The following is a 115,343-nucleotide window of genomic DNA, read 5'->3' as shown; positions in this document are numbered from 1 at the left end:
AGCCTCTTTTATTACGCCTGAGTATTTTAAAGTGGTATTTAACACACCACGTACATATTTTAATTGTGAGCCTTTTGTACAGTCAGGCACATCTGCTACGTTGTATAACGTACCATCTGAAGCAATTCGTTCTAACTGACCCGTATTGGCTATGGTAAAGGAATAATTACTTTCTGTTCCTTTAAACATAATATCACCCATACCTCCAATTTGTAAGGCTGGAGGTGCATCTGGTAAATTCAATAAATAATCAGGATATAAATCTTCAAAATAACGACCATAGACACCCGTTTCTACCAAATCATCATCTGTTCCTCTGGAGAAATTATCAGTTCCTGTAAAATGCGATAAGTTCATATTTTCATAACCTGTACCATTTACCACTTTCATACAACCACCTTCCCAAAGGGCTTCCATGGAGTCTTGTAAATAACTAGGTACTCCAAATTCTTCCGTTAACTTATAAATATCAGCCATTTCGTGCTTTAACGTCGGTCTGTGATTGGCATAACTATCATAATCATAAATAGGTACAATCGTATTTAATCCGTCATTACCTCCTTGAAGTCTAATGATTAACAATACTCTATCACTATTCGACTCCCCTAAGGCTTTTGTTAAAGCTGTTGGTTGCCCATATGCCATCGGAATTCCGTTTACCATTAAGGTAGCACCTGCCCCACCCAACCCTAAGGTTTGTAGGAAAGAACGTCTGTTCCATTTTTTATGATCTTCAGTTTTACAACTGGCATGAAAATTTTTATCTGTACACATAAGTTCTATTTAATTTGATAATCTGGTAAGGATACGATATACTCTAATAAATCGCGGACCTGGAGCGTGGCCGTTTCAAAGCCTAAGGTCCAACTATTGTCATCGAAATAATTGGATGGCACTCTACTTTTAAATACATCTACACCTACAGTATAATCATCCATGGTATAGGGAATTTCATTCATTAATGCTTCAAAAATAGCCGTAGCAACAACCTCTGCATCATTACTATTACTTGATACATCTATCGCAAATTCTCTAAATTGTTCTTGGTCTTGTTCCCAAGCCCATTGCAATACATCATCAATTAAATAACCTGCTCTAAAGGTAATTGTTCCTGAATTTAACCAATCTCTATCTCCATCCCAACCCGCAACGGTGGGTGGATTCAAAATATTCTGATCGAAAAGCCAAGAGGAAATATTTTTTATAGACTCCTTATTTATATCATAATCGCCAAAATTAAGTCCTGTGGAGGTCATAAATTGAACAATCAGATCTAGTGGACTTTTAATAATGACACTTTTAGCATTGGCATCGAAAAAATGAGCACTTTTAAATAAAGTTTTTAGAATAGGAGCTATTTCAAAACCATTTGCGACAAACTGTGCGGCGAGTGGATGTATAATTAAGGTACGAATGTCTTCATCTACCTCAGGACTCACAAAATCGATATAGATTCTTTCACAGATATAACGTGCAATGAGATCGGCTCTTTGTTCAAATAAAATATTAATTACATCATCATAACCCCAGTTACCCGTTTGATCAAAAATAGTTTTAGGTTCTGCATCAAATTTTTCTACATCAAAAATAATTCGAGAATTTTCACCATTTTCATATTCATTATATCCCGTTAAGGCTCTCGCAGTATTTACGATATCATCTTCTGTATACCCATTACCTTCGCCTAGGGTAAAAAGTTCGTACAATTCTCTTGCATAATTTTCATTAGGATCGCCCACTACATTATCAAAACTATTTAAAAATTTCAGCATGGCTTCATCCAAGCCAATTTCATGAATAAAAGTTTTAAAATTGCCAAAACTGTGGCGTTGTAACGCTAAAAAATACCGAAAAGCATAACCAGCGAAATCATATTCATTAATTCTGGTAACTATAATATTATGCCAAAAAAAAGTTAAGCGTCCACGAACACCATTGTCTATTAATTCTTTAATAAAAGCATACTGTGCCGTTTCTTTATTCTTATCATTTTCATCTTCACTATAGGTAAATCCGTTCGCTGCGTAATCAGCAGGATCTAACGGTGCCCACCCAGGTGAAGCTGTTGGTGCCAATCCCATTGCAGCATCAATAATTTGATCGACATAAGCAGATGGACTCTGACTCAACGCATTGGCAATGTCTGCAAAGGGAATACCAAAGCCTAAACGGTTGTGCAAGTGGCGTACATTTGCGGCATTCCATGGGTTTTCTGTGCTTGGAACATAAGCTGTTAAAGGGGAAATATTACATGATAAGTAGCTAGTTGTCATTTAGTTGCCTTTTATAACTTAGTTAAATAGTTTTATTAGTATGTATAGTATGATATAATCCATGTCGTTTTTTAATCTCTCTTCTATTTTCTCTCTGTTCTCTGCTCTATCATCTTTTCTCTCTACTCTATCTTCTCTTTTCTATCTTCTCTTCTCTTTATTCTATTTTCTCTCTTCCTAATACACTTCCTTTTCTCGTAAAAAATAATTGATAGAAATTCCTATGGTTTTATTTTTCCAAGTATCAGTATCCGTATTCATTATATTGGTTAAGCCATTGTAATAATTCAATCGAAGTTTCACCCGTTTTTTAACGAGTAGTCCAACACTTGCATTAGCACCAAAGCCCAATCGCTTTATAGTTGCATCACCACCAATATCTAAAAAAACAGTTTCTGTATCATTTTTAGTAATGGCTCTATTGTGATAACCGACGTTAAGTCCGGCATCTACAAAAAATTGAAGGTTTCTTCTATTAAAATTAAGATAGTATCCTAAATTGATGGGAATTTCAATAACATCAATTCCCCAATTTTCATTGGAAGTGTTGATACCTCTTCGGCTTATAGCCTTAAAAGACCTTCGGTTAAAGGTAAAGCCCAACCGTACAAAAATGCGATCGTTTAATTCTCTTTCAGCTACATATCCCACCCAAAAACCAGTAGATCTACTTGGTTCTACAGATTCACCAACCACAAAATCAGTATTGGTCGAGTTGACACCCACATCTAAACCATGATAAAATTGACTGTGTGTAATGGACGTAACGAAAAATAAAAGAAGGAAAATTCTTTTGAAAGGTATGCTTGTAAATTGTTCTCCCATATTATGGTTTAGGCATCGTTAGTTTATAAATCAGGGAGATTATTAAAGAAGAACGTTAAAAAATTGCGTTTATTATACTCTTATCATAAAAATAATCAGAATGATGAGAATTCCTTAATCTAAATTAAAATCGAATTTTAGAAATAATTAACAGAATTGTAAATTTATTTGTGGATTTTTGCAGCCTTAAATCGCTAAACATTTAACCCCTAACCTATTTTATCTATTTAATGGATTCTCTTACTCAAATTGTATTAGGTGCTGCCATCGGTGAGGTTGTACTCGGAAAAAAAATCGGGAATAAAGCCATGCTTTATGGAGCCATAGCAGGTACCATTCCTGATCTTGATATTATATCCTCATTTTTTACAGATACTGTTACCGCATTACGATATCATAGAGGTTTTACCCATTCCATTGTGTTTTCCATATTATTTGCCCCACTAATGGCGTGGCTGGTGACACGTTATGAACCTTATAAAAATTTCAGAAATTGGTCTTGGTTGTTTTTCTGGGCTTTTGTAACACACCCTATACTCGATGCTCATACTACTTGGGGTACACAGCTTTTTTGGCCTTTAGACATACGATTGGCCTTTAAAAATATTTTTGTCATAGACCCTTTATATACCATTCCTTTTTTAGTGTTTTTGATTTTGGCTATGGTTCAAAATAGGACTTCCGAAAAAAGAAGCTATTACAATAGAATGGGACTTATTATTAGTACCTCTTACTTAGTATTAACACTACTTTTTAAATTAGTAAGCTATCAAAAATTTGAAAATGCCTTAGACAATCAACAGATTGTTTATAATGACCTATCCACCAAACCGGCACCGTTTAATACCGTTTTATGGTCGGCCAATGTAAATACCCCAACTTCGTTTTTAATTGGTTATTATTCGTTTTTTGACAGCCAGCCCATTACGTTTCAAGCCTATCCTAAAAACCATGAGTTATTGGGTGAATTAATCCATAATGAAAAGGTTCAAGAAATGATCCATATTTCTCAAGGTTGGTACACCATTACCAAGAAAAATGGCGACTTGTATTATAACGATCTACGTTTTGGCCTATTAAGTATGAAACCTGATGCCGAGAATTTTGTATTTCAATATAAAATGGAAGTAGATGCCAATAAAGAAGTCACTTTTGTAGAAGTACCGAAAGATGCCTTAGATGGTAAAAAATTAGTGGCGGAATTGTGGCAACGCGTTAAGGGGAATTAAATCCTATCCCCAGCCCTTTCCTAAGGAAAGGGAGCTTGTTTTTAGTGTATAGCGTATGGAGTACTTCCATCAATATTTCAGTAATGCATGAAGGGATGCTATACAATGACCTCCCCCTAGCCCCCTCCGAAGGAAGGGGGATTGTTTTTAGTGTATAGCGTATGGAGTACTTCCATCAATATTTCAGTAATGCCCGAAGGGACGCTATACAAAGACCTCCCCCTAGCCCCCTCCGAAGGAAGGGGGATTGTTTTTAGCATATAATAAGCTGCCATTATCTACTACAGAATTAAATCACCCCTTCAGGGTTCTCTTTTATCAGAATCCCGAAGGGATGATATTCTTATTACTCCTACAATCGGACGGAATGCTTCCATCCTTACTTAACATCGTCCTTGCAGGACTATCAGAATCCCGAAGGGATGATATAACATGAACGTGGGACGAAGTCCTTCGTTACTGCATCTGATCGTGGGACATAGTCCTTCGTTACAGAGACACAGCCATGTGTTACACCACCCTTACAGGGCTCTCTATACTCATTACTAGTAGCACTGGCTGGAACTCACAGTAGCGGTAGGTACCCATAGTAGCGGACGGAATGCTTCCATCCTTGCTTAACATCGTCCTTGCAGGACTATCAGAATCCCGAAGGGATGATATATCCTTAACGAGGGACGAAGTCCTTCGTTACAGAGACACACTCCTTCGTTACTGCATGTGAATGTCCTATCCCAGCCCTTTCCTAAGGAAAGGGAGCTTGTTCGATAACTAAGCCAGAACACAGCCATGCGTTACACCACCCTTACAGGGTTCTCTATACTCATTACTAGTAGCACTGGCTGGAACTCACAGTAGCGGTAGGTACCCATAGTAGCGGTAGGTACCCATAGTAGCGGTAGGTACCCATAGTAGCGGATGGAATGCTTCCATCCTTACTCGAATGCGTCCCTTCAGGACTTTCTTAGTCATGAAGTGATTATATCATTAATCCCATACAAATCGATCATCATATTCCACCTCATTTTTTTCTAAAAAGTATTTGTACTCATCTTGAAATGAGTTTTTATTATGATGAGCATGTTGATTTTTTATATAGTTGACAATTGCGTCTACTTTATAAGGATTTACCGAAAATGCACCATAACCATCTTGCCAAAAGAAATTTTCTAAACTTTTATCCTTTGTCTTCATCCATTTAGATGAATTTGCTTTTAGCTTTTGAACCAAGGTCATTAATGCTATTTTTTTAGAAAGCATACATAAGATATGAATATGATCTGTATAACCACCTACAATTAATACGGGACATTCTAGGTCATTACAAACTCCACCTAGGTATTTATGTAATTCTTGTTCATAAGGAGGATGTATTAATGCAGCCCTATATTTAGTACTAAAAACGATATGTACGTAGTTTTTTACTAGTGATTGCCCCATAGTTATCGTGTGTTTAGTTTATAATACTTTGCTAATCAATATACTTATTCCTTTTGTATTAATCAACTCCTCTAGTAGTGTCACCATAAGAATCCCGAAGGGATGATATACCCTTAACGAGGGACGCAGTGCTTCGTTACAAAGACACACTCCTTCGTTACTGCATGTGATTATCCTATCCCCAGCCCTTTCCTAAGGAAAGGGAGCTTGTTTTTAGTGTATAGCGGACGGAGTACTTCCATCAATATTTCAGTAATGCCTGAAGGGACGCTATACAAAGACCTCCCCCTAGCCCCCTCCGAAGGAAGGGGGATTATTTTTAGCATATAATGAGCTGCCATTATCTACTACAGAATTAAATCACCCCTTCAGGGTTCTCTTTTATCAGAATCCCGAAGGGATGATATATCTTTAACGAGGGACGAAGTCCTTCGTTACTATACATGAATCAGAAATACAGTCCTTCGTTACTGCATGTGCACCGAAGATGCTATCCTTCGTTACTCCATATGAACCAGAGTCACAGCCCTACGTTCAAAGAAAGTTCACTTTAACAAAACAACAACAGAATACCTTAAAATATAATCTTATTTTTGATGCTATTTTTATCCAACTTATAAGTTAATTTTACGTTGCTAAAATCAACCAACAACCCAAATAAAAAAGCGAATGCCATTATTCTCAAAATATACTTTTACTTTTACTTTTCTACTTTTTAGTTTTGCCTGTAATTTTAGTTTCTCACAAAACACTATAGAAGTATCGGGTACTTTAATAGAAGCCGAAACGAAACAAGCTGTTCCTTATGCTACGGTAGTTTTCTTTGATAAAACTAGCAAGGAAATTATTAAAGGTATTACTTCAGATGATGATGGTAGCTTTAGAACTACGATAAACAATCCCAACTTTTATATAGAAATCAGTTTTATGGGCTTTGCTACAAAATCCATAACGACCTATTCTGTTACCAATAAAAAAGTAAATTTAGGTACCATTACCCTTGCCCCAGACAATCAAGCTCTTGATGAAGTTACCGTACGAGCAGAAGTTTCAAAAACAGTTTTTAAATTGGACAAACGGGTATTTAATGTAGGTAAAGATATCAGCAGCACTGGTGTTAGTGCCTTAGAAGTGTTGAATAATGTACCGTCTGTAAATGTAAATATTGAAGGAGAAATCAGCTTACGTGGTAGTTCTGGTGTGCAAATACTAATTAATGGAAAACCTTCTGTGTTGGCAGATGCCTCTAGCAATGCCTTAGGAACCATTACCGCAGATATGATTGAAAGTATTGAGGTAATTACCAATCCTTCTGCAAAATATGAAGCCTCGGGTACGGCGGGAATTTTAAATATCATCTTAAAAAAAGAGGATAAAAAAGGGTGGAATGGTTCCATTTCTGCAAATACCGGTATTCCTGATAATCATAGTATTGGATTGAGCCTAAACCGGCGGACAGAAAAATTTAATTTGTTTGCTCAGTTGGGTGCTGGTTATCGTTCATTACCACGAGATAGTGAATCTAAGAACACCGACTTGACCAATAACGAAGTTATTTATAGCAAAGGGACGGACTATCGCGATGAGACCTTTTTCAATCTCACCTTAGGAGCCGATTACCATATTAACGAATTAAATGTACTTACCTTATCGGGGAATTTTGCCTATGAAATTGAAGATCAACCGTCAGCAACTACGTTTAGCTATTTTGATGCCAGCGATAACCTTATTTCTAAATGGATTAGAGATGAAGTCACAGACGCTACAAATCCGAAATGGCAATATGAACTGAATTATAAAAAACAATTTGAAAATAATGAGGATCATACCTTACTCTTTAGTGCCTTAGGTAGTTTCTTCGGTAAAGACCAATCGTCACAATTTAATAGCACTACGCTCTCTGGAACTGAAGTGAATGACGATCAGCAAACGGATACCAATTTTCAGCAGGCCGATTATACGTTTAAGTTAGATTATACCAATCCGATTACTGAAGAATATAGCATAGAAGCGGGAGCTCAATATCTTATTAATGATGTGGGTAATGATTATGAAGTGAGAGACAAAGATGATAATAGTAATGTATATACCGTAAATGATGCGTTAACCAATAATTTTGAGTACGACCAAAAGGTATTAGGTGTTTATGCGACAGGAGCTTATGAACGCAAAAAATGGGGATTAAAAGCAGGATTACGAGTAGAGAATACCAATTTAGTCACTTTGCTGACCACTACGAATGTAAACAATACGCAAGACTATACCAATTTCTTTCCTTCGGTACATACTTCTTATAAAGTGGGTGAAAACTTTTCATTGCAGGCGGGATATTCTAAACGAATTTTTAGACCGAGGTTATGGGATTTAAACCCTTTCTTTAATGTTAGAAATAATTTTAATGTCCGTGCAGGGAATCCTAATTTACAGCCAGAATTTACAGACTCTTATGAGTTAACGAGTATTTATAAAATTGGTAAAGCGGCATTAAGCTCTAGTCTGTACTATAAATATACCACAGAAGTTATAGAACGTGTTTCTACCTCTTTAGACAATGTGACCACCACAACACCAGAAAATATTGGTACCAATGGCACCGTCGGATTTGAAACCAACGGAAAATACAATCCTACAAAATGGCTTACCCTTACGGGAGATTTTAATTTCAATTACTTTAACCGTGTCGGGACTTTCGAAACCAAGTCTTTTGATTTTTCAGGAAGTCAATGGTCATCAAAATTAGGTTCTAAAATTGGTCTACCTGCCGATATTGATTTGGAATTAACAGGTTCTTACCAATCGGGTTATGAAACCGTTCAAGGTGACGTTACGGGATTTGCCTTTTTAGATTTGGGAATTAGAAAGAAGATTATCAAAGGAAAAGTAATGGTGAATTTAGGCGTTAGAGACCTGTTTGAATCGCGAATTCAAGAAAGCTATGTGTATCAAGATACTTTTGAAGCTTATAATTATGGCAAACGTGGTCGCTTTTTTACCCTAGGGGTTAGTTACGGATTCGGAAAAGGAGAAGCCATGACTTATTCTGGTGGTAGAAGGCGGTAGTCCTATCCCCAGCCCTTTCCTAAGGAAAGGGAGATTGTTTTTAGTGTATAGTATATGAAGTACTTCTATCAATATTTCAGTATGTTTTGTAGGGACTGTATAAAAAGACCTCCCCCTAGCACCCTCCGAAGGAAGGGGGATTTGTTTTTAGTGTATAGTGTATGGAGTACTTCAATCAATATTTCAGTAAGGCCTGAAGGGCGGGTGTACAAAGACCTCCCCCTAGCCCCCTCCGAAGGAAGGGGATTTGTTTTAGTTACTTAAACCAGCTGTGTAAACCAGCTAAAAAATCATATTATAGATTCTGAAAGAACGGCATAAAAGACCTCCCCCTAACCCCCTCCGAAGGAAGGGGGATTTGTTTTTAGTTACTTAATCCAGCTGTGCAAATCAGCTAAAAAATCACATTATAGATTCTGAAGCGACGGTATCAAAATCTCACTCTAGCTCACTTACCTAAACTATTATTTATTTCTCTTTTTGTTACAAAATGAAACAATACCCTACGGCTCTATTGCCTAAATTTGAGCATGAGATATACCAATTACTTCGGACAACATTTTAAAGAACACGGACAGCCACATTTAAACAATGATTGCTATAAGCAATATTTTAATTTGGTGTGTATAGAAAACAAAATTCACGGTATGGAACTCCTCAAAAAGAAGTATAAAGGCACTCCTGAATACTATAAATACGACATGGAAATTGACAGCCTCCAAAAGCAAATTTTCCAGATTACCACCGATGATAAACCTGAATTCTTTTTACTAGAATTGTTGAAGAAATCTGCCAATTATTAAAACCTATTGCTTTTAAAAACAAAACTAAAACTCCTTCCCTTGTTTCAAGATAGATGTAGCGATAGCTGTGGACAAACTATAACTTACTACTTGAAGACCTTAAACAGAATGTTAAATAAATGCAGAACCTAAGCTCCTCCCCTTAAAAAAGGGGAGGGGTCAACCTCTTTTCTCACTCTCCCGAATCCCTCCCGAAGTCTCGGGATTCGGGAGGGACTCGTACCTCCTAAATCACTAGAAGAGACGTGGCATGCGTCAGTTCGAGTTGAGGCGTCAGCCGAAGTATCGAGTCCCGAATCCTCGGGAGAATGCAAACCAAGTACCATTACTCACTCTCCCGAATTGTCGGGACTCGATACAATTCACTCTCCCGAATCCCGAGACTTCGGGAGGGACTCCTAAATCACTCGAAGTGACGTGACATGCAAATTCCTACCATTATTAAGGAGGACGTAACGAAAGTTACGGGCCAGATGCAGTGTGGGATACGCATAGTAATTTCGCTAATCTAACTAAAACGTAATTTTATCATTTTGTACTTTCTACTGCGGACGGAGGGGTCAGGGGATTCCCCCCCCCCCCTTCTATTGAAGTTCATTTTTTGCCTTCCCTATGTTGACTTAATTGTTAATTCCATTAACCAACTTTTAATGGCATTTGCATGAAAACCGAAAGTGCACTAGACGAAACCGTTTATACTAAACTTCGTCTTATACTTTGAAAAAAAACCCTAGTTGTTTTTAGTGTTGGACTCTCGTGGTTGATAAAAGGCGAAGCTATTTTGGGGGATAAAAAATGAGTAACACAAATGGTATCAAATAGTATGTTTTTTGAGTAGCATTTTCTATTTGGCATTAAACTATATTCTTACTAATTGTAGTTTATTAACGGGTTAGTTTTTTTAATCTTGTCTGATAGGCTTGTGTGTAATTTCGTTTTGCTTTTTCATTTAAAAAAGAGGCTTCAATTAATGTATGCACTTCATTTTGTTTAGACAATACATCGGAAAACACTTTGTTTACTTGTTGTTTTAAAATACCAGCTTTTTCTCCTAAGATAAAAAACTGCTCTGTAATTTTTCCCTGTGCTAAATTAGGCGGCAATAAGCCATCATCTAACGCAAATTCTTTATCTTCTATGTGTAATCTACTATTTAACAAATCATAAGCAGGACTTAATCTGAAATCACCCATAGGTGTTTCAATTAATGAAAAGTTTTTAAAATGTGCATCTCCATTCGAGAATAAATAGTTAAAGAGTATCAGCTTAAATAATTTGATAGATTCTATAGTATAAGCAGGTGTATACTTTTTTAATATTTGAAAAAGTTCAACGTAGTTACCAGAATATTTAAAATCTTCGCCATGTGTTTGTGGTGTTCTGCCAGCTAAAGAAGCAAAATCTTCTTGAGCCCATTTATTGCCATCATCTTTAACATCAAAACGTTTTGTAATATATGCAGCAGCACCATTTTTAAAAAAAATGAGTGCATTTTCTGCGGTTTCCATATGAAATACCTGACGTGCAATTTGCATGGTTACATGCTCGTTTGCTGGCATTTGGCTGGCGTTTTTACCAACGTTAGGAATTGGTTTTAAAATGTATTGTCCTTGTTCTCCTTCATCTATTAAACGCAATTTATTTTTTTCTAGTAAGACCGAGAATTTTTCTTGAACACCAGAAATAGACATGCGTTTTCTGTTTGCAGTAAACAACATATCTGTTTGTTCATTGTTTGTTGGCGAATCGTAAGGCAATATTGGACTTACTTTTCTTCCTTGAAACAAACGTTTTAATGCAGTGTTACTGTAGCTAGTATAATTTGCTGCTAGTGTACCTGGACAATATGTTATTTTTGGTAAAGCCATTAGTTCGTTATTTTTTTAATGGTTATTGCTCCAATAGTATCGTATTTTGCAGTGGTAAGTAAGATGCCAAAATGGTCTTTTTTATCTATTCGATTCTCAAAACAAACCGTTTGTTTGTTAGACCCTTCTGGCAACATATTATAAAAAGTGGAAAACAGATATTTTGAGGTAAATTCTTGTTGCGTTTTGGGTAAGGTCAAACTAATAGCGGGTTTATCTGGATTATTAAACCAATAGTCGTAATAAGTAAACACAAAACTACCATCATCTAACTGCATTAACAACCCTGCAGCTTCTTTTTTGTATAATACCTCTGCTTGTCTCATTATTTTTTAGTTACATCTTTAACTGTAAAGGTGAGTTCCATACCCAATGCGTTACCAAGCTTTTGTAAGGTTTCTAAAGTTGGGTTGCCTTTACCGCTTTCAAATTGTTTTAGGGTACGTAAACCTACACCAGAAAGATCTGCAAGCATCTCTTGGGTTACATTTAGCATATCTCTACGTGCTTTTATAATTTCTATTAACTGTTGTGGGTGCATTATATAGCTCTTTTTATGTAAATATATACTTTTTTAATAAATAAACACACTATAAGTGCTTTTTATGGCACTATTTATGTTGTTTTTTAATTAAGTGACAATAATAACTGTCAATAGTGCATTTTAACGCACTATTACGATTCCTATTTTTGCATTTGACAAATTTACGCCAACACTATAATCAGCATCAAAATGTTTACTATCCCTTTGTTTTAGATTCTCTACACCAAGTACTCAAAACTTTTTTTTTAATCTAGATAAATAATTAAATAATCAATAATCTTACCTTGTCTTTATTTTCAATACGCATACCTTTTTTTTAAACGAAGCATTTTATAAAAGTAACCCTAAAGCTCCTCCCCTTTTTTGAGGAGGACGTAACGAAAGTTACGAGCCAGATGCAACGTGAAATATGCATAGTGATTTAGTTAATCTGAATAAAACGAAAGTGCATCGTTTTGAGAAAATCACTTTTTCGAGCTTTATCGACTATGAACATAAAACCTATTGCAAGTAATAAGTAAGCTCCTCCCCTTTTTTTTTAAAGGAGGACGTAACGAAAGTTACGAGCCAGATGCAACGTGAAATATGCATAGTGGTTTAGCTAATCTAACTAAAACGTAATTTTATCATTTTGTACGTACTACTGCGGACGGAGGGGTCAGGGGATTTTCCCCCTTTTTTCTATTCTCATTTTATACCACCACTATTTTTACTTAACTTTTGGTCAGATTAACCACTTTTAAAAGTTATGTGATGCAAGCAGACGTTAAAAAATTTTTGGGTTTAGACTTTAAAACCAATACACCTTGGTTAGACAATACCTATACCCTCCGAAAATTAATTGGACTCTTAGGCATCTTGCTCCCATTACTCTTACCGCTGTTTTTATATATGTATACCGGCCATGCCAACACCCTAGAATCTATTAGTCATTACTATTATACCCAATCTCAGAGTATATTTACCATTATCATCAGCCTAATGGCTATCTTTTTAATGATTTATAAAGGTAAAGACCCGGTGGACTTCTACATTTCTTTTATTGCTGGTTTTTTTGCCTTAATGGTCATATTATTTCCTACCTCAAATATTGTTGCCGCCAATACTACGCTAAACGAAGCGTATATGATTACCATACCCGCAGACCATACCGTAAGGATTGGTTTTCATTATATAAGTGCGGCTATTTTCTTAGGGTGTTTAACCTATATGAGCTTCTTTCAATTCACAAAATCTAATGTGCCTAAAAATGAGCGAACCCCTGAAAAAAATACTAGAAATACCATTTACAAAATCTGTGGCACTTTTATGTGCATTGGGTTATTGGTAATGGTCTTGGGACTCACTGGCGTAATAGAAGAAACGGTATATACAAAATTGCGTCTTACCTTTTGGATGGAAACTCTAGCCGTATTTAGTTTCGGACTTTCTTGGTTAGTAAAAGGTGAAGCTATTTTAGGGGATAAATAGTTAGAGAGCAGAGAATAGAGAATAGAGAAAATTAGAATAGAGAAAATTAGAATAAAAAGATGATCAGAAACTTTATTTATTTCTATTTAATACGCTAATCACTAATCGCTTAACGGTTTCCATTTCTTCTGGTTTGCTAGAAGCAATGTATAGTGTTAAGCTTGCTAAAGTATCGTTGCTAATTATCGGTTCTTGTTGACTATTAAAAAGCATCTTATTCAACTGTAAAAACTTCAGAAAACAAGCAGCTGCTATACGTTTATTGCCATCTACAAAAGAATGATTTTTTACTATTAAATATAAAAGCATAGTGGCTTTTTCTTCTAATGTGGCATAAAAATCATCATTTCCAAATCCTTTTGCTATTTGTGCTACTGAACTTTGAAAACTTTGGTCTTTCTCTTTACCAAATACATCCGAATCAAATTCAGTTAACATTTGATTAATTAGTTTTTGATAGTCTTCTAAACTTGGATAAGTAGCTTCTCTTTTAGTTAAACCTTTTACATCTAATTGTTCATGATCATAATCATCTAATAAACTTAAACCTTGTGCAAAAATTTCTAACAAATCATTATCTGATGATTTTTCTTCTATAGCCTTTGCTACGCTTCTCGTTAAAATATGAATCCCATCTTTTAATACCTGGACTTCTTGTTGCTTTTGTGCTAATCTCTTTTCATTCAGCGTATAACCTTTTACTAAATGCTCTTTCAAGGTTTGTGTTGCCCATATTCTAAATTGTGTACCTTGCTTTGATTTTACTCTATATCCTACAGATATAATTACATCTAGATTGTATAGATTTACAGCTGATGTTTGCGTTTTACTAGGGATAGCACCATGTTCAGTGGTTATCCGGGATTTCCGGACAACCATTTTTTCTTGAAGTTCACCTTCAGTAAAAATATTTCGTATATGTTCTGAAACAGTACGCTTATTTTTATCAAATAATTCCCCCATTTGAGCTTGTGTAAGCCAAACCGTATCTTTCTCAAATTGTACATTAATTTGAGTGGTACCATCATTGGCTTGATAAATTTCTATTTGGTTTTGTTCTTTCATTTAAAATTGATATGTTGTAAAATATGTGACAACCGTTACTTTTTCAATTACTAAAATACAATAAATATTACAGTAAAAAGAACTAGAATCGAGACTGATTGTGGTTAGAACTTAGAGATATTAGTTTTTTATGTTTTTACTGACTCGTGCCTCCTAAATCACTCGAAGAAACCTAGCATGCGTCAGTTCGAGTTGAGGCGACAGCCGAAGTATCGAGTCCCTCCCGAATCCCGAGACTTCGGGAGGGACTCGTAACCTCCTAATTTACTCGAAGAGAAGTTACATTGGTTAGTTAGAGTTGAGGCGACAGCCGAAGTATGCTTCTAACGAATTTAAACGTTAACCTTCAAGAATTAATACAAAGTTATTTGTAAGCAATAAGTAAGCTCCTCCCCTTGTTAAGGGGAGGTGTCCAAACGTAATTTTATCATTTTGTACATACCACGGCGGACGGAGGGGTGAACTCCTTTCTTCAATATCTTTATTTCTTCTTGTTTTAAGCCAGAGAACTCCTTTTATAAGGCTCTATTTGATAACACGCCATTATTTTGTTCTAAGAAACGAAGAAGTATCGAGACCATTTTATCAGGCATTTCAAAATTACTATCTATATAACTTTTAAAGCTATTATAACTTACCTTGAAAAACAGACGTTGTATATGAAAAATGCATGTTAATTATTATAAGATGTGAAAAATAAACGCTTAAATCTATATCAAACATACAAAACAACTGTGAAAAACACATGCTTTATATGAAAAAAACACGCTAAATGCCTATTTTTATGAAAAACGTACGCTGATTCCATTTTATTTTGTTATCTAATTTAGTCATGAAAAACACTTACAATTAGTAAAAAACAATCACCTACCCCCCTATCCCTTACATTCTTTTTCATTTCTCTATAAAATTTACTCGAAGAGAAGTTACATTGGTTAGTTCGAGTTGAGGCGACAGCCGAAGTATGCTTCTAACGAATTTAAACGTAAACCTTCAAGAATTAATACAAAGTTATTTGTAAGCAATAAGTAAGCTCCTCCCCTAAAAAAAAAGGGGAGGTGTCCAAACGTAATTTTATCATTTTGTACTTTCTATTGTGGACGGAGGGGTCACCCCTTTTTTCACTCTCCCGAAGTCTCGGGAGTTAGCAGTAAACGCCTTTGTATTGCTTTACCTAACACTCCAAGCCCAAAACATTAACAACGGCTGCATTACTAACAAGCGTAACCATGCACCCCATAATGGAATACAATAGGCAGTAGGTATACAACCTTCTTGATTAATAACATACCAATGGGTGGGAATAAAAGCAATCAATAATAAGAGGATCCCTATAACCGCTAATCCCCTTGTTTTAGGAATTGCAACACCAATAGCCAATCCCATTTCTACTGCACCTGCTGCATAATTAATAAATTGCTTATAGTCTGCAAAATAAGGCGGAATCTGATCAAAATAAAAATCCGGATTTATAAAATGGTAGCTACCCGCAAAGAGAAAAAAGAGAATAAGCAGTATACGGAGGACTTTAATCATTACAATTGGTTTTGTATGTATGTATTGCCGGATTCGGGACGCGTTCACTCCAAGTGACGTGACAAGCGTCAGTTCGAGTCTCCGGATTCGGGAGTTAGCAGTAAACGCCATTGGGTGTTTTTTTTATCAAACCCCAAAAAGCCTGCTGATTTACTAAAATATACCGTTTCTATGGAATTATCACGCTCACTAAAACGTCCGGTACTTTTAAATAGCTGTACATCAGTAAATGTTTTTGTACCCAAGGTAAATTCCGTTATTGGCACAGCCGCCAATTGCTCTCTACTAAAATAATCAGTGCCATAAAACACCAGTCCTTTTGCAGCAATATAAAATTCAATGGTTAAGGCATTTTCTCGTTCTGCCAATAATTTAATAGTAATTTCTCCCGTAAAAACGGTATCGTTTTTACTTGGTGCTAACGTATAAATATATCAATCAAAATAATCTGGATTTTTTGCCCACGGGTCTGAGCCAATAGTATCTTTTACAACACCCTCAGAAAAAAGACGCAACGTATCTTTTTCTGACGACACAAAAACGAGTGCTGTTTTACCTTGATACGGTATCATAGCCAAATCAGCCTTGGAAACGTTATAGTGTTGCCCTGAATTTATTTTCGGTGCCGTTTGGCAAGAGGCTACTACACCGAGCATAAAAATAATGGCCGTAATTCTCATACGATAGGCTATTTAAGGGTTAAACTGTTACTAAAAACTGCCACTAAAAATAGCTTACAACTCATTTTCATTCGCTTTTTGTACAATTGCTTTTAAGCGTGCTTTATGCTGTTGCTGATCTGTTTTTATTTTATTCTTTTTACGAGCCAATTGTTTACTATGCTTGGCTTTATTCTTGGTATTTTTTTCTTTCCCTATTTTTCCCATTTATTCTCCCATTTTATGATAAGACCAAATGACAATGCCAATCCATAAGGCTGCACATACACCCACAAATAGCGAAAAGTACCATACAATATCATTTGCTTCCATGGTCTACCAATTTAAAGAATATCATTAAACCTATTAACATGGGTGCCCACAACCCTATAAAAATACCGTGCATTTCATCTCCATGTAAAAATGTATATTCTGCTACAACAATGATAAGGGCACATAATACTAACATTAGAAAATAACCAATGCCTATTTTTTTTATAAACTTCATATTGAAATATAGTAGTTAATTTAATGAAGCCTAATTTAAGAATTTTTATTTGTTCTTTTTAACCCTTTGGCTAAAATTGTTTGGATGGTGGATTAGAATGCTTTTAATTTGGTTTGGTGATAAGAGAAATTACTTTTATGAAAAACACCCCATTGGATTCATTAATTTTTGCCAGTAACTTTATTCTCCCACAATAAAAACTTATCCCAATGACTTTCATTCCATTGTGCCGTTAGATAATAATCACCTACAAATAATTCTTTTGTATAATACCTACTTCTACCCGAATAATCTTTCGTTCCTTCTGAAATGTGTCTTAATATTTTATAATTGGCACCAAAAACTTGCTTTGAGTAATCTTCACTTCGAAGGTTTACTATTTCTTTAGAAGTTAAAAGATTCTTGTCAGTAAATCTTCTAAATGTTTTTTGAACATATGCCCCTATTTTTAGACCATCTACTTTTCTTTTATCATTATTCAAAACCTTAGATGTAATACTATTTTTTGATATTAATAATTTGTGTTTTATCTCTGACGCTGACTTTTTCGTTTTGTCTTTTATTTCAACTTCTAATTCTTCAAATACATTTTCAATCGTTTCTATATCGTAATCATTAAATAAATTCTCTTTAAGAATTTTAAGCATATTCCTCTTATATTCTTCAGATAAGATTATTTCCTTAAGTTTTATTTTCTGTTGTCTTCTATCTATTTGGTCCAACTTTTTTTGGGTGAATTTATCTAAATTTTCAAAATTAAAACTTGATTTATTAAATAACTGAACAAACTTTTCTCCTTTTACATTTCGTTTACCAAATGAAATTTTATCAATCATTAATGGATTATCTGATTTATACAAATTACCATCATAAAATACCTGAATTTCTTTACCTATAAGAATACCATAATCAAGTTTTAGTTGTCTCATGTAAGAGAATAATTGCTTCTGATAATCAAGATTAAGGTCTATGTCTGGTCTTTTAACTTCAATAACGAATAAATTCTTTTGTTTGTCAGATTTAAATAATAAATCCGGTTCTATTCTGTTTACAGAACCAATATGAAGTGTAGGTCTTACTTCAATATTACCTAGGTATTCTTTCCATCCAAGTTCTCCAAAAGCTTGAATTACTTTATTTTCAAAAAGTTGTTCATTAATACCAAAACTTATATTCTCTGATAATATAAAATTTAATGCTGACCATTGATTATGACTCATAATTTAAATATTTCAAGTGCAGAGTTAACTAATTCATCGGTTCTATTATTTATATTTTCTTGCTTCCATTCAGAAATGTCGCTAACCTTCTCATTTATATAAAGTCCATTTTTGAAACCAATAAACTTACCATCCTTTGATTTTCTGTTCTGTTTTTTAACCAAAGACATATTACTTAACTGTGAATTGTAACCAGTCAAAGTTAAGTTACCTAGCTTATGAACTGATTCTTTTTTTATCTCGTTTGCTTTTAGTATATCACCATCAGCAATCATATCAACCCAATGAGTAGGTATTTTATCACCTTGTGGAAATATATGTTCAATTGTCCAAACAAATTTTCTCTTGTCTCTGGCATAAAAGTTTTTATATATTTCCTTTGTTTCAGTATTTGCTAATTCTATTGATGAAAGAATATATCTCGTTGCACCTACATTTTCGTCATAAAGATCACCATTTAGTTTTTCTGCAAAGTATTCATCAGAAGCAGGTTTTCCTTTGTCTAAAATAATATCTCTGATATTATCATAAGAGTAATCTTCCAATTTATCAGTTTCAGCAATTATTTCCATAAAATGATTGGTCAAATCTCTCGTTGGTGGTGTATCCGTTACATTTCTACGAATCGAATAATTACATAAAAGATTAACCAATTTAATTTTTTCATCTTCATTAATATCAAACCTTTTGACAATATACAATAATAGCATATATGCGTCAGCTCCTGTAACGTTTTCTAGATTTCGCATTACATTTATTAATTCACTAGAATGCTCATCAATATCATATTCAATATGACTTGAATATATTAGTGATGCTTCTTCCAACCTATCAAAAAAGAAATGTACATTTCTATTTATTAATTCTTCATAAATCAAAATTAAATTAGATCTTAAGGCTTTAGGTCGTTTATTAACCAAAATTTCAGGTTCTAATTTAAAAGCATTATAAAACTGACGTAAGAAGCGTTCTTGTACTTTGTATTCGTCAGACAAATTAGAAATAATAGCATTCCATCGTTCAAAGTTCTCGTTTAAATTTGTGGTTTTCTCTACCTTTTCTAAATGTCCAAGTAACTTATTCTTAATTAAGTCAATTGCTGATAATGGAACACCTCTATTATTTAAAGTTTCAAATAATGTAAATGCATCCGCATGCGTAGCGACATCTATTTTCACTAAAGTTGCACTATTTAACTTGTTAAATATGTTATTCACTTGATTATAGTTATAGACTGGATTATTGTTCTCATCCAACTCATTCAGTCTATCATGAAAATAATTGTATGCCTTACTAATTCTTCTATTTCCGAAATTTTTAGGTTTTTTTATTTTCTTAAGTTCTTCTATTATTGTTGTAAAAATCCATTTATAATCATCTAAATTACTGTTAGAATATGAAGGTTCTAACCTAACTTTATTTGTGTCTTCAAAAACAATTCGATTCCTTAAAGCCATTAATTTTAACTGATGTTTTAAATTTGTCTTGTCTGGTGCATTATCTATTAAAAATTTATAAATAGCTAAATAAAATAAGCATATTGTTGTCATTCTTTGTTGACCATCAACCAATTGTAAATCAGCAGGCTTACTAGAATCCTTCTGTGTATTAATGCAAATTATTGATCCCAAAAAGTGACCTCCTTCACTCTCTTCAATGTCATCAAATAAGGATTCCCAATTCCATTTACTCCATACATATTCACGTTGATATTTAGGTATATGGTAAGATATTTTATTATCTGCACTAAATAATTCTGAAATTGGTTTGTTGTCAGTATTTTGTATCATTGTTTATAATAATTAGTTTTAAAACTATTTAATCTAGAACTTTTTCTATTGATTCTATAATTTCTTTTAACTTTTTAACATAGCTCGAATCTTCGCTATAATTATCATTAAAATAAATTTCGACATGTTTAGAATAGTCTTCAGAATCCTGTATTAATCTAGAATATTCTCTTAAATAAAATTGAATTTTATTTAGCAATAACTTTAGATTGTAATTGTCATGGCCATTAATATTCCATAGTGAAATTATTTCATTAAAAGCAACTTGAAATACTTCATCCCGCCAAACAGTTAATGATGTAGGATTTATATAATCATCATTAAGTCTATCTTCAGCATTGGTTCGTCTCGATATAATTTCAATTGCCTTTTCCTTTATGAATTGTAATACTCCAAAATAAGGGTTTTCAGTTGAGTGAGTTTCATTGGCTTTACATTCATTGATTATATTATTTCTTATTTCAGAATTAATATCTATAATTTCATCTAGGGTTTTTCCAAGATCTATACAGTGCTTAAATTTTTTATCAAGATGTATTTGATGTTTCTTTTTTATATCTTCAAACGACTTGTCATAAAAATCAGTAATTTTATAAATGTTAACATATAGTTTTTTCCAATTTTCACTTGGCTTAAAGTGTTGTATAGAATTATAAAACCTATTTCGGTCAACATCAAGTATTAACTTAGGGTATGCATTTGAAACAAATGACATTCTATTCGGCTCAGTCGGATTGTTTTTTTCTTTTTTGACATAATCATTAGCTATTTTACTTTGACTAATTACATCTTGACATAATTGCTCAATAAATAGAATTATGATATTTAAATTATCACGATATGAATCAATTACCTCCGTTTCCTTATCTTCAGCTTCAATTGTTTTAAGTCTTCTTTGATAAAACAAATCGAGCAATACTAAAAGAATGGCAACAAAAGAAAGTATGGCAGCTAATAAACTCCCATAAGATGAAATAATTCCCTCTTTTTTAGAAAAATCGAAATCCATAAAACTCCAATTTTCCGTTTCAGCTGCTGCTTCAAATGAAAACCAAACCAAAAAGATTGAAGTTATTCCTAATATAAAGGCTAATAAAAATACTAAAATTCTAAAATTCCTTGCTGTCATTTAAATAATATAAGTTGCCAATTCTTTCCAATACGCCTCATCCCAATATTTTCTTGCACTGCCGGAAGTAGACGGTAACACAAAAAGTTTAGTTTCTTTGATTTTCTGAGTTTGTAACCCGTATTGAACTTTTCCTGTTTTTCCTTCAAGTCCTAAAACATACGAAGCTGCTTTTTTACCGTTAAACCCAATGTATTTGGGCTTAAATTTATTTATTTTGTCAATAAATCCTTTCACATTATAATTACTTTCATTGATTTCATTATCATTGCCATGTTGGTTGTGAACTAAATCTGTTAAACCAATTCCAAATTTATAAATGTCATAGCAATTATCTGGTATCAACAATGAATCTGTAAAATTAGCATTAAAAAGAATTTTGTAAAACTGATTACCTGAACCAGCATAGTAAAAGCCTTTTGTTACGGAAGCTGTACCTTTAGCTGTGCCACAGAAAACTATTTTTAAATCTTTATGTAACACATCTTTTAACATATCCTAATCAAATTTTAAATTCACATTCACTGCAACATTTTCATCCCTTCTATAACAATTAATATTACACCGCCCTATCCCAATACAAATACTCTTGAAAGCCTATAAACGTATCTCTAATTGATTTTTTATCTCCTAACTCATGTTTATTAACTAAGTTTGCATTTATATTTCATTTAAAAATATTATTAATTAATCGGCTTTATAATCCTTTCTAAAATTTGTCATGAATATATATTCAAGCTCTGAAATAAAACTAAATTTATGAAGTGATTTGTCTTAAACTGCAATACAATAAATGCCAGAATAATTAATACCTTTTAAAAAATTTCTATCTTTCCATTCAATCCAATTAGTGAAATATTGTAATATACAATATCAGTTATACTTTCTTCTTATTCATTATAATTTGCAACAGCAATAATCACATCATTTTCAATATGGCTACTTCTAGTTAAAATAATATCAAGGTAGTCAGCACCTAATTTTATTTTTAGCTCAATAATACTAGCTATTAAATCATCATATTTTTTATCACCTTTCGCATCACCAAGAACCAATCTTCTTAATGTAAATTTAGATAGGGTTTTATACTTTTTTATATCATTCAAAAGGGTACCAATGAAGGTAATAAGTTCTTGGTCTAAGTCATCTCTTTTTATTTTTAAAAGTGTCTTCAGAGCTATATTTGCCTTTGTTTCCAAAGCAGCTTCAGACTTTCCAGTGCTATATTTTGGTTTGTAAACTTTCATTTCTTCATAGGACTTCCAAAACTTTTTGGTTAAAGGTTGTCTTTCATCTTCAGGTGTACATTTTACAAAATGTAATAATTCTTCAAATGTTTTCTCTATTGGCTTTTCAGTTTCGTACTGGTGAACAATTGAAAACAAAGCCATTCCTTTTTTCCTTAAAACGACTGCATTGTTTTCTTCAAATAATTTAGCGGTCTTGGTTCTGCTTGGAAGTTTACTAATTTTCTTAACTATGTCTGGATGATTATTAAGTATTTCATTGTAATCATTCCTAATAATGGTACTAACACTTAATTCTTCATTCTCTTCTGGGTTCTGACTGATTTTAGTAAATAAACCACTTGGTGTTGGTTTTTCATCAGCATCAAACATTTTAGCATCTTCACCCAATGCACTATGAATTAAAAACATTTTTTGCTGTGCTATTTCTCTACTTTTTACAATATCAGAACCTTGGTCGGTTGGGAAAAAATTGTAAATATATAATTCATCAAATACCTTGGCACTCATTCTATTTATCCTTCCAACACGTTGTATAACTCTAGTAGGATTCCAAGGAATATCATAGTTGATAATTAATCCAGCTCTGTTTAAATTGTATCCTTCTGAAAGTTTATCACTGGTAATTAATACATCAAAATCATCTACCTGATTTTTAAACTTGGCATCGAAATTAGCATTTAACTCTAAAGCAAACTTTTTTGTAATACTACCATCACAAAACATTGCTCTACCAACAAGCTCCTTTTCAAATAACTCTTTTAGGTGACGTACTGTATCCGTATATTCAGAAAATAAGATGACTTTTCTTCGTGGTGTTGATTTTTGGTGTAATACATTTTTAATCGTTTTTAAAACGGCTTCCCTTTTGGGGTCATTTTCAACTAATTTCAACGCTTTTACTTCTTGGTCAACTCGCTCAAATAATTGAATATCACTTTTTATATCTGCAATAAATTTGTCTTTAAATTCAAATTCATCAACCTTATAAATTGTAGTGTGTTTTGGTTTCTTTTTAAATTCTGCATTTTTTTCAAATTCTTCTAACGCTTTTTTAATAGCTTCATAGGTAAAATCATCTGCTTCATCATCTTCATTATATATCTGTTCAATGACTTTTCTATCCATTACATATTTACCAGAATGCACAATAAATGAGAGTACCATTTTATGCGTTCTTAAAAAGCGTTCAATACTTTTATCAAATGCACCAAATGAACTTTCAAAACGTTTCACTAGCAACCTTCTCATAAAATCGAATAAGTTACGTTGTTGTTGGAATGCTCTGTTATCATCCTCACTCATTTTACCTTCATCCTCAACCTTATTTTCATATTCAAAAGGTTTGTATATCGCTCCTTTAAAGTTTCCTTCTTCACTAAAATAATTGGTAATTATTCTATCGTAAAAATCTGATTGTTCTTTTGAAAGCTCAAAAAATTGCTCTTCTGGGTCATTAACTTCTGATAAATTTTGAACCTCATTCTTATATTCAAAATCTGTTTTTAAATCCAATCTGTTACGTCTAATTACGATAGGTGTAATAATATTTTTAATATCATTAGCCATTGCCTTCACATTTTCTCTTACAATATGAATATCAATAGGTGGCTCAATACCAAATAATTTAACATAGTCTTTTTCGGCTTTCACCACCTTTTCTTGGTTTAAAGACTGGTGGTTTTTAATAATATTTGATAATCGTTTAAAACGATAATTATAAGCGTTAAACCTACCTTCTAAATCTTGCTCTAAAGTGATGCCAGATTGCCCAGGAATTATAAATAATTTTAATAAAGAAAATATATCTGCTGGTGAATTGTTAAATGGTGTTGCAGTTAATAAAATCACTTGTTTACCTCTACAAATATCTAATAGTGCTTCATATGCGGAGGTATCTTGATTTCTAAATTTATGAGCTTCATCAACTATTACAAAATCATAATCTAAATGTTTGTTTTCTATAAAAGCCTCTGCTTCTGATTCTAAATTACCAGAACTAGCTATCTCGCAATTAAGGTTAAACTTGTTTTTATATTCCCACCATCCAGTATTATCCTTTCTACTTCCAATTAATCCGGGAGGGCATAAAATTAGACCTCTTTTACCTAATTGGTTTGCTACCAATGATGCAATAATACTTTTACCTAAACCTACTACATCTGCAATTATAACACCATTATAAGTTTCAATTACGTTTAAGGCTTGATTAACCGCATCTATTTGATACTTGTATTTCTCAAAACCATTATCTTCTAATAAACGGTCTATGGCATTGTTAATTTTTTTAGCATCTTGAAGCTCAATATATGTTTTTAATATCAATGCATATGCTTCATAAGGTGTAATTAATGAAGCTTGACTTTTATTCTTTAAAAAATCTATAATAACTTTTGTGCCATTTTCGGCTTCCGTGATTGGAATGGAAGTAATCCACAAATCATCAAAGTATTTTTCAGCACTTTCAAAACCGTAATCTTTAATTTCTACATTAAATTCTTCTTGTTTATGTAAACCAGATTTGGTTAAATTACTACTACCAGTTATAAAAGCTTCTTTAGCTGAAATCTGCGATTCATTCAATTTGAATATATATAATTTAGCGTGATTTGGGTTTAAAGTTTTGCGAATAATTAACCTACCCTCTTCTAGTAACTGAATAAAAAAAGCTATTTGGTTATAAAATGCTTCATTATCCATTTCGGCATTGTTAATAGCATATCCCATAGATTTCATAAACTGGGTAAAATGCTCTTCTTGGCTTAAACTATCATCTTTTAAACCAATTTCAACAATATTAGAAAGATATTTCTCTACTTGTAACCCAACTAGTATTTTAAGATTTACTTCTTTATTTTGTTCTAACTTTTTATAAATCTCTTGCCAACCAGAAAAGTAGAAATACCCAACCAAAAATTTAAGTTCACTACTAACAGAAATTAATGATTCTAAACGTTTTTTTAGGGTGAATTCTCCGCTATTTGTTATAAAATTATTACTCATTTTCAATGCTGTAATTTTCGTATTGTTCTTTAGTTAATTCAAATTCTGTGTCGATTATTAATGTTTCCTCAAACGTCAAATTATACATTTTATAAATTATTGAATTTAATTCCACCAAATTCTCTCTAGAGTTGTCATAACCTTTTAAAATAATTTCTTTTACAATTTTCTCTATTTTTGATTCTACTTTTTCATCAATAATCTTTAGAGGGAAATTTTTCACATCCTCCACCAAAATTTTAGGAAAAGCACCTTTAGTGGCTTTAGGAGATGAATTAAAATGATAAAATGTAGCTAGTTTAGAATTAAGAAAAGCCAATAAAGAATATATATTATAATTAGGGGATTCAAGAACTACTATTATTGCTGGGTCATGATAATACTCAGTTTTGGTAAAAGCGGCAAAAATTGATGGATTAGTGATTTCTCGTATTAGAACCCTATTTCCTTTAAAAAATTTTGGTTGTCTTGGGTTTGCCAAATTATCACAATAGTCAATCCATTCTTGTTCATTCCAATTCAGCTGAAATGGGGTAACATCACTACCATAAATCCATTCTTTTAAGTTTTCATTTTCTAATCTATTAAAGTGATAAACTCTATTTTTTATAGTGAATTCATCTTGACCTTGATATTTATCATAAGCGATTAAGCCTTGACTATATTCTGGAAATAAATTCATTAAAGGCTCAGAATTACTCTTGATTTTTTCTATTAAATTTATTGACTTTTTATCAAGCTTAAAGGCTAAACTCCAGTTTTGATTGAATTTTAAAATTTTGTCATAATTAATCTTGCTATTTTCGATTTGAATTAACTCTTGAAAATTAAAAACTTCACTTGTTTTCTTGTAAGATATGGCATTATCATTATTATTCCTAAATATTGTAATAGCGTTTAAAACGGTTGCTTTTTCAAAAATCTTAAAAGCTGTACAATCCAAAATAAACATAGACCATAGCTCCATTAATCTAATTCTATATTTAGTAGCATAGACATTAAATAAAAAACTATTAGGAATAATAAATGATTTTATTCCATCCTTTTTCAGGTATTTCTGAGCTACTTCAATGAAGAAATAATAGATTTCATAATCAGGGACTTTAAAAAGATGTTTTAGTACCTCTTTTCTATATTCATTTTTCACAGAAACTCCATATGGAGGATTTCCAATAATAATATCAAACTTTTCAATTCCAAACATCCATTCAGGGTCAAACCAAGAAGAAGCATCATCTTTAAAAGGGTTCCAGCTAATTATTTTAAAAGCTCTACTGTTGTGGTCTGTAAATAAATTATTTTGATTAATAAAGGCTTTTTTTTGAACCTTTAAAAAACTCTGTTTAATCTTATTTTTCTTTTTACCTGAGCTTTGGAGATAATCAGCCCTTAATTGCTCTAATTGCTGTAGTTCTTCAAAATTATCAAACATTCCTTGTTGTCCACTTTCATCAGGCAATCCAATTAAGGTATTGGCAGTTACAAATTTAAACTCCAAGTTTGGTAAAGGTTCAATACCTCTGTTTTCCGCATCATCAACAATATTTTCATCAATAATTAAAGATAAAAAACTTCTTAATTTAGAAATTTCTGTTGCAATTGGTTGAATATCTACACCATAAATTGAGTTTTGAATAATCCCTAATTTTCTAATATAATCGGCATTGGCAGTATCCAATTTTTCTTGCATATACTTTCTAGCCAATGCATTTGGTATATTTTCAATTTGTTTTTCTTTCCACCAAGAAGCATCAGGGTCAAGTTTATGAAGTATGGTAATAATTTTATGTAATGCACCCATGGGGAAAGCACCAGAACCACAAGCTGGGTCTAATATTTTAACCGTATTTAAAGCTTCTAGTAATTCTTCTGTTCTTTCTTCATTAAAATCATTTTCACCACCTTCTTTAAACAAATTTTGTAATGCAATTTCATCTTCAACACCTGTTTTTGTTATTAAGTATTGTGTTAAGGATTGCTCTACCATATAATCCACAATTTCTCTTGGAGTATAAAAGCTACCAGTAGCTTTCCTTGCACTTTTTTCTGTGTCTGGGTCTATTTCAGCTAATAGGTTTTCAAATATTGTACCTAACATTTCAGGGTCAATACTTACCTCTGCATCACTTATGCTATTTTCATCAATGGTAAAATTAAACTGCTCCAAAACTGTAAATAATTTAAAAAACCATTCGTTTGGTATATTTAAGTTATAGGATACTTTATGAATACCACTACTGTCTTTAGGGAAAAAATCATCAGTATGTGGTTCAAATAAACCACCATTTAAAAATGGTATGGTTTCGTGACCATCGGGTAAATCATAATCGATTCGTTGCTCTTGTTTTTTATTAAGTATTAAGAAGAATAATTTTTCTAAATAATCGTGGTAGTAATTGAATCCACCATTACTTAGAATTTCAACAGTACCTGAGTGTAACCAACTTTCAGGAATTAAAGGTAGTTTATTTGGTGATTTTTTATTTTTTAAAAACCAACAAAAAATAGTTCTACCAATTAATCGAACACCAAATTCCTGATAAATTTTTCTATTTGCTAACGGTGTTGAAGGTAATTCTAACAAAGTATCAAAATTGTATCTTTTACTAGCAATGTTTATTTTACCACCAATTAGCTCGTAAAAAGCTTTGGAAACTTCTTTGTAAAAAAGTTTGTTTAATGGTTCAACGCTAAATGCTTTTATAATTTCATCAACTGAACCAAAGCTACAATCACCTACTTGTTGTTTAAATGTTTTATTTAGTTTGTCTTTATTAACAAAATAGCTATAACGTTTAAAATCTGTATAACTACGTTTAGTACCAAGGTAATTGGCATTTACAAAACTGAACCTAAAATTACCATCATCATCATAAAATACAAATAGAGAAGCATCTTTTACCTCTTCTTTTAGAATTTTTTTAGCTATTTCATATTGGTTTTTCTTACCAGTTTTTTCTGTTAAAGCATCAGATGTTTTAGAAGCAATTACAATTAGGTCATCACCATTAATGGTGGCTTCACCAATTTTTTCAATGGATTCGTATTTTTCAAAGACCTCATCATCAAACAAATAACTTAAATCATCTTCATCTGGTTTAAAGGTTGGTATTTTGTAACGTAAATATTGTATAAGGTTGTTTTGGCTGAAAGTATGGATGAGGGCATCAATGTGCATGATTTTCAAGAAATTTATAGCTATAAAGTTAAAAATTAAAACTGTTTAAAAAATATAATATATGATTGTTTTTAATTAATATTTCACAAGTCATTTAACGTGGTTTTAATGGATGATAAATTTACACATGAATCTTTTATTGTCCATTTCGTTTTTTGATGCCTAAAGGAAGGTTTGATTTATTAAAAATATGTTTTATAATTATTATCTATCAAAAATTTTTAGTCTTACATTATATAATTTTAGGCTACTATATTACAACTATTTTTTAAGTTTATAAATTCACTTAACTAACCTCCTTATCATTTTAACCCTATTCAGGGGTTGCTTCCCTTGTAAAATTCTGTAATTTTACCGCTTATTAGCACAACAACCATTACATTATCCTTATGAATACATTACGTTTCCTCATTGCAGTACTCATTTGTAATATGGGCTTTGCCCAAGAATTTTCTGAGTTAGATTCAACTAACTCGTATAAATTCCCGGTCTTAACCTATAAAACAGATACCTTGGTTGAAGAAAAAGTAAATTCCTTTTTACACATAAAACATTTGAGGCATTTACCAGGACAGTTTACCAAAACGCCTTTTACTAAAGCCCTGAAATTAGCTAGTAAACTAGAATTTAATGCATGGAAACATTTTGACTATAATGCTAACATCATTTTTGTAGAGCTATTTGGTACCCAAAAAGGTAAGGCATACACGGACATAGAACTATTTGATAAACGTACCGGAGATTTCTTTGATTATGATGATATATTTATTGATGAAAGGGATAGAGGCTATGAAGAAAAATTAACCCTACTATTAGATTCGTTAGTGGCCATCGATAAAATAAACCCTACGTCTAACATTTCTATTCGCATTGAATTATTAGAAGACGACATGCGTGTCAAAGTAAATGGTGTAGAAAATGTATCTGCTGATTTTCCGTATGCATCCATACGTGAAAAACTTACGGAGTATGGCAAGAACTTACTTTTAAATACCTCGGATACCATTATTCGTAGACCTGGCATACTCAATAAATTGTTTAGAGATAGAGCCTTTACCGAAAAAGGTAGTAAATACGAACGCCAGTTAAAATTTAAAATACTAGTGCTGCAACGTACTAAAAAATCGGACCCCGTTATTTATAAATGGTATGAAGGTAAAAACAATTCAGAACGTTTTACAGAATCTATTATAACCGATACCACCATTACATCAGATAACTATGTATGGGATTCGCTTGCTGATAAAAAAGTAAAATTAATGTATACTATGTCCATAGAAAAACAAACGGATAATTCCTGGAAAGGAACCATGCAACAGGGTTCACCGGTATTTCCTGTGCTGTTTAAGGAATATTAAAAGGGGTTCTGCAACAAGGTTGCTATAGCATCGTAGTTTGGTTAAAAGGTATAGAGAAATCGATATTCCTAAAATAATGGATAAAAATAGAGGATCTATATAATGTTTTTATTTTCTATGTATAAATAAACTAAAAATATAAGCTCTATTATAACAAGTAGTTTGCGGTTTGTTTAGACGTTTAACTCCGCACTTTGTTGTTACACTTTTTATGCTATTTTATCTATATATAATTCATCCTCAGTATTAGTAAAGATATATTTATCTATTTTTTTTATTATCGATTCTAAAGTATTTGATTCAGATATTTCCTGTTATAAATAGTCAGATTTAACAAACTGTATTAGCATATCATTATGAGCATCAACACATAGATGTAGTTGTTTTTTCAGTTTAAAATGCAAGTTAATTTTTTTAATAAGTAGTGCATTGTAACTTGTTTAACGAACGCTATAAATAGTAATCTTTTGGAGCAAAAATATATTTGTAAACTTAAAGTTTAAACGCCATGTCTTACTTTTATATTTGTATTTTATTGGCAAGCTCCATTAAATACTTTCGTTATAGATCCCCTTGAACTCAACTAAATATTTTACTACCAGTTTAAATGAACCATTTTACTATCTCTTGGTAAGTAAATTAGTGTATACGGACATAAAAAGCGTAGTGCCGTCCTAAATCGTTATTAAAAACCAATAAAAGTCAGTACTTTTATATCAGTTAATCTAAAATAGTTGCTTAGAAAAGTATATGCATTGCTTGAAAAGGAAAAAGTACTTTACGGAAAACCCGAATGATTAGTCATTTGGGTTTTTTTATCAACAATTTTATTCCTATTTAGTACCTAATTTAGCAACTAAAAACCCTCACAACGCTTCGGGATTCGTAAGTAGGCTAAAACAAGCAATAAAATAGCTACTTTGTAGCCCACAGTATTTATTCCGCTTTTTATTTAAATAATTCGTTTTCGTTAACATTAAAAATGTATTTATCTAATTTTTCTAAAATCGATTCAAACGAATTTGATTCAGATATTTGCTTTTTTAGAAAATCAGATTCTACAAATTGTGTTAGAATATCATCATCACTATCAACACATTGATATATCTCCTCTTTCAGTTCTTGTTGCGTATATTTTTCCAATAAATTATAATCTATTTTTATGTCAACAATTGGGTTGTAAACAGTTTTCGCTAAAAATCTTGTAATAAATGTGTCATTTACTTTGTCCGACTTAAATCCATAATTCCATTTTTGGCCGTTTTTGTCAAAAGCAATGCTATTTTTATTCCCATTCAGAACTGCTAAAACAGTCGCTTTTTGCCATGTCGATTCAGATTGTAATATATCTATACCACTTTTTTTATAAACCGATATTAATGGAAATTCTGGTTTACTCATAGTGTTGGCAACGGTTTTTATAAGAATAGTGGCTGTTTTAAGATCACAATTTTTTCAGTTTAGATCAAATATTATTGTTATCACTGTTCTTCGTATTAGCTGAATTACCTCCATTATTTTTATATGTTGTTGGCATCTAACGTTGGTATTTTAGAAATGATTGCAGTTATTGCAGGCTCAAATATTTTTGAGCGTTCATCCAACTCTAACCCATAAACAGAACCTTCTACATCACTTTTAAAATTTACCCACATAAAAACATCGTCACCTGCTTTAACGCCATTTTTTATGGCCAATGCATCAAATTCATCAATGTTTTGGTTAAAAAAAGTATTTTTAATAACCACTTTGTTTTGTGCGTTTACAATAGCTGTTAATAATAGTAAAACTAATAATGTGTTTTTCATAAGGTGTGTGTAAGTTAGCAACAACATCAAATTTAACTAATTCTAACCAAACAACAAAAAGGGAAACCGCCACTTTTTATTATTTAAATACTACCCTAGCTATTAATATGCAAAGTTGAGCCATTTAAAAACATAACCATAAAAAATAGTAGACGAGTATGTACGCCCAATGCCCTTAGTTACGCACAAAGATAAAATGAACTGTACAAGATTGCATATTGCCGTCATTGTTAAAGTCGTATTCTCCAGAATCGGTTCCTCCATTTAAAGATAGCGTTGTACCATCGTAGGTATGTCCGTAGGTATCCCATTCATCAAGGTTATCATCCCAAACTATGGCAAAGTAGAATGTTTGGTTAAAGGGTTCCCAGAACATTTCTCCACTTATGGTATACTCATTTCGATCTACTGGATTAATTGTTATGGTAAAGCTGCCATTAGATTGGACAGTCATTTCAACGGTTCCACCATCTTCAACAACGTCTACTGAGGTGCCTGATACACTAAATTGAGCACTGGTGGCCTCATAGGTTCCTGCGAGTTCGCTAATCTGAAAAGTACCATCCTTCGTTAGTAAATTTTCATTATCATCATCATCATCTGAACTGCAGGAGAACGTCAGAGATATCAATAGAATCAAAAATAGATATGCATATTGTTTCATAATAATAAATTTTGGAAGAAGGGAGCTTCCCCCTTCTAATTATATCTATTAAGGTATGTCTATTTTCTGTTAGCTAAAATGATATTAATCAGTTAAATATAGCTCTTGCAGTACTCTTTAAAGAGTATTAAAAGGATATTTAAACTATAGTGATATATAGTTATATTGCTTGTCATAAAACAAACGCTGAAAACTTAAATCAGGAAATACAATGTTATTAGGGCACTTTCAGTTACTTTTTTAACGCAACAGGTTGAGTGCTTCATTTTCGTACTTCATTCGGTACGCTTTGCCTTGCTCAACAAACCTAATTTCAAATGCGGAAGTAAAGGCTTTGTCTTGGGTAGGAAACCAATCTTTTACGTTGGGGTTTATACAGATAAAAAGACCATGCTCATCGCCTATGGCACAAAAACGATCAAAAGTACCGTCATATATTTTTATACCGGTTAACTTATGTAATTGTGTGTATATTTTTTCAATGGTTGTGGTGGGCATTCCTATTTCTGAGATTTCTAAAAATTGAGAAGCATCAAATGGTTGTGGTGTACTATTATTTAAATTTTTCCGTGCAATCAGCTCTACAATATTTTTGTCTTTATCATAAAAATAAATGGCTTTCGCATTCCATGCGGTAAAGTCAATAATTTCATTGCTTCCCTCCTTCTCTATAGCCACTTTTGTTTTAAGCCATGCCAAGGCTTCCATTTCTTTATTGGCGGGAATGTTTATGGCAAAATGATACGGCGTTGCTTTAGGCTTGTAAGCTATGGTCAATATGGATGTGCCCAACTGAAAAGACACCTTTTGGTCTGTACGTTTAATGCAGGTTACACGCAATATATGGGTATAAAAGTCGGCTTGGGCTTTTATATTAGTGCTGTATATTATTAATTCTTTTATCTGCATGTTATGGTTGCTATTCCTGCTCTATGGTATAAGAACCTTCGGTATCAAAACGTAGTGGAGCTTTTTCTAATTGCAAGGTATCTGATGTTGCTCGTAAAAAAGGTGTTGCGTCTGGGGCAACTCCTTTTAAAGCAATGGTATCATTTTTAAATTCGTCTTTCATAAAAATTAACGCCTCAGCATCAATGGTTTTTTCTAGTTTAAAAAAACCGTTGCTATCTGTTTTTACCGCAAAAATGTTTCCGTCTTTTTCTTTTACAAAAACATCTTTTACAGGTTTACCATTATTGTACACATAGCCTTGGTAATACTCCGTACTACACCCAACTAGTAACAGCAATACGGCTGCCACCCAACTATTTTTTAAACTATTTTTCATTTTTACTGGTAGCATTAACATTGTTTATTCTTCCGTTTTTAAGAGTTGTGTATACTTCTTAATTTTTTGATTCGTTGCTTTTGAATGCAGCTTTATTTTTTCATAACTAAAATTTTGAATATAGTGCGGAAAGGCTTTATTTTCAATAATATAGTCCAATATATTTTCTTTGTCAGCTTCACTTAACGGTCTTTTCTGTTTTTCTTTACCGTCACTTACTAAGTTATCTCCATTAAAGGTAAACGTACCCTTTTCAAATTGTTTAATTTCTTTGGCAGTAACATTATAGGCTATAATAAAACTATTAAAATCTTTTAGTGCATCAGCTTCCAATAGGCTCTTTAAAACGATACCTTTTTCAGCTCTTGATCTAAGTCCCAAGTTTAGCGTATTCAATTTCTTTATAGGGATGGTAAAAGTTTCCTTATTTTGTCGAGAGCGTTCGCCATTGGGTTCCGTTACGTCTTCTAAAGTTAACCATTGCTTATTCAATTGTACTACAGGTTTACTGTCAGCATCGTAATTATAATATTGAATGACTACGGAATCTTTTAAAGCAGCGTCTTTTTTGCCATAGATCATAAAATCTAGCTTTTGCTCTTCAGGCATTTGTAATTTTAAGGTCCCGTTTTTTAAATGATAGGCTCCGTAGGTCGTTAAGTCTAAACTGCCCACACTTAACGAGAAAAAAAACTGATGTGTGTCTAAAAACACCATAGAAGCCGCCATTTCAAATCCCCCCATATTATAACTGCCCGTTACGGTGTCTGAACCTTTAGAAAAGGCTTTTAGGCGTTCTTTTTCTTCCATATCTTCATGTACATTTTCTCTTAAACGTTCTCCGTTTTTATAAAAACGATATTCATCATTAAACAATACGGCACCATCAAAAGGTTTTCCGTCTTTATAGGTAGCCTCGGCAAGTACTTCGCCATCATAATCATAAGCGGCATAAGCACCGTCTTTTTTCCCTGCTTTCGCATGGTAAAACCCCATGGTCATATCTCTTGCACTATTATAAAATATTTGTTTCCCTTCTTCTTTTCCGTCTTTTAAATTTAGAATAATAGGTATTTTAGACCAACCTGTAAATTGCCTTTGTTCAACAAAAGTACCGTTCTGTTTTACACCATCTACATAGAAACCTTCGGCTATTTTCTTATCTTTATTCCACACCGTTTCCTTTCCGTTTTTACTGCCTTTTTTGTACTCAGATACATACAAAAGTCGATCATCATCTTCATGTTCAAAAGTACCTTCATCGGGATAGTGATTTTTATACATACCTTTATATAACACGTCTCCGTTACTATCATATTTGACAAAAGGTCCGTTAAAGTTTGTGTTTTCAACAGTTTTTATTGTTTTTATGGCTTTTACATAGCCGCAGTCATCGCCCTTATAAAACGTAATGGCTCTTCCTTCAATTACTTCTTCATCTATACAGGTGTTTTTTTGAATAATGGCTCCTATCTTGTCATAATAAGTTTCTGTGTTTTCGTCGTAACAGCCTTTATCTGGGCAAACACGTTCATAGGCCAGTATATCGGTATTTTCGTAATACAATTTTTCACCTATTCTTCTCCCCTCTTTATATTGAATAAAACAGTTACTTACCCCTTCTTGCGGAGAACCCTCTTTATAACTTAGGCTACTTCTTAATTTTCCTGCTTTGTTATATGCTTTTGAGGATTGTTGTCGGTCATCTATATGTACATTTTCCGTTTCTATGGTTCCATCTTCATAATAGGTAATTTCGGCTCCGTTCCTTTTATTATTTTTATAGGTAATGACCGTCTTTTTATTTCCATTGGCATAATACCAAACCACTTTACCATCGTAATAATACCCATTAGAACCTAAAAATGATGTTTCTGTAGTGTCAAGCTTTTTTTGCCAGGCTTCAAATTGTAAGGTACCATCAATATAATAGTCTTTAAATAAGGTTCTATTACCGTCTTGCTCCAAAGGCATGGGTCTGTAAAAATGGGCATTAGACTTTGTGGTTTCATCCCAATCCTGATCATAATAAATGGTGTCTTTTTGAGCGGTTATTGTGGTATGATACCCCATCATTAATAAAATGAAAGCACTAGTAAACGTTTTTAAGAGCATGTTTTTAGGTTATAACTGACAGTGACTCCTTTTTTGGTGACACCACTACGCAAATTTAGTGATTCCCTGTAGAGTACAAACACGGTAAATGGGGGTTTTTACCATGTATGGGATGGGATAGTACTAAACCGACCCAAAGGTAGTTCTGCAACCTCTAAATGCGGAGCAAAAACACAAAAAATTGGCTGCATCTTTTTCTATTTTTTAGGATTCAAATTGGTGGTGTTTTTAAAATAAAGACGTACCTTTAGTAGTCTAAATTACTAACTGTAAAATGCATTATTTCAGTAAGGAGTATCCTTACAAATAATGCAGTAAAACGTTTAATTGATTGCCTATTTCTAAGGGAGTTTTTCCGTTGGTGGAACCTAATTTACCTTAGCTATACGTGATTTTTAAACGATGTGTCGCTTTAAAATGTAAACCATCATGAAAATAAAACAATTTGAATACAAACCCTTATCCCATTTTTCGTACGCCTTAATAAGTGATGGTGAAATGGCTATTGTTGACCCAGAGCGTGACCCGATGCAGTATTATGAGTTTGCTTATAAAAATAAGGCAAAAATTATAGCGGTTATTGAAACACATCCGCATGCCGATTTTGTGAGTTCGCATTTGCAAATCCACAAAGAAACAGGAGCCAATATTTACAATAGTAAAAAATTAGGTGCTGATTATCCGCACATCTCTTTTGATGATGGCATTCGTATTAACATAGGAAAAGCAACCTTAACAGCGATGAACACCCCCGGACATTCGCCAGATAGTATTAGTATTGTTGCTGATGATGGCGATAAAAAAGTGTTGTTTACAGGCGATACCTTGTTTATTGGTGATGTTGGCCGACCCGATTTACGAGAAAAAGCAGGTAATATGAAGGCGAAACGTAAAGAATTGGCGGAAGCCATGTACGAAACCATGCTTCATAAATTCACCAATCTACCTAATGATACATTGGTCTATCCCGCTCACGGTGCTGGTTCATTGTGTGGAAAAAATTTAAGTGATGCCGCCAGTAGTACCCTGGGAAATGAACGGATGAGCAATTGGGCATTTCAAGAACAAACCAAAGAACAGTTTGTAGCTACCTTGTTGGAGAGTCAACCGTTTATACCTTCGTATTTTGGTTATAATGTGATGCTGAATAAAAGAGGAGCTAAAAACTTGCGTAAATCCATTGCCAAAGTGTCTTTTAAATTGAATACTACGGCTAAAGGGCTTCTTGTGGATGTACGGACGGATGCTGAATTTAAAAAAGGACATCTAAAAGGAAGTCTGAATATTGAGGCTACCTCTGAAGATTCTAAATTTGAAACGTGGTTAGGAGCCATCATTGCACCCAAAGAAAAGTTTAGTTTGGTTATTGAAAAACCGCAAGACTTAGATATGATATTGCAACGTGTAGCAAAAATAGGCTACGAAAAACAATTGAAAAAAGTAATCACCCTTGCTAAGGAAGATTTAATTGCAAATAAACCCTTGAATCTTCAGAATTTTAAAGCCCATCCAGATGAGTACACCATTGTAGACATCCGCAATATGAGCGAGATAAACGAGGGATCATTTTTTGAAAATGCACTGCCACGGCCATTAAATGAATTGCGTAAAACCGCAAAAACGATTCCCACTGATAAACCCATCGTAGTGCATTGTGCAGGTGGATATCGTAGTGCAGCAGGTACCAGTATTATTGAAAATCTACTAAAAAACGCTACCGTTTATGATTTAAGTGAAGATGTAAAGGAGTTTAACCAATAAGGGCAGTAATTTTACGGATCGTTGCTATACAAGGGCGTAATGTGTGGTGATAAATCGTCTGTGGATTCGTGGTGGCAATAACTCGCAGGTTGTGTTGTCGATAAATGAATGACCTCAAATAAGGAGCTTATGGCATTTTAAATAGCGAATACTTGTAATACCTTATTTTTTATAATTTATAAGTGCATTATTAAAAATGGAATCTTGTTTTACAAAACCCTCATTTTCAGATGGTTTACTGTAGGTATGCGTATAACTCAAAATACCATCAACAACATTATGTTTGTGTTTTGACATCCAGAGCCCGCGTTTAAAAACAAATTCTATTTCTAGTTTACTTTTATCATAATTTACTGCCTCTTTATACTCTAAAAGAAATTTATCATAAAATTGCTTATTCTTTTTTAGTGTTTTAAGTACAGAAATATAAAAATCGGCTTCAGGTTTCTTTTTTTTATACAATGCATAACTTCTAAAATTACTACCGTAATGAATAAAAGTAAGCAGATCACCCTTTTTTTCAATTAATATTTGATTGTTTAGGTAGACCCCTTTTACAAAATTCTCATTAGAATAGCCTTCTACCTCCTTTTCATTACATATTCTAAGGGTATGAAATTCATTTTTAAAATTCCTTATGATTCCAAAATGACCAGTAGGGGTAAGTTCTTTTATTTTATTAGCATAATAAAAACCAAAATCAGTTTCTGAAAGTTTTTCAATAACCATTGCTCCTTTATAAATTACATAGTCATCAGAGTCAATCATGGACGATCTTCCCTTAATGAGTTCATATTCACCTGAAATATCTATAATACTATCTATATTTACTTCAATGGTGTCTATCTTATATAATTGTGCTTCAATTTTGTTTTGTTGTAAAGCACTCGCTTTTAAGTATCGTTTTTCTTTAGTACCCGCAATAAAAACTACAAGCAATAGTAGACTAAAAATAGGTGTATGTTTTATGATCATTTATAAGTAATTTATTTTTTCGCTGAAGCTTTACACTAAAAACGGTCTAGTGCCAAAACTAAGAAATTTTAAATATTAATGGCCTCCATTCTTTTAGCAACCAATACATAGGTTTAACGCATTTGAAATTAAGTTCGTATAGTGCTAGTCTCAAATACGATCTCCATTCCGTTTTTATAAAAATTTCCATATTTTTAACTAAAATTTAAATTATGTGTTATTCAACGGCATTACGGAAAAAACGAGAAGAAATTGAGCAACGCTTACTGAGTATGATTCCCGCTAATTTTGAAATCCCCGATGAATATAAGCAGTACTTTCATTTAAACGGTTTTTCGCATGGCAACTTGTATATCATTACAATGGAGTCACCATCTTTAATAACTCCCGCTCAGTGGGGACTAGTTCCCGATTGGGCCAATAACGACCCTGCTGCCTTTTATAAAAAAAGCAATACCTTAAATGCCAAGAGCGAAACGCTATTTGAGCGGAACTCCTATAAAAAAAGTGCACAACATAAACGCTGTTTAATTCTTGCCGATGGTTTTTTTGAGCCGCATCACGAAAATGGGATTGTCGTACCTAATTTTTGTTACCAGCCGTCAGAAGCGTATCCCGAAGGCGATTTATTTCTATTTGCTGGGCTGTATAACGAAATAGATGCCCAAACCAATACGGCAACCATTATTACCATGCCAGCCAATGCCTTTTTTACCGAAGTGCATAATAAGCAAAAGAGAATGCCACTGGTCTTAGATGAAACGAACCTTGAAGATTGGCTAGATGAGGGCATGAATGCACCGAGCCTTAATGAACTCATGGCAGAAGGTTTTACCACCAAACCCTTTAAGGCCTACCCTGTAAGTAGAGACCTCTATAAAAAGAATGTAGAAACGGACTTGCCGTATATTGTGGAGCGGACGGCTTAGCTAATTAGGTGGGTGCTTCATTTCATGAGATTGCTTCACTCGGCTATCTCCGAGTTCGCAATGACTGTATAAGGATTACTCCCTGCGGTCGTTATCCCAGAAAGGGTATCCTGAGCAAGCATAGCAACCCAAAAACACAATGTGTTTTTTTGGGTTTTGGTTTTCCCTTCTCTTACGAAAATAAATTTTCGACGTTTTAAATGGCGAACTAGCGTATGATTAAACAATAAACTACACGTCACTATATTCCTTATATTTGCGATATGCGGAGTATATATGTAATGGTACATATCTAACTGTTTTACAAAACATTAAAATGAAACTATCTTCTATATTTATATTTTTAATGAGTTTTAATTTATATGCTCAACAACATTCAAATCTAGTAGATAGCGTATTGAAGGAGTTAAAAATCAATTTGTCTAATTGTAAAACTGATTTAATCGTAGAAAAAGTAATGCCAAATGATTCTACTAAAACAATTGTTGTAATACCCAAGCTAGAAACAGAATATAATGAACAAAACGATTGCTGTTTTGAGTTGAATAGCTACATCTTAATTGTAAATAGCTTAAGTTATCAAATTGAAAATAAATATATAGAAAGTTACAAGTCTAACGGTTGGGTTTCTGATGCAGTAGTATTGGTTGAAATTTCAATCGATACCGCTCCTTATTATTTATCAAATGAAAAACGAGCTTTTGGAATTAGAGTTAAATACAATGGAAACTCTAGAGTTAACCCTTATGGGTATGAAACAATTACTTTATTTGAACCACAAGATAATTCTTTAAGGACGTTACTTAAAAATTACAATGTTTTAGAATATAGTGGTCAATGGGACGGCAATTGTATTGGAGAATTTAGTTCTAAAAAAAAGACAATAATTATAACTGATAACTTAACAAATAGTCACTTAGATATTTTAATCAAAAGTAAAATCACAAATTCAATAGCTTTTCTTAATGAAAATAATGATTGTGATGAAAAAGAAACAGTAACTGAAAAAACAGAAACTCTTACATATGAGAATGGCTCGTATAAATAAAACGTTTTGTAACAATGTACAAAAAACATAGGGCGATTTTGTGTTAACTCCAAAGTTCTGTATTTATTGACAAAGTCCGCAAAATATAAAATTTGGCGTTATCCCTGATAGGGTATCCTGAGCAAGCATAGAAACCCAAAAACACGTTGTGTTTTTTTGGTTTTTTTGTTTCCCTTCTCTTACGAAAATATTTCAAGGATTACTCCCTGTGGTCGTCATCCCAGAAAAGGCATCCTGAGCAAGCATAGAAACCCAAAAACACGATGTGTTTTTTTGGTTTTTTTGTTTCCATATCGCTTACAAAAATATTTCAAGGATTACTCCCTGCGGTCGTCATCCCAGAAAGGGTATCCTAAGCAAGCATAGCAACCCAAAAACACGATGTGTTTTTTTGGTTTTTTTGTTTTCCCTGCTCTTACGAAAATAAATACGTGGATTACTCCCTGCGGTCGTGATCCCTGATTGGGAATCCAATACAAACATAGCAACCCAAAAACACGATGTGTTTTTATGGGTTTTTTGTTTTCCCTTCACTTACGAAAATAAATTTTCGACGTTTGGGAAAACAAAAAACCCACAACTTTCGTTGTGGGTTTCCTTTTGCGGAGAAAGAAGGGATTCGAACCCTCGGAGGTTTAACCCTCTACAGTAATAAATTACCGCTGCATTCAGCCACTCTGCCATTTCTCCAGACTTATATAACTGACCATTTCCCGCTTTATTGTATGCCCTTAAAAAAAATAGTACTATACGTTTTTAACATCTAAAAAAGACCTTTCATTTTAGCTAATTACACGATTGACTTCCAGTACTATATAGTAATTATTTTTAGCTTTACTGAATTTTATTTTATTTAAAATGACTAACTAAAGTATCAATATAGGATAAAACAAGAACTAAAGGTTAGTAACAATATTTCTTATCTTTGAGATCTATGATGTATATAGGTAATGGTGCGTATACTTCTAAGTTGTAAGCAATTTGAACGCAACTAAATAAAGGATTGTGAATCTTATTTATAAAATGATATTATGAAAAAACTATTTTTATTACTATTTGCAATTGGAGGTTTAATTTCCTGTAACAATGATGATGACAACATTGAAACAAATGAACAGAATTTTTTGATTTTTGGACACTTCTACGGTGAATGTTTTGGAGAAGGTTGCGTGGAAACTTTTAAACTGACGGATAAAAAATTATTTGAGGATGCCATTGACGATTATTCAGGGCAAAATTTGGAATTTATGGAATTAGAAAATGACAAGTTTGAACAAGTCAAAAACTTGGCTGACTTTTTCCCGAATCAACTTCTTAATGAAAGTGAAACAGTTCTTGGATGTCCAGATTGTGCAGATGGAGGTGGATTATTTATTCAATACTCGAAAAATGGAAATGTAAAAAGTTGGAGAATTGACCAAGATAAAAATAATGTTCCAACTTATTTACACAATTTCATAGACAAAGTGAATGAAAAAATTGAAATGATAAATAATTAAAAACTGCTGAAAACAGTAGTGATCATTAATTGTTTAATTCAATAAGTTAACAGAATACACCTTTAAACAGTAAACATAATTATGAAATATTTAAAAGAACTAACTGATGCTAAAATTGAATCAGGCCGACAAGCTAATCCTGAATTCATGAAAGGTGTAGATGCTATTATCAAGCAAGCAAAGGCCTTTCAGCAAGGTAAAGATGCCATTAAAATTGGACAAAAAGCTCCTAGTTTTAAGCTACCTAACCCTGAAGGAAATTCAATATCTTTAGCTGCCTTGCTAAACAAAGGTCCCGTTGTTATTACTTTTTACCGCGGCAATTGGTGCCCCTATTGCAACTTACAACTTAGAGCCTTGCAAGCCCGACTAGATGAAATTCATGCATTGGGTGCTACATTAGTTGCCATTAGCCCACAAGTGCCTGATGGATCAATGACAAAAGATGAAATTAGTGCAATGGACTTTATCGTGCTCTCTGACCAAGATGCCAAAGTTGCTTCGCAATATGGCGTTGCCTGGGAAGTACCAGCGTTTTTGGAGGAACATATGCGTGTAGGCAGAAAACTTGATTTAGAAAAAATTAATAATGGCAATAGTAATATATTACCAATTCCAGCAACATTTATAATTGGACGTGACGGAGTAGTTATATGGAATTATGTTAACGTTGATTACAGAACGCGTTCAGAGCCTGAGGATATTATTAAGGCGTTACAAAATTTGTCTTAAATTTATACTTTGATTTTAATAAAAAAAGACATGCTACTGTAAATCAAAAGGTAGCGACTCATTAAGTTTAGAAAAGAATGGATAAAAATGTTAAGGAGATACTATATAAGATTCATGAATTTTCTTATTCAATAATAGTACTACGATTAATTGCCTTAGGGGCATCCATTTATTTTATTCTGATTTTTAATGATGATCCCTATTTTAATGGATTCATGATATTGTTTTTAGCATTTATCATGCTCATAGCAACACAAAAAAAATTAATAACGGCTACTAAATCTGGAATAGAAACAAAGCAATTTAATTTATTGAACATGTTTACTAAAAGGGATTTTTTTCGTCACAAAGACATTGCAAATATTGAATTTACGCCAAGCACATTTTCAATCACAATGTTTCTTCTGAATAGAGTAATTTCTTCAGGATTAGATGCTAATAAACTTTCCGTTCTAAAAATAAAAATGAAAGATGGAAAAGAAATTGATTTAAAAAATATTGGAGACAAATTGGATGCCGAAAATTTAAATAAGATTATTATTGAAAACCAATAAAACGAGTTGCAATTTGGTATATCATTTATTGCGGAGGAATTATCTAACCGAAAATTCCTACCTTTAAACCAAGGAATGGAGTGAATTTAAAAATGAGGAAAGAGGTTTCCCAAATGGATTAAAAGGGTATATTTTTTATGACGACTCAAACATATGTCTGTGCATTTTGTCCCGAAAGATTATGAGAATACTCATTTAATGTTTCCATCGACCATTGATTCAATATCTATGGAGTCACTACAGTATCTTGCTGTTTCTTATACTTATTTTGCGACGTACAGCATTGATATGGATAAACAAATAATAGAGCATAAAAGAATATCACATTCAAATCCAACAATGTGGAATAAAACCGTTAAAAGAAATTTTTCTTTCGCTGGTGATACCTTGACACTAGAACCTTTTGAGAAAGAATTTGCTGGTACAAGGCTTAGATGGATAAAAGTATCTCATTTAAATGAGTGAGGAACGAAAGGCAAACAACTTGTATATGTCACATTCATTTATCTCCTAAGATATCAGAAACGTTCGCAACGTATAAAAAATAACTATGAAAAATGGAATTGTAATACTACTACTCTTAACAATTATTAGTTGTAATGACGGAAATAAAAATCAAAAATATTCAGAAGAAATTGTCAAAAAAATTGATACCACTCATTTTAAATTTAAAGGCTTTAACGTTGGTTCAAAATTGGACTTATTGAGCAATGGAAATTTTTATTATGAAAACTATTGGTATGGGTGTATGGGCGGCGGAGAGAATAAGAAAGTTTATGGTATTTTTCACATTGAAGATAAAAAATTAAAACTCAAACCTGACTCGATTAACCTTGCTACACTACCTTTTACTCGTCATAATAACCCATTAATTCAAACTTTTAAGTACGGTGCCGATTCATTAAAAATTAAAACGGAATATGATCTCATTAATTGGGGTGATAATGCTTACTTACTCTCCTCAGTAAAAGATGATCCAATATTTATTGACCTTGAACCTGAAAATGATTTTCAAAGGTTTGCTTATTATTATAATTATGGATTGGAGCCAAAACAACACGGTGAATACCTTTTTTATGAAAAAAAAACACAAAGTGATAGTTTAAACATGAAGTTGAATTTGAAAGAAATACCCATTGAATGGAGAAATCTATTTCTAGAAAAACCAGCCTCAGCAAAAGCATTAAAAACAGGAAAAAAAGATGAAAATTTAAATAAGATTATTATTAAAAACCAATAAAACGAGTTGCAATTTGGTATATCATTTATTGCCATTAATCCTAAAAAAACCATGAAACATTTTGCTATTGTATTTGTTTTTATTCTAATGAGTTGTAAAAACGAGCCAAAGACAGAAACAAAAATGGAGACGGATACAAAAGTCGATATAGTGACGGAATCAGAAAGTGAGAGCCAAATTGACCAATCTGTCTATGAAATGTGGAATAGCTACATCAAATCAAATCCTGAATTTAAAAACCAAGAAATACCGGAATCTGATTTTTTTCATAATAATAGAGAAGACGCCAATAGACTAGCAGCATTAACAATAAATGGGAAAAAGAAAGCTTCATCGGGATTATATAGTTTGTATAAACAATATAATGTTGACATCCCAAAAGTTGGGACCAAACAAATAATAACAGATTTTGACGGAAAAGCAAAAGCGATCATAGAAAATAGCAGTGTAGATACTATTCCATTCCATAAAATTTCCAAAGCTTATGCTGAATTGGATATGGGAACGGATATTGAACCCTTAGAAAAATGGAAAAAAGCTCATTGGGACTTTTTTAAAAATGTAATGGAAGAAAGTGGACAAAAACCAACCGAAGAAATGCTAGTAGTTTGCGTAATATTTGAAACCATCTGGACAGAAAAATAATAAAGTCTCACCTCATTTGGTAACTGCGAAACTGTATGTTTATACGTATTTTCAAAGCCACCATAAATTTTTATTTTAAAATATCAGATAAAAAATTAGAGTGAAAACAATCAGCTATTGATGTTTTTAGAGTTAGTTTAAACATAATACCTTTTTTTTTAATCGAAATTAATACGATCTCTGATGGTACCGTCTTGACGATGAATAATGACATCTGCTTTGTATTTTTTAGCCAATCGTTTCGCTTTTCTAATGGCGGTTTCTTGTAATTTATGTTTAGAAGTAATTCTTTTGTTCCCTTCTCTCCGAACGGCCCAACGGTCTTCATAAGGAACAACATGCTGGTGATACGTCCGCTTTCTTTTGTTAGAACTTTTTAAAAAGAGTTCCATAAATTGTGAAATGAGGTCTAACCAAAAATTAGGCTTTGTTTTATCAGGCATAGGCTTATCATTTAGGGATTACAACCAACGTTTACGTTTAAAAAATAAGAGTGTAAGTACTGATGAAATAATCATTAATCCAATAGCAAACGGATAGCCCCAAGGCTTATCTAATTCAGGAATAAATTTAAAGTTCATACCATACATACTCGCAATTAGCGTAGGTGGCATAAAAATAACGGTAACTACTGTAAATATTTTAATGATGCGGTTCTGCTCCATATTTACAAGACCTAAGAATGTGTTTTGAAGAAATTCTAATCGTTCAAAATTAAAACTGGTATGGTCTAGTAGTGAGCCAACATCCTTTATCATTACTTGTATAATCTCGTAATTTTTTTGTGGAAAAAATTTACTTTTTAAAATGGCTGATAAGATGCGTTGCTTCTCTATAATGTTTTCACGAATGGAAATAGTGGATTCTTGATAACCCGTTATTTTTAATAAAATTTCGCGTTCCAGATTGTTGTCTTTCACCAATCCTTTACTAATTCCAGATATTTTATCAGTTAAATCTTCAATTAAATCGGCATCAAAGTCAATTCGTGTATCTAGGATACTGAGTAATACATCGGTTCCGTTTTTTGGCTGTACCGATTTAATTTTTTTATAAGTATCAAGAAACGTTTTGTATTCTTGCTCACGTTGCGTTATTAAAAAATTCTTTTTTAAGATAAAAGAAACAGGTTCATTGACATGATTTCTTTTTTCGGTACGTAAAAAGTTTAAGTTGATCCCTATTTCGTCTTCCGTCTCGTTATATTTTGAGCTCGATTCAATTTCTTCACTTTCTTGAGAAGTAAATAATTCTACGTTAAAATACTTTTCAACTTCGGTAATTTCTTCTTTGGTTGCATTAAAAATATCAATCCAAATAATATTGGGGTTCAATAATTCAAGACCTGACTCAATGTTGTATTGCCCCTCTGCTATACTTAAATGTTTAATCATTCCTAATCTACTACTTTATGAATAAGGTTATCTGAGTAGTAACCTAGCCACAAATATACATTTTTGAATTCTATTACGAAGCAACATAAAACACCCTATTATTAAAATAGCCTAATACTACATCATGCTTTAGTGGCTTACTTTTCTGAATACGTAAACCAATCAAAAACAGCATTATTTTTTGATTTTTTTCCATTACTTGTAGCGTAAACACCTACTCCAGGTCCATTAAACATAGCATTTCCTTGTCCATCGGCAATCACAATAAGGCTTTGTTTTTCACCAATGGGTTGTAATGATTCCATCGCTGTACCATAACTAAATTGTACCTCCAAATCATTCGCTTTTACTTTCAAATAAACTTCTTTAGACTTATAAGGAATCCGTGCTATTTCTGTTTTTTCACCCATGAACGTTTTTAAGAGCACCAATGAAGTTTTATCTTTTAATAACGTATAATGATTTTCATTGGTTCTATAAATGGTTATTCCCGCTTGTTCATTGGCTTTAGAAGTTTTAAAGCTCATTTTTGTTGCGGCTTCAAACTTATGATGTTCTATTCGTTGCACTAATATGGATGAATTTACAAGGCTATCCATAACTTCTTTCCTTAATTTTAATTTAAGTAGTCCATCCTTCAAGGTGTAAAAAGATTCTTTAGGCGTGCGGATAGTATACCATTTAAGTGCTAAGCTGTCGCCCTCAAATTGGTCTTTTATAGGATTTTTTTTAACGGGTATCCATGGTAAATCTGGACGTTTTTGCTCCATTAAGACTTTTCCATAACCTGGATTAAATATGGGAGTTTGACCTTCAAATTCTACCTTGGCTAAAAACGTCTCTCTACTTAATGTGATTATTCTATCAATATTGCGTTTACCCAACATAACAGACCACCATTCGCCATGTTGCGTCTGTACCAAATCACCATGTCCTATGGCATGTAATGGATAATCTAAGCCCAAGTTACGATGTGTAAGTACCGGATTTATATAATCTGCTATATAGGGGCCATTAATAGAATCACTATGATGAACGGTAAGAGCATGAAACAAGCCTGTACCTCCTTCTGAAAGCATCAGTAAATATTTTCCATTAATGTGGTACAAATGTGGCCCTTCAGAATATGATGCATTATTTGCATGTCCGAACGTTAGCTCGTGACGCTCACCTACCAGTTTTTTCTGATTTAAATCTAATTCCTGATTGAAAATGACACTTTGATCAGGCCATTGTTTATCTTCTACGCCCGTCATCCCTGTATAATAACATTTTCCATCGTCATCCCACATGAGTGATGGATCAATACCAGGAGCTTCAGGCAACCAATTAGGATCTGACCACGGTCCCGCCGGATTGGTGGCCGTAACATAAAAATTCATTCCACATCCAACGCAGGTATTAATAATATAAAATAATCCGTCGTGAAATCTAATTGTTGGGGCGAAAACACCCAGTTTATCTGGTAAGCCTGTAAAATCCATTTGCTCTGGACGATTAATTGCATGACCAATTAACTCCCAGTTAACCAAATCTTTACTATGATAAACTGGAATTCCAGGAAACCATATAAAAGTAGAATTTACTAAATAATAATCATCTCCTACTCTACATATGGAGGGATCAGGATGATAGCCTGGTAAAATGGGATTATCAAAGTTTTCGGGTGCTGATTGTCCATAAAAATTCAAACAAAATAACAATCCAATGATCGTTATTTTAATAGTTTTAAAACTCATAATTAAAAATATAATAGTTAACTTAATTTGTAAATCCCCTTCATTCAGTGATTACCAAATGGTGATTGCGTCCTACAACGTAAACCTATAAGTATGAAAGAAATGAACTGTTTATTTGTGTATTAAATGAAAGGGCTTGCAGTTCCAAAGGTTTTAGGTATAAAAACAAGGAAACGTACCCAATTAACAACTACACAAATTTAAGAATTTTGTACTTAAAAAGCATTATAATTTACGGAAGTATTACTCTTATATTCAGACATTTTCTATTGGTATTAAATTTGAATTAAAAATTTAATTACTACCAAAATAAAAATATGGAATTACATTTTTGGTCACCATTTAGAATTGCTCTATTACCCTATTTTTTTTTAATTATTTAATATAGCGTGCACTGTAATTTTTACCTTTTTTAGTCACTAAAACCTTATACGTAAATTGATGACGTTTTATGGTAAATACCATCCCTTTATCGCTAACTTCTATTCTTCTGATATTATCATAGGTTTTATAATTACTACCCGACTGAAAGAAATCAGCTTCTTTAAAAGCATCAGTTATTTTTGCATCGTCTTGCGTTTTTTCCAATGTAATAAGACTGTAAGAGCCGCTTTTATTAGTTTTCACTATAATGGGTGTATAAAACAAATGGTCGCAAAAAGTCATACCTTCAGCAGATTGATCAGGTGATAATGGCTGTAAAAAATCACGTGATTCTGCCGTAAACAATTCTATTTCATTGGCCTCAGTCAAGGGTTGAACATCCAACTTTTCCATTTTAAAAACATTGGTTCCTTTTACAATGTATTCCTTATCATTGTGAACTATTTTTACATATTTGTATCCGTTACAGCTCCAATCTTTTGTGTTGTCTATATAATAATACATTGCCTTTCCAATAATTTTAACAAAAGTGCCTGCTGTGATAGATTCAATAACCTTCAGGTCTTCGTCTAAAAGTTGAATTTCTTTGCCAAGTAACACGCCATCACTATTTTCCTTTTCAAAAGACAATCTGATTTTTTCTTCAGAGGGTGCTAGTTTAGGCATTATAGGTGTTCGTACTTCTTGATCTTTCGTATATACAATTGTGAAGGTTTTTTGAATATAATTGGGCATATAGAGATATGCATTATCCAACGTGCTCCCTGATGACAATACAACATATTTCTTACCAAAAATATTTTCTTCCGAAGCTCCATTCATTTTAGCTTCCATCATAACTACAAACTTTGAGTGTACCGCCTTTTTATAGTCTTCAAAAGTAATTTTAGGATTTGTTTTAAACATATCATACATGTCTTTACTCATCGTTTGTTTTGCAAAAGACATTTCTTTCGCTCTAATTCTTTGCCCTTTGTCATTTGTATTTACCATTGAAAATTGGGAATAATCGTCACTATTTTCAACATCTAATACTACAGAATTATTAATATAATCTATTACCGTAAAATTATACCTTCCCAATTGTAGGGTTTTACCAATATCTGATTTGGCAATTTTTAAATGATCATACCCATTTACAAAGCCACTTTCAAATTCGATAGAACCACTAAAATCTTCGTTCTTTATTTCTGTTTTTATGGGAAAAGAACTACTAATGGTTCTCCAATTATGTGAAAAACTAGTGTTATTGGCAAAACCAGAAGAGGAATGAGATCCAAATCCTGTGCTACCCAAATCTTGAATAGCGAGCATCTCATTGTCTTGTTCAATCTTATTTGATTTAATAGTTAATTTGAAAAAGTCAAAAGAAATATCTTCCATAAACTCTGGAAAAAAGGAATTAAATTCAACAATATGATTTGTAAACATCCCTTTTTTGATGTTTATGGTAGCATTTTTTATAAGCGTATCTAGGGCCGTATTTAATTGCTCGTTTGTGTATGTTTTAGAAACCTCCCACGGCAATTTATAATCGGTGTCTATTGTTGTAGCTTTTTTTTCGGGATTAAACAACTCTGATGTAACAGCATACGTGAATTTCTCAACAAATTCAAGCTCTTTAAGTTTAGTAGAGTCTGCTTTTTGAGCAAAAGACAAGCTTGAAATCAATAGTAGGGCAATTGTAATTGTTTTGGTCATAATTCTTATTAGCGATGAGAAATTGATCTTTCTTATACCTACCATTGTAAATAATACAAAAGACTTTTATTTTATTTTTTAAAATTCAAAAGAGCTTTATAAATTGTGAGATGATGTTTAACCTGAAATTAATTTCTCTCTTATTTTAATGGTCGTTTCCGTTTTCTTAGACTGTGACGAAGATAGTATTTATAGTACGATTAGCAGTATAAAAAAGACAGCCGTTTGACTGCCTTTTTTAAAAGTTCTAATTTGTTTTTCAAATATCCTTCTCCATATATTTTTCTAAACTGCGTTATGCAAAACAGGCGTTGTGAAGTTTCGAAAGATATAAGTAATGCTGGAATTCTAATTACAGATGACTCTAAATTCTGTTCTACGATTAATTTTATGTTCATCATCCGTACAGGGTACATTGTCAGCACATTTAGTATTTTTAAGCTCACTCTCCCCTGCTCCTCTAGCTATTAAGCGTTCTTTGGCTATACCTAGCGTTACAATATAGGCAACAGTAGCATCTGCACGACGTTGAGATAATCTTTTATTATATGCATCACCACCTTGACTATCGGTATGCGACGACAGCTCTACATGGATGGTTGGATTCTCTTTCATTAATTTTACAATACGTCGTAAGTCTGGTAATGATTCTGATAGAATATCAGCTTTGTCTAAATTGAAATTAATATTTTCTAAATTTATTGCTTTACCACATGGGTCAATACACATTTCAAATTCTATAAATAAGGTTTTATTTCTATTATACGCAGCCGTTTTCACTTCTACTTCGTTTGAGTAATACCCATCTTTTTTACCGTTTAATGCATAGGTAGAGACTTGTTTTAGATGTACCAGAAAATCTCCTTTTTCATCAGAAATGGTATTCTTCTCCCCAGCATTTATCTTATCTCTAACTTTAATGGCTACACCTTGTATACCTTCTGCTTGACTACACTCTACTACATTTCCTTTAAGAATATAATTTTCATCTGTATACCAAATCACTTTTTCTACACCTAAACGACTGTTTTTTAAACAGGCCTCAAAATCCGTTTTAACTATTTTTTCAGCTTGTAAATCAACATCATGTAATTTACCTTTTACAACATAATCATCTGGTGCAACATCTTTAAAAACAACTTCACCAAATTCGTTAGTGGTTCCTGTTTGTATTTCTGCACCCGTTAAATCTTCTAGTACAATTTCTGTATTCGCTAATAATTGACCTGTAAATTTATCTTTTGCTGTAATATTAATTTTACAGGTTTCTGAGCACAATTCACATGCTTCTTCTTTCTTTTTAGTTTTGCCAAGTTTTAAGGTAACTCCCACAAACGCTCCGTACGATGAAATATCATGTTTAGAAGGTGTTGCTCTCATAATAGGTTCTGCTTCTAAAGTATTTACAGGTTGTTCGTTTTTATCTCTCGCAACAAATATAGGTTGATACATTGCAGAGCGTCCTCCTTCACTTAATTCTTCAACATCCATATGATTCATATAATAGGCTCCAGCATTGATTCCAATATTTTTGGAAATATAATAGGTAAAACGAACCTGTCCTTTATAGGTAAGTACTCCAGAATCTTTATAACCTGCATGAAAATTTAAGGGATGGGTAAATCTACCAGATGAACCTTCTAAATACGTTCTACCGCCATCAATATTGGCCAATCCGAAACGGGTATTTAATTCCGCCGTAAACTTTCCTGATTTTGTTCTGTATTGAAAGTTGGGACCAATACCATAAAACATTCGTGTAATTTTATCCTCACTTAAAGTAAAGGTATTTATAGGGGTACTTAAATCGGCTTCAAAAAGATTATCCGTTTTATAAGTACTTTTAGGTTGATTCATGATATAGTCAAAATCTACACCAACACCATACCAAGTCCAGTAATAATCTAAAGACAGACCTAAATCTAAACCACCTTCATAATCTATATAAGGTGTATCATTGTTATAGGTTGGAAAATCATAACCAAATCTGGGACTAATTCGAAAATAATTGCGATCTAAGGGTTCGTCTTTGTCTTGAGACTTGTTTTGAGCTGTTAGTGTAAATGCGTATGCAAACACGAATAATAATAGTACTGATTTTAATAATTCGTTCATAGCAAAAAGTTTAAAATGGTTGATATTCTTTTTCGTTTCCTTCAAAAAAGCGATTAAAATATTCGCTTTTAAAAAAAGCAATGAACCCATCTTGATTTTTAGAAATAAAATGAAAACCAAGATGAGTTCATTAACATAACTTTAACAAAGAACGTACCACTTTTTTTATTTTCAAAAAAAAGATAGGTTTTGGACGCGGAATTATCATTAAAATAATAACACAAAGAAGCTCTAGCCAAGGAGAAAATATATTTATATTAATGCAGTGGTACAGAGCTGAAAGCAGCATATGACTATATGCAAGAATTGGCAGAGGGTATTAAATAATTTATGGTACATAACTATGTTGAAAATAAAACAATTGATAGCAATTAAAAAAACGCAAAGGCAAAGATAGTATCCTCAAAAGCAAATTCATTTGTAGTTTAAGCGATTAAATAGTGTTAATATTGCTTTTTAAACCCACTAAACATAATAAACTCATAATGAAGAAATTTATTTTTAAATTCGCTCTACTCCTACTATGCATTAGTTGTGCTGAAAAAAACAGAACTTTTACTATCGATGAAATAGCACTATTGCCAAAAGTAGATTCTCTAGTATTAGCAGCCGAATCTTTTGCGTTTAAAGATGGACAACAACTTATAATGAATGCTGTTGAACAGCAAATTGCAGCAAATGACCTTATCCTTTTTGTAAAATCAACAGCTGATTTTGATGTAACTGTTAACGAAAATTCAGGTTCCATTTATTTTGAAAAAACAGAAGGTTTACCTGCAGAAGGATATGAACTTATAGTAACTCCAAAAAAAATAACGATTAAAGCTAATGACCAAGCTGGTTATTTTTATGGTGTACAAACGCTAAAGCAATTACTAAGCAAAGAAGTATCACCAGAAACAAATACAACCAAATACTTAGTACCATCGCTAACTATACAAGATAGTCCTCGATTTCAATGGCGTGCATATATGTTAGATGAATCGCGTTATTTTCATGGCGAGGAATTTGTTAAAGAGATACTAGATCAAATGGCATTATTAAAGATGAATACTTTTCATTGGCATTTAGTAGACGATGCAGGTTGGCGTGTAGAAATTAAGAAATACCCTTTGTTAACCGAAGTTGGTGGCTTTCGTAAAGACTCTGAAATAGACACTTGGAAAAGTGGAAAAACTTCAGGAGAACCTCATGGAGGATTCTATACGCAAGAGCAAATTAAAAGTATTGTAGCCTATGCTGCAACAAAAAATATAAATGTGGTGCCTGAAATTGAAATGCCAGGACATTCAAGTGCAGCTATTGCGGCCTATACTTGGTTAGGCACTGCTGGTATTGACATTGAAGTACCTATAAAATTTGGTAGACTCTATGATAATTACGATGTTACAAACCCAAAAGTTATAGAATTTTTAAAAGACGTTTTAACCGAAGTCTTTGAATTATTTCCTTCTGAAGTCATTCATATAGGTGGTGATGAAGTGGGGTATAAAGTTTGGGAAGATTCAAAACATGTACAAGCGTATATGAAAGAGAATAACATTAATTCACCTGCCGATTTACAAATACAATTTACAAATACCATTTCAAAGTTTATTGAAGAAAACGGACGAAGAATGATGGGATGGAACGAAATAATGGGTAAAAACATCCACAAAGGTTTTGAAGAAAAAAAGAATGATAAAGAGGCTGAGACCGAATTAGCTAAAAATGTGGTAGTCCATTTCTGGAAAGGCGATGTAGCATTAGCTACAGACGCGGCTAAAAAAGGATATGGTATTGTTAATTCATTGCATAGTAATACCTATTTAGATTATAATTATGAAGGGATTAGTTTAGAAAAAGCCTATGGTTTTAATCCTATTCCTGAAGGATTAGAGGAAAAATACTACAAAAACATTTATGGCTTAGGATGCCAAATGTGGAGCGAGTGGACGCCTACAAATAAGGATGTTGAAAGACAAACTTTTCCGAGAATTGCTGCCTATGCAGAAGTGGGTTGGACTACCTTAGAAAATAAAGATTTTGAAAGCTTTAAAATAGCACTTAAAAAAATGCAGTTGCATTGGGATAGCTTAGGCATTAATTATGCTAAAGTGTTGGAATAACAACGCTGGTTCTAATTTGAGCCAGATATATATACGCTTCAGTAAATTGTAAATGAGATAAAAAAGCTAAAAACATGCTGTGTTTTTAGCTTTTTTTTTAACTTCTCTTTACTATTTTGGAAATAATCATCTCTATTTTTTAATATGCTTTGATTTTTCTTCAGTATATAATGCTGCACATTGATCCATAAAATCACCCACGATTGCACCATCAAAATCAGATAAATTTTGAGTTGAAAAATTGAGCGTACGTTTTATAGGTTCCATTTTAATTAAGGCTTCTTTTTCAAGGTCGTAATAATGCCAATTGCCTATATATTTATGTGTATTTAAATTAATACTAGATTCACCACTGCCATCATTTGCCGCGTTTCCAAATTCGTATCGGCTCAACCCAATGGCTTCAATTTCTTTTGTTTTATTATTATATCTAAATTGAACTCCAAAGCCACCTCTCATAAAATTAACTTTAAAATAAAATCCGTTTTTAGCTTTTGTAAAATGGACCGTCCCTGAAGGATCACCCATCGGTTTACTTTTAAAAATCTTATTTGGAGCCGATAATTCTGCATAAATATAGCCATCGTCGTCTTCAAAGGCAATCCATACCTTATCGGGAATCAAATCATGATCAATATTTACAACTAAGGTATCTTGTGCATACATTAGGTTTTGAAATAAAAAGAGCATGAGTACTGTTTTTTTTAGCATAAATTTACGTTTCAATTTAAAGCACAATATAATTTAGTTAGTGTATTCTGTTTAATTCCATTTTAGCTGTTTTCTTTCTTTCCAATAATCGTAACTCGAAATTCCGAAATCTGTTAATTGATTAATTTCTACAGAAGTCAACGAAAATTGATTCGCTTTTAAATTGGCTCTTAAATGGATGTCATTGTTGGCACCACTCAGTACCATTGCATCTGTAAAAATTTCCATGCCATAACGTAGTGCAATAGCATCCGCACCTACCTTATATTTTTCACCAAGATGCGTCATAAATTCATAAAGACTATTATATTTCGAATAGTTTTGGTTTGGAATTAATCGACCATTTGCCAAGGCTTCTTTAATAATAAAAGGTCCAGTACGCTCTTGTAATATTTTTTTATATTTTACAATGCTTTGATCTAACATATTAAAAGTACACTGAAAGGATTGAAACAAGTCTTCTTTCTCCACTTGAATGGACAATCCTTTTTCCAAAACTTCCGCCTGATTGTCTCCTGTAGTTGTTAATCCTATGACAATATTGTATTCCGTTTTTAGCTCGTGTAATCGATTTAAAACCTCCGTATTTTCTAGAACTCCGGTATCCAAAGTAGCCGAATGTATTTGATATACTTTTAAATACGGTAGTAACTTTTTAGACTGCTCCCATTGTTTGTTCAAATTAGCTAAAGAATGCTCTTTTACCTCATGTATTTTTGCATTGGGATCAAAATTGGCAACATAAGTATAGCCCCATTTGGTTGAAACTAAAATACTCGAATCGTTCTTATCTTTTAACCAGCCTACCATTAATTCTTCGGCTATACCATATCCAGGAGACGTATCAAAATAACGAACACCATTTTTATAAGCATTTTCTAATACTTCTAACCCTTTTTCTTTAAATTTTGGCAATGAGAATACTTCTTCACTAGCATCTTGATTAATGTTAATGTATAAAGGTCTACCAATAGCTGCTGTACCTAATCCAATGTTGTTTTTTGATTTCAAATTTAAATTTTGGTGTTTGTAATTTCAGGCAAAGAACGCAAAGAAAAAAACACGCAAAGCTCGAAAAATATAAATTGACTTATTCTAATCTCTATGTGATATTTGCTTTAAACCATTACTTTATTGTTGGTTAAGCTTCTTTCTTAAAAAAACTATCTTCAAATCTTAAAAAGTGACACGTATAACCATTGGGGTTTCTTACCAAATAATCTTGATGTTCGGGTTCTGCCTGCCAAAACGGTGCAAAAGGTTCTAAGGTTGTAACTACATTTCCATCCCATTTTCCTGATGCATTAACAATACTTATTACCTCCTCTGCTATTGCCTTTTCTTCCTCGTTTTGAAAGAAAATTGCCGAACGATAACTAGATCCCATATCATTTCCTTGTTGATCAACCGTAGTTGGATTATGAATTCTGAAAAAGAAATCTAAAATCTCTCGAAACGAAGTTTTATCGGCATCATATGTTATTTCAATACCTTCGGCGTGACCTGGATGACTTTTATACGTCGGATTTTCATTTTGTCCACCTTGATATCCAACTTCAGTATCTATGACACCTGGGCGTGTTCTAAAAAGATCTTCCATGCCCCAGAAACATCCACCTGCTATATATGCTTTTTTAGTAGTACTCATACTTTATAATTTTTTAATTTCTCTTTTAAATTTTGTCATCAATTTGACCGTTTAAAATTAGAAAATATTTACCACTTAAAAATTAATTATATGAATTGTTAGCGATTGCTCCTGCAAAAGCTCTTCTTCTAATGGATAGAGCATGCAAAACAGGCAGAAATGGTTTGTTTTATATTGATTTTTAAGATAGCAAATTTAAAAAATGAGTTTTCCTCGATAAGAGTATTTAATAACGACTCTACTTCTCTATTTCTTTTATGAAATTTTCTGCAATTGTTATCAAATAACTGGAGCTGTTTTGCATGGCATCCTCTAAATCTTTAGCTACCTCTATAACAGAAGCCGCATATTCAATTCCCATTTTTTTTAAGCTATATTCCGGTAATTCTATGGCACCACAAAAGGCAGCTACTTTTATGTGTTGATCTAAGGCAGAAGTTAGCACGCCCTTAATGGTTTTACCCGATAAGGTCTGATCATCTAATTTTCCTTCTCCTGTAATAATCCAATCTGCATTCTTAACGTGGGTCTCAAAATCAGCAATTTCTTTCACTAAATCTATTCCAGAAGTAAGTGTTCCATTTAAAAATAGTTGTGTGCCTACCCCCATTCCACCAGCAGCCCCTCCTCCTTTTATTTGCTGAACATCGGTATTAAAATGACTATTCAATACGTTAGAAAAATCTTTTAATCCTTGGTCAAGCATTTTAATATCTTCAGTTGAAGCACCTTTTTGAGTACCATATACATAGGCTGCTCCTTCAATTCCGTATAACGGATTGGTAACGTCACAGGCTATTTTAAAGGTTACATTTTTTAATGCTGCATTCACCTGACTCGTATCTATAGACTTAATTTTTGATAAGTTTTTACCAACAGCCAACACTTCTTTTTTATTGGCATCTAAAAAGCGAAAGCCAAGTGCCGCTGCCATACCCGTTCCACAATCGTTAGTAGCACTACCGCCAATACCCAAAATAATTTTGGTAGCCCCTTTTTTTAAGGCATCCAAAATAAGTTGTCCGGTACCATATGTTGAGGTGTTTTTGCAATCGAGTTCTTCAGTTCTTAATAGTTTAAGACCTGACGCTTCTGCCATTTCAATAAATGCCGTTTTTGTAGTACTCGCATATAAATATTGAGCTTCAACTTCTTTAAATAAAGGATTATTAACGTGCGTGGTAATAAAAGTACCGTCAAGATAATAATTAGCTACATCAATAGTTCCATCTCCTCCATCTGCCAAGGGTAATTTTACAATGTTGTATTCTGGTTTAACATGTTGAATGCCTGATGCTACTGCATCACAAAATTCCAATCCCGTTAAGGATCCTTTAAATTTATCGGGTGCAATAACAATTTTCATAAGTTGTTGTATTGAGATTATCCAAAAATTGTGGGTACGAAATAACTAAAGATCACTATTACTATAAAAAATGCTACTAAAATATATACTTCTTTTATCATGAAGTCAGATTTTTTTATAGACACATTAAAGTTTGAAATACTTTTAACTTCAACATTTTTTGTTAAGGCACTCACTGTATAAGCAATTACCAACGAAAGTATTACACCTGTGAAATTTAACCAAATCCAAAATATTTCAAAACCTAAATCTATATTAAAAATTTCTTGCATGGTTTTTGAAAAAATAAGATTTACCAGTACGGCAACGATAATTCCGGCATTCATACCAATATGATTGACTTTTTTAGAGAAAAAAGCCAATAAAAAAGTTACTAAAACAGGTCCATAAAAAACGGAACCAATAGCATTAATTATTTCTATTACCGCACTTTTACTGCCTCCAAAAAGAAAAGCACTTGCCATACAAATACCACCCCAAAACACAACAGATGCCTTTGAAATTGCCATATATTTTTTAGGCGATAATTTCTTTTCTCCTCTATTAAAAAAATCTTCAACGGTTACTGCAGAAAGTGAATTTACGGTAGAGCTTAACGAAGACATGGCAGCGGATAAAATACCCACCATTAAAATACCAATAAGGCCGTGTGGTAAATATTTCATAATAAACACGGGTACCATTAAATCTACTTTAATACCATTAGTAGCAAATTCTTCAGGAAAATGTTTTTGTGTAGTACTTGCAATTTCCTCCAGAAAATCAGGAGCCAACATTACCAAACCACCTATAATTAAGCCCATAGTACAATACACCAATACTACTGGAAATCTCAATAAGCCGTTAGCTAATAATAGCGTTCGTATTGTTTTTTCATTTTTAGCTGATAAAAGCCTTTGTGCCTGTGTTTGATCACAACCATAATAGGATACATATAAAAAGAAACCACCAATAAGCATGGGCCAAAATCCATATTCATTGCCCTTGCCAATACCTAAATTATAGTCAATAACCTGTAAACGTTCTGGGGGGAATCCATTGGCTAAACCTCCGTGTTCTTGTACTAGATTCCAGCCAAAATACACACAAATAATTAAGCCTGTAAATAAAATAATCATCTGAATGGCGTCTCCCCAAACCACAGCCTTCATCCCTCCTTGCCAGGAGTATATAATGGTTATAACAGATATTATTAATATGGTATATACAAAATCAATGTCTAAAACAGCTTGTAATATAATGGCAATAGTATACACCATTACACCCGTACCTAAAGCCCTACTGATTTGAAAAACAATACTTAAAATTAACCGCGTTGAAGTACTAAATCTTTTCTCTACAAATTCATAGATACTTACCACACCCGATCTAAATAATGGGGGTACAATAACAATCATAATAAATATCATTGCTAATGGCACGGCAAACTCAAAGGTTAACCATTTCATACCGCCATTTAATTTTAAGCCAACAAAGGCGGGTGCGGAAATAAAGCTAATGGCAGACAATTGGGTTGCCATGGTCGATAAACTCAAAGGAAACCATCCTAAGCTTTTGCCCCCTAAAAAATAATCTTTTGAGTCTTTATTATCTTTAAAGAAAAAACCCATTCCTAAAAAGAAAACAATGTAAAATATAATGATACTATAGTCTAGCCAATTCATACTATTTACGTTTAAGGGTTGTTACTAATTAATGGACATAATTTAACAAAATTTTCTTCTAACAAATAATGGTCAGAAAAATTGAGTGTTTCCATCTGAGCCTAATATTTCTAAATTATAATTAATCACTTAACATATCTATGAGCAGAGCCGCACTCCATGAAAAATCATTACCACCATAGCCTGCTCGTACTTCTCCATGTGCTTCTTTTCGAGCATCAAAATACTCATAAAACCCATTAATTTCTATCAATGCTATCGTATCTTGTTTTACTCTTTCTGCAATATTTTTGTATCCATATTGGGTCAATCCTTTGTAAAGCATCCAGTTTAGGTTGATCCACACTGGACCTCTCCAATATTGTTTCGGATTGTACCGCTCGCTAGTTGGATCAAAAGAGGCACATAAATACTGATCTGGATTACCAAATTTTGTCATCATTGTATTTACCATCTCTGCTGCTCTTTCCTTATCGGGAATATTTGCAAACAACGGAGCAAATGATGATGACGAAATATATCTTAATGGCTTGTTATTTCTTAAATCATAATGAATATAGCAACCCAACTCTTCGTCATATAACTTCGAATTAAAAGATGAAATACTCAGCTGTTGCCATTGCTCTAATTGACGTACCTTATCCTCATTATTTCCTATACGCTTATAGAGCTTTATCAAACTTTCATTCGATTTGATAAGCATGGCATTAAATAGTGGATCTTGTACCAAAAAAGGTGATAATTCTGCTATTTTTTCATCGCTATAATTGTGCTGTTTTGCAATTTCTATGATGTGTAAATAATGATCATACTCTCTTTTCGAAGGACGTTGTGATGCGTCAACATGCGAAGTGTCTCTTCTTTGAAAATCATATCTTGGTGAATCTACCGTAGCCCAAATATCATCCCAAATTGGCGAATTATCGGTACCGGACTCCCAGTTATGGTAAATATATACCAGACCTTCATTATTAATATCTCTGTGTTGATAAAAATAGCGATGGTTAGCATATACTTTATCAATTTCTGATTCAATAAAGGTAAGTAGATCTTCTTTATCTGGGCTAATATTATACATTTCTTCTAATACAAAACCGGTAACGGGCGGTTGTGTCATCCCTGTAGATTTGTATTTTTTTGATGATAACGGATGTAAATCTGAACGGTGAAAATCTGCACCAGGAAAATAGGTATCCGTATCAGTATGGAAAATAATATGTGGTATAAAACCATTTTCCCATTGAGCATCGAGCAATGTCGAAATTTCTTGTTTTGCTTTAGGCATATCGAAATGAGCAAAGCCTATTGCTATAAAACCTGAATCCCATAACCATTGAAAGGGATATAAATTCTTACAAGGTAAAGTGAAACCACCTGGTTGATAATTCTCGGTAAGAATTTGCTTTGCCTTTTTAATTAAATTTTCGTGCATATAATAAAATTTATGGATAAATAGAGTGAAAAAAGAGTACAAAGATGTCTGTTGGATGGAAATCCAATATCCATCAATGTACTCCAACATTTACTAAAGAAACTAACTCAAATTTTAGAAATTAAATGTTGCTGTTAAGAATACTCTTCTCGGTAAAATTGGTCTTCCTACAAAAAACTCAGACTCTGTCTGACCTGCAGCACCTGCTCTTGGATTACCTTCTGTAATTCCAGAACTATCAAATAAATTAAACACTGAGAAACCTAAGCGAACAGATTGATTACTGTCTTGTTTTGCAAACGTATATCCAGCAGCTAAACGACCAATGTTAATGGCGTCTAATTCAATATTATTTGTATCATCTGTAAATTTCTTACCGGTATAGTTGAAACCGAAATTAGCATCAAACGCAGAATTGTCATAGTATAATCCTAATCCACCCAACAAGTTTGGTTGTCTTGCAAGTTCATTACCAACATTGGCTTCAGCATTTGTTCCATTTACAAGATCATAGTCTATATTTTTTGTGATTTCATGATCTTGATATGTAGCAGTTCCACGAAGATTCAAATTCTCAACGATTTCATAATCCCATGTTGCTTCAACACCAATTGTTCTTGTATTTTGTTCTGCTCTTGTTTGATCAATCAATTGACCACCAACAATAGCTTGACGAATTGAGACACGATCTTTAAGACCTACATAATACCCAGCAAAAGAACCTGAGAACTTACTATTTCCAAACTTAGCTCCAGCCTCAAACTGAATTATATTTTCAGGATCGTACTTACTTTCTGCTATACCTGGTACAGGTGCAAAACCTCTTAACTGTGGAAAGAAATATCCTTTAGAAAAGTTGGCATATAAATTTGTAGTTTCAGATAACTCATATAAACCGGCTAAAGAAACTGCCCATGCATTTGCTTCTACTTTAGTTCTTAAAAAAGAGCCATCAGCAGATTGTACATTACTCAATTCAGGTGTTAAATCAGCACCATTATAAACGGTTTCAGATGTAATTCCTCCTTTATTATTTTGTCCATCTGTATTTTCCCATCTAAATCCAATATCAAAACGCCATTTATCAAAAATCATCTCATCCGTTACATACAATGCTACTCTATTTTGTGATAAATAATTATTTGCTGTTTGTCCAATACGGTTATACAATCCACCCTCAGAATAAACAACATTTTCACCACTTGCATTTGTATAACTCAAATTAACTAGTCTAGGGTCATTATTAAATTCAGTTAATACTCTGTATTGATAATTAACATCTTCTGCCTCACTACGTGCAATAAAAGAACCAACGGTTATATTATGGCTTCCACCATTAGATGTTTCAATTCTTTTCGTCAAATTGATTTCTCCTGAATAATCAGTCATTGGACGTAAGCGATCTACTTCCAAATTATCAATTACCAAATCAGTACCACTTATTTGTTGGTTCGGATCACCACTTTGATAACGAGCAGTATATCCAAGGTTTCCTGGAGCTATACTTTCCATATAATTATTTAAAGTAATAGGATTTCCATTGTTACCATTTCCACCTACATATAAAGCAAAATTATGCTGATAGTTAGCGTATTTAACTTTTGATTTCAATTTAAGATCGTCACTAAAATTATAATCAAAGTCTGCTAAAAGATATCCACCTTTTGTAGAAACTCCATTAGCTATGGGACTGTTATAAACCCCACCTGGTGTATTGAATGATGTATTTGCTAAAGAGCCAGTTAATAATTGTTCAACAGGTTTACCATCGTTACCATTAATTCTTTCTCTGTTTCCACCAGAAAGTGGTAAAGGAAGATAAAATTGAGCATTATCATTAATAAATTGTCCATGCAGTGTAAATGAACCATTTTCGAATTTCTTTTTTATATTCCCTCTAAATTGTACCCCTTTGGTTGGTAGCCCAACATCTATTGGTCCATTATCATGTCGTACAAAGCCAGTAAAAGCATAGAATGTATTTGAATCTTCACCACCTAATCGTCCACCACTATAAAAATCAGTTTTAATTCTTCCTTGATTTGCTACTTCTACATTTATCATATTACCAGGATTTGAATCACCTGTTTTACTTGTATAGTTAATTATACCTGCAACAGAACCTGCACCATAAAGAACCGCAGACCCTCCTCGAACAAATTCAACTCCTTTAAAACCAATATCTGGTCTCGCATAAACATCATGAGCTGATGAATTCAATCCGAATGAACTTATCAAAGGCATACCATCATATTGTAAAGGATTAAATACATACTGTCCACCAGATGGAAGTCCTCTTACAAAAATATTACTTGCCGTTTCACCCCCACCACCTTCGGCAGTAATACCAGGTACACTACGCAAAATATCCGCTTGGCTATTGGCTGAAAGTTTAATTATCTCAGTTTGCTTTATTGAGCTTATAGATAACGGTGCTTGTTTCTGAGATCTAAAGGTACTTGATGACGTTAGTACAACTTCATCTAAAACACCAACGGCTTCCGTCAAAACCACATTTAAAGATATTGGTGTGCCTTCTAAATTAATAGCCTCTTCATGTGAAGTAAAGCCAATATAAGATACCTGAATGGTTTGTGCACCAGATAAATTAGTTGTAAAATTATAATTTCCGTCAAAATCTGTAGTAGTTCCAGAACTACTTCCTTTAATGACAACATTAGCTCCAGGAATGGGATTCCCAGAACTATCTTTAACGTCTCCCGAGATTTCGGTTTGTGAATTTCCTATCAGAAAGGATAAAGCACACATACATGTAAAAATTAGTGTTTTCATAAACTGTGATATTTAAATTAAGTTAGTATTTAATTACGATATATAAAAAATATCGATTAATATTTTGTAAACCTATCATTTTAAACAAGCGATAATTAAGAAAACAATAAAAAAAAGCCCGCAAACGTTTGCGGCAACGTTTGCAATTTATATATTTGTTTAGCTAATAAACAATTATGAAGAAAAAAAGCAATGTTACGCTGAAAGAAATCGCTAAAATTTTAGGATATTCTATCTCTACAGTTTCAAGAGCGTTACGAGATCATGTTGATATTAGTGCAGAAACAAAAGCAATTGTAGAGCAAAAGGCAAAAGAGTTAAATTATATGCCCAATATGTTTGCTCAAGGTTTTAGAAGTAGTAGAATGCATATTATTGGTGTTGTTGTTCCTAAGCTTTCTCATTATTTTACTTCTACAATGATTGAAGGTATTCTTGACTATGCAGAAACCAAAGGATATCGTGTAATAGTATCAGAATCGAAAAATAGCGTTGAAAAACAAAACCAAATGCTAAATACAATGCTACAATTTAATGTTGATGGCATTTTACTTTCAATGACCCGTAAAACAGCGAATGTTCAAGACATTTTAAATATTTTAGATAGAAAACCATTGGTTTTATTTGATAAAGTAATGAGTAAAATTCCATGTACTCAGATTATTATTGACGGTAAACAAGCTGCTTATAACGCTATAGAACATTTAATAAATATAGGAAAACGTAGGATTGCTATTTTTAAAGAGACAGAAAATTCATTCAATTCAGAGCAGCGGTTTGAAGGTTATTTAAAAGCCTTGAAAGATTACAACATACCCATAGATGAAAAATTGATTTTTAGTACCGAAGATATCTCATTGGAAAAAGGAGAACAATTGGCACAAATTGCAATTACCTTAAAAGAAAGACCCGATGCCATTTTTGCAATTACGGATAGCTGTGCCATTGGTGCCATTAAAATTTTAAATAAAAACAATATAAAAATACCTGAAGAAATTGCTGTTGTGGGATTTAGTAATTCAGCACACTCAACTATTATAGAACCAAATTTAAGCACCATTAATCAACCTGGTCATCTCATAGGAAAGACTGCTTTAAAGTATTTAATTGAAGAAATTGAAACTGATAACAATAATGATTTCCAAAGCAGTAAAACTGTTGAAATAAAATCAAGTCTCATCGTTAGAGATTCGTCCTTTATAGTATAGGTAGTTAACTTTTTAAGTTAAACATAAAATTAAAGTTACTGAAAACCAATACCATACAATTTAAATTAACAAAAATACTACCTTAAAAAAAGAGGTTTGTTATTCATTTTTTTTGCTTTGAAAATTTATAAGTAAAATTAAAAATTAAAAAGTCACGAAAATGTTTCTCAATTTCAAAAACCTTTTTATATTTGCAACCGCTAAAGGAGAAATGGCAGAGTGGTCGAATGCGGCAGTCTTGAAAACTGTTGAGGGTCACACCTCCGGGGGTTCGAATCCCTCTTTCTCCGCAAAAGGAAACCCACAACGAAAGTTGTGGGTTTTTTGTTTTCCAAAACGTCGAAAATTTATTTTCGTAAGTGCATGGAAAACAAAAAACCTATAAAAACACAACGTGTTTTTGGGTTGCTATGTTTGTATTGGATTCCCAATCAGGGATCACGACCAGAGGGAGTAATCCTTTACACAGATTTTCATATGAGAAGGGAAAACAAAAAACCTAAAAAACACCTCGTGTTTTTGCGTTGCTATGTTTGTATTGGATTCCCAATCAGGGATCACGACCAGAGGGAGTAATCCTTTGAACATTACTTCATAAATGTTTGAAAACAAAAACAAACATGCTAAGCATGTGATGGTTTTTATGCTTGTTCAGGATATCCGTTAGGGATCACGACCAGAGGGAGTAATCCTTTACACAGATTTTCGTAAGTGCATGGAAAACAAAAAACCTATAAAAACACAACGTGTTTTTGGGTTGCTTTGTTTGTATTGGATTACCAATCAGGGATCACGACCAGAGGGAGTAATCCTTTTAGATTATCATATTAAGTAAAAAGAAAAACAAAAACAGCGTGTTTTTGGGTTGCTATGTTTGTATTGGATTACGTAGTTAGGGACCACGACCAGAGGGAGTAATCCTTTGAACATTACTTCATAAATGTTTGAAAACAAAAAATAAACATGCGAAGCATGTGATGGTTTTTATGCTTGTTCAGGATATCCGTTAGGGATCACGACCAGAGGTGAATTGTATTATGATAATGATAGTATTACTCGTGCCCTTGAAAGATTCCATCAAATCGAAACATCATCTCTTGACTCACCAAGAAATCTGGCCAACAGAGCTGGTTGCCTTGTTAAGCAAGGTGATTTTGATAAAGCTATGAAACTATTAGTACAAGCATCAGCTCTTAACAAGGACTATAAATGGTATATAGGAAATCTCTACGAAATTAAAGGTGAAAAAGAAAAGGCAATTTTAGAGTATGACTATGTCTATCAAAGAGATAACATTGTATATGCACATTACAACCAAAGAATACAAGAATTGAAAATGAATCCCAGCCAATTAATGACCGAACTACACTTCAAAGACAGAAGAAAAAGGACTTTGATATTATTAAAGGGAATTGATAATGAAGCAAGTGCAACTCAAATTGGTAGATTTGAAATTAAAAATCAATAAAACTGTACCCAACGTTATATAAAATTAATTGCTTATTCAAGCCTAGTTATGAACCCGGAAGTATCTGGGCTCATAGATTTTCTTTCTAAAGATATTTAATACAAACAAAAGAAACACATTAAAATTCTAAATATACCATCAACCACAAGTCATTATATTTCTTATATTTGGTAATGGATAGAATAAATAAAGGTGCTATGGTGCATATAATTCTATTTTTTTAGAAAGTAAAAAACATATATTAAAAATATAAAATTAATAAAAGAGATGAGTAAATTTCACTACGCTTTTAAAGTAAAAGATATAAAATCAACACGTAAATTCTATATTGAAATTTTGGGGTGTAAAGAAGGTAGATCAACTGAAAATTGGATTGATTTCAATTTTTTTGAAAATCAATTATCCGCTCATATAAGTGATAATTTCCCAAAATTGGACTATTGTGGAAAAGTAGACGGAATAAACGTTCCAATACCTCATTTTGGTTGTTTATTAGAAATTGATGATTTTAAAAGAATTCAGAAAAAACTTGAGAAGGAAAAACTTGAATTTGTGGTTAAGCCACAGAAAAGATATGAAGGAAAAACTGGAGAGCAATTAACAATGTTTGTCTTTGATTTCAGTGGTAACCCTTTAGAATTTAAGGCATTTTCTAATAATAATGAAGTTTTTTCTATTTAAGAAAAACTACAAGTATTTATTTAAAATGTTTCACAAATATTAAAAAAATATACACAAATGAACATTTTTTTATTCCATTAAAAAGTAATTTAGTAAAATTACCTAAGTGTTCCATATGTTTATCTTCACCTAGCTGAATAAAGTTGAAAAAACTATGAAATAGTTATATGTGTAACAGTATATATATTGAGATCGTTGTAGTTTTGTGAAATTATTTCTCTTAGCTTATTTTAGTGTTGGTTTTCCAAATTTCATTACTTCATCCAGAGCAACGGATATCTCACAGGCATATTTCGTATAATTTCTTTTTTGGTAAAATTGGCATCTAATGATTGCCAAGTTTTCAAATAGGCTTCATTTTGAAGTTCTAATCCTCCAATTTATAGCTCTTATTTCAATTTGATACAAGTTTTTTCATTGTAATGTAACAAAACGATGGAACATATAAATTTTATTTTTTATTTGTCTTTATCACTATAACAATATTGATATAGCATTTTAAAATGATCTTTCATTTTTTGTTTTGCTTCTTGAGGCTTTTTGTTTTTTATAGCCTCGTAAATATTTATATGCTCTTGTATAGCTAAAAATGAATAATTTTCATCACAAACGTGATATTTTTCGAAATTAGTAATGATTTCAGGACTGATCATTAACATAAAGCTATTTAATGTGTTATTACCACTTGCCTGAGCTATTGCTAAATGAAATAATAAATCCTCTTGAACGCCGTCTTCACCTTTTAAAATTTTTTCACTATATGCATCAAGAGCTTTCTTAATTTGTTGTAAATCTTTCGTGTTTCTTACCGTCGCAGCTAATCTAGCTGCTTTTAATTCCAGCAAAATCCTAGTTTGAACCAATGATTTAAAATCGGGGTCTTTCAAACTTAAAATACCATCAATCATTCCGTTCATACCAACGGACCCAATTTGAGCAACAAATGTTCCACTTTGTGGAATAGATTTTAACAAGCCATAAAATTCTAATTTTTGAATAGCTTCCCTCACATTTCTTCTGCTTACGCCAAACTTTTCGGATAACATTCGTTCAGAGGGTAATTTTTCTCCCGGTTCTAAATTTTTATAATTAATTAAATCTCTTATTTTTACAATAACATCATTTAACACTTCTTGATTATCTTTTTTTGCGATTACTTTTAACTTCATGTGTACTAACTTTAAATTATTAAGAAACTGGATAACAAGTTGAATTTTCAACGGTCTTTATGGCTAAGGTTACTTCAATTAAATGAATAGTATCAATAATACCACTGACTCTTCCACTAACTTTGTCTTTACGAATATATAGACCCTCTGTATTTTAAGGGTCTGGCAACCAACACTCTCCTTCTGAATAAAAATTGTGCATACCTCCAGTACTTCTTTTACTGCTAAAATCAGTAAGTGGTATTTGTTTCGCATCAAAATAAGCATCAACCAATTTTAATACCCGTTCTTTCTCAATAGCAACGGGGTCTAAACCTTGATCACCATGGCCATAATTGTTAATAAATAGAAAGCTAAAGACTATTGTAAAAACGATTTTCATTTTATTAAAGTACGCTTAGATTATAAGTACATTACTTAATTCACTATTATTCTATAGTTAGATAGGTGCCTTTAAAGTTCTGATTTAAAACCATTACTTTAAGATTACCATCATTGTATGGAATGACTTCTATACTTGCCCTTCCATTCGCCATAGCTACCGCCTCGCTTCCCGTGGGTGTGCCTTGATTTTTAAGTAACTTACCTCCTTCTAAGCACTGAAAGTAAACTTTATCTTCATAATCTAGACACACCAACCCATTTTTGTCAACAGCCTGTGCGGTGACTAAATAATTGCCATTTTCAAGCGTTTTGTACGATAATTCTAAGCCCTTAGCTGCATCATTTTTTGTATACCTATAACTAACCATTAAGGTATCAGTCACCTTATTTCCATCTAAAGGTAGACCTATGGCAACCAGTTTATTGTCACCTTCTTTAAAGTTTACATCCCAAGTTAATCCACTTGCCGGAAATTTAGAAATGTCTCTTTGCTTTTCACCTAAAAATTCGTCATTATGATAAAAAGCAACTTTGTTACAATTACTATACACACTAATTGTTCTGGCTTTGTTCTCAGGACCTTGACGCTCTGTCCAGGTATGTGATTCTATATACGTAAAGGGATTTTTACCCCAATAACTCTTAAATACGAAATAGGCATCTTTTGGGTTTCCGTTTCTATCAACCAGTCCTTTTTGGTTCATATAAGGTATATCATTTTCAGGTCTTAAAGGCGTCCCAAAATCTTTAAAAGCCCATTGAACATTACCGACGAAATCAGGGTCGGTTTCAGAGATACGCAAATGCCAATCAAATAGATCAACAATATAGTTCTCACTCCAATCGCCTATTTGGGCAATGTTAGCTACTTTGGTTTGTACAATTGCTTCTTCCCATCCATCGGAATTTATTTCACCTTCTCCTGTAATCGGGTTTTCGCTATGACGACCTAAATGACTCGAACCACCATATTCTGCATGTAAAAAATGATTATATTCTTTTTTGTAGGTATCAATAGCTTTTTGATAGCTTTTATAGCTACCGGAATACCAACCTGACCAAATAGAAGGCGAGAATACATCGACAATAGTTGCACCTTCATAGTATTTTCTTATTGCTGTTTTTCTATATAGATCTAGTTCATGGGCAATCGTATTTAATTCGGTTAAAAAGACATTCATTTTTTCGGGATTGTCTCCTCCTTCAAAATCTGGTAACCAATACATTTCATTACCTAAAGACCAGATGATGATGCTGGGATGGTTGTAGTTTTGCGAAATCATTTCTTTAAGCTGATTTTTAGTGTTGGTTTTCCAGACTTCATTACCAAGTCCACCGCGACACCAAGGAATCTCATCCCAAACCAATAATCCGAGTTCATCACAGGCTTTATAGACTTCAGGGTCTTGAGGATAATGAGCCAGTCGCACAAAATTTGCACCCATTTCTTTAATAGATTTCATGTCGTTATAATGCTGCTGGTTGCTCATAGCGGCACCAACGCCCGCATGCTCTTCATGACGATGTGTTCCTCGTAATAATACTCTTTTCCCATTCAAATAAAACGCACCATGATCTTTAAACTCAAACCACCGGAATCCAACCCGTTCTGAAACGCTATCAATGGCCTTATTGTTTTCTAATAAGGTTATATTAATCGTGTATAAATTCGGGCTTTCTGTATCCCATAACTGCGGATTCTTTAATCTTGAAAAGTTTATTTCTACTTCACCTTTATGAACTGAAATGGTTTTAGTTGCTATCCTCTTACCTTGTGGATCTGAAAGCACAGCCTTTATCCGTAATTCTTTAGCATTACCAGGGTTAGAAACTGATGCTGAGACAATTAAATTGGCACTTCGCTTTGAAACTTCTGGGGTATTAATTTTCAAATTGCTTATATGCTTTTTCGATTTGGTAATTAACCAAACATCTCGCGTGATACCTCCATAAATAAAAAAATCACTTTTCTGGGATGGTATTATCTCTCGATTATATCCATTATCAACACGAACTAATACTGTGTTCTCTCCTTCTTGGATATGATTGGTAATATCAATATTAAAACCTATATATCCACCAATATGTTCACCTGCTTCTTTTCCATTAACAAAAACCCTTGTGGTAATATTTGCTCCCTCAAAATAAAGTGTATAGTTTCTGTTCACATCAATAGTTTCAATTGGCATGGTCCTTTTATACCAACTTGCACTTCTACGGTAACCTGGAATTAAATCGGTAGCATCTTCTGCATTCCATGTATGAGGAAGATTCACTTTCTCCCAATTCTCAAAATTTTCAATATTGATTAGGTTATTCGTATTATGCTCAGCATAAAGCCAATTTTTATTAATATTTACCTTGCTTCTAACTTGATTATCTTTTACACTATTTTGCGTGTAAACTAAATTATGCGACAATACAAAAAAGAATATGATGTAAAATGATTTAATGGTGTTGTTAAACTGAATTTTCATTTCAAAAATTTATGGATTAAGACCTGTTTTTTCTACAATTTAGTCAGGTTGAATTTTAAAGCTCTTTTTTTCTTAAAAGTGCCTCTAAAAAATAGTAGTCGGCATAATTTATTGGGCCATCCATTTCATCATCTTTTGGTCCGTTGCCAGTGCTGTGTTTTAGAATAAATGGAGCTTCAACATCTTTATCTAAAATATAATTAGCGGTCTGCAGGTTATCTAAAACCTTATTGGCAAAATTAAGATAGGTTTTGTTTTTTGTAAAACTATACAATTCAAATAATGCTGAGCCCATAATGGTGGCTGCAGAAACATCTCTTGGTACATTCGGAATATCAGGATGATTAAAATCCCAATAAGGAATACCATCATTTGGCAAATTCAGGTGTTCCATAAAAAATTTGGCTGTCGCTTCTGCTTGAGCCAAATAAGCTGGGTCTTTAGTGTATCTGTAGGCCATCGTAAACCCATAAATTGCCCAACTTTGTCCTCGAGCCCAAGAAGAATCATCATTGAAACCTTGGTGCGTAACTTTCATTTTTACTTTGCCATTAATGGTATCATAAACAACTACGTGATTAACACTATTGTCTGCTCTAAATTGATTTTTTAATGTTGTATTGGCATGTTTTACGGCTATCTTGTGATAAATACTATCTCCCGACATTTTTGTGGCTTCAAATAACAATTCCAGATTCATCATATTGTCTATAATTACTGGGAATTCCCAAATGTCTTTATTAAAATCCCATGACCTTAAAGAGCCTACATTTTTATTGAAACGGGTAATTAATGTATTTGCACTTGTTATTATAATTTCTTTATAAGTCTTATCCTTTGTTACTTCATATCCTTCTCCATAACTGCAGTACATTTTAAAGCCCATATCGTGGGTACCGCCATTGAGTTTTTGGTCTTCCATGTTTGCGGTCCATACGGTGGCTTTTTCCTTATAGGCGTTGTCTTCGGTCAATTTATACAAGTTCCACAAACTACCTGGAAAAAATCCGCTACACCAATCTTTTGAAGGAACTTTTCTCACTTCTCCAGATTTTCCGTCCATACTCCTAGGAAACCCATCTTTTGTAACTGGATAATTTAATAGTTTTTCATACCTTATTATTAAAAGTGAGTCTCTAGAAATCGGCCCAATTTCGCTGTTTTTATTTGTAGAATTTTTACAAGATGAAAACAATAAAGTGATACATAGTAAGACTTGTATAAATATTATAAGTTCTATTTTTTTTAGTTTCATCTTCATGTTATTTTGGAATTAAGATTATACGGTTTTCCACCTTCCTTTTTATAGTAAGTTTTAATTTCAAATTTTAAATAGTGAATAAAAAGAGGCGTATAACCCTTATCAAGTGTACACGCCTCTTAACTTAACTAACTCAAATTATTATCATAAAAAGTTAACTATTAGTACCCAGGATTCTGAGGTTCTAAATTAGGATTTCTTGATAACTCATCAGAAAGTAAAGGCAATAAGTAATCTCTATTCGGATCAAAATTTTCCTTTAATCCTTCTAATCCTGAAGCACTAAACACCTCTGATCCCATTTTTCGTCTTACAATGTCATACCATCTTTTAAACTCAAAGGCAAGTTCCCATTTTCGATCTTCTAATACCATAGTCCTAAAAGCGTCTTGAGACAAGCCAGAAACATCTGCAGGAAAAGCAGCCCCATTTCCATTTCTTGCTCTTGCACGAACTCTGTTTACATAACCTTCTGCTTCAGTTGAGCCTGGTGAAGTTTCATTCAAAGCTTCAGCAGCGATTAACAATACCTCTGCATAACGCATCATCATATAATTCGTCTCTGACCCTCTACCATTACCGGTAGCAGTTGTTCCAATAGAGCGTGTGTATTTTGCAATATGTGGTCGGTTTACACCTCTACCACTACCACCGCTCTCCTTAAAAGCTGTATAGGGTACTACGTTGCCTCCAAAAACTCCTGTATCATCTAAGCTAACTGATTTTCTGTAATCTAAATCATTCCAAGTGGTATATACAGCAAGAGATGGAACAGCAACTGACCAACCTCCTCCAAGACCATATTGTTCGTCATCTCTAAGCCCGGTTAAAGCTGCTTGATAATCTCTACCGTCGTCTCCATCGCTAATACCAATAAAATCTAACGTAAATATAGGTTCCTTAGAACCCTCAATTTTTGAAGAATCAAATAGATCTTGAAAATCTGGTTCTAAACCTAGGTTATAGGTTCCTTCATTATCAATAACTCCTTTAGCTTCTGTATAAGCATTTTGATAGTCACCCTTCGTTAAATACACCAACGCTAAATAAGAATGAGCAGCTGATTTAGCTGGTATAGATCTTGAAGCTTGAGTATCTGGCAACCATTTTTTAGCAAACTCTAAATCGGCAATAATGTTTGTATACACATCAGTAGCCGCTGTTTTACTAATAGAACTTGATGCAACTAAATCTGTTACAGGTTCTGTTATATAAGGTATATCTCCAAATTGTCTTACTAAATGAAAATATGCAAATGCTCTTGCAAAATAAGCTTGTGCGGTAACAGGATTTTTAATTTCATCCGCCACATCTACATCTTCTGCCCCTGCAATAGCCTGATTAGCAGCAGCTATCATTTGATAAACTCTAAGCCAATAGCCATCAATCATACCATTATCCGCTTGAACTGTAAAGACATCATGATCAATTCTTCTGGAAGATGTAGTTGGATCACCAAAAGCTACCATATCACCACGCATCATAAGTGTTAATGACATTTTTCTTCCCCAAAAATCTTCATGAGTCATATGTCCGTATGCTGCGTTTGCTGCTGTTTGTATATCTTTTGTTGATTTAAAGAAACCATCAGGAGCTAATAACCCTACAGGTTGTTCTTCTAAGTCTGAACAACCTATTATTGATAAACCTACCAATAAAAATAAATATTTATATTTTTTCATTATATATGTTTTTAAATTATTGATTAAAATTTTAAATTAATGCTAAAGTTGAAAGACTTAACTGTTGGGTAATTTCCAAAATCAAACCCATTCGTTGTGTTACTTGCTTCGCTTCCTTGACCAACAACTCCATAACTCACTTCAGGATCTAAACCAGAGTAGTCTGTAAAAGTTAACAAATTTTGACCACTAATTGAGAATCTGACATTGTTCATACCTAATTTTTCAGTAACACTTGATGGTAAATTATAACCTAAAGCTATATTTTTTAATCTAATATAACTTCCGTCTTCTACAAAGCGTGAAGAAATCTCTTTTCCTCTTAGTTTTGCACGAGGAATGTTTGTTTCTGTATTTGACGGTGTCCAAGAATTTAAGATATCTCTATTAGCATTTGAATCTCCATTAAACAACTGTACATTTGTAAGGTTCATAACATCACCTCCTTGAGAACCTTGAAAAAAGATATTTAAGTCAAAGTTTTTATACGTAAAGTTATTTGTAAAACCAAATGTCCAATCTGCATTAGGATCTCCTATTATTTTTTGATCAGCAGTAGTAATATCACCACTACCATTTACATCTGTAAATAATTGGTCTCCTGCCCCTGCTCCACCTAAAGTAGCGGTACCTGCTGGCAAATCTCCTCCTTGGTAAACACCTTGATACTCATATCCCCAAAATACACCTACTGCTTCACCTTCTCTTAAGACATGTGTACGGGGAATGTTAAAATAACCAGGAGAAGCATCTTGGAAAATATCTTGACCATTTAACAAGGTTACAAATTCATTTTTATTGGTAGCCCAGTTAAAATCTGTAGTCCAGCTAAAGTTTTCATTAGAAACATTTCTGGTATTCAAAGAGATTTCAAAACCTTTATTATTTACTTCGCCTACATTTCTTAAACTAGCCGCAGTTAGAAAACCTAAATATTGTGGTTGACTAGAATCCTCTATGATAAGATCTTTAGTATCTATGTTATAATAATCTAATGAAAGTGTAATTTTATTTTTTAATAAACCTAAATCTAACCCGATATTGGTTTGGTAAGAAGACTCCCATTTTAAATCTGGATTAGCAACTTGATTTGGCGTAACATTGATCACAGTTGTGCCATTAATGGGTGTAAAAACCGAACCAAAACTTGCTAAAGATTGATAGGCTGCAATTGCTTGATTACCTGTAACACCATAACTTGCTCTTAGTTTTAGATTAGAAACAGTTTCACTATCTTTTAAAAATTCTTCATTTGAAATTTTCCAACCTACAGCACCAGATGGAAAAATGGCGTATTTTTCATTTTCCGCAAAATTAGATGCTCCATCTCGTCTTACTGTAGCAGTTATTAAATACTTATCATCAAAATCATAATTCAACCTTCCGAATTGTGATTGAATTTCAGTTTCTGAAAAAGATGATGTTGGTATTAATTGTGTCGAACCAGATTGCAAATTAAAATAAGAAAAAGAATCAGAAGTGAACCCTTGGGCTCCTGCAGAAAATCTATCCGTGGATGTCTTTTGATAAGAATAACCTGCCAATAAAGTTAAATTTCCTTTCCCTATTTCTTTATTAAAAGTTAAATAATTCTCACTTAACAATGTTGTTCTCTTATAATTTTCAATGGTTGCTCTTCCTCCTGTAGCACCTCCAGCTGTAACAACTAATGTTGACGGTCTAAAAACACCTGCATTTCCATTAGCTGTACTATAGCCAAAAGTTGTTTTAAAAGCCAGATTTTCTAAGATATCATAATTTGCATATAAGTTTGCTCTATAATTATCTGTTTTTGTTTCATTAATGCCCTCAGTAGCAATTGCATAGGGGTTATCAACATTATCACCTACAGAATTTATGGTATTTATACCATTTGAATCTAATATTCCCCTATCTGGTGTAAATCTGAACATCAATGAAACGATATCATCTCCACCTCCATTTGCAGTTTCACCTGTTGATTGTGTGGGAACGCCATCTTTAGCTCCTCGACTACCAAAAAGATTAAAACCTAGTTTCAATTTATCAGTTACTTGTGCATCAACATTTGACAAGAAAGAGATTTTTTCAAATTCAGAATTTATTATAACACCTTCTTGTTTAAAATAATTAGCAGAAGCATAAAAGTTTATATTATCGCTTCCTCCAGAAAAAGAAAATTGATGATTTTGAGTATTGCCCGATTTATATAATAAGTCTTGCCAATCTGTATTTGCCGGTCCTTGAACATAACCAGAATTAAACGACTGTTGATAGGCTGCAAATTCATCTGCGTTTAACAAATCTAATTCATTCGAAGTGTTTTGGATAGAATAGTTAGAGTTAACTTCTATAGATAACTTTCCACTTTTCCCTTTTTTTGTAGTCACTAAAACAACACCATTTGAGCCTCTAGAACCGTATATAGCAGTAGCTGATGCATCTTTTAATACCTCCATAGACTGAATATCATTTGGCTGTGGCATATTTGCACCTACAAAACCATCTACAACAATAAGTGGAGCACTACTGGCATTAATTGAAGTATTTCCTCTAATTTTTATATTTATAGGGGCTCCAGGCTCACCTCCATTGTTAGATTGAACAACTACACCAGCCGCACGACCCTGTAGGGCCTGTTCTGCACTTGCTAAAGGAAATGCATTTAATTCATCAGATTTAACCGAAGATACAGAACCTGTAATGTCGCTCTTTTTTCGAGCACCATAACCTACAACAACGACTTCTTCTAATTCATTGTTATCAGCTTGAAGAATTACATTTATTTCATTTTGTGTTCCCACGGGTACTTCTTGGCTTACAAAACCAATAAAGCTATATATCAATACAGCTTCGTTTCCAGGGACATCGATTGAATATAAACCATCAAAATCTGTTGAGGCTCCTGTAGTACCTCCTTTTACGGAAATGTTAACTCCAGGTAATGGCATTCCATCATCTGCTGCAGTTACTTTCCCTGAAACACTCCTTTCCTGGGCATTTACCATTGATACTGCTAAAAGCAGAAATGTCAAAAGGAAAGCCCTGACTAATTTTACTTTGTTTTTCATCATAATTATTTACTTAAGTTAGTATTGAATTTGGTAATCAAATTATTTGTGTAAAAAATAATTTTATTCATTATTTAAGGCCAAATTTAATAACCTAAGAGGTCATAAAAATTCGAAATAAGGGTACCAAATATCCAAGATTGATCTTTTTTCAAAGTAAAAACACTAATAAATAAATGGAGAGTCGCTAGATTAGCTTAAATAAATTATCAATAGACTAATACCAATAATAAGGATGAAGAATAGTAGTTCAATAATGGTTATATTTAGTTTATTCCATTTCATCTGTTGCTGTTAATTGTTTTAATTGAATAGAATGATCTGATTATATTATTGTATACTGGATCTCATACGAGGTATAAATAAAGAAGATTTTACAAGACAAATTTAAAAAGGAAAAATATACGGAGAGTTCAAAGATAGGGAGTCAAAAATACTATGCACACTATTATTCAATACTTTCAAAAAATTTGTTTCTATATTGGGTTGGCGTAATTCCATATTTTTTTTGAAAACACTTACTAAAATACTTGGGATTTTTAAATCCTGTTTTATAGCATACTTGTGAAATGTTGATTTTGTTTTGCTCAAGTAGTTGCACCGCTCTTTTCATTCTAATTTCATGTATAAATTCATTAGGAGTAAAGTTGGTCCATGCCTTAATTTTTGTAAAAAGCATGGTTCTACTAACCCCTAGTTCTGAGCCAAAGAAAGGAATATCAAATTGGTCATTTGAAATGTTCTTTTCCACTATGTTAAATGCTTTTTTTAGTAGCTTTTCGTCAATTGAGTTAACGGTTATGTCACTAGGTTTTAAATAGGCTTCACTAGAAAACTTATTTTTTAAACGTAAGGTAGCATCTAATATATTCTTGATGCGTAGTTTAAATTCTTTAATATTAAATGGTTTACTGATATAATCATCTGCACCACTTTCTAAACCTTCAAACTTATAAATTAATGAGGTTCTTGAAGTCAATAAAATAACAGGTATATGGCTCGTATTTATATTTTCTTTAATTTTAGTACATAGCTCAGTTCCAACCATATTTGGCACAATTACATCGCTTATCACTAGATCAGGCATAAATTTCAAAACCTTTTTTAATGCAACTTTCCCATCCTCGGCCTCAATGACATTATAGTCTTTTTTTAATAAATTCTTAATAAAAAGCCTTAAGGGTTTGTGATCTTCTACTACTAAAAGGGTTGGTTTATTTTCTTCTACAACTAAATTATAAATTGTATTATTACTTAACTCAGTATGCTCTAATTGAGATTCGTATTGGCTAATGTCATCACTTATTTTAAAATCATTAATAATTTCGTTATCTGATAGATGTAATCTACCCAAAGGCAAGATTACCCTAAATATGGTACCGTCAGTACTTTTGCTTTTTACTTCGATATAGCCTTTGTGTAAATCAACTATATTTTTCACAATAGAAAGTCCAATTCCTGTACCTTTATTATAATTTTCTTGTGGTTTATTATGGATGGGTATTTCAAAAAATCGATCAAATATTTTATCTAAATTTTCTTCTGCTATACCCACTCCAGAATCTTCAACTTCGATAACAAGATTACTTTCTTTTTTTATTACACGTACACAAATACTACCTCCTTTGGATGTATATCTGAATGCATTTGATATTAGATTATAAAAAACGCGTTCTAACTTTACCCTATCATAAAAAAGAGGTATTACTTCATCTGAAACATCAAAGGTGTAAGTGTAATTTCCATTTCTGGCGAACTCTGTAAAAGAAAGATGTATTTCTTTTAGAAATTTTACAATATTTCCCTCAGCAGATTGTAGTTTCAATTCCTTGTTTTCAAGCTTTCTAAAATCCATCAACCTATTAATAAGTTGAAGTAAATGATTTGCACTACTTTCTATGACTAACAGCTTTTTATACATTTTATTACTACCTGTATAATCAGACAGCAATTGTTGTAATGGGCCTGATATTAACGTTAGTGGAGTTCTAAATTCATGAGAAATATTTGTAAAGAACTTTAGTTTTGCTTCATTTATTTCTTCATTTCTTATATTTTCTATATGTTCTAGTTCCAATTCATGCTTGAGTTTCGCTTTAGATTTTAAAAACCATAATAGAATAAATAAAGCAATGCCAATTAATAGTGCGTAGATTGTAAATGCCCACCAGCTTCTCCAGGGTGCAGGGTGCACTAAAATTTCAAGTGTGGTAGATTTTTCATTCCAAACACCATCATTATTGGCACCTTTTACCTCAAAAATATAAGTGCCAGGGTTTTGAATCGTATAATTTACTTCGTTATTAGAGGTTGTATTCCATGCATTCTCTAAACCAACCAATCTATAAGTATATTGATTGTTTGAAGGATTAATAAAGTTGGGAATAGCAAAGTTTAGCGAAAAATTCGCCATATCATAGTTTAGTTCTAATTTATTGGTATAACTAATGTTGTTTTTTAAAATAGCATCCTTACCATCTATATGTACCGACGTATTCATGATTCGAAAACCTGTCAAAATAACTTGTGGAGAATAGGTGTTTTGGGCAATGCTTTTTGGGTTAAATGTTGAAACACCCGCAGGTCCACCAAAATAAAACCTGTTACTATTCAGTTTTAAGGCCGCATTATCGTTATATTCATTACTAACTAAGCCATCCGTTTGATCGTAGATTGTAATATTTTTAGTAACAGCGTTATATTTTATTACACCATGGTTAGAGCTTAGCCAAAGGTTACTATCATCATCTTCTAAAATAGCATGAATGGAAGTAATTTCTAAATTGTCTTTCTTTAAAGGTACTTTAATAAAATCAGTGCCATCAAATAAGTAGAAGCCATTTGCCTTAGTTCCAACCCAAATATTAGTACTGCTGTCTTCATAAATTGTTAGAATATCAATACCAGAAATGATTTCTTTATTATAGAAAAAATGATCAATTTCAAATTCTTTTTTATCTAAATCACCAAGAGAAAATAAATTTAATCCACTTTGAGTACCTGTCCATAACCTATTTTTAGAATCTATGAGCATTGACCTTATTCTATTATTGGATAATGAATTACTTTTATCTGGTTCGTTTTGAAAGTTCTTAAAAGATTTTTCAGCTATATTATACCTTATTAAACCTTTTCCAAAAGTACCCAACCAAATAATATTTTCATTTTCTTGTTTAATCACATAAACGCCTAATTGAACTAAAAAGGTTTGAAGTTCTTTTGATAAAACACTATTGGTTATACGTTTAGTTTTAAGGCTGAAAATTGATAAACCATCAGAAAAAGTGCCAATCCATAACTCATTTTTCTTTAATAATATTGATTTGATATTATCATCAGATAGCCCTTTCGTATTTGAACTATTAATATAATTTGATTTTCCTGTATTATTGTCAATGACTGTTATTCCTCCACCTTCGGTTCCAAAATAAATGTTTTCATTTTTATCGGAGACAATTGAACTCACTACATTATACCCCAAACTATTTTCACCAATGTTTTGATGTAAATTGGTGAAGTTGGTATTCGATTTATCCCACAGGCTTACACCTCCATAATATGTTCCAATCCAAACTGAACCATTTTTATCCGTATAAATTGACTTTACTTTACTTAACCCCGAATATGCATTGGGTTTATTGATAACTGGGTTTAATTCACCATTGGGTTTAAAAACAACCACCCCACTATTTGTGCCCAACCATAAATTGCCCTGTTCGTCAAAATCCATAGACCTTAAATCAAGGTCTAAACCTTTAAATCCAGCAACATTCTTAAAAGGTACTAAGATCTTGGAATTTGTATTGATTTTATACAAACCATTTGATTTTGTAGCGATAAATATATTATTTTGATTGTCTGCTATTATGTCTTGGACATACAGAATATCTTTACTTTTAAATTGTATGAATTTATAATTATTACCTTCATTATTAATTAGTTTACATAAACCTTTTGAGGTGCCAACCCAAATTTCACCTTCTTTATCTTCTAAGATACTCAACACATAATTTCCTGGCAGACTATATGGATTATCTGGGTCATTAAAGAGTGTAGAAAAAGTCTTTGTTCCTTTATTGTAAATGGAAAGTCCGTTTGATGTGCCAATCCAAATTTTATCACCTATCTCTTTGACCTTCCAAACGGTGTTATGAGCAAGAGAATTAGTATTGTTTGTATGAAAGTATCTTTTAAAAGTATTGTTGATAGGATTATACCTATTTAAACCATTATAAGTACCAATCCAAAGCATACCCTCTGAATCTTCTGTAATGGTTAAAATATCACTATTGCTTATTGATAGAGTATCATTTATTTTGTTACGATAAATTTTAAAGCTATTGCCATCATACTTATTTAACCCATCTCTTGTACCAAACCACATTTGTCCCAATTTGTCTTGGTGTATGGCAATTACCGTACTTTGAGATAACCCATCAGTCGCGGTTAAATTTCTAAATTCGTAGCTGTCAGTTTGTGCGTGAATGATGATTGCAGATACAAGACTAAGAAGTAAAAAAAAGGCAATTCGTTTCATACAATGTGTCTATGACAAAAATAATAAGCACAAGTTAATAAAATGAAACTAATGTGCATAGGTTTTTAGAATAAGGAATTTTTAACTTCATTTTTTTCCGTAATTGCGTAATCGTTTTTTTAATTGATAATTATATAAAGAAGGCGTTTTTGTTAATGACTTGTTAGTGGATTCAATATAAGTCTTATATCCATATTCTATTTTGAAATTATGGTTGCCATGAACACCTATTACTCTAGCGAAGGGGCCATCTTCCATGCCATTTAGCACGAATGGTTTTGTGTCGCCTAATTTGTTTTCTACTTGAATATTAATATTCCAAAATGTGGAATAAGCACCATGAGAAGGTTTCCAATATGGAGCACCACCTCCAGCAAAAAGAGGATAACTGCCATCTTTATGTACATTTAAATGCACCTTTACATTATCAAATAAGTTTTGATGGTTAGCACCTGAGTGTTGGTCAAGTACAGGATTTGAAAATACCTCACAATTTTGGTACACATTTTTTGTTGAAAAAGTATTAAAACTTAAGGGATGTACTGCATTGTTATAAACCTTTAAATTATTGACGAGAACATTGTGAACACCAGCCATAGCAACCGTATAATGTGCCATATTATCTCCGGTGGTAACTATATCTTTAATACTGATATTTGCGGTTTCTTCAGCAAGAATACCACTATCAGCATTATGGATAACCACATCTTTTACCCAACTGTTGAAAACCCGTGTTAGAAAAATACCATTATAACCTGGCTCTACGTGATGGGCTACTCTTGGTGAATTGGGAAAAGTAATTCGCAAGTGCTCAATACCAACTTCTTTTAAATGTTTCCACGCGACCAATTGAGCTTGATATTCACTTCTAATGTCAATTGTTAAAGGGGTTTTAATAGTCACTTTATTCCCTGATATTTTTACAATTTCTACCTGTTGTCTTACGATTGGTAAACTAGGAAATTCCCAATGGTGAGAACCTACTTTGACTCCGATATTTTTATACAAATCATTAATGATAGATCCGTTTTCACCATCCTTATTAAAAAGATCTAATTGGACTATATCCCCAATTTTTAAGTTATTCAACTCTGATACTATAAGTGTTTTTTCTCCACGTCTACCTTTAATTACTTTAGCAAGCATTTTTTGTGGTTGATCATATTTTCCTAAATACGATTTTACTCTTTCTCCTGGAACTTGTGTCCAAATCATACCACCAGACCACGCATATTGAGAAAAAGGTAGGTCTATATTATTTTCTTTTTCACGTTGCCTTTTGTCAAATTTTAGTAAATATTCTCTCAATTCAACTAAAGATTCAGGATCTTTGAGGTACATCATGGGTCTTGGACAATATATTTCTGTACCGCCTTTACCAATTCCTGTGCCTCTTAAAACAAAATTACTTCGTTCAATATAAAGAATATTACTTAAGATAAGTTTACCTGCGGGTAATTGCAAGATGATATTTCCAGACATTGTTTTAGTCGCTTCTAAGGCATTCAAGAGTGCTTTAGAATCATCTAATCCATCATTTGGAATAACTCCATAATTAGTTGCTAAAATAATTTCACCAAATAACATTGGAAGTGGCACTTCCCCATTATGATAGCCTGCGTAGCTAAAATCAGGTAGATAATTGTTTTCGATTGTTGTTAAATCGCCAATAATTTTAGGAAGTTCTTGTGAAATACAAATCCATGATTGGAAAATAAGGACTAAATGTATTATGAATCTTTTTTTCAGCATATCCAAATGGGTTAACTAATATTGTTCTTAACAAAAGTAATTGTATAATCGAGTAATTGAGTCCTTTTTTAGGGGTAATATTGTACGTTTTTCACTTCCTATTTTTAGAATTAGCAACACGGATCATTTATCCATTTAACAAGAACAAAGCCTAAATCTAAATCGTAATACCACTACACTTAAGAATATCAGTGAATTATAAACACTGTCATCTTAGTATTATAAAAAAGGAATAACATGGCAGTTAAAGTTAATCTCCCCTACTCTCTTTGGAAGCTTTAACGTTTCAATTTTCTCAATTTAACAAAGAAGTTTATTTTTAAGTGTGTTTAAAACATTTAATACGTAATAAAGTTATATATTGTACCTTATAAAAGCTCCTGTGTAAAAACTTAACCATGAAAAAAGCATCTCCACTTATTGCAGTCATTTTACTTGTAATTATAAGTTCTTGTACTAAAAATGCACAAAAAATATTTACACGAAATGATATCAATATTATTCCGCAACCATTAGAATTAGCTCTTACTAAAGGTGTTTTTCAATTTTCTAGCGACACGAAATTTATAGTTTCAGACGAAGGATTAAAAGAAATAGCTAAGGGACTAATTTACACATTAGAAAATGCTGCAGGTCTTAAAATAGAAATAGTTACAACGGCTCCAAATAAGAATTTTATCCAATTGATAAGAGATGAAAAATTTGAAAACGAAGCCTACGAATTCATTGCTAGTCCTAAAAATATCATCATAACAGCAAAAGATAATGCTGGTTTTTTATATGGCTTAGAAACCTTACGCCAACTATTACCAACCGCTATTGAAAGTACTCGTTTGTCTCAAACGACTAACTGGATGATACCTGCCTTAATTATTAAAGACCAACCTCGTTTTAAACATAGAGGTTTTATGTTAGATGTGTCTCGTCATTTTTATGACATCGACTTTGTGAAACAAACTATAGATCGCTTAGACATGCATAAAATGAATGTGTTGCACCTACATTTAGTAGATGATCAAGGCTGGCGAATAGAAATAAAGAAATACCCAAAGTTGACCGAAGTTGGTGCCTATAGAAACGGAACCATAAAAGGTTATTACCCAGGAAATGAAAATGACAATAAAGTGTATGGAGGTTTTTTTACACAAGAAGAAATAAAAGATATTGTGGCCTATGCCTCAAAACGTAACATCACTGTTATCCCTGAAATAGAACTACCGGGTCACAGTAGTGCGGCAATTGCAGCTTATCCCTATTTAAGTTGTTTTCCTGAAGAACCCACAAATGTTCATCATAACATGATGTCTATAACGTCAAAAAAACAACAAGCGAATGGACAACTAAAAATTGTTCAAGAATCATGGGGTATTTATGAGGATATTTATTGTGCTGGTTAAGAGGAGGTGTTTTTATTCTTAGAAGACGTGCTCGATGAAATTATACCGTTATTTCCATCTAAATATATTCATATTGGGGGTGATGAAGCCATAAAACGGCATTGGGAGGTTTGCCCAAACTGTAAAAAACGAATGAAAAATGAAGGCTTAAAAGATGTACATGAATTACAAAGTTATTTTGTAAAACGTATTGAAAAGTATATTAATTCTAAAGGAAGAAAAATAATAGGATGGGATGAAATTTTAGAAGGTGGATTAGCACCTGAGGCTACCGTAATGAGTTGGAGAGGTACAAAAGGCGGACTAGCTGCCACGGAACAAGGTCATGATGTAATTATGACACCGGCTTCTCATTGCTACTTTAATCAATATCAAGGACCAAGAAGTGAAGAGCCCTTAGCCTTTAATGCATTTACGCCATTAAGCAAAGTTTATGAATTTGACCCGATTGTAAAAGGAATGACTGAAGCCCAAGCAAACCATGTTTTAGGAGCTCAAGGCAATTTATGGTCTGAATATATAACAACCAATGAGGAGACAGACTATATGACGTTTCCAAGACTTGCTGCTCTCTCTGAAGTACTATGGAGTACAAAAGAATCTAGAAGTTGGGAGAGCTTTACTAAAAGATTAGAATCTCAATTTGAGCGTTATGATTATTTGGGAATTAATTATGCAAAAAGTGCTTACTTAGTGACCTCTACTTTAACTACAAACTTAAAAGATAAGTCAATAAACATATCTTTAGAAAATGAATTTCCTAATCCCGATATTCGATATGTTTTAGGTGATAAAAATATTGACAACAAAGCTATAAAATATACAGATGCTCTTGATTTTTCAGAAACAACAATTTTAAAGGCTTCTTTATTTAAACATGATAAACCTATTGGTAAAAGTTATATAGATACTATAAATATCCATAAAGCTTTTGGTAAAGCCTTAACATTTAAATCTACTTATAGTAAAGACTATCAAGGTGATGGTCCTTTAAGCATGGCAAACGGAATTAGAGGTTCAAAAAACTTTGGAGATGGACATTGGCAAGGTTGGTTAGAAGAAGATATGGAGGTGGTTATCGATTTAGAAAAGCCACAACCTATTAAAGAAGTAAGTATAGGTACTTTGCAAAATTTAGAATCAGGAATTTATTTTCCCACAGCTGTAACAGTTTCTATTTCTGATGATGGCACTACCTATGAAGAAATTGGAAAAGTAGAACGTAAATTTAATATTAGAACTAAGAAAGATATAATTAACTTTAAAATTAAATTCAAAGAAACCAATACACGTTATGTAAAAGTAATTGCAACCAATTTAAAAAAAGCTCCTAATGATGCTGGTGCTTGGCTATTTGTAGATGAGCTATTAGTTCATTAAAAAGGATTCCTTTTGCGTCTATAACACTATAAATTACTAAGGATTTTAATAAAAATATTTCTAAAGACTAAGGATAATAATTTAACACGTAAGCTAAAAAGATGAAGAATAAAATTGTACTTATCGTTTTGTTTATATTTATAACTACAAACCTGTCAGCGAAAGAATATCACGTATCAAAGCAAGGTAATGATTTAAATAGTGGCTCTTTGCAAAGTCCATTTTTAACTATTAACCAGGCCGTAAAGTTTGCTTTTCCTGGTGACACCATTACTGTTCATGCAGGAACTTATCGAGAATGGGTGAAACCGTTACAAGGTGGAACGTCCGATCTCAAAAGGATTGTTTATCGGGCAGCCCCTGGAGAAAGAGTTGAAATTAAGGGGTCTGAAGTAATCACAGGTTGGCGAAAGGAAAAAAATGGGGTTTGGAAAGTGATTATACCTAATACTTTCTTTGGTAATTATAATCCCTATCAGGAATTAATTCATGGAGATTGGTTTATTGATAATGATCGTATACATCATACCGGAGAGGTATTTATTAATGGAAAATCTCTTTATGAGAAAGAAACTATTGAAAAAGTACGGCATCCAGTGGCTATAAATAACAGTTCAGATCCCATAGGTTCAACCTATACTTGGTATTGTGAAAGCAACGCAACACATACCACCATTTGGGTCAATTTTCAAAAGTACAATCCAAACAAAGAATTGGTCGAAATAAGTACCCGAAAAACATGTTTTTATCCTGAAAAGCCAGGTCTCAATTATATAACAATCAAAGGGTTTCATTTTAGTCAAGCTGCCACACAATGGGCTGCACCAACTGCTGAACAAGTCGGCATGATTTCAACCCATTGGAACAAAGGGTGGATTATTGAAAATAATGTAATAAGTGACTCAAAAACCAACGGAATTACGCTTGGTAAAGAACGTGGTACCGGACATAATACTTGGACGGCAGATGCCGAAAACATAAATAGAGACGGCAATATACATTACATTGAAGTCGTATTTAATGTACTTAGAAATAATTGGAATAAAGAACATGTAGGTACTCATATCGTTAGAAATAATACGATTTATAATTGTGAGCAAACCGCTATATGCGGTAGTATGGGAGCCGTTTTTAGTACTATTGAAAATAATCATATTTATAATATTTATACCAAGCGTCAATTTAAAGGTTATGAGATGGCCGGAATTAAACTTCATGCTCCCGTAGACGTTACTATAAAAAATAACAGAATTCATGATGCGGGTCGCGGCATTTGGTTAGACTGGATGGTACAAGGTGCACGTGTAAGCAGCAACTTATTATATCGTAATGACATGGACGATCTTCTAATCGAAGTGAGTCATGGCCCTTATATTGTAGATAACAATATTTTACTATCCGAAACAGCAATAGTAAATTGGTCGCAAGGAGGAGCTTATATTCATAATTTAATAACTGGTAATGTTAAATTAGTATCTGATAAAAATCGTTTTACGCCCTATTTTTTACCACATTCCATTGATATGGCAGGTTTAACTACAATTCATGGAGGTGATGATCGATTTTATAATAATATATTTACCACGGCTGACTCTAATGGTTTGAGTAGTGCTTATGAGTCTGCTGAATTACCGTCTTGGCTTTATGGAAATGTTTACTTTAATCAAAAGGAATCAACTATAAACGATTCACATAATGAGGTCCATTTAAATTACAATCCCACCGTGAAATTATTGGAAAAGGAAGGGGATGTATATCTTCAATTTTCTGTAAATAAAGCCTTTTTAGAACATAGAGTTGAACTAATTTCGACCCAAACATTAGGGGTAACAAAAATTGTAAAGACCGTTTTTGACCACCCTAACGGTTCTGAAATAATTTTTAATGTAGATTATTTCGGAATCAATCGCTCAAATGACAATCCAGTTGCAGGACCATTTTCAACTATAAATATGGAAAATGGCTCCTTAAAAATATGGAATAGTAAAGAGTTATAAAATGTGATTAGCCAATATGAAATAAAACTAGTAACCGGTATCGTAGTAATATAAAAAACTTCCTTCTTATCTTTGTTAAAAAATAGAATAGATATATGTAATGGTATATACTTTCTATCTTCGTGGTAATATAAAAACATACAAACAATGAAGATCATACTTAATTTACTAATTGTTGCCTTATTAATCGTTAGTTGTGCAAAAAATAAATCGAAATCAAAAGAACTTACAAGTAGTACGGAAACTACAAACTATACTGGTACTGCCAGTATTACAAAAGGTATAGCTACCACTATTACTGAAGATATTTATTCTTGTGAACGTGGACGAAAGACTGATGTTGGAGAAATTACTTCATCAGATGGTAAAAAATGGACGGTACCCGCACAAACCAATTATACAAATACTGATTTTCCATTTTCTGCTGATTTGTTTAATTCCTGTGAAGGAAATAATTATGCAACGGTAAAAGAAGCTCTATCCCATTTTGATGATTCCAACATCGTAGAAATTGACAAAGAAGGTGAGCTTTTTACAGCCTATATCTTTGCTGACAACTATTTTGAAATGTATGTTAATGGTATCGCTGTTGGTAAAGACAACGTTCCTTTTACAGCGTTTAATTCTAGTATTGTAAAGTTTAAAGTTCAAAAACCATTTACCATCGCTATGAAATTGGTGGATTGGGAAGAACATCTTGGGGTAGGTTGTGAAGCCAATAGAGGTAAATCTTTTCACGCTGGGGATGGCGGAATGGTAGCCATAATTAAAGATGAACAAAATAATAGTATAGCAACAACTAATGAAAATTGGAAAGCACAGACTTTTTACACTGCACCGATAACGGACTTAAGTTGCGTATCAGAAGATGGTAATTATAGATATTCTAAAAACTGTGACACCAATGGAGGTCAAGATGGAACTGCTTTCTATGCTTTGCATTGGGAAATCCCTAATGATTGGATGAAGACTGATTTTGATGATTCTATTTGGCCAAATGCAACCACCTATACAAACAAAACCATTGGGGTAGATAATAAACCTTCGTACACTAACTTTACTTCTATTTTTGACGATGCTGAAAATGATGCCGAATTTATTTGGTCTACCAATGTTGTTTTAGATAATGAAGTTTTAGTACGCTATACCGTTAAATAATCTAGCAACAAAAATTAATAATTACAAAATGAAAAACAGTCTACTATTCCTTATTACAATGATGCTTTTATTTTTGGGGAATTCTTGTACCCATAACAAAGAAGCTTCACTTTACAGATTTGATGATTTTAAAACCATCAACGCAGATTTTAAATTGAATAGTAAAGCGATAGCTAATGGAAAATTATTGGATGCTTTTAAATGTGAAGAAAAAGTAGCCGATGTAGAAAATTCTATCCCACTATCTTGGTCTAATGTACCGGAAGGCACAAAATCTTTAGCTATCGTAATGTATCACTACCCAAAAAAGGATGATAAATCAGAAATAAACTCCTACTTACTTTTATGGGGTATCAACCCTTCTGATTCAGAAATTCCTTATAAAATGGCGAACAATCCCAATTGGTTTATGGGATCAAATAAAGATGGAACCGCCATTTCTTATACCTCACCTTGTTCTCGTGGACCTGGAAAACATAAGTATACCATTGCTTTATTTGCATTGTCGGAAACCCCAAAATCACTTCCTAAATCTAATTCTCTTGATGTTGATTTAAATACTTTTATGAAAGCCATTTCTGATGATAACATCATTGACATAACAACTTTAACTTTTATAGATTCTAATTAATGAAAAAGGTAGTATTCATAGTAATAATTCTGTTTTTATCCTTTCACGTTTCTGCTCACGAGGGTGGACACGGTTCGTCCACAAAAGTTTGGCATTTTTTGAATAGTGAAATGAACTTAAATGCTGATTTTATTGAAAAAATTGACGAAACGGTTTATCTAATGAATGATAAACACCAAGTTGAGGCCTTCAATATTTCAGACTTCACAAGTAAAGAACAACAATATATTTTGAATAAGGCAAATTGGATTAGCGATAAAAATACTTTACAAACAGAGCATGAACTATATTCAATCAACTATTCTAAAATTTTAATTTATGTTGGTGTTACCCTATTACTATTTTCATTCTGTATGTTTAGGAAAAAGAACAAGTCTATAATTTTAGCTTTTAGTTTTATAGGATTTGCTGTTGTTATTATGGGTTGCAAAACCAATAGTTCCTCAAAAGGTATAAAAATGGCAAAAAATGATGTTTCCTATTTAGAATCTATTTTTGGAGTTTTTGACAAAGTGACTACACGTGTCGATAACAAATATTTTTACATAGAATCAGATGGAATACCTGAACACGAAATGATGACAGGTATAACCAATTGGCAACAACAAGTCCCTATTAATCACGATTATTCAGGTACTAATGCTTGGGCAATTCCTTTACACCCCGAATTGGCTGAAAATCCGCTATCAACAAAAGACAATTTTATGAAAGGAGCCATTGCTATTTCTGCGAATGGAATACCCATTTTTAATCCGTTAAACAATCGTGGTGAAGATGCAAACGCCATTGGAGAATTAGACAAATGGGGCGGACATTGTGGAAGAGCTGATGACTATCATTATCATTTACCACCTGCACACTTACAATCTAAAGTCGGTAATGACAAACCGATAGCCTATGCTTTAGATGGTTTTCCAGTTTACGGTGAAACGAATGAGCCTTTAGACGAAAATCTTGGGCGTTTTACTTCTGACAGTACCTATCAATATCACGCAGTTAAGGAATATCCGTATCTCATTGCTGCCATGAAAGGGAAAGTTGAAATAAATCCAAGAACTAAAGCACCAGAAAATGAAATAATGCCACAAGCTAAAACAAGAGGAGTGCGACCTGATTTAAGACCGCTACGTGATGCCAAAATTATCGATTTTAAGAATCCGAAACCTAACCAATATAGCTTAAAATATGAAGTTAAATCATCAATTTATACCATAAATTATAGTTGGGATAACAACGGGAATTATAATTACGAATTTATAAACCCAGACGGAACAACTACAAATTCAACATACAAAAGGAAGTAAAAACTACTATCAAGAAAAATCTGAAATGATAAATCCCTCAAAAGTAAAATTCATTAATCTTCAACGGATTACCTAAAGTTAAAATAAGTCATAAACTACAAGTAATTATATTTCTTATATTTGATAATCTCTAATATAGATATATGTAAGGGTACATATATCCCTTTATTGCAAACCATATTTCAAGTCGAGTCATATCAGATAATCTAAATGAACAACTTATTTAATTTATTTATCATAATGCTCCTTTTAACACTGAACGTTGCCTGTGTTGAAAAAAAATCTCACCCAAAGGAAATTAGCAATTCTAAAATTGTAACACAATTTAAAACCAACACTTTAAAATTCACTTCTGGAATTCGGGCAATCTTACAAGACAGTAAAGGAAATTATTGGTTTGGAAGTCAAAAAGAAGGCGTCAGTTATTATGATGGAAAAGCTTATCAATATTTTACCCAAACGGATGGCTTACCTGATAATCAAATCCGTTCTATACAAGAAGGTCCTGATAGAAATATTTGGTTTAGAACGGCAAACGGAATAAGTATGTATAATGGAGTAACGTTTACAAACTTTTCAACTGAACCTAACACCCCAAAATTGGAATGGAAGGCAACTGCTGAGAATTTATGGTTTAGTGCTGGAGAAAAAGAAGGCATACATCTCTATGACGGAATAAATTTGAATTATTTAAGTATTCCAAAGCTAAAGAATGAAAACCCTAATAATTCATATGGAACAACAGGCATTTCTAAAGATAAAAATGGTAACGTATGGATAGCTACTTATTCCGCTCTATTCTATTTTGATGGTAGCTCAATAACTAATTTTGATAATAGAAAATTGGCACTTAAATACAATGAGAAGTTGCATATACGAAGTGTACTAGCAGATTCAAAAGGGCAAATTTGGATAGGAAATAATGGAATTGGTGTATTACTGCACAACGGGGAATCGACAATTAACTTTTCAGAAAAAAAAGGATTAATTCACGCTAATAGTTCAGGAAATGGTGACCTTTCTCCAGCAGGAACACTCGAACATGTTTTTACTATTGCAGAAGATAGTCATGGTAATATTTGGTTTGGAGACCGAGACACCGGAGCTTGGAAATATGATGGAACATCAATGATAAACTACACTATTGATGACAAGCTTTCAACCTCAATGATTTGGTGTATTTATAAGGACAAAGAGAACAATTTGCTTTTTGGTATGGCTGATGGTGGCGTTTATAAGTTTAATGGAAAATCATTTACCAAAATCTTTTGAAAAGAAATATGAACATATAACAAACACATAATTGGCTGAAACTGAAGTTACCTCTACTCCCCTACCTTTATATAATCTTCAGGTTCTCTTAGAATAGTCCTTACAGATTTTCTGTCTGTGTTTTATTTACGAATTTAGCTACATAGACACAGTTACTTTTCTAATTCCATACGACGCAATATTTAGTAGATAAAAAAACAACCTTTAAACCTTATTATTTTTTTATAGTCTAAAATAAAACTATAAAATTATGAGAGCTTACAAATACCTTTATTTACTATCTGGTTTATTACTTTTTTCAATAGCCTGTAGCAAAGATGATGACAATACATTTCCTGAAGAAAATTCCATAACGGGCTATAAAATCGTAGATACAGGAGTTGAAGACTTTTACGATAATACTTCAGTTATTGCTGAACCTTCATCAAACCAAGCCTTTTATGGACAAGATGCAACCTACTCAGGCAACCAACCGAATTACACAGATAATGCTGATGGTACAATTACCGATAATATAACAGGATTAATTTGGGAAAAAGATATGGGTGATAAAATCACTTTTGATGACGCCTTTACCAAAGCTGAAAATTCTACTTTAGGTGATTATACCGATTGGAGAGTCCCGACGTTAAAAGAACTCTACTCTTTGATTAATTTCACAGGAAGGGTGCAAGGTGAAACCGCGATTGATCTATTTATCAATACCAATTATTTCAATCAACCTATTGGTGATGTAAGTATAGGTGAAAGAGAAATTGATGCCCAGACGTGGTCATCAACAGCATATGTAGGGCTAACAATGAATACAGACGAAACAGTATTTGGTGTAAACTTTATTGATGGTAGAATAAAAGGTTACCCAAAATTTAAACCTGCAACTGGGGCTGAGAATGAAATGTATTTTAGAATGGTTCGTGGCAATACAGCATATGGAGAAAATGATTTTATTGATAATGGAGACGGTACTATTAGCGATTTAGCTACTGGCCTAATGTGGCAAAAAGCAGATGATGGAATTTCTAGAGATTGGGAAGATGCCCTTGAATATTCTGAAAATTTAGAATTAGCTTCATTCAATGATTGGAGGTTGCCCAATACCAAAGAATTACAAAGTATTGTTGATTATACAAGATCACCACAGACTACTAAATCTCCTGCCATAAACCCAATATTCGAAACCACAGAAATCAATTATCCTGATGGCAATTCAGGAGGACATTATCCATTCTTTTGGACCAGTACAACACATTTAGATGGTGCAAATCCATACAGTGGTGCCGTTTATATTGCATTTGGTGAAGGCTTAGGAGAAATGAATGGTATTCTTTTAGATGTTCACGGTGCAGGTTGTCAAAGAAGTGACCCAAAGAGTGGTGACATTAATGATTACCCTCAATACTTCGGCCCCCAGGGAGATATTAGATATGTTTATAATTATGTGAGAGCTGTAAGAACTATTTCAGAATAAACATTATGGCCAGAATAAAATATATTGCACTTATTATTTGCTTTAATTTCTTTATAAACTCTTGCTCAAAAGACAACAATATTATTGAAGAAATATCTAGCTCATCAAAACCAAATATTTTATTAATTATTGCTGATGATTTTGGTTTAGATGCTTGTCCTAATTATGATATTGGTGCTATAAAACCAAATATGCCAAATTTACAACAACTAGTTAACAATGGTATAACGTTCGATAATTTTTGGGCCTTTCCGATGTATTCTCCAACAAGAGCATCAATTCTTACCGGAAAATACGGAATAAAAACAGGTGTATTAAATGCCTCAAATGCTTCTACAATAGATGCAAATGAAAAAACATTACAAGCTTATTTAGATGAAGAACTAAATGAAAAATATAGCCATTCAATTATTGGGAAATGGCATCTATCAAATAACGAACCTAACCGCCCAACAGAAATGGGTATAGATTACTATGCTGGTCTTTTAGGTGGCAGTGCAAGTAGTTATTATCTATGGAATTTAGTTGAAAATGGAGTGAGTAATCCCTCCACGGAGTACATCACGACCAAAACTACCAATTTGGCCATAGATTGGATTAATAACCAAGACAACAATTGGTTTTGTTGGTTGGCTTACTCAACACCACATACACCATTTCATCTTCCACCTACTGAAATGCATTCACAAGGAAACTTACCCGAAGACCAAGCAAGTATAGACAACAATCCACTACCCTATTTTATGGCAATGGCAGAAAGTATGGACTATGAAATTGGTCGTTTATTAGATAATATTCCTCAAGATGAAATGGATAATACAATTATAATTTTTATGGGAGATAATGGTACTTCTGGAGAAGTTATTCAAGGTCCGTATGCGAGTAATCGTAGTAAAGGAAGTATCTATCAAGGTGGAATTGCAGTTCCTTTAATTGTATCAGGAAAAGGAGTTTCTCGAATAGGCGTCAGAGATACAAACCTTATTAATTCTGCAGATTTATTTACCACTATTGCACAAATAGCTGGTATTAATATAAATACGTATGAAAATAGTAAAAGTTTTTATTCTTTGTTTACTCAAGCAACATCAAACAATAGAACTTATAATTATTCAGAGGTATTGAATAATTCCCCTACTAAATCTGGTTATACAATAAGGGACAATACCTATAAATTATTTGTATTAAATGATGGAACAGAAAGGTTTTATAATTTAAATCAAGACCCTTATGAAACTAATAATATCATAAACAACCTTACAAATGAAGAACAAGTTGCATACAACAACTTAAAAACGGAAGAAAATTCTATTAGAAATTAACAAAACCAAATGTCAACGAAAAAAATATATAAAATGAAGAAACACCTTGTTTTGGTGCTGCTTTTTTTAGGAACACAACTATTTGCTCAAGAAAATTATGAACAGTTAACTGCAACAATAATTGGGTCTGGCTCACCAAAATTTAATACAGAACGCTCTGGTCCTTCCGTGTTAATATCATATAAAAACACTCAGATTTTAGTAGATATGGGCAATGGAACCCAAGCCAATTTAAACAAAATAAATACAAAAATTAAAGACATAGATGGTATCCTTTTTACACATCATCATTTAGACCACAATGAGGAGTTTGCTCCTATTTTTATTCACTCAATTCTTGGAGGTAACAAAACAATAATTGCAGGTCCGAAACAGACCACTTCAATAATTGATAATATTCTTGAAATTTATGAAGAAGACATTGCGTATAGATTATCAAAATCTGGAAGAACTATAAGTGATGTCAAATCTAATTTCACTGCAAAAAACTTAACAGGAAACAACACATTCTCTATAGGTGCTATTACGGTTACTTACGCACCAGTAAATCATACTATTGCCACGCTTGCCTATCGTTTTGATGTAGGTAATGAATCTATCGTGATTTCTGGCGATTTAACCTACTCTAAATCCTTGCCCAATTTGGCTAAAAATGCAGATTATTTAATAATGGACTCTGGTGGTGCTATCGAATTAGGGGCTAAAAAGAATGATAAAAAAAGTAAGCACGATGATAACAACAAAAAAACGAAACAAAAAGCACACGTTAATTTAACAGAAAGCTCACAAATGGCTAAAGAAGCAAATGTTAACAATTTAGTATTAACACATTTCGTCTTTACAACTATTGATGAAGAAGCTACAACTGCTGAAATACGGAAGAATTATCTAGGCACAGTTATTTATGGAGAAGATTTAATGGTACTACCTTTAAAACAAAAAAGCACTTCAAACAAGAATTCAAATTTAAACTATAGCTACTCCATTGTTGATACAGGAGTTAAAGATTCTTATTCTGACATGGAAAAAATTTCTAAGCCAACTGATGGAGAATCATTTTACGGACAAGATGCCAACTACAACGGTAATCAGCCGTCATATACTGACAATGGTAATGGTACTGTAACTGATAATGTCACAGGTTTAATGTGGGAACAGGACATGGGAATAAAAATGACTCTGGAAGAAGCAATACTAAAAGCAAAAAATGCAACATCAGGAGGTTATAGTGATTGGAGGGTACCCACTATTAAAGAACTTTATTCGCTTATTCAGTTTACAGGAAAAGTAAAAGGAACCACTGCTATAAATCTATTTATTGATACCAACTATTTTAATCAACCTTTAGGAAATAGCAAAAATGGAGAACGAGAAATTGATGCACAAACCTGGTCTTTAACAACATATGTTGGACGAACAATGAAAAGTGACAAAACCATCTTCGGTGTTAATTTTGTAGATGGCCGGATTAAAGGCTATCCTAAATTCCATCCTAAAACAGGTACTGATAATAAAATGTATTTTCGCTTGGTGCGTGGAAATACAGATTATGGAAAGAATAACTTTATTGATAATGGAGATGGTACAGTAAGTGATTACGCAACAGGTCTCATGTGGCAAAAAGTTGATGATAGTACTGGTAAAAATTGGGAAGAGGCCCTAGCATATGCTGAAAATTTTGAACTTGCTGGGCACTCAGATTGGCATTTGCCCAATGCCAAAGAATTACAAAGCATTGTGGACTATTCTCGCTCTCCACAAACCACCAGTTCGCCTGCAATAGATCCTATTTTTGAATCCAACGAAATCAAAGATCCACAGGGAAACCTTGGACAATATCCCTTTTACTGGACCAGTACAACACATTTAGATGGACAAAACCCATATGCAAGTGCTGTTTATATTGCTTTTGGTGAAGCACAAGGACAAATGAATGGTAGATTGATGGATGTTCACGGTGCTGGAGCTCAAAGAAGCGATCCGAAAAGTGGAAATAAGAATGATTATCCTCAATATTTTGGACCACAAGGTGATGTTAGATACGTCTATAATTATGTGAGATGCGTTAAAGAAATAAACAACTTAGAAAATACAGAGATGATACAACCAGTTCCGAAAACCGAACAGGTAGAGCAAAACCAACAAAATAATAATAATTCTAATTCAAAAACCACATCCCCATCTTTCGAAAAAATGATAGGAAATATGGATACCAACAATGATGGTAAAATCTCTAAATCAGAAGCTAAAGGTAAATTGAAAGAAAACTTTAGTAAACGAGATAAAAACAAAGACAATTTTATTACGGAAGATGAATTGACGCGAAAAAAGAGATAAAAACGGGTTACAGTGAAATACTGTGATAAAAATTTACCTAATAATATTGATTTGTATTCAATGGGCTCCCAAAAGTCTGTATAAACCATAAACTACAAGTAACTAAATTTCTTATATTTGGTAATCTATATTATCAAATATTTCTAACCTATGGAAGTCATTGAAGAAGATTTAGAAAAGGTTTTTCATTTTTTAGTAGAATCATTCGGTTTTGAAAAAATGCCTGAATATTCTTTTGTTAAAGAAGTTTACAATGATTATTGGAAAAGGAATCTATTAATTAAATTCATATATGACGGTACGCTCAGAATTAATTTTTAAAAGCTAAATAAATACGAGCAGAATATTTTTTTTTCTGAAAGCAATCATAAGCGTATATTATTCCTCCAAAATAAAATCGGTGTTGACGAACTGACAACTCTATATAGCATTAAAAATAACTTTAAGCAACAAGCCGAGCTGATTGCAGATACTTTAAAACTGAATAGTACTATGCTGGATGGAAAATTGAGAAAGTTGAATCCATTATATAAATTGATATATACAATTGGATTCAATAACCCTAAAGACTCTTAATCATTATAATCTTTAAAGCGAATAAAAAAAAACAATTGCTAAGATTACCTATTAAATACTGTTATAATAAAAAGAAATCAAATAAGCTTCTATTCCCGAATTAAAAATCTATTAGAATAATAACACATGTCTAAAATACAAGTTAAATCAAACGATCGGCTTTTATCCCTCGATTTTTATAGGGGATTAACTATGTTCCTGCTTATTGCCGAGTTTTCTCACCTATTCTCTTTTTTCGTATTGCCACAATTTGAAGGAACTTTTATTCATGCTGTCGGAACTCAACTTCACCATGCTCGTTGGGAAGGGCTACATTTTTGGGATTTAATCCAACCCTTTTTTATGTTTATTGTTGGAGTGGCAATGCCATTATCTTTTTCAAAAAGGATGGCAAAAGGAGATACATATAAGCAATTAAGCAAACATGCCTTTAAAAGGGCATTTTTAATGTTACTCTTAGGTTGGGGGCTATATTGTATTGATGCAGGAGAAATTGTTTTTAGGTTCCAAAATGTATTGGCACAACTAGGAGTTACCTATATTTTAGCTTTTTTGGTAATTCGCCAACCTGTAGTTATTCAAATTGGCTTCTCTATTCTGTTAATTTTAATAAGTGAAGGCTTATTTAGATTTTTTCCTGTTGAAGGATTTAATAATGCTTTTGTTGACGGAGAAAATTTTGCAGCTTGGTTTAATATTCTTATTTCAGGTGAAGAATATGGAGGCGGTTGGGCCATGTTTAATGCTATACCAACTGCAGCACATACAATTTGGGGTGTTCTGGCAGGCCAATTACTTATAGGTAATTTTTCTGCCAAGAAAAAACTGCTTCTTTTATTTGGTGCAGGACTCATTGGATTAATTATAGGTTATGGTCTTAGTCCAATTACCCCAATTATAAAAAAAATATCAACCAGTACATTTGTTTTTGCTAGTGGAGGATGGTCATTGATTGCTCTCGCTTTATGTTATTGGCTAATAGATGTCAAGAAATATCAAAAAGGTGTGTTATTTTTTGCCGTAGTAGGTATGAATCCACTCTTTATTTATCTGTTTGCTCATATTGGGGGAGCCAAACTCATCAACAAAATTTTGCTGCCGTTTTCAAATGCCCTGTTTGGTTGGACAGGCGAATTAAACGCACAAATTATTTTAAGTTGTATGGTTCTTTTTATGCTTTGGTATATTTGTTACTGGATGTACAAAAAAAGAATATTTATTAAGATTTAAATCATTTGTTTGAACCTAGATAAAATTAAATTAATATAAATAATACGTTTGGTAAAAAAGTACTTTGGTATAGATTTCCTAATAGGTACATCAATATATTTTCACTTGGCTACCTAAAGTATTAATAAACTGCAAGTTAAACGTAACTATATTTCTTATATTTGGTAATATCTAGAATAGATATATGCTTTCAAACATTCCGGAAATTCTTGGACGTATGGAGCTTGTACTGATTAAAACTATATGAAACCCAAAACTAACTATACTAAAAGTGGTGATTTTAATATTGCTTATCAAGTGATAGGTGAAGGATCAATCGACATTTTATACATTCCTGGTTGGGTTTCAAATATTGATATGATGTGGGCTGAACCAAGGCTTGCTGCTTTTTTAACAAGGCTTTCTTTATTCTCTAGATTGATTATCTTCGATAAAAGAGGAACAGGACTTTCAGATCGTTCCGATGAATATTCCACTATGGAAGAACGAATGGATGATATCAATGCCGTTTTAGATGCTACGAATTCAAAAAAGGCATTTTTATTTAGCCATTCCGAAGGAGGCTCAGTTAGTCTTTTATTTTCTTTAAATTATCCTCAAAAAACCATAGGAGTTATTGGCTTTGGAATATTTGCCAAACGCAGATATTCAAAAGATTATCCTTGGGCTCCAACAGATGAAGAACGTGAAATTTCAAATAAAGCAATTGAAGACAATTGGGCACATGGAAATCTTGATGGACTAAAGTTATTAGTTCCATCATTAGCACATGATAGTGCTTTTTTGGATTGGCTGGCTAGTTATTTACGTTCCGGTGGAAGCCCAAAAGCTGCATTAATTTTACATAAGCAGTCTGTAAAGATTGATGTGACTGGAATTTTGGGTTCAATTAAAGTTCCAACACTTCTTCTATTTAGAAAAGAGGATTTAGATATACTTGTTGAAGAAGGCAGATATCTGGCAGAACACATTCCAAATTCCCAATTAGTTGAACTTAATGGTAAAGACCATCTTTTCTGGACAGGTGACACATATTTAATTTTAGCAGAAATAGAAGAATTTGTTACAGGTATACGTCCAAATAAATCAGAGTTTCAAAGTACAAAGCAAAAAAGTAGCAAAATAGGGATAGATCTAGGAATTGTAATGTCAGAAAATTTTTTATATAATTTAAAAGTTGAAGAATTCGCCAAATTATGTGGCCGAAGCTTAACAGCGTTTAAAAGAGATTTCAAAAATACATTTAACACGACACCTTTTAGATGGCTTAAGACGAAGCGTCTAGAATACGCTAAAACACTTTTACTTGAAAGCGATTTAAACGTAAACCAAATATGTTATGAGAGTGGGTTTAAAAACAACTCTCATTTTATTCAATCATTTAAAGAAAAATTCAAGTTCACTCCTAATCAATACAAATCGAAATCTATATCGAAGATTCATTCATAAAAAATTTGGACCTTAGAGCACATTTGTTGGATTTTTAAGGATATCAAAATCAACTCTTTTAGCTGAATTTTGTATTATAACCAAAAATACAAATTATGAAAAAATCAATCATCTTTATATATGGAATAGTAGCCTATTGTATATTTCTAGTTGCTTTTTTATATGCCATAGGCTTTGTTGGTAATTTTTTTGTTCCGAAAACAATAGATTCCGGTGTCGAGCCAACTTTGCTTAAAGCGATTCTAACCAATACAATTCTATTAAGTGTATTTGCAATACAGCATAGTGTTATGGCAAGACCAAAATTTAAAAAATGGTTTACATCCATCTTTAGTCACGCCATGGAACGGAGTACTTATATTTTACTCTCAAGTTTGGCATTGCTATTAATTTATTGGCAATGGCAACCTATCACAATACTAGTTTGGAAAATCGAAAATGATATTTTATCTATTATTTTAATGGGAATATTTTTTTGCAGGATGGCTTATAGTTCTTCTATCAACATTTATGATTAATCATTTTGAACTTTTTGGTTTAGCTCAAATTTTTAACAACCTTAAAAACAAAAAAACTCCAAATCCAAAATTTCAAACAAACTATTTATATAAATTGGTAAGACATCCAATTATGTTAGGATTTCTAATTGCCTTTTGGGCAACTCCAACAATGACTGTTGGGCATTTATTCTTTACACTAATAACAACCATCTATATTTTTATAGCGGTAAAATATTTAGAAGAAAAAGACCTAAGAAAGTATATTGGTGAAGCATATGAAACGTACCAAAATGAAGTTCCAATGATAATTCCCTTTACAAAAAAATAATTCAATAAATCTAACAGTATGAAAAAAAGTATATTTTTTCGTCATAGCTATTGGAATCATAATGACCAGTTGTAAAAACCATGACACATCGGAAATCGGGCATTCTGATGAATTAGAACACCAGATTCTAAAAGAATTTCGGCTTGAATTAACACAGAATCTTGATGATATAAACTCAAATATTGAGTCTTTAATAATTTCCAAAACTGCAAACGAAATTATTATTAACAACATGGAAAACAACACAAAATATCATGACTCTTTAGATTATCATTTCACAAATTTGTACCCATACCTTATATTTTCTCCAAACGAAACTACGTTCAACTACCTTAAATAATCGGCATTGTTTTTAATTTCTAATGATTCAATAAGAGCATCAGTTTCAAATCTATATGGAGTTCAATTTGGTATATACAAATCTTATGAGGGCATCTATTTTACAGAGCACTATACCAATTATATTAAGCCAATGTTTATGGAAGAGTTTGAAACATTTGAATTACATAGGTCTTTTAAGCCAAAAAACTATCAACAATTCATTACAAACAAAGCTTATAAAAGAGTAATAAGATATACAATTGATGCCATTCAAACTTTTATTTTTATGCAATCGGGTCTTAAGGAAAACGTGGAGAAATTAATATCAGAAATTGACAAAGAATTAATCTAAATAATTGTAAAGGCAGAAGTCAAAAACAAATTTGACTATAAGAAGAAATCGTACTAAAAAACGTGAATAACGAAAATACACTATCATATAAGGTTCAAAACATTTAATTAAAATTTAAAATTCGTTTTTTCTAAATAACGTCTAACTATTCGCTGAGTATCACTATTGTCTTCTTTGAGTTCTATTAATTGCTCATATTCTAATATGGAGGTGGTTTCCTCTTTCTCAGTAACAAAAGTAAACCCCTGGTACAATCCATTTTTAATAAGCACTACTGCTTCCTCCTCCTCTGTTCTACCTTTTTCTTTAATAATAAAAGTACTATTCAATTTTTCGATACTTGAAAGTGCTTTTTTAACCCTTAAATTATAAGACTCAACTTCTTCCAAATCCCTACAAACGCCTTTACAGGTTTTTATATGGTAATGAAAACATCCGCCAGGAATATTCTGTAAACTACAATATTTAGGACACAATTTATGTGCTTCACAGAATTCTTCTAAAAAAGTTCGACATTCTGTTTGATTGTATAGCTTTAAAATTGGGTTTGAAATTAGTTTTAAGCTATTGTACGTTATATGAATAATGCCGCTTAAATCTTGGTAGGTGGTTAAACCAAAACTGGCTCGATTTTTCTTTTGTGCTCTATTATATTTTGGATATAACCTTTTAATTTCATGAGATTCTAATAGCAACGCCACTAGTTCGCTACCTGTAAGTTCAAACGTAATATTAGCCGTTTCTGTGCATAATTTCAATTCTTTATTGGCCTTGCTATATAAATGGCTTAACACACGTTGTTTAATATCTATAGCTTTACCTACATAGATTACGTTGTTGTTGTCATCTTTAAAATAATAAACTCCTGGTTTATTAGGTAAGTCATCAATAAGAGTTTTTGACAACAATGGCGGTAATGTTGCTTGTCTTGATCTATTATTTAAATAGGAATCAAACACAAGACCAGAATCTAATGCGAGTAACTTTTCTAATAAAATAACCGTAGCCTTTGCATCTCCACGGGCTCTATGTCGGTTTTTTATATGAATACCTAAACTTGTACACAAAGCACCTAGGCTATAAGAACGTTGTCCTGGTATTAATTTTCTCGCCAAACGGATGGTGCATAATTTCTTTCTTTTAAATTCTGCTCCGAGCTCTTGAAGTTCGTGCTTTATAACATTAAAGTCAAAATTGACATTGTGTGCTACAAATATGCAATCTTCAGTGTATTCAATTACATCTTTTGCTATTTCATGGAATTTGGGTGCCTTACGAACCATTTCGTTAGTAATACCGGTAAGTCCAGATATTTTGTAACTTATAGAAGACTCAGGGTTAACCAAGGTGGTAAATTCTTTAATAACCTGCTTGCCATCATGAACAAAAATGGAGATCTCCGTTATTTTGTTACCCTTTGCTCCTAGCCCTGTAGTTTCTATATCGACAATTGCATATTTCAAATTATTATTCCCTTTTTGATTTTTAAAGTTACATTTTTAAAGGATAAAAAAACGATTTTTTAAAGTGTTCTTATGTTTCGAATCCCTTCATAAACCACTATACTAACAGAATTGGCTAGGTTTAAACTCCGAATATGAGGACTAAATAAGGGAATAGTAAATACTGAATTGGGATTTTCTGCCACTATATTTTTAGGCAAACCAACGGATTCTTTTCCAAAAACCAGAAACATGTCGTCTTTGTAGTCTATAGCACAGTAATCTTGAGTACCATGACTCGAAAGGAATGCAAAATGCTTACCTTTATGTATTGAGAAAAATTCATCAATACTTTCATAAATGAAAAGAGAAATATGCTTCCAATAGTCCAGCCCTGCTCTTTTCACTCTCTTATCATTTAATTCGAAGCCAAATGGTTTTACGAGATGCAAAGTTGAGCCAGAGGCCAAACTTAATCGACCAATGTTTCCTGTATTCATAGGTATCTCCGGTTCAATTAATACAATATTAAATCCCATTCTTTAAATTTTATGCTTAACAATACGTGAATATGTGTCAAATGACAAACATATCTTTTATAGACTAGTACAAATATAAGAAATATTGTTGCCTACAATTTATCGTTAATTTAAACTTTAAGGATCGTTTTTCATAATTTATCATCAGCGTATTACCAATCTCCTTTTTCACATAAATCTAAAAATGATCCCACAGACAGCAAAAAAATGTAGGTAAGAATATATAGAAAAGTCAAATAAATATAAAATTATTACCAGATAAAATAACACAATAACAATTTTTAGAAACCTTAAGTTTTCACATTTTAATCTGTTGTAAAATAGTATCATTAAAATAAATCTGTTTTACTTTTATTATGAACGTGCGTTCATTATATTTGTACTTTCATTTAAAGTACCATGGCAAGACCTGAAAAAAACAGAAAAATTTTGCAACCTCCAATCATGAAAGGTTTTAAACCTTATGGAATTCCTCGTTGCAAACTTAAAACAGTGCAACTTACACTTGAAGAGTACGAAAGTATACGCTTAGTTAATTATAAAATGCTTCAACAAAAGGAAGCTGCCGTATTGATGGAAATTTCTAGACCAACACTTACTCGAATTTATAATAAGGCATTAAAAACCATCACTAAGGCATTTGTTGAGGGAAAAGCAATTGAAATCGAAGGTGGAAATTATGAATTAGACAAAGAATGGTATCGCTGTAAAAATTGCAACAATTTAGTAGAAGGCGAAAAAGATAAGGTCATATGTACATCAAAAGATAAATTTTGTAGTAGAGAACATAAAATTTGAATACGTAATAAAAGAATGAATAGTATGAAAAAAGTAGCAATACCCTTAGGTAAAAACAATCAAATTGAAGATCATTTCGGACATTGTAAATTTTATAATATTTATACACTTTCTGAAGATAACCGTATAACTAATGTTGAACAATTGGCTTCTGAAAAAGGCTGTGGTTGCAAATCTAATATAGGAAGTGTATTAGCAAAAAAAGGCGTTCAAGTAATGATTGCTGGGGGTTTAGGAACGGGAGCCTTTACTGTTTTAAATAGTTTAGGTATTAATGTAATTAGAGGTTGTTCTGGTAATGTAGATACACTTATAGAGCAGTATACCAGCAATTTACTAATTGATGGCGGAGAAACATGTGGACATACTCATCATAAAAAACAACAATGCAATCACTCATAAAAGGAATTTCCTATACATTAAATATTGCTGTTTGTGCCTCTTAAACTATATAACTTATGCCAAATTTAGATCAAAAAGGCCCAGGTGGTTTAGGTCCAAAAACAGGAAAAAAACTTGGGAAATGTAAAAAAAATCACTTCGAAATAAAAAGTATTGAAGAAAATTATTTTTTTAATAAAAAAGCGTCAAGTGATTCAATCCCAAAAGAAAACCTACAAAATAGCATTAAAAAAAACGAATAGTTTTATTATTATAATGTAAGTATTTATTCCTTAAATTTAAAAAGTGAAAATTAAAAGAATAATGGTCAGAAAGACATCTATTATAAAAGGAGAAAGAGTTCAACTGCCAACCAAATATGGCCACTTTGAACTTATCCCATTTCAAGAAAAAATAAGCGGTCTTGAGCATATAGTCCTAATTAAGGGAAATATCTCATCAAAGGATAATGTGCTAACACGAATTCATTCTTCTTGTGCTACCGGAGATATATTTGGATCCTTAAAATGTGATTGTGGAGAACAACTCATCGCATCCATGAAATTAATTGAAAAGGAAGGAAAGGGAATCATCGTCTATTTACAACAAGAAGGAAGGGGAATTGGTCTTATGAATAAGATCAAGGCTTATAAACTACAAGAACAAGGTATGGATACTTTAGAAGCAAACGTACACTTGGGTTTTGCTCCAGACGAGCGAGAATATGAAGTAGGTGCCGATATTCTTAATGCCCTTGGCGTACATAAAATTAAACTCTTAACTAATAATCCTGATAAAATTAATAAATTAGAACAAAGTGGAATTAAGATTGTTGAACGTGTTCCTATCATAATAAATTCAAATGAATTCAATAAAGATTATTTAAGCACCAAAGAAAACCAGATGGGCCATCAACTTAGTAAAAACGATACCTCAATACGATCATAAATACATCTAACTGAATCCACTTCTAGTTATGCAGAAATTGGCCACTTAGATATTATAATTTTGTCTTGTTACATAAATGGTTTTGTTTAACAATAACCACTGAATATCTTTTTTTATTGAAAAGAAATAAGACTTTAATTTTTCTTAATTTAGACGCCTCAGAATAGTACTTTATTCTGATGAATGTTTTTAACAAAAACACCTATGACGAATAATATACTTATTGAAGATCAATATAAAAGAACAAGTTTATTTGAAAAAGAAAATGTGAATTATTTGGTTCGCGTTTTAAAAAGATTTAATACAGTTCCTAAGCTAAACAACATAAATATAATTACGTCTAATAGTCAACCTGATGTTTTCAAAATTGTACCGAACAAATCTATTATAATTGGTTCATTATATTTAAGCAAACCCGTTTTGGCCTTAGTTTATTTAAGATATGGTATAGAATGGCAACTTTGGTATAAAGCATTGGGTAGTGACAAAAGTGATACTATATTATGTGATATTGCAGCACTTAAAGTGACGCGTATATTTTATAAATTATTACCTGAAGATGATAAAGAAAAATTAAAATCTCTTAATTATTTTTTATTGGATCTGATTAAAAAGGATGAGGCTATACATACTGAATCTTTATTAGAATATGAAAAATTACAAGACTTTCATGGATTAAAAAAATCAACCAAAGTATTTAAAGAATCATGGAAGCCAATTATTGAAAATTTAGCAAAACCAACTGAATATTTATTAATGGACGGTGGTGATCTTCGTTTAAATATTGACGAAATTAATTTACTAAATAAATATGGTTGTAGGCCATTTCCGAGACCTGATGCTTTTACTTTTGCATCATCAACGGCAACAAGTGTTTCTAATTTTGCTTTTGATAAAACGGATAAGGTTAGAAGTATATTAATAAGTAATAGCTTAAAAAATGGCTTTAAAAATGCGACCGTTAATTTTTCTGAACTCTTAAAGAGTAATCTAAGGAAGATCTTTAGATTAAAAGATGAATGTCAAATAATATTCTCTCCTTCAGGCACAGATTCTTCACTCCAAATAGCCGCTATTACACAAATCATTTCAGACAAAGATATTACGCATGTTTTGGTAGCTTCTGATGAAACAGGCAGCGGTGTACCAACAGCTTTAAAAGGATGTCATTTTGAAAATACAACCGCTTTAAATCATCCTGTTAAAAAAGGCGACAAAATTAATGGATTTAGAGATATTGATTTAATTCAAATCCCTTTTAGAGATGAAAATGGTGCATTAAAATCATCCAATCAATTAGATTCCGAAGTATTTAATGCTATTTCTAAAACCAATGCTTTAGGTCGGCATGTTGTTTTACATACCATGGATCAATCAAAGCTAGGCTATCAATCTCCTAGTGAAAAAATGATGAAAGATTTAGATTCACTTGAAAACTTATCTATGCAAGTTCTTGTGGATGCCGCCCAACTTCGGTTAGATCCAACTGATATACAACATTATTTAAATAAAGGATATATTGTTTCTATAACTGGAAGTAAATACTTTACAGGCCCTCCCTATTCAGGTGCATTAATTCTACCGGAGTGTGTTAGTAAATTAATTCATACTATAGAAAATAAATTACCAGAGGGGTTAACCAAATACTACAATCATTCTGATTGGCCAACATCATGGTCCTGTTCAAAAGATTTATCAGAAGGGTTTAATTATGGTTCGTACATGCGTTGGAATGCTGCTATAGTTGAAATGGAAAGATATTTCAAAACACCTATTCTATATAGAAATATGGGCATTGAGATGTTTTGTAATTTCGTTGAAGATTCTATTAATGATGCAGAATTTTTACAACCTCTTTATGGTGATGAAACTAAAACGAACAGTTATAATAGTAAAGAATTTGGAATAAGAAATATTCGCACCATTTTTCCTTTTTTCATTCTTAAAAATGATACAGCTCTATCTGTTGATCATGTAAAAAAGCTCTATATTTTATTAAATTCTGATTTATCTGATCAATTTAAAGATTCTTCCTTAGAAATAATTAGACTTGCTGCCCAAAAATGTCATATCGGACAGGCAGTAAATGTGAAATATGGAAATGATTTTCAGAGTGCCATTTTAAGAATTAGTTTAGGAGCAAGGGTTATTTCTGAAAGTTGGGTGAATAGAGATATCAGTATCTATTTTAGAAATATAGAATTACAAATGAATCAAATAACTGTAATTATTAAAAAAATAGAATTGATTCTTAGTAGTCCCGAATTGTTAGATTAAATAATGAAAACAGTTAGGAATTAGCTTTTCTTTATATTGCGAATTATGTTTTTTAATCATTTTCAAACCTTATAAAAGCTAAAATGGAATACCTAAATGATAGTCTTCCATATCCTTTTTAAGGGACTTCACCTTCCCTATTCATAATTACTTAAATACATTCCCTAAATAATAAATGTATTTTATAAAAAACACAGTGTTTTAAAGAACCTAATTGTCTTTTTTTTAACCTATATGTTAATTTATTAGTTAAGAATGACTTCTGTCATTTTTAACTAATAAATTTCGCAATACCTTTGTTGTTATAAATTGAAAAGGTATGAATATTGGCTTAGTATTATCTGGTGGAGGAGCAAGAGGAGCTGCACATATTGGTGTAATAAAAGCGTTGTCTGAACACAAAATTCACCCTTCTCACATTTCAGGTACAAGTGCTGGGGCTATTGTTGGTGCTTTATATGCGGCTGGTGTTGACTGGTCTGAAATGTTGAATTTCTTTAAAACCATTACTCTTTTTAATAGACATAAGTATGCTTATAGAAAACCGGGGTTTATTGATACCGATAAATTCTATAATTCTTTTAAAGTATATTTTAAGGAAGATAATTTTGCTGCGTTGCAAAAACCACTTTATATAACTGCTACCGATATCGTAAAAGGTACTTTAAAGATTTTTAATACAGGAGAGCTGATTAGAGTCGTTTTAGCCTCTGCTTCTTTTCCTGGTGTTTTTACTCCAATGGAAATTGAAGGTTCTTATTATGTAGATGGTGGTACACTAAATAATTTTCCTGTCGAACCTTTAAAAAATGATTGTGACAAAATAATTGGGGTGTTTGTAAATCCATTAAAAAAAATTGAAATTGAAAATTTAAAACACTCTTATAATGTTGTGGAAAGAGCCTATAAAATAAAATCTGTTGCGGAGTCAGCCGCTAAATTTTCAGATTGCGATTTAATTGTAAAACCAGAGGTTTTAAGCGATTATAGTACCTTTAGTATGAATAATGTCCAAGCTATTTTTGAAATTGGTTATACCTCTACAATAGCGTTATTGAAAAAGAATAAACTATTTATTGATAACTAATATACTTGCCACATAATTTAAATATCATGACTAAAAGACACAAATTTATAAGGCTTATCATTGAATGATTTTTATCAATTACTTTGATAAGAAATAATATTTTGAAGGAAAGAATATGGTAAATAGTATTTCAAAATTTCTTGGCGAAGAATCATGGCTTACCTATCTAGTAATAATAGTAGCTAGTATTCTTTTAGGTTTAGCATTAAGATGGATAATTTTTACAATTTTAAAACTTGGTAACCAACGTAAACCAACCATTTTAAAAAAACAACTTCTAAAGCATTTAAAAACACCTGCAATGTTTTTATTACCCATTTTATTTATATATGGGTTCCTATTATATTTAAAACTAATTCCGCTGTGGCACAAGGTTATAGAAGCCCTTATTATAATCAATTTTTCATGGATAGTAATTGCATCCATAAATGCAATTGAAGAAATTGTAAAACAAAAATTTAGCATTGACACCAATCATAAAACGAAAGACAGAAAAGTACTAACACAACTCCGCTTTATAAAGAGTATTTCCATCATAATAATTATCACACTGGCTTGTTCTGCTATTTTATGGAATATCCCTGCTGCTAAAAAATTAGGCACTACCATATTAACATCTGCCGGTGTTATTGGGATTATTGTTGGTGTAGCCGCACAAAAATCAATCGCAAACTTAATTACTGGGTTTCAAATTGCCTTTACCCAACCTATTAAAATTGATGATGAAGTTGTTATTGAAGGTGAATTTGGCGAGGTAGAAGACATTACCCTTACCTATGTGGTTATAAAAATATGGGATAAACGTAGATTGGTATTACCCTTAAGTTATTTTAATGATAAACCGTTTGTAAACTGGACCTTTAACTCCGCTGACCTTATCGGAACCGTTTTTCTATACGTTGATTATACCTTTCCTGTTGAAGAATTAAGAGCGAAATTATTGGATATTTTAAATAATAATCCTTTATGGGATAAAAATGAGGCAAACTTATTAGTAACAGATTCTGATGTCCATTCCATGGAACTTAGAGCAGCATTCAGTGCGAAAAACGCTTCTGACACATGGGATTTACGATGTCAAATTAGAGAAGAATTAATTGATTTTATTAAAAAATCGTATCCAAATGCCTTACCTCAGTTAAGAAAAATGGAAATCAAAAAAAATTAAGAGATTTTCTAAAGAAAGTATTTATAAATTTGTTAATTCTTTACATTGAATTAAATCGATACTATTTAATATGGTAATAGATGAATTAGAAAACGAAGACATTTTACAAAGCATTTTTAACGCTTCTTTCGAAGGTATTTTAGTTTTAGACCCTAATGGGTTCATCATTAAGGCGAATCCTGCTAGCGAAACCATGTTTGGTTATGAAACGAATAAACTACTGGAAAGGAATATAGAAAAGCTTATCTCAAAGGAATTATTACTTAATAAAGAAGGTACTAATGCAACCAATTTCCTAGAGCTCAAAAATAAGTGTTTTGGAAAAGATTTGGATGTTTTTGGTATAAAAAAAGACAATTCAAAATTTCCCATAGAAATAAATTTAAATACAATAAAAATTGATGGTATTCAAGGACTAATTGTTTTTATTATTGATATTTCTGAGCGTTTGCTTGCTAAACAAAAATTGGCCTTAAGTGCTATTAATTCTACCAAAATTCAAGACCTTGCTCATGCCTTCGCTCTCGAAGAAAAAGTAATGGAACGAACCCTGGAACTCACCTCTACGGTACAAAAATTAGTGGAGTCTAATTTAAGTTTGGGAGATCAAATACAACTAACCAAAGCAGCCGAAAACAGAATTTTATCTAGTAGAATTTTACTTTCTAACATTGCACAAAATTTCCCTAAGGGATTTGTTGTTGTTGTCAATGCTAATTTAAAAATTGTATTTATTGAAGGAGAAGAGTTAGACGATTTAGGGTTTAGAGAAATCGTAAAAATAGGAGATACTATTGGTAATGTTCAAATAGTACCACAAGAGGTAAGCACAAAAGTTAAAAGTCATATTGAAAAAACCTTAAAAGGAGAACATTGTTCTTTTGAAGTTAAATTTCAAGATAGAACATATATGGTCAATACCACACCACTTATAAATATAGATAAAAAAATAGAAGAAGTATTGTTGGTATATAATAATATATCTTATCAAAAAGAAATTGAGATTGAAATATTAAATACATTAAAAAAAGAGAAGGAATTGAGTGAATTAAAATCACGGTTTATTTCAATGGCCTCTCATGAATTTAGAACTCCTTTAAGTGCCATATTATCTTCTGCCATATTAATTGAAAAATTAAATGCTCCTGGCCATGAGGACAGAAGATTAAATTATGTATCTAAAATAAGGTCAAGTGTTAAAAATTTAGTTATCATTCTCAATGATTTCCTATCATTGAGTAAATTACAAGAAGGTCAAGTAGTTGCTGAACCTGTATCATTTGATTTTATAGAATTTTCAAATTCTTTAATTGAAGAAATTGAAGGTATTAAAAAGAATGGACAAACCATAACCTTGAATTATAAACAACCAAGTATTGAGGTATTTTTAGATCAAAAATTTTTGAAACATATTGTTTTTAATTTGTTATCTAATGCCATAAAATACTCTGAAGAAGAAAAGGAGATAATTTTTAATATAAAAACCGACAAGCAACGTTTATTATTTGAAATAACAGATCAAGGGGTTGGTATCCCTGAAGAGGATCAAACGAATTTATTTAAACGTTTTTTTCGTGCTAAGAACACGACACATATTGAAGGAACTGGATTAGGACTGAATATCGTAAAGTCATATATAGAATTAATGGGAGGTACTATTACCTTAAAAAGTGATTTAAATATTGGAACCACTTTTTATGTGGAGCTTCCAATAAAAAATGAAAAAAAATGAAAAAAATACTCTTAATAGAAGACAATCAAAATGTTCGTGAAAATATAGCCGACATTTTAGAACTGGAAAATTATATAGTGAGCACTGCCGAAAACGGAAAAGTTGGCGTTGTAAAGGCGAATCAGTTTATGCCAGATGTCATTCTATGTGATATTATGATGCCAGAATTAGATGGATATGGAGTCTTTGAAAGTTTGAGTAAAAACGTAAAGACGGCAGGGATTCCATTTATCTTTTTAACAGCGAAAGCTGAAAAAGCGGATATGAGAAAAGGTATGAATTTAGGAGCTGATGACTATTTAACAAAACCTTTTGAAGAAGATGAACTGTTAGGTGCTATAAAAAGTCGTTTAAAAAAGAATGCCTTTTTGAAAAGAAAATTTTCTAATAATATTGAGGGTGTAAATGACTTTTTAAAAGAAGCATCAAAATATTTAGATTTACAAGATCTTTCTAAAGACAGAAGCCTTAAACTTTATAAAAACAAAGAAGAAATTTTTGCAGAAGGAGATGCGGCACATCGAATGTTTTTTATTCATAGTGGCACGGTAAAAACCTATAGATGTACAGAAACTGGGAAAGAATTTGTTACAGGTTTATACAGAGATGGAGATTTTATAGGACAACTGTCTCTTTTAGGTGATAATAGAACCTATATAGAATCAGCTACCGTATTAGAAGATGCTGAAATTTGTGAAATTCCTAAAACAGATTTCACAAAACTATTATATGATAATAGAGACGTTTCTAATAAGTTTATTAGTATGATCTCAAATAATATGATTCATTTACAAGAACAACTAGTAGATATGGCTTTTGCAACTGTGCGTCAAAAAGCAGCTAAAACACTACTGGAACTTGATGCAAAAGGAATGATTAAAGATCAAAAACATAAAGGTATTAGTATCCCTAGAGAAGATTTTGCAGGACTCATAGGAACTGCTACAGAAACAGCAATTAGAATGTTAACCGAATTCAAAAACGAAGGTTTAATTGGTGTAGAATCTGGCAGAAGACTCGTTATATTAAATAAAGAAACTCTAAAAGAAATAGCAGAATTTGGATAATATATTATTCTAATTCCTTCTTAGTTTTTTTAATAACTTATTCGCCACAAATGCAAGCAGCTTTTCTTGTACTACGCTTTTAAGTTCATTCTTAATACTTTCCACTTTTAAATTATTTTTAGAGCTTTTTAAATTTAGTTTAATCAACTCTTTATAAATATTGTTTTGCAGACTTAAAATTTTTAACTGCTCATCTATTTCTTCAAATGATTTATAGCTATTAGGTATCATATCTTATTAAAATAATAATTAGAAAATTTTTTCAATAACGGACTATTTACCTTATTCCTTAAAAAATAAGTCAAGAGCCCAATCAAAGCATAAAACAAACCGACAATTAAAAAGCCAAAAACAAGATTGTCCAAAACTTCACCAAAAAAGATTGCTAATGCAAGTGATAAAATCAACAATGCTATACCTACCAAAGCACTTACAATTAGTAATTTGGTAATAAAAGTAATACCAATCATAAGTGCTTTAAAACTTTTAAGCTTAATATATTCTTCACTACTTTTTATGTAGGATTGTATATTAACATCTGCTTCAAATAAGTTTTCTTTTAACTCCTCAAAAGCCATAACTAGTTTTTTTGTAAGTGAGTATTTTTGGTTTTAAGTTCTTCTAACTTATTTTCTAAACTATCAATAATATCCTCAGCTTTTCCACTCATTGTTGAAATAGTATCATCTAATTTT

General features: G+C 32.4%; 93 protein-coding genes, 2 tRNA genes and 1 pseudogene (2 of these 96 running past the window's edge). 44 read left to right on the top strand and 52 right to left on the bottom strand.

Going from position 1 to position 115,343, the window contains the following annotated elements; translation table 11 throughout:
• From D3P13_RS06515 to D3P13_RS06505, 3 genes are all read right to left on the bottom strand, one after another.
• Window positions 1-774 carry the start of a DUF1501 domain-containing protein gene (locus tag D3P13_RS06515; protein WP_117880512.1) on the bottom strand. The gene continues 825 nt to the left of window position 1, outside the view, so 774 of the gene's 1,599 nt are visible here — the first part of the coding sequence; it begins with the start codon at window positions 772-774; its stop codon lies off the left edge, out of view.
• A 5-nt stretch (window positions 775-779) separates the two neighbouring features.
• On the bottom strand, window positions 780-2,273 hold the full coding sequence (locus D3P13_RS06510; RefSeq protein WP_117880511.1) for a DUF1800 domain-containing protein: 1,494 nt from the start codon (window positions 2,271-2,273) through the stop codon (window positions 780-782).
• 177 nt (window positions 2,274-2,450) lie between these two features.
• Window positions 2,451-3,098: a porin family protein gene (locus D3P13_RS06505; protein WP_117880510.1), complete on the bottom strand. Its 648-nt coding sequence runs from the start codon at window positions 3,096-3,098 to the stop codon at window positions 2,451-2,453.
• A gap of 230 nt (window positions 3,099-3,328) precedes the next feature.
• On the opposite strand from D3P13_RS06505, the gene D3P13_RS06500 reads away from it, so the two are divergent.
• Entirely contained in the window at window positions 3,329-4,327 is a 999-nt protein-coding gene (locus tag D3P13_RS06500; RefSeq protein ID WP_117880509.1) for a metal-dependent hydrolase, read from the top strand.
• Window positions 4,328-5,314: 987 nt separating this feature from the next.
• Here the strand turns inward: D3P13_RS06500 and tnpA are convergent.
• Window positions 5,315-5,767, bottom strand: a complete 453-nt coding sequence (gene tnpA / locus D3P13_RS06495; protein WP_117880508.1) for an IS200/IS605 family transposase — start codon at window positions 5,765-5,767, stop codon at window positions 5,315-5,317.
• 669 nt (window positions 5,768-6,436) lie between these two features.
• Between tnpA and D3P13_RS06490 the strand changes: the two genes are divergently transcribed.
• Both D3P13_RS06490 and D3P13_RS06485 read left to right on the top strand, forming a co-directional pair.
• A complete protein-coding gene (locus tag D3P13_RS06490; protein ID WP_117880507.1) occupies window positions 6,437-8,827 on the top strand; it encodes an outer membrane beta-barrel family protein in 2,391 nt (796 codons plus the stop codon).
• A 530-nt stretch (window positions 8,828-9,357) separates the two neighbouring features.
• Entirely contained in the window at window positions 9,358-9,630 is a 273-nt protein-coding gene (locus D3P13_RS06485) for a hypothetical protein (protein WP_117880506.1), read from the top strand.
• A gap of 884 nt (window positions 9,631-10,514) precedes the next feature.
• On the opposite strand, the gene D3P13_RS06480 is transcribed toward D3P13_RS06485, so the two are convergent.
• The 3 genes from D3P13_RS06480 to D3P13_RS06470 are packed head-to-tail and all read right to left on the bottom strand — an operon-like array spanning window position 10,515 to window position 12,039.
• A complete protein-coding gene (locus D3P13_RS06480) occupies window positions 10,515-11,498 on the bottom strand; it encodes a type II toxin-antitoxin system HipA family toxin (RefSeq protein ID WP_117880505.1) in 984 nt (327 codons plus the stop codon).
• Window positions 11,498-11,824 carry a HipA N-terminal domain-containing protein gene (locus tag D3P13_RS06475; RefSeq protein ID WP_117880504.1) on the bottom strand — a complete coding sequence of 109 codons (327 nt, stop codon included), beginning with the start codon at window positions 11,822-11,824 and terminating at the stop codon, window positions 11,498-11,500. Before D3P13_RS06475 ends, D3P13_RS06480 begins: the two co-directional genes overlap by 1 nt.
• Window positions 11,824-12,039, bottom strand: a complete 216-nt coding sequence (locus D3P13_RS06470; RefSeq protein ID WP_117880503.1) for a helix-turn-helix domain-containing protein — start codon at window positions 12,037-12,039, stop codon at window positions 11,824-11,826. The genes D3P13_RS06475 and D3P13_RS06470 overlap by 1 nt, the downstream gene beginning before the upstream one ends.
• Before the next feature lie 756 nt (window positions 12,040-12,795).
• Between D3P13_RS06470 and D3P13_RS06465 the strand changes: the two genes are divergently transcribed.
• On the top strand, window positions 12,796-13,512 hold the full coding sequence (locus tag D3P13_RS06465) for a hypothetical protein (RefSeq protein ID WP_117880502.1): 717 nt from the start codon (window positions 12,796-12,798) through the stop codon (window positions 13,510-13,512).
• 72 nt (window positions 13,513-13,584) lie between these two features.
• Here D3P13_RS06465 and rhuM read toward each other — a convergent pair whose 3' ends face one another.
• The 12 genes from rhuM to D3P13_RS06410 form a co-directional block, all read right to left on the bottom strand.
• Entirely contained in the window at window positions 13,585-14,577 is a 993-nt protein-coding gene (gene rhuM / locus D3P13_RS06460; RefSeq protein ID WP_117880501.1) for a RhuM family protein, read from the bottom strand.
• Window positions 14,578-15,747: 1,170 nt separating this feature from the next.
• Entirely contained in the window at window positions 15,748-16,113 is a 366-nt protein-coding gene (locus D3P13_RS06455) for a DoxX family protein (protein WP_157972847.1), read from the bottom strand.
• Between the two features lie 68 nt (window positions 16,114-16,181).
• Complete coding sequence (locus tag D3P13_RS06450) at window positions 16,182-16,481, bottom strand: hypothetical protein (RefSeq protein ID WP_117880499.1); 300 nt, start codon at window positions 16,479-16,481, stop codon at window positions 16,182-16,184.
• Between the two features lie 66 nt (window positions 16,482-16,547).
• Window positions 16,548-16,793: a hypothetical protein gene (locus D3P13_RS06445; protein WP_117880498.1), complete on the bottom strand. Its 246-nt coding sequence runs from the start codon at window positions 16,791-16,793 to the stop codon at window positions 16,548-16,550.
• Window positions 16,794-16,847: 54 nt separating this feature from the next.
• A complete protein-coding gene (locus D3P13_RS22070; protein WP_198679981.1) occupies window positions 16,848-17,000 on the bottom strand; it encodes a hypothetical protein in 153 nt (50 codons plus the stop codon).
• 91 nt (window positions 17,001-17,091) lie between these two features.
• Window positions 17,092-17,280 carry a hypothetical protein gene (locus D3P13_RS06440; RefSeq protein WP_117880497.1) on the bottom strand — a complete coding sequence of 63 codons (189 nt, stop codon included), beginning with the start codon at window positions 17,278-17,280 and terminating at the stop codon, window positions 17,092-17,094.
• Window positions 17,281-17,441: 161 nt separating this feature from the next.
• Window positions 17,442-18,500: a type I restriction enzyme HsdR N-terminal domain-containing protein gene (locus tag D3P13_RS06435; RefSeq protein WP_117880496.1), complete on the bottom strand. Its 1,059-nt coding sequence runs from the start codon at window positions 18,498-18,500 to the stop codon at window positions 17,442-17,444.
• Window positions 18,497-20,290 (bottom strand): DUF262 domain-containing protein, encoded by a 1,794-nt coding sequence (locus D3P13_RS06430; protein WP_117880495.1) that lies wholly within the window; start codon window positions 20,288-20,290, stop codon window positions 18,497-18,499. The genes D3P13_RS06435 and D3P13_RS06430 overlap by 4 nt, the downstream gene beginning before the upstream one ends.
• A gap of 28 nt (window positions 20,291-20,318) precedes the next feature.
• Entirely contained in the window at window positions 20,319-21,419 is a 1,101-nt protein-coding gene (locus D3P13_RS06425) for a hypothetical protein (RefSeq protein ID WP_117880494.1), read from the bottom strand.
• Window positions 21,420-21,914 (bottom strand): mismatch-specific DNA-glycosylase, encoded by a 495-nt coding sequence (locus D3P13_RS06420; protein WP_117880493.1) that lies wholly within the window; start codon window positions 21,912-21,914, stop codon window positions 21,420-21,422.
• A 395-nt stretch (window positions 21,915-22,309) separates the two neighbouring features.
• Complete coding sequence (locus D3P13_RS06415) at window positions 22,310-25,669, bottom strand: helicase-related protein (protein ID WP_117881197.1); 3,360 nt, start codon at window positions 25,667-25,669, stop codon at window positions 22,310-22,312.
• Window positions 25,662-28,847, bottom strand: coding sequence for an Eco57I restriction-modification methylase domain-containing protein (locus D3P13_RS06410; protein ID WP_117880492.1), 3,186 nt, complete (start codon window positions 28,845-28,847; stop codon window positions 25,662-25,664). Before D3P13_RS06410 ends, D3P13_RS06415 begins: the two co-directional genes overlap by 8 nt.
• A gap of 389 nt (window positions 28,848-29,236) precedes the next feature.
• Between D3P13_RS06410 and D3P13_RS06405 the strand changes: the two genes are divergently transcribed.
• Window positions 29,237-30,205 carry a hypothetical protein gene (locus D3P13_RS06405; RefSeq protein ID WP_157972846.1) on the top strand — a complete coding sequence of 323 codons (969 nt, stop codon included), beginning with the start codon at window positions 29,237-29,239 and terminating at the stop codon, window positions 30,203-30,205.
• 948 nt (window positions 30,206-31,153) lie between these two features.
• Here D3P13_RS06405 and D3P13_RS06400 read toward each other — a convergent pair.
• From D3P13_RS06400 to D3P13_RS06375, 6 genes are all read right to left on the bottom strand, one after another.
• On the bottom strand, window positions 31,154-31,606 hold the full coding sequence (locus D3P13_RS06400; RefSeq protein ID WP_117880490.1) for a hypothetical protein: 453 nt from the start codon (window positions 31,604-31,606) through the stop codon (window positions 31,154-31,156).
• 119 nt (window positions 31,607-31,725) lie between these two features.
• Window positions 31,726-32,013: a hypothetical protein gene (locus D3P13_RS06395; RefSeq protein ID WP_117880489.1), complete on the bottom strand. Its 288-nt coding sequence runs from the start codon at window positions 32,011-32,013 to the stop codon at window positions 31,726-31,728.
• A gap of 175 nt (window positions 32,014-32,188) precedes the next feature.
• The gene (locus D3P13_RS06390; protein WP_117880488.1) at window positions 32,189-32,677 is read right to left on the bottom strand and encodes a hypothetical protein; all 489 of its coding nucleotides are present in this window, start codon (window positions 32,675-32,677) and stop codon (window positions 32,189-32,191) included.
• A gap of 240 nt (window positions 32,678-32,917) precedes the next feature.
• A complete protein-coding gene (locus D3P13_RS06385; RefSeq protein WP_157972845.1) occupies window positions 32,918-33,586 on the bottom strand; it encodes a VOC family protein in 669 nt (222 codons plus the stop codon).
• 10 nt (window positions 33,587-33,596) lie between these two features.
• On the bottom strand, window positions 33,597-33,965 hold the full coding sequence (locus D3P13_RS06380) for a hypothetical protein (protein ID WP_232829144.1): 369 nt from the start codon (window positions 33,963-33,965) through the stop codon (window positions 33,597-33,599).
• A 24-nt stretch (window positions 33,966-33,989) separates the two neighbouring features.
• Window positions 33,990-36,080, bottom strand: a complete 2,091-nt coding sequence (locus D3P13_RS06375; protein ID WP_117880485.1) for a toxin-antitoxin system YwqK family antitoxin — start codon at window positions 36,078-36,080, stop codon at window positions 33,990-33,992.
• 429 nt (window positions 36,081-36,509) lie between these two features.
• On the opposite strand from D3P13_RS06375, the gene D3P13_RS06370 reads away from it, so the two are divergent.
• Entirely contained in the window at window positions 36,510-37,841 is a 1,332-nt protein-coding gene (locus D3P13_RS06370; RefSeq protein WP_117880484.1) for an MBL fold metallo-hydrolase, read from the top strand.
• Window positions 37,842-38,003: 162 nt separating this feature from the next.
• On the opposite strand, the gene D3P13_RS06365 is transcribed toward D3P13_RS06370, so the two are convergent.
• Window positions 38,004-38,816 (bottom strand): hypothetical protein, encoded by an 813-nt coding sequence (locus D3P13_RS06365; RefSeq protein ID WP_117880483.1) that lies wholly within the window; start codon window positions 38,814-38,816, stop codon window positions 38,004-38,006.
• 212 nt (window positions 38,817-39,028) lie between these two features.
• On the opposite strand from D3P13_RS06365, the gene D3P13_RS06360 reads away from it, so the two are divergent.
• Both D3P13_RS06360 and D3P13_RS06355 read left to right on the top strand, forming a co-directional pair.
• Window positions 39,029-39,745 (top strand): SOS response-associated peptidase, encoded by a 717-nt coding sequence (locus tag D3P13_RS06360; protein WP_117880482.1) that lies wholly within the window; start codon window positions 39,029-39,031, stop codon window positions 39,743-39,745.
• Between the two features lie 316 nt (window positions 39,746-40,061).
• Entirely contained in the window at window positions 40,062-40,793 is a 732-nt protein-coding gene (locus D3P13_RS06355) for a PA3715 family protein (protein WP_117880481.1), read from the top strand.
• A gap of 603 nt (window positions 40,794-41,396) precedes the next feature.
• Here D3P13_RS06355 and D3P13_RS21880 read toward each other — a convergent pair.
• Window positions 41,397-41,483 (bottom strand) — tRNA-Lys (locus D3P13_RS21880).
• Between the two features lie 341 nt (window positions 41,484-41,824).
• On the opposite strand from D3P13_RS21880, the gene D3P13_RS06350 reads away from it, so the two are divergent.
• The 6 genes from D3P13_RS06350 to D3P13_RS06325 all read left to right on the top strand — a co-directional run bounded on the left by D3P13_RS06350 (window position 41,825) and on the right by D3P13_RS06325 (window position 45,463).
• Window positions 41,825-42,292 (top strand): hypothetical protein, encoded by a 468-nt coding sequence (locus tag D3P13_RS06350; RefSeq protein WP_117880480.1) that lies wholly within the window; start codon window positions 41,825-41,827, stop codon window positions 42,290-42,292.
• 147 nt (window positions 42,293-42,439) lie between these two features.
• Complete coding sequence (locus D3P13_RS06345; protein ID WP_232829143.1) at window positions 42,440-43,024, top strand: peroxiredoxin-like family protein; 585 nt, start codon at window positions 42,440-42,442, stop codon at window positions 43,022-43,024.
• 77 nt (window positions 43,025-43,101) lie between these two features.
• A complete protein-coding gene (locus D3P13_RS06340) occupies window positions 43,102-43,578 on the top strand; it encodes a hypothetical protein (protein WP_117880478.1) in 477 nt (158 codons plus the stop codon).
• 153 nt (window positions 43,579-43,731) lie between these two features.
• Window positions 43,732-44,043 (top strand): lipocalin-like domain-containing protein, encoded by a 312-nt coding sequence (locus tag D3P13_RS06335; RefSeq protein WP_117880477.1) that lies wholly within the window; start codon window positions 43,732-43,734, stop codon window positions 44,041-44,043.
• 85 nt (window positions 44,044-44,128) lie between these two features.
• Window positions 44,129-44,818, top strand: a complete 690-nt coding sequence (locus D3P13_RS06330; protein WP_117880476.1) for a hypothetical protein — start codon at window positions 44,129-44,131, stop codon at window positions 44,816-44,818.
• 6 nt (window positions 44,819-44,824) lie between these two features.
• Window positions 44,825-45,463: an ASCH domain-containing protein gene (locus D3P13_RS06325; protein ID WP_232829142.1), complete on the top strand. Its 639-nt coding sequence runs from the start codon at window positions 44,825-44,827 to the stop codon at window positions 45,461-45,463.
• A gap of 158 nt (window positions 45,464-45,621) precedes the next feature.
• On the opposite strand, the gene D3P13_RS06320 is transcribed toward D3P13_RS06325, so the two are convergent.
• The 5 genes from D3P13_RS06320 to D3P13_RS06300 form a co-directional block, all read right to left on the bottom strand.
• Window positions 45,622-45,906 carry a DUF2188 domain-containing protein gene (locus tag D3P13_RS06320; RefSeq protein WP_117880475.1) on the bottom strand — a complete coding sequence of 95 codons (285 nt, stop codon included), beginning with the start codon at window positions 45,904-45,906 and terminating at the stop codon, window positions 45,622-45,624.
• A gap of 18 nt (window positions 45,907-45,924) precedes the next feature.
• Complete coding sequence (corA, locus tag D3P13_RS06315) at window positions 45,925-46,857, bottom strand: magnesium/cobalt transporter CorA (protein ID WP_117880474.1); 933 nt, start codon at window positions 46,855-46,857, stop codon at window positions 45,925-45,927.
• Window positions 46,858-46,994: 137 nt separating this feature from the next.
• A complete protein-coding gene (locus D3P13_RS06310; RefSeq protein ID WP_117880473.1) occupies window positions 46,995-48,596 on the bottom strand; it encodes a glycoside hydrolase family 43 protein in 1,602 nt (533 codons plus the stop codon).
• A 375-nt stretch (window positions 48,597-48,971) separates the two neighbouring features.
• On the bottom strand, window positions 48,972-50,681 hold the full coding sequence (locus D3P13_RS06305) for a hypothetical protein (protein WP_157972843.1): 1,710 nt from the start codon (window positions 50,679-50,681) through the stop codon (window positions 48,972-48,974).
• A gap of 348 nt (window positions 50,682-51,029) precedes the next feature.
• Window positions 51,030-52,796, bottom strand: coding sequence for an OmpA family protein (locus D3P13_RS06300; protein ID WP_157972842.1), 1,767 nt, complete (start codon window positions 52,794-52,796; stop codon window positions 51,030-51,032).
• Window positions 52,797-53,281: 485 nt separating this feature from the next.
• Here D3P13_RS06300 and D3P13_RS06295 point away from each other — a divergent pair, with 485 nt between their 5' ends.
• Complete coding sequence (locus D3P13_RS06295) at window positions 53,282-54,904, top strand: beta-N-acetylhexosaminidase (protein ID WP_117880470.1); 1,623 nt, start codon at window positions 53,282-53,284, stop codon at window positions 54,902-54,904.
• A gap of 132 nt (window positions 54,905-55,036) precedes the next feature.
• Here the strand turns inward: D3P13_RS06295 and D3P13_RS06290 are convergent, their stop codons facing one another.
• From D3P13_RS06290 to D3P13_RS06260, 7 genes are all read right to left on the bottom strand, one after another.
• Window positions 55,037-55,615, bottom strand: a complete 579-nt coding sequence (locus D3P13_RS06290; protein WP_117880469.1) for a hypothetical protein — start codon at window positions 55,613-55,615, stop codon at window positions 55,037-55,039.
• A gap of 51 nt (window positions 55,616-55,666) precedes the next feature.
• The gene (locus tag D3P13_RS06285; RefSeq protein ID WP_232829141.1) at window positions 55,667-56,626 is read right to left on the bottom strand and encodes an aldo/keto reductase; all 960 of its coding nucleotides are present in this window, start codon (window positions 56,624-56,626) and stop codon (window positions 55,667-55,669) included.
• A 130-nt stretch (window positions 56,627-56,756) separates the two neighbouring features.
• The gene (gene msrA, locus D3P13_RS06280; RefSeq protein WP_117880468.1) at window positions 56,757-57,263 is read right to left on the bottom strand and encodes a peptide-methionine (S)-S-oxide reductase MsrA; all 507 of its coding nucleotides are present in this window, start codon (window positions 57,261-57,263) and stop codon (window positions 56,757-56,759) included.
• Window positions 57,264-57,501: 238 nt separating this feature from the next.
• The gene (locus D3P13_RS06275) at window positions 57,502-58,629 is read right to left on the bottom strand and encodes a glycerate kinase (RefSeq protein WP_117880467.1); all 1,128 of its coding nucleotides are present in this window, start codon (window positions 58,627-58,629) and stop codon (window positions 57,502-57,504) included.
• Between the two features lie 17 nt (window positions 58,630-58,646).
• Window positions 58,647-60,293 carry a sodium:solute symporter family transporter gene (locus tag D3P13_RS06270; protein WP_117880466.1) on the bottom strand — a complete coding sequence of 549 codons (1,647 nt, stop codon included), beginning with the start codon at window positions 60,291-60,293 and terminating at the stop codon, window positions 58,647-58,649.
• Window positions 60,294-60,414: 121 nt separating this feature from the next.
• Entirely contained in the window at window positions 60,415-61,725 is a 1,311-nt protein-coding gene (locus D3P13_RS06265; protein WP_117880465.1) for an amylo-alpha-1,6-glucosidase, read from the bottom strand.
• A gap of 114 nt (window positions 61,726-61,839) precedes the next feature.
• Window positions 61,840-64,518 carry a TonB-dependent receptor gene (locus D3P13_RS06260; protein ID WP_117880464.1) on the bottom strand — a complete coding sequence of 893 codons (2,679 nt, stop codon included), beginning with the start codon at window positions 64,516-64,518 and terminating at the stop codon, window positions 61,840-61,842.
• 176 nt (window positions 64,519-64,694) lie between these two features.
• On the opposite strand from D3P13_RS06260, the gene D3P13_RS06255 reads away from it, so the two are divergent.
• From D3P13_RS06255 to D3P13_RS06240, 4 genes are all read left to right on the top strand, one after another.
• Entirely contained in the window at window positions 64,695-65,726 is a 1,032-nt protein-coding gene (locus D3P13_RS06255) for a LacI family DNA-binding transcriptional regulator (protein WP_117880463.1), read from the top strand.
• 205 nt (window positions 65,727-65,931) lie between these two features.
• A tRNA-Ser gene (locus tag D3P13_RS06250) sits at window positions 65,932-66,016 on the top strand.
• Between the two features lie 875 nt (window positions 66,017-66,891).
• Complete coding sequence (locus D3P13_RS06245) at window positions 66,892-67,194, top strand: hypothetical protein (protein WP_157972841.1); 303 nt, start codon at window positions 66,892-66,894, stop codon at window positions 67,192-67,194.
• A gap of 267 nt (window positions 67,195-67,461) precedes the next feature.
• Entirely contained in the window at window positions 67,462-67,875 is a 414-nt protein-coding gene (locus D3P13_RS06240) for a VOC family protein (RefSeq protein WP_117880461.1), read from the top strand.
• A 458-nt stretch (window positions 67,876-68,333) separates the two neighbouring features.
• On the opposite strand, the gene D3P13_RS06235 is transcribed toward D3P13_RS06240, so the two are convergent.
• The 8 genes from D3P13_RS06235 to D3P13_RS06200 all read right to left on the bottom strand — a co-directional run bounded on the left by D3P13_RS06235 (window position 68,334) and on the right by D3P13_RS06200 (window position 84,187).
• On the bottom strand, window positions 68,334-69,044 hold the full coding sequence (locus D3P13_RS06235) for a FadR/GntR family transcriptional regulator (RefSeq protein WP_117880460.1): 711 nt from the start codon (window positions 69,042-69,044) through the stop codon (window positions 68,334-68,336).
• Between the two features lie 154 nt (window positions 69,045-69,198).
• Window positions 69,199-69,426 carry a hypothetical protein gene (locus D3P13_RS06230; RefSeq protein ID WP_117880459.1) on the bottom strand — a complete coding sequence of 76 codons (228 nt, stop codon included), beginning with the start codon at window positions 69,424-69,426 and terminating at the stop codon, window positions 69,199-69,201.
• 46 nt (window positions 69,427-69,472) lie between these two features.
• Window positions 69,473-71,905 (bottom strand): glycoside hydrolase family 2 protein, encoded by a 2,433-nt coding sequence (locus D3P13_RS06225; protein ID WP_117880458.1) that lies wholly within the window; start codon window positions 71,903-71,905, stop codon window positions 69,473-69,475.
• Between the two features lie 55 nt (window positions 71,906-71,960).
• A complete protein-coding gene (locus D3P13_RS06220; RefSeq protein WP_117880457.1) occupies window positions 71,961-73,160 on the bottom strand; it encodes a glycoside hydrolase family 88 protein in 1,200 nt (399 codons plus the stop codon).
• A 167-nt stretch (window positions 73,161-73,327) separates the two neighbouring features.
• Window positions 73,328-74,848: a RagB/SusD family nutrient uptake outer membrane protein gene (locus D3P13_RS06215; RefSeq protein WP_117880456.1), complete on the bottom strand. Its 1,521-nt coding sequence runs from the start codon at window positions 74,846-74,848 to the stop codon at window positions 73,328-73,330.
• Window positions 74,849-74,871: 23 nt separating this feature from the next.
• Window positions 74,872-77,901, bottom strand: coding sequence for a SusC/RagA family TonB-linked outer membrane protein (locus D3P13_RS06210; RefSeq protein ID WP_232829140.1), 3,030 nt, complete (start codon window positions 77,899-77,901; stop codon window positions 74,872-74,874).
• Window positions 77,902-78,346: 445 nt separating this feature from the next.
• The gene (locus D3P13_RS06205) at window positions 78,347-82,435 is read right to left on the bottom strand and encodes a hybrid sensor histidine kinase/response regulator transcription factor (RefSeq protein ID WP_117880454.1); all 4,089 of its coding nucleotides are present in this window, start codon (window positions 82,433-82,435) and stop codon (window positions 78,347-78,349) included.
• Window positions 82,436-82,522: 87 nt separating this feature from the next.
• Window positions 82,523-84,187, bottom strand: a complete 1,665-nt coding sequence (locus tag D3P13_RS06200; RefSeq protein WP_117880453.1) for a DUF4955 domain-containing protein — start codon at window positions 84,185-84,187, stop codon at window positions 82,523-82,525.
• 398 nt (window positions 84,188-84,585) lie between these two features.
• On the opposite strand from D3P13_RS06200, the pseudogene D3P13_RS06195 reads away from it, so the two are divergent.
• The 16 genes and pseudogenes from D3P13_RS06195 to D3P13_RS06130 form a co-directional block, all read left to right on the top strand.
• A pseudogene (locus D3P13_RS06195) lies at window positions 84,586-86,166 on the top strand (beta-N-acetylhexosaminidase); the annotation flags it as partial.
• A gap of 111 nt (window positions 86,167-86,277) precedes the next feature.
• Window positions 86,278-86,964, top strand: coding sequence for a discoidin domain-containing protein (locus tag D3P13_RS22345; RefSeq protein WP_317124792.1), 687 nt, complete (start codon window positions 86,278-86,280; stop codon window positions 86,962-86,964).
• Between the two features lie 101 nt (window positions 86,965-87,065).
• The gene (locus tag D3P13_RS06190) at window positions 87,066-88,961 is read left to right on the top strand and encodes a right-handed parallel beta-helix repeat-containing protein (protein WP_117880452.1); all 1,896 of its coding nucleotides are present in this window, start codon (window positions 87,066-87,068) and stop codon (window positions 88,959-88,961) included.
• Between the two features lie 147 nt (window positions 88,962-89,108).
• Complete coding sequence (locus D3P13_RS06185) at window positions 89,109-90,119, top strand: hypothetical protein (RefSeq protein ID WP_117880451.1); 1,011 nt, start codon at window positions 89,109-89,111, stop codon at window positions 90,117-90,119.
• A 28-nt stretch (window positions 90,120-90,147) separates the two neighbouring features.
• The gene (locus D3P13_RS06180; RefSeq protein ID WP_117880450.1) at window positions 90,148-90,750 is read left to right on the top strand and encodes a YbhB/YbcL family Raf kinase inhibitor-like protein; all 603 of its coding nucleotides are present in this window, start codon (window positions 90,148-90,150) and stop codon (window positions 90,748-90,750) included.
• Window positions 90,750-92,054 (top strand): YHYH protein, encoded by a 1,305-nt coding sequence (locus D3P13_RS06175; RefSeq protein ID WP_117880449.1) that lies wholly within the window; start codon window positions 90,750-90,752, stop codon window positions 92,052-92,054. Before D3P13_RS06180 ends, D3P13_RS06175 begins: the two co-directional genes overlap by 1 nt.
• Window positions 92,055-92,264: 210 nt before the next feature.
• Complete coding sequence (locus tag D3P13_RS06170) at window positions 92,265-93,326, top strand: ligand-binding sensor domain-containing protein (protein WP_117880448.1); 1,062 nt, start codon at window positions 92,265-92,267, stop codon at window positions 93,324-93,326.
• Window positions 93,327-93,576: 250 nt separating this feature from the next.
• Window positions 93,577-94,794: an Lcl C-terminal domain-containing protein gene (locus D3P13_RS06165; RefSeq protein WP_117880447.1), complete on the top strand. Its 1,218-nt coding sequence runs from the start codon at window positions 93,577-93,579 to the stop codon at window positions 94,792-94,794.
• A gap of 5 nt (window positions 94,795-94,799) precedes the next feature.
• The gene (locus tag D3P13_RS06160) at window positions 94,800-96,116 is read left to right on the top strand and encodes a sulfatase-like hydrolase/transferase (RefSeq protein ID WP_198679980.1); all 1,317 of its coding nucleotides are present in this window, start codon (window positions 94,800-94,802) and stop codon (window positions 96,114-96,116) included.
• A gap of 33 nt (window positions 96,117-96,149) precedes the next feature.
• On the top strand, window positions 96,150-98,453 hold the full coding sequence (locus D3P13_RS22065; RefSeq protein WP_198679979.1) for an Lcl domain-containing protein: 2,304 nt from the start codon (window positions 96,150-96,152) through the stop codon (window positions 98,451-98,453).
• A gap of 150 nt (window positions 98,454-98,603) precedes the next feature.
• Window positions 98,604-98,774 carry a hypothetical protein gene (locus D3P13_RS21875; protein ID WP_157972840.1) on the top strand — a complete coding sequence of 57 codons (171 nt, stop codon included), beginning with the start codon at window positions 98,604-98,606 and terminating at the stop codon, window positions 98,772-98,774.
• 381 nt (window positions 98,775-99,155) lie between these two features.
• A complete protein-coding gene (locus tag D3P13_RS06150; RefSeq protein ID WP_117880446.1) occupies window positions 99,156-100,259 on the top strand; it encodes an acyltransferase family protein in 1,104 nt (367 codons plus the stop codon).
• Window positions 100,260-100,502: 243 nt separating this feature from the next.
• Entirely contained in the window at window positions 100,503-101,708 is a 1,206-nt protein-coding gene (locus D3P13_RS06145) for an alpha/beta fold hydrolase (protein WP_117880445.1), read from the top strand.
• A 95-nt stretch (window positions 101,709-101,803) separates the two neighbouring features.
• Window positions 101,804-102,226, top strand: coding sequence for a hypothetical protein (locus D3P13_RS22165; protein ID WP_232829139.1), 423 nt, complete (start codon window positions 101,804-101,806; stop codon window positions 102,224-102,226).
• Entirely contained in the window at window positions 102,219-102,536 is a 318-nt protein-coding gene (locus D3P13_RS22160; protein WP_232829138.1) for a methyltransferase family protein, read from the top strand. Before D3P13_RS22165 ends, D3P13_RS22160 begins: the two co-directional genes overlap by 8 nt.
• Window positions 102,537-102,882: 346 nt before the next feature.
• The gene (locus D3P13_RS06130; RefSeq protein WP_117880443.1) at window positions 102,883-103,209 is read left to right on the top strand and encodes a hypothetical protein; all 327 of its coding nucleotides are present in this window, start codon (window positions 102,883-102,885) and stop codon (window positions 103,207-103,209) included.
• 107 nt (window positions 103,210-103,316) lie between these two features.
• Here D3P13_RS06130 and D3P13_RS06125 read toward each other — a convergent pair whose 3' ends face one another.
• Window positions 103,317-104,672, bottom strand: a complete 1,356-nt coding sequence (locus tag D3P13_RS06125; protein WP_117880442.1) for an exonuclease domain-containing protein — start codon at window positions 104,670-104,672, stop codon at window positions 103,317-103,319.
• A 59-nt stretch (window positions 104,673-104,731) separates the two neighbouring features.
• Window positions 104,732-105,190, bottom strand: coding sequence for a tRNA (cytidine(34)-2'-O)-methyltransferase (locus tag D3P13_RS06120; protein WP_117880441.1), 459 nt, complete (start codon window positions 105,188-105,190; stop codon window positions 104,732-104,734).
• 399 nt (window positions 105,191-105,589) lie between these two features.
• Here D3P13_RS06120 and D3P13_RS06115 point away from each other — a divergent pair, with 399 nt between their 5' ends.
• From D3P13_RS06115 to D3P13_RS06075, 9 genes are all read left to right on the top strand, one after another.
• The gene (locus D3P13_RS06115) at window positions 105,590-105,988 is read left to right on the top strand and encodes a DUF134 domain-containing protein (RefSeq protein ID WP_117880440.1); all 399 of its coding nucleotides are present in this window, start codon (window positions 105,590-105,592) and stop codon (window positions 105,986-105,988) included.
• 24 nt (window positions 105,989-106,012) lie between these two features.
• Complete coding sequence (locus tag D3P13_RS06110) at window positions 106,013-106,390, top strand: NifB/NifX family molybdenum-iron cluster-binding protein (protein ID WP_117881181.1); 378 nt, start codon at window positions 106,013-106,015, stop codon at window positions 106,388-106,390.
• Between the two features lie 56 nt (window positions 106,391-106,446).
• Window positions 106,447-106,632 carry a DUF5320 domain-containing protein gene (locus D3P13_RS06105; RefSeq protein ID WP_117880439.1) on the top strand — a complete coding sequence of 62 codons (186 nt, stop codon included), beginning with the start codon at window positions 106,447-106,449 and terminating at the stop codon, window positions 106,630-106,632.
• A 61-nt stretch (window positions 106,633-106,693) separates the two neighbouring features.
• On the top strand, window positions 106,694-107,317 hold the full coding sequence (gene ribA, locus D3P13_RS06100; protein WP_117880438.1) for a GTP cyclohydrolase II: 624 nt from the start codon (window positions 106,694-106,696) through the stop codon (window positions 107,315-107,317).
• 204 nt (window positions 107,318-107,521) lie between these two features.
• Entirely contained in the window at window positions 107,522-109,594 is a 2,073-nt protein-coding gene (locus D3P13_RS06095) for a hypothetical protein (protein ID WP_117881179.1), read from the top strand.
• 319 nt (window positions 109,595-109,913) lie between these two features.
• A complete protein-coding gene (locus D3P13_RS06090; protein ID WP_117880437.1) occupies window positions 109,914-110,681 on the top strand; it encodes a patatin-like phospholipase family protein in 768 nt (255 codons plus the stop codon).
• A 115-nt stretch (window positions 110,682-110,796) separates the two neighbouring features.
• Window positions 110,797-111,849 (top strand): mechanosensitive ion channel family protein, encoded by a 1,053-nt coding sequence (locus tag D3P13_RS06085; protein WP_117880436.1) that lies wholly within the window; start codon window positions 110,797-110,799, stop codon window positions 111,847-111,849.
• Between the two features lie 70 nt (window positions 111,850-111,919).
• Complete coding sequence (locus D3P13_RS06080; RefSeq protein WP_117880435.1) at window positions 111,920-113,581, top strand: sensor histidine kinase; 1,662 nt, start codon at window positions 111,920-111,922, stop codon at window positions 113,579-113,581.
• Window positions 113,578-114,648: a response regulator gene (locus D3P13_RS06075; protein ID WP_117880434.1), complete on the top strand. Its 1,071-nt coding sequence runs from the start codon at window positions 113,578-113,580 to the stop codon at window positions 114,646-114,648. The genes D3P13_RS06080 and D3P13_RS06075 overlap by 4 nt, the downstream gene beginning before the upstream one ends.
• Window positions 114,649-114,657: 9 nt before the next feature.
• Here the strand turns inward: D3P13_RS06075 and D3P13_RS06070 are convergent, their stop codons facing one another.
• The 3 genes in view from D3P13_RS06070 to D3P13_RS06060 are tightly spaced (at most 2 nt apart) and all read right to left on the bottom strand, a layout consistent with a single transcriptional unit that may run on beyond the window.
• Window positions 114,658-114,879 carry a hypothetical protein gene (locus tag D3P13_RS06070; RefSeq protein WP_117880433.1) on the bottom strand — a complete coding sequence of 74 codons (222 nt, stop codon included), beginning with the start codon at window positions 114,877-114,879 and terminating at the stop codon, window positions 114,658-114,660.
• Complete coding sequence (locus D3P13_RS06065; RefSeq protein ID WP_117880432.1) at window positions 114,876-115,226, bottom strand: hypothetical protein; 351 nt, start codon at window positions 115,224-115,226, stop codon at window positions 114,876-114,878. Before D3P13_RS06065 ends, D3P13_RS06070 begins: the two co-directional genes overlap by 4 nt.
• Before the next feature lie 2 nt (window positions 115,227-115,228).
• Window positions 115,229-115,343, bottom strand: partial view of a YtxH domain-containing protein gene (locus D3P13_RS06060; RefSeq protein WP_117880431.1) — the final stretch only. It continues 218 nt past the right edge of the window; 115 of the gene's 333 nt are visible here — the last part of the coding sequence; its start codon lies off the right edge, out of view; it ends in the stop codon at window positions 115,229-115,231.

Origin of the sequence: Aureibaculum luteum (assembly GCF_003449015.1) — a bacterium.
In the GTDB taxonomy this organism is placed as follows: Bacteria; Bacteroidota; Bacteroidia; order Flavobacteriales; family Flavobacteriaceae; genus Aureibaculum; species Aureibaculum luteum.
The sequence above is the reverse complement of the archived record's forward strand: the minus strand, read 5'-3'. Positions and strand labels throughout refer to the sequence as shown.

Coding starts and splice junctions, on each gene's coding strand:
- D3P13_RS21875 (WP_157972840.1), top strand. CDS start 98,604: ATGGAAGTCATTGAAGAAGATTTAGAAAAGGTTTTTCATTTTTTAGTA.
- D3P13_RS06080 (WP_117880435.1), top strand. CDS start 111,920: ATGGTAATAGATGAATTAGAAAACGAAGACATTTTACAAAGCATTTTT.
- D3P13_RS06320 (WP_117880475.1), bottom strand. CDS start 45,906: ATGCCTGATAAAACAAAGCCTAATTTTTGGTTAGACCTCATTTCACAA.
- D3P13_RS06505 (WP_117880510.1), bottom strand. CDS start 3,098: ATGGGAGAACAATTTACAAGCATACCTTTCAAAAGAATTTTCCTTCTT.
- D3P13_RS06275 (WP_117880467.1), bottom strand. CDS start 58,629: ATGAAAATTGTTATTGCACCCGATAAATTTAAAGGATCCTTAACGGGA.
- D3P13_RS06230 (WP_117880459.1), bottom strand. CDS start 69,426: ATGAAAATCGTTTTTACAATAGTCTTTAGCTTTCTATTTATTAACAAT.
- D3P13_RS06385 (WP_157972845.1), bottom strand. CDS start 33,586: ATGCAGATAAAAGAATTAATAATATACAGCACTAATATAAAAGCCCAA.
- D3P13_RS06165 (WP_117880447.1), top strand. CDS start 93,577: ATGAGAGCTTACAAATACCTTTATTTACTATCTGGTTTATTACTTTTT.
- corA (WP_117880474.1), bottom strand. CDS start 46,857: ATGATTAAACATTTAAGTATAGCAGAGGGGCAATACAACATTGAGTCA.
- D3P13_RS06070 (WP_117880433.1), bottom strand. CDS start 114,879: ATGATACCTAATAGCTATAAATCATTTGAAGAAATAGATGAGCAGTTA.
- D3P13_RS06210 (WP_232829140.1), bottom strand. CDS start 77,901: ATGATGAAAAACAAAGTAAAATTAGTCAGGGCTTTCCTTTTGACATTT.
- D3P13_RS22165 (WP_232829139.1), top strand. CDS start 101,804: ATGAAAAAATCAATCATCTTTATATATGGAATAGTAGCCTATTGTATA.
- D3P13_RS06490 (WP_117880507.1), top strand. CDS start 6,437: ATGCCATTATTCTCAAAATATACTTTTACTTTTACTTTTCTACTTTTT.
- D3P13_RS06445 (WP_117880498.1), bottom strand. CDS start 16,793: ATGAGAATTACGGCCATTATTTTTATGCTCGGTGTAGTAGCCTCTTGC.
- D3P13_RS06245 (WP_157972841.1), top strand. CDS start 66,892: ATGAAACTATTAGTACAAGCATCAGCTCTTAACAAGGACTATAAATGG.
- D3P13_RS06065 (WP_117880432.1), bottom strand. CDS start 115,226: ATGGCTTTTGAGGAGTTAAAAGAAAACTTATTTGAAGCAGATGTTAAT.
- D3P13_RS06190 (WP_117880452.1), top strand. CDS start 87,066: ATGAAGAATAAAATTGTACTTATCGTTTTGTTTATATTTATAACTACA.
- D3P13_RS06330 (WP_117880476.1), top strand. CDS start 44,129: ATGAAAAATGGAATTGTAATACTACTACTCTTAACAATTATTAGTTGT.
- D3P13_RS06470 (WP_117880503.1), bottom strand. CDS start 12,039: ATGCACCCACAACAGTTAATAGAAATTATAAAAGCACGTAGAGATATG.
- D3P13_RS06240 (WP_117880461.1), top strand. CDS start 67,462: ATGAGTAAATTTCACTACGCTTTTAAAGTAAAAGATATAAAATCAACA.
- D3P13_RS06440 (WP_117880497.1), bottom strand. CDS start 17,280: ATGAAGTTTATAAAAAAAATAGGCATTGGTTATTTTCTAATGTTAGTA.
- D3P13_RS06180 (WP_117880450.1), top strand. CDS start 90,148: ATGAAAAACAGTCTACTATTCCTTATTACAATGATGCTTTTATTTTTG.
- D3P13_RS06465 (WP_117880502.1), top strand. CDS start 12,796: ATGCAAGCAGACGTTAAAAAATTTTTGGGTTTAGACTTTAAAACCAAT.
- D3P13_RS06095 (WP_117881179.1), top strand. CDS start 107,522: ATGACGAATAATATACTTATTGAAGATCAATATAAAAGAACAAGTTTA.
- D3P13_RS06405 (WP_157972846.1), top strand. CDS start 29,237: ATGAATACATTACGTTTCCTCATTGCAGTACTCATTTGTAATATGGGC.
- D3P13_RS06270 (WP_117880466.1), bottom strand. CDS start 60,293: ATGAATTGGCTAGACTATAGTATCATTATATTTTACATTGTTTTCTTT.
- D3P13_RS06355 (WP_117880481.1), top strand. CDS start 40,062: ATGAAACTATCTTCTATATTTATATTTTTAATGAGTTTTAATTTATAT.
- D3P13_RS06255 (WP_117880463.1), top strand. CDS start 64,695: ATGAAGAAAAAAAGCAATGTTACGCTGAAAGAAATCGCTAAAATTTTA.
- D3P13_RS06145 (WP_117880445.1), top strand. CDS start 100,503: ATGAAACCCAAAACTAACTATACTAAAAGTGGTGATTTTAATATTGCT.
- D3P13_RS06085 (WP_117880436.1), top strand. CDS start 110,797: ATGGTAAATAGTATTTCAAAATTTCTTGGCGAAGAATCATGGCTTACC.
- D3P13_RS06160 (WP_198679980.1), top strand. CDS start 94,800: ATGGCCAGAATAAAATATATTGCACTTATTATTTGCTTTAATTTCTTT.
- D3P13_RS06365 (WP_117880483.1), bottom strand. CDS start 38,816: ATGATCATAAAACATACACCTATTTTTAGTCTACTATTGCTTGTAGTT.
- D3P13_RS06500 (WP_117880509.1), top strand. CDS start 3,329: ATGGATTCTCTTACTCAAATTGTATTAGGTGCTGCCATCGGTGAGGTT.
- D3P13_RS06290 (WP_117880469.1), bottom strand. CDS start 55,615: ATGCTAAAAAAAACAGTACTCATGCTCTTTTTATTTCAAAACCTAATG.
- D3P13_RS06510 (WP_117880511.1), bottom strand. CDS start 2,273: ATGACAACTAGCTACTTATCATGTAATATTTCCCCTTTAACAGCTTAT.
- D3P13_RS06370 (WP_117880484.1), top strand. CDS start 36,510: ATGAAAATAAAACAATTTGAATACAAACCCTTATCCCATTTTTCGTAC.
- D3P13_RS06485 (WP_117880506.1), top strand. CDS start 9,358: ATGAGATATACCAATTACTTCGGACAACATTTTAAAGAACACGGACAG.
- D3P13_RS06335 (WP_117880477.1), top strand. CDS start 43,732: ATGTCTGTGCATTTTGTCCCGAAAGATTATGAGAATACTCATTTAATG.
- D3P13_RS06360 (WP_117880482.1), top strand. CDS start 39,029: ATGTGTTATTCAACGGCATTACGGAAAAAACGAGAAGAAATTGAGCAA.
- D3P13_RS06340 (WP_117880478.1), top strand. CDS start 43,102: ATGGATAAAAATGTTAAGGAGATACTATATAAGATTCATGAATTTTCT.
- D3P13_RS06295 (WP_117880470.1), top strand. CDS start 53,282: ATGAAGAAATTTATTTTTAAATTCGCTCTACTCCTACTATGCATTAGT.
- D3P13_RS06075 (WP_117880434.1), top strand. CDS start 113,578: ATGAAAAAAATACTCTTAATAGAAGACAATCAAAATGTTCGTGAAAAT.
- D3P13_RS06415 (WP_117881197.1), bottom strand. CDS start 25,669: ATGAGTAATAATTTTATAACAAATAGCGGAGAATTCACCCTAAAAAAA.
- D3P13_RS06265 (WP_117880465.1), bottom strand. CDS start 61,725: ATGCACGAAAATTTAATTAAAAAGGCAAAGCAAATTCTTACCGAGAAT.
- D3P13_RS06410 (WP_117880492.1), bottom strand. CDS start 28,847: ATGCACATTGATGCCCTCATCCATACTTTCAGCCAAAACAACCTTATA.
- D3P13_RS06105 (WP_117880439.1), top strand. CDS start 106,447: ATGCCAAATTTAGATCAAAAAGGCCCAGGTGGTTTAGGTCCAAAAACA.
- D3P13_RS06260 (WP_117880464.1), bottom strand. CDS start 64,518: ATGAAAACACTAATTTTTACATGTATGTGTGCTTTATCCTTTCTGATA.
- D3P13_RS06170 (WP_117880448.1), top strand. CDS start 92,265: ATGAACAACTTATTTAATTTATTTATCATAATGCTCCTTTTAACACTG.
- D3P13_RS06350 (WP_117880480.1), top strand. CDS start 41,825: ATGAAAAAACTATTTTTATTACTATTTGCAATTGGAGGTTTAATTTCC.
- D3P13_RS06215 (WP_117880456.1), bottom strand. CDS start 74,848: ATGAAAAAATATAAATATTTATTTTTATTGGTAGGTTTATCAATAATA.
- rhuM (WP_117880501.1), bottom strand. CDS start 14,577: ATGAAAGAACAAAACCAAATAGAAATTTATCAAGCCAATGATGGTACC.
- D3P13_RS06430 (WP_117880495.1), bottom strand. CDS start 20,290: ATGATACAAAATACTGACAACAAACCAATTTCAGAATTATTTAGTGCA.
- D3P13_RS22160 (WP_232829138.1), top strand. CDS start 102,219: ATGATTAATCATTTTGAACTTTTTGGTTTAGCTCAAATTTTTAACAAC.
- D3P13_RS06395 (WP_117880489.1), bottom strand. CDS start 32,013: ATGAAAAACACATTATTAGTTTTACTATTATTAACAGCTATTGTAAAC.
- tnpA (WP_117880508.1), bottom strand. CDS start 5,767: ATGGGGCAATCACTAGTAAAAAACTACGTACATATCGTTTTTAGTACT.
- D3P13_RS06475 (WP_117880504.1), bottom strand. CDS start 11,824: ATGAGACAAGCAGAGGTATTATACAAAAAAGAAGCTGCAGGGTTGTTA.
- D3P13_RS06205 (WP_117880454.1), bottom strand. CDS start 82,435: ATGAAACGAATTGCCTTTTTTTTACTTCTTAGTCTTGTATCTGCAATC.
- D3P13_RS06305 (WP_157972843.1), bottom strand. CDS start 50,681: ATGACCAAAACAATTACAATTGCCCTACTATTGATTTCAAGCTTGTCT.
- D3P13_RS06455 (WP_157972847.1), bottom strand. CDS start 16,113: ATGATTAAAGTCCTCCGTATACTGCTTATTCTCTTTTTTCTCTTTGCG.
- D3P13_RS22065 (WP_198679979.1), top strand. CDS start 96,150: ATGAAGAAACACCTTGTTTTGGTGCTGCTTTTTTTAGGAACACAACTA.
- D3P13_RS06120 (WP_117880441.1), bottom strand. CDS start 105,190: ATGGGATTTAATATTGTATTAATTGAACCGGAGATACCTATGAATACA.
- D3P13_RS06225 (WP_117880458.1), bottom strand. CDS start 71,905: ATGAAAATTCAGTTTAACAACACCATTAAATCATTTTACATCATATTC.
- D3P13_RS06200 (WP_117880453.1), bottom strand. CDS start 84,187: ATGCTGAAAAAAAGATTCATAATACATTTAGTCCTTATTTTCCAATCA.
- msrA (WP_117880468.1), bottom strand. CDS start 57,263: ATGAGTACTACTAAAAAAGCATATATAGCAGGTGGATGTTTCTGGGGC.
- D3P13_RS06425 (WP_117880494.1), bottom strand. CDS start 21,419: ATGACAGCAAGGAATTTTAGAATTTTAGTATTTTTATTAGCCTTTATA.
- D3P13_RS06435 (WP_117880496.1), bottom strand. CDS start 18,500: ATGAGTCATAATCAATGGTCAGCATTAAATTTTATATTATCAGAGAAT.
- D3P13_RS06175 (WP_117880449.1), top strand. CDS start 90,750: ATGAAAAAGGTAGTATTCATAGTAATAATTCTGTTTTTATCCTTTCAC.
- D3P13_RS06420 (WP_117880493.1), bottom strand. CDS start 21,914: ATGTTAAAAGATGTGTTACATAAAGATTTAAAAATAGTTTTCTGTGGC.
- D3P13_RS06480 (WP_117880505.1), bottom strand. CDS start 11,498: ATGGCTTTACCAAAAATAACATATTGTCCAGGTACACTAGCAGCAAAT.
- D3P13_RS06375 (WP_117880485.1), bottom strand. CDS start 36,080: ATGCTCTTAAAAACGTTTACTAGTGCTTTCATTTTATTAATGATGGGG.
- D3P13_RS06390 (WP_117880488.1), bottom strand. CDS start 32,677: ATGAAACAATATGCATATCTATTTTTGATTCTATTGATATCTCTGACG.
- D3P13_RS06115 (WP_117880440.1), top strand. CDS start 105,590: ATGGCAAGACCTGAAAAAAACAGAAAAATTTTGCAACCTCCAATCATG.
- D3P13_RS22070 (WP_198679981.1), bottom strand. CDS start 17,000: ATGGGAAAAATAGGGAAAGAAAAAAATACCAAGAATAAAGCCAAGCAT.
- ribA (WP_117880438.1), top strand. CDS start 106,694: ATGGTCAGAAAGACATCTATTATAAAAGGAGAAAGAGTTCAACTGCCA.
- D3P13_RS06300 (WP_157972842.1), bottom strand. CDS start 52,796: ATGAACGAATTATTAAAATCAGTACTATTATTATTCGTGTTTGCATAC.
- D3P13_RS06235 (WP_117880460.1), bottom strand. CDS start 69,044: ATGAAGTTAAAAGTAATCGCAAAAAAAGATAATCAAGAAGTGTTAAAT.
- D3P13_RS06110 (WP_117881181.1), top strand. CDS start 106,013: ATGAAAAAAGTAGCAATACCCTTAGGTAAAAACAATCAAATTGAAGAT.
- D3P13_RS06345 (WP_232829143.1), top strand. CDS start 42,440: ATGAAAGGTGTAGATGCTATTATCAAGCAAGCAAAGGCCTTTCAGCAA.
- D3P13_RS06150 (WP_117880446.1), top strand. CDS start 99,156: ATGTCTAAAATACAAGTTAAATCAAACGATCGGCTTTTATCCCTCGAT.
- D3P13_RS06185 (WP_117880451.1), top strand. CDS start 89,109: ATGAAGATCATACTTAATTTACTAATTGTTGCCTTATTAATCGTTAGT.
- D3P13_RS06310 (WP_117880473.1), bottom strand. CDS start 48,596: ATGAGTTTTAAAACTATTAAAATAACGATCATTGGATTGTTATTTTGT.
- D3P13_RS06400 (WP_117880490.1), bottom strand. CDS start 31,606: ATGAGTAAACCAGAATTTCCATTAATATCGGTTTATAAAAAAAGTGGT.
- D3P13_RS06090 (WP_117880437.1), top strand. CDS start 109,914: ATGAATATTGGCTTAGTATTATCTGGTGGAGGAGCAAGAGGAGCTGCA.
- D3P13_RS06380 (WP_232829144.1), bottom strand. CDS start 33,965: ATGAAAAATAGTTTAAAAAATAGTTGGGTGGCAGCCGTATTGCTGTTA.
- D3P13_RS06220 (WP_117880457.1), bottom strand. CDS start 73,160: ATGAAACTAAAAAAAATAGAACTTATAATATTTATACAAGTCTTACTA.